We start from the raw sequence: 104,648 nt of genomic DNA, 5'->3' as shown, positions 1-104,648 counted from the left end.
TCGTATCTCGTATCTCGTATCGCAGATACAAAAAAGCCTCGCTATAGCTATATAGCGAGGCTTTGGAATTTTTATGCGCCCTTAAAATAGGGAGCGTTAACGTAAGGTCTGAATTACTTCAGCATACCTTCGTTAGCGTTCTCACGAACGTGCTTAAGAATAGACTTAACACCACGTGCGCTTGAAGCAACAACATTACCAGAAGTCATGTAATCAGTACCGCCAGCAAAGTCAGTCATGATAGCACCAGCTTCACGAGCGATTAGATCGCCAGCTGCTAGATCCCATGGCTTAAGGCCAAGTTCTAGGTAACCATCAACACGGCCAGCTGCTAGGTAACATAGGTCAAGAGCAGGAGAACCTGTACGACGGAAATCAGCACAGTCGATGAATAGACCAGAGATGATCTTCATGAAAGATTCAGAGTGTTGTTTTTGCTTGAATGGGAAACCAGTCGCTAGAACAGTACCTTGAAGGTCTTTTAGTTGAGTAACACGCATACGAGCGTTGTTAAGTTGAGCGCCAGCGCCACGTTGAGCTGTGAATAGCTCGTTTAGCATTGGGTCATAAACACAAGCAACTTCTGTACGACCGTTCATGCGAACAGCGATAGATACAGAGAAGTGAGGGAAACCTTTTACAAAGTTGTTGGTGCCATCCAGTGGGTCAACGATCCATTGTACATCAGAGTCTTTACCTTCAGTCAGGCCTTTCTCTTCAGAAATAATGCTGTGCTCTGGGTAAGATGCTTTGATTGTCTCAATGATCATGTACTCAGCTTCTTGAGCAATGTTAGTAACGTAATCGTTGTTACCTTTTAGAGACGATTCGATCTTATCAGTTGTTTCTAGAGATTTAGCAATATGGTTGCCAGCTTTACGCGCAGCGCGTATCGCAATGTTTAGCATTGGATGCATATGGTTTTTCCCACAAGATGTTAAAGAACAATTTAAAGCGGCGGCGAGTATACCAAAGTTTTACCAAAAGGGAAGTGGTTATTTTTTGAACTCTTGGTTTCACATTACGCGAAGGGTCTGACCATTTTACTTTGCTATGTGTTAATATCTCGCGATTATTTTTAAAGTGGTGTCATATAGCATGTTAGACAATGTAAAAGTCGTTCTGGTTGGTACGTCTCATTCGGGAAATATCGGATCAGCAGCTCGCGCAATGAAAGTGATGGGTTTGAGTCAATTAGTTCTTGTAGACCCTCAATGTGAAGTTGACGAGCAGACCTTAGCACTGGCTGCGGGTGCAGGTGACATCGCAGAAAACGCGACCATCGTTTCTACATTAGACGAAGCCGTAAAAGACTGTGGTTTAGTGGTTGGTTCGAGTGCACGTTCACGTACGCTTGAATGGCCAATGCTTGAGCCTCGTGAGTGTGGACAAAAGTTTGCGATTGAAGGTCAAAAGCACCCAGTCGCATTAGTGTTCGGCCGTGAACGTACTGGCTTGACTAACGATGAGCTTCAGAAGTGCCACTTCCATGTATGTATCCCAGCTAACCCTGAATACAGCTCGCTAAACCTAGCAATGGCAGTGCAGACTCTGAGCTACGAAGTGCGTGTAGCTCACCTTGATATGGTCGCTAGCCAATATCAGCCACAGCAACAAGATGAGTACCCTCGTCACGAAGAACTAGAAATGTTCTACGAGCACCTTGAAAAAGTGATCATTGATACCCAATTTATCTCTAAGGATAAGCCGGGGCAGGTGATGAACAAGCTACGTCGCCTATTTAGCCGTGCTCGTCCAGAACTGCAAGAAATCAACACACTTCGTGGTATTTTGACTTCTATTGAGAAGAGCAAAAACGACAAATAAAGCCCATACAATAGTTAAGGGTGAATACCTGACTAAAATAGTCAACTAAATACTTGACCAATTTAGTCGGGTATGGGAAGATTCCAACCACATAAACAATGTGGATACGGTGTGATATGAAACTTACATCTAAAGGAAGATATGCGGTAACAGCTATGCTAGATGTAGCACTGCATTCGCAAAAAAGCCCAGTTCCTCTGGCTGATATTTCAGAGCGACAGGGCATCTCATTATCTTACTTAGAACAGCTATTTTCTAAGTTACGTAAAGCTGGCTTAGTTGCTAGTGTTCGTGGTCCTGGCGGTGGTTACCGTTTAGGTGCTGAAGCGAGCGACATCGCTGTCGGAACTGTAATTGCTGCAGTAGACGAATCAGTGGATGCAACTAAGTGTCACGGTCGAGCAGATTGCCAAGGTGGCAGTCGTTGTTTAACTCACACTTTATGGCGTGATTTAAGCTCCCGAATCAGCAGCTTCTTAAACGACATTACGCTCGGTGAGCTAATGAAAGATAACGAAGTTTTAGAGATTTCTGATCGTCAAGATATCGATCTTGCGGTTAATAATGGTTTTGCACATAAAAATACGAGCACTACAACGATTAGTGCAGCACCTCACGGTGTTAATGCCCGCTCTTAGCGGTCAGTTTTTACATTGGAGTAGAAAATGAAACTGCCTATTTACTTTGACTATTCAGCTACATGCCCAGTCGATCCACGTGTTGCTGAAAAAATGGTTCAGTGCATGACGATGGACGGTAACTTCGGTAACCCTGCATCTCGTTCACACCGTTACGGCTGGCAGGCAGAAGAATCAGTAGATAATGCTCGTGAGCAAATTGCCGATCTACTAAATGCAGACCCACGTGAGATTGTTTTTACGTCAGGTGCTACAGAGTCAGATAACCTTGCTATCAAAGGTGCAGCGCACTTTTACGAGAAGAAAGGTAAGCACGTAATCACGTGCAAAACAGAACATAAAGCGGTTCTTGATCCATGTCGCCAACTAGAGCGTGAAGGTTTTGAGGTGACTTACCTTGAGCCTGAAGCAAACGGCATCATTGATTTAGACAAGCTACAAGCAGCAATGCGTGAAGATACGGTTCTTGTTTCTATCATGCACGTAAACAACGAGATTGGTGTAATCCAAGATATCTCTGCAATCGGCGAATTATGTCGTTCACGCAAGATCATCTTCCACGTTGATGCGGCTCAGTCTGCGGGTAAAATCCCACTAGATGTAAAAGAGATGAAAGTTGACCTTATCTCTCTTTCTGCACACAAAGCATACGGCCCTAAAGGCATTGGTGCTTTGTACGTTCGTCGTAAGCCACGTATTCGTCTTGAAGCACAGATGCACGGTGGAGGTCACGAACGTGGTTTCCGTTCTGGTACGCTTGCTACTCACCAAATCGTGGGTATGGGTGAAGCTTTTGCTGTCGCTAAACAAGACATGCAGAAAGATTATGACCACGCACTAGCACTTCGCGAGCGTCTATTGAAAGGGGTTCAAGATCTAGAAGCAGTAACGGTAAATGGCGACTTAGATCAACGTGTACCACATAACCTAAACGTGAGCTTTGCTTTCGTTGAAGGTGAATCTCTGCTTATGTCTTTAAAAGACTTAGCGGTATCATCAGGTTCTGCATGTACATCAGCGAGTCTTGAGCCTTCATACGTTTTACGCGCTCTTGGCTTAAACGATGAACTGGCACACAGCTCAGTACGTTTTTCATTCGGCCGTTTCACTACGGAAGAAGAAATCGACTACGCGATTGCACAAATCCGTGTAGCAGTAAATAAATTACGCGACATGTCTCCTCTATGGGATATGTATAAAGAAGGGATTGATTTGAACACTGTTGAGTGGGCTCATCACTAATCTCACGGAAATAGAGGATTCGAGGTAACTATCATGGCATATAGCGAAAAAGTAATTGATCACTACGAAAACCCACGTAACGTAGGTTCGTTTGATAAAGAAGATCCAAGTGTAGGTAGCGGCATGGTTGGCGCACCAGCTTGTGGTGACGTAATGAAACTGCAAATCAAAGTATCTGCAGAAGGTATTATTGAAGACGCAAAATTCAAGACTTACGGTTGCGGTAGCGCAATCGCTTCTAGCTCACTAGTCACTGAGTGGGTTAAAGGTAAAAGTATTGATGAAGCTGCTGCTATCAAAAACTCTGAAATCGCAGAAGAGCTAGAGTTGCCACCAGTGAAAGTTCACTGTTCAATTCTTGCTGAAGATGCAATCAAAGCAGCGGTTGCGGATTACAAAAAGAAGCACTAATCGTTTCTACAACGTAATCACTTCAAAAAAGTAATATTTGGGAGCACCCTTTGTGCTCCCCCTGAGTTCTCAATTTATATAAAACACAAGGTTGTAGTATGGCCATCACCATGACAGATACGGCAGCAAGCCGAGTTCAAGCTTTCCTAGATAACCGAGGTAAAGGTATCGGGTTGCGCTTAGCGGTAAAAACTACTGGCTGTTCGGGTATGGCGTATGTACTGGAATTCGTTGACGAGCTCAACGAAGAAGACGAAGTGTTCGAGCATTCAGGTGTTAAGGTCATCATTGATCCAAAGAGCCTAGTTTACCTAGACGGTACTGAGCTTGATTACGTAAAAGAAGGCCTAAACGAAGGTTTTGAATTCAACAACCCTAACGCGAAAGGCGAATGTGGTTGTGGTGAGAGCTTCAATGTATAAACGCCTCAATCGTTGAGCGTTTATAATGAGCGAAGAATAAAATTAGGCTCTAAGTAAAGAGCCTAAACTTAGGACCACCGTTACATGAATCATTTCGAATTATTTGGGCTACCACTTCAGTTTCAACTGGATGGTAGCCTTCTTTCTTCTCAGTTTAGAGATCTGCAACGCCAATTCCACCCTGATAAATTTGCCACGGCTTCTGAGCGAGATCGCTTGCTGGCTGTGCAAAAAGCTGCGCAAATCAATGATGCGTACCAGGTGTTGAAAAATCCAGTCAGCCGCGCTGAATACCTGTTAGTTCAACATGGTGAGGATATTCGTGGTGAGCAGCAGACTATGCAAGATCCTATGTTCCTGATGGAGCAAATGGAATTGCGTGAAGAGCTGGAAGATATCGCCGACAGTTCTGATCCTGAAGATGCTTTGTTTGCATTTGAAGGAAAGGTTAGCAAAATGTATAAACAACAATTAAGCGCTATCCAACAAGAACTCGACAGCGAAGCTTGGTTAGAAGCTGCAGACCGAGTAAGAAAGCTTAAGTTTATTGCAAAATTAAAGAATGAAATCGAGTTAGTTGAAGATCGTTTGATCGGCTAGTTCGTATAACAAGGACACATCCATGGCACTACTTCAGATTGCAGAACCAGGGCAAAGCGCCGCTCCTCACCAGCACAAGCTTGCAGTGGGTATTGATTTAGGTACAACAAACTCATTGGTTGCGTCAGTGCGCAGTGGTGAGGCAAGCACGCTTGTTGATCAACAAGGTCGCAGTATTCTCCCTTCCGTTGTTCACTATCAGTCAGAGTCGTACACCACTGGTGATGAAGCGCGTGTAAATGCACAAACTGATCCTAAAAATACCATTATCTCAGTTAAGCGATTAATCGGTCGTTCACTGTCAGATATTCAACAGCGATACCCATCTCTGCCATATCAGTTTGAAGAAAGTGATAATGGCCTGCCTGTGATTAACACAGCGCAAGGAAATAAGAACCCAATTCAAGTATCTGCAGATATTCTTCGTGCACTCGGTCAACGTGCTGAGTCGACGTTAGGTGGTGAATTGGCTGGTGCCGTGATTACCGTCCCTGCGTACTTTGATGATGCACAACGTGCAGGTACCAAAGACGCAGCGCAACTTGCTGGTCTTCATGTGTTACGTCTTCTTAATGAACCCACTGCAGCTGCGATTGCTTATGGCTTGGATTCAGGTAAAGAAGGGGTAATCGCTGTTTATGACTTAGGCGGTGGTACGTTTGATATCTCTATCCTACGCCTGTCTAAAGGTGTCTTCGAAGTTTTAGCAACCGGTGGTGACTCTGCATTAGGCGGCGATGACTTTGACCATTTAATTGCGGATCATTTCCAAGAGCAAATGGGCTTGTTAGAGCTGACAGCAGAACAGAACCGTATTCTTCTAGACGCAGCAACAGAAGCGAAGATTGGCTTATCTGAAGCTGAAAGCGTTAATGTTGAAGCACTAGGTTGGTCTGGCTCTTTAACTCGTGAAGAGTTCGAAGAGATCATCAAGCCACTAGTTAAGAAAACGCTGCTTTCGTGCCGCCGAGCACTGAAAGATGCGGAAGTTGACGCGGATGAAGTACTAGAAGTCGTGATGGTAGGTGGTTCAACTCGTACCTTACTTGTTCGTGAAATGGTCGGTGGCTTCTTTGGTCGTACTCCATTAACCAGTATTAACCCTGATGAAGTGGTTGCGATTGGCGCATCGATTCAAGCGGATATCTTAGTTGGCAACAAGCCTGACTCTGAGATGCTGCTATTGGATGTTATCCCTCTGTCACTGGGTATCGAAACCATGGGTGGCTTAGTCGAAAAGATCATCCCTCGTAATACCACGATCCCAGTTGCTCGTGCACAAGAGTTTACCACGTTCAAAGACGGTCAAACTGCAATGACAGTACACACCGTGCAAGGCGAGCGTGAGATGGTTGATGACTGTCGTTCACTGGCTCGATTTGCTCTGAAAGGCATCCCGCCGATGACTGCAGGTGCTGCTCATATTCGTGTTACTTACCAAGTGGATGCTGATGGCCTGCTATCGGTTACCGCAATGGAGAAGAGCACTGGCGTTCAAGCTGAAATCCAAGTTAAGCCTTCTTACGGTCTAAGCGACAACGAAGTGGCTAGCATGCTGAAAGATTCGATGACGTTTGCAAAAGAAGACATGCAAGCGCGTGCTCTTGCTGAGCAACGCGTAGAAGCGGATCGCGTTATCGAAGGCCTTATCGCTGCAATGCAAGCCGACGGTGACGAGCTACTTGATGAGCAAGGCAAACAACAACTTGTTCAAGCGATTGAAGCACTGATTGAAGTGCGTAATGGCGACAACGCTGATGCTATTGAACTAGAAATTAAGAATACCGACAAAGCGAGCCAAGACTTTGCTTCTCGTCGTATGGATAAATCAATTCGTGCTGCACTGTCAGGTCAGTCAGTCGATAATATTTAATAGTTAGAGAATAGATAAACATGCCAAAGATTATTGTTTTACCTCACGAAGATCTATGTCCAGAAGGCGCTGTTTTAGAAGCAAAAACTGGTGAGACGGTTCTTGATGTTGCACTGAAGGCCGGTATTGGTATTGAACACGCATGTGAGAAATCGTGCGCATGTACAACATGTCACGTTGTGATTCGTGAAGGTTTTGATTCTTTAGAAGAGAGTGATGATCTAGAAGACGACATGCTAGATAAAGCATGGGGCTTAGAGATGGAATCTCGCTTGGGTTGCCAAGCTAAAGTGGCTGATACGGATCTTGTTGTAGAGATTCCAAAGTACACGTTGAACCTGGCTTCTGAAGACCATTAAGAACCTGTTTTCAGTCATGGCTAATACAGCGATGACTGAGAGAGTTATTGCTTAGACAAACATACTAAGAAAACTGGCCTAGAATATAGATCATAAAGGTGACCAAGCGTCGCTGATAAATATAAGGAAGTGTTATGAGCTTGAAGTGGATTGATTCGCGAGATATCGCAATTGAGCTATGTGATTTGTACCCTGATACTGATCCTAAAACGGTACGTTTTACCGATCTGCATCAATGGGTGCTAGACCTTGAAGAGTTCGACGACGAGCCTAACCACTCGAATGAGAAAATCTTAGAGGCTATTATTTTGTGCTGGATGGATGAGATGGATTAATCCTCTTGTCTAATGATTTGGTCGCGGGTTGGTATCAGTCCAATATAAAACGCAGCCAAGTTAACAATTCTTACTAAAAAAAGCGGACCTTATGGTCCGTTTTTTTATCAAAATGACATTTTCCTCCTACATAATGCTAACATCAGTGAGCTAATAAAAAATAATCAGAATCACACTCTCGAAGTGGTTCATGACAAGGAGAAATCATGTCTACACAGATGTCAGTATTTTTAAGTCAAGAAGCTGCCCAGCCTCAGTGGGGAGCAAGAGCTATTTTATCGTTCTCAGAAGCGGGAGCGACAATTCACATTGGTGAAGGCCACGATCTAGGCGCAGTTCAACGTGCGGGTCGTACGCTTGACGGACAAGGTATCGCATTCGTTTCACTTCGTGGTGAAGGTTGGGATCTAGAAAGCGTTTGGGCTTTCTACCAAGGCTACCGTGGACCAAAGAAAAAGAATGCATTGGAATGGGATGCACTTTCAGAAGCCGATCAAACTGAGCTTGAAGCTCGTATTCGCGCAACTGACTGGACGCGTGACATTATCAATAAAACCGCTGAAGAAGTGGCACCTCGTCAACTTGCGACAATGGCTGCAGAATACATCAAGTCAGTGGCACCAGCGGGCACTGTTAAAGCGAAGATTGTTAAAGACAAGGATCTACTAACCGAAGGTTGGGAAGGCATCTACGCGGTAGGTCGTGGCTCTGAGCGTACATCAGCAATGCTGCAACTGGACTTCAACCCAACAGGCGATGAAAACGCACCTGTATTTGCCTGTTTAGTCGGTAAAGGTATTACGTTCGATTCGGGCGGTTACAGTATCAAGCCAGGCCAATTCATGACAGCGATGAAAGCTGACATGGGTGGCGCAGCAACGATTACTGGTGGTTTAGGTCTTGCGATTGAACGCGGTCTTAACAAGCGCATCAAGCTTATTCTATGTTGCGCAGAGAACATGATCTCTGGTCGCGCATTGAAGCTTGGCGATATCATTACCTACAAAAACGGTAAAACAGTTGAGATCATGAACACTGATGCGGAAGGTCGCTTAGTGCTAGCTGATGGCCTGATGTACGCAAGTGCACAAAGCCCTGAGCTGATCATCGACTGTGCAACGCTAACAGGCGCGGCTAAAAACGCATTAGGTAACGACTACCACGCACTATTAAGCTTCGATGATGAGTTGTCTCACCAAGCGCTAACAGCGGCAAACCAAGAGAAAGAAGGCTTATGGCCACTGCCTCTTGCTGATTTCCACCGTGGTATGTTGCCTTCAAACTTTGCTGATCTTTCAAACATCAGCACAGGCGATTACACACCGGGTGCAAGTACAGCAGCGGCATTCCTTTCTTACTTTGTAGATGATTACAAAAAAGGTTGGATTCATATGGATTGCGCGGGTACTTACCGTAAGTCAGCAAGTGACAAGTGGGCGGCAGGCGCAACGGGTATGGGCGTTCGCACACTGGCTCGTCTTCTTATCGACCAAGCAAAATAATAATAAGGGTGAGCGGTATTTTGTGCCGCTCATTCATAAAGCTCAGATCGAAAGATCTCAGTAATTTCAGTATTTAATAACAAAAAAATGAAGTGAAGGAATCCCTATGGCTCTAGAAAGAACGTTCTCAATTGTTAAGCCGGATGCAGTTAAGCGTAACCTTGTTGGTGAAATCTACCACCGTATCGAAAAAGCAGGCCTAGAAATTATTGCTGCTAAAATGGTTCGTCTTACTGAAGAGCAAGCGAGTGGCTTCTACGCTGAACATGAAGGCAAAGAGTTCTTCCCAGCTCTTAAAGAGTTTATGACTTCTGGTCCTATCATGGTTCAAGTGCTTGAAGGCGAAAACGCTATCGCTCGTTACCGTGAACTTATGGGTAAAACAAACCCAGAAGAAGCGGCATGCGGTACTATCCGTGCTGACTACGCAATCAGCATGCGTTACAACTCAGTTCACGGCAGCGACAGCCCTGAGTCTGCAGCTCGCGAAATCGAATTCTTCTTCCCAGAATCTGAAATTTGCCCACGTCCAGCTCAATAATCGGCACTGCAAATTATTCTAAAGGCTTCACTTCGGTGAGGCCTTTTTTGTAAGTGGATTTTACGCTCTCGATAATCAATTTAGTCGTCATTCTCGAAAGCGACGAAGGAGCGTAATCGGGAATCTGTTTTTGTTATTGGAGATTCCAGATACTTCGTTCCTCAGTTCTGGAATGACGGGGAACTTTGGAGCAACCATCTCGTGGTAAATATTATCGAGCAATTGGTGATTATTTACGTCATTCCCGAAAGCGACGAAGGAGTGTAATCGGGAATCTTTTCTTTAAATGGGGTAATCTCGGGCTAATAAATATATTTGTTCAAATTTTAATCGCTTAAGTTTGAATGTCTTAATAAACACAGGGTTTTACAATGCTTGTTGAAGTTGCGTAAAGCCTGTACAATTCGCGCCCTTAATTATTGTTCCGTCATTGAGAGGCATCATGACCACAGCTAAAGTCAATCTACTCGATTTTGATCGTAAAGGTCTTCGTAAATTTTTCACAGAAGAACTGAATGAGAAAGCGTTTCGAGCAGAGCAAGTGATGAAGTGGATTTATCACTTCGGTGTCGATGACTTCGAACAAATGAATAACATCAACAAAAAGTTACGTGAGAAACTTCAACGTCGCTGTGAGATTGTTGCACCTGTTGTTTCTGAAGCTCAACACTCTTCAGATGGCACAATTAAATGGGCGATGAGCGTTGGCGACCAAGACGTTGAAACGGTATACATCCCAGATGGTGACCGTGCGACGCTATGTGTATCTTCACAGGTTGGTTGTGCACTTGAATGTAAGTTCTGTTCTACAGCTCAACAAGGCTTCAACCGTAACCTAAAAGTTTCAGAGATTGTTGGCCAAATCTGGCGTGCATCTCGCGAAATCGGCCTAGAAAAAGAAACCGGTCGTCGTCCAATTACTAACGTTGTAATGATGGGTATGGGCGAGCCTCTATTGAACATGAAGAACCTAATGCCATCATTAGAAATCATGCTTGATGATCTAGGTTTCGCACTGTCTAAGCGTCGTGTAACCGTATCAACTTCTGGTGTTGTTTCTGGCCTTGACCAAATGACAGACAACATCGATGTCGCATTGGCTATTTCTCTACATGCGCCAAACGATGCACTACGTAGCCAAATCATGCCGATCAACGACCGTTGGGATATCCAAGACTTCCTAGCATCTGTTCGTCGTTACATTGCATCTTCAAATGCTAACCGCGGTAAAGTAACGGTTGAGTACGTGTTATTGGATCATGTGAATGATGATATGGACCACGCACGTGAACTTGCTGAGCTAATGAAAGAGACGCCTTGTAAGATCAACTTGATTCCATTCAACCCTTACCCGGGGTCGCCTTATAAGAAGCCAAGCAACTCTCGTATTGATCGCTTCCAAAAAACGCTGATGGAATACAACTACACAGTAACCGTTCGTAAGACTCGTGGTGATGATATTGATGCCGCGTGTGGTCAGTTAGTCGGTGATGTGATTGATAGAACCAAGCGTACTAAAATGCTTAAAGCAGCCTCTGAAGCGAACTTGATTGCCGGTGGTGTGATTGAAGTAAAAGCGGTATAAAACGCGATTAGAACCTAAACAAGCCAGAAGTCTTACTTCTGGCTTGTTGCTTTTCTGGGGTGCAGTTTTTGATTTTTTGGACTTCTTGCCCACGCTTTCTTACATTTTTCGTCAAATTTTGGACAAAACCATGAGCTGACGGTAAATTTTGTTTAAAGTGTTTTTGCCTTGTAATGGCATTAGCTTATGATTAACTAATCTTAAATTAATTTAAGTGCTCGCTTGCTACTGATCATCAATATGTCTATTTAGGTTGGCTACTTGATAAACTAGCTTCCTGAGAAGGTCATCCATAATAAATGAATGATGTTCGCCTTTAAGGGTTGATGATTTAGATAGCAGGAAAAATTCCACATAACGTGGGTTGTTAGATTGAGCTTAAACGACAATAAGAAAACGCTCTCCTCAACCTGCGATAATACTTTAGAAGTTCACTCTCTATGAACACAGAACAAGATACACAAGCGCAAGAAAACGTAGCTCCAGCTTTGGAAGCGGGAACGCTGCTTAAGAACAAACGAGAATCTCTTGGTTTAACGCAAAAGCAGATTTCTGATCGCTTGAAACTTCGCGTTACTCTGATCCAACAAATTGAAGAAAACCAATTCGAGTCAGATCAAGTGGCGACGTTTATGCGTGGCTATATTCGTTCATACGCGAAATACGTCAATCTTGACGAAAAAGTCGTATTGAGTGCGCTGCATCATGCCGGTGATGCTCAGCATCAAGAGCAAGAAATGCTGAGTTTTTCTCGTAAGACCAAAACCGAGAAGCACAACAGCCGTATTATGATCCTGACTTGGAGCATTTTTGCGGTCATTGCGGGTATCTCCTCACTTTGGTGGTGGCAGAACCAACAGCAAGACACCCTATCTCAATCTTTAGCGAATACTGAAAGCTCAGAAGAGCTAGCGGTAGAAGAATCACTTGCCCCTGAATTCACCTCTTTAGAAGTGATTGAAGCTGAACAAAACGAAGCGGGTGCTTCTGTTGTTGAAGGTGCTGAAGGCCTTGCTGCGATAAGCGATGCGGAAGAAAGTTCAGATGCTGTTACTCCAGCTGACGAAACTTCTGCACAACAAACAACAGAGACTGAACCAACTGCTGAAGCTGCTGCGAATGCAGAAACGGTTGAAGCTAGCACGGCTCCTGAAGCTGTGGCTAACGAACTAGTGATGCAGTTCACCGCTGATTGCTGGATCCAAGTAAAAGATGCAACGGGTAAAACCTTGTCGACTGGCATCAAAAAAGCAGGTCAGTCGTTAAATCTATCAGGAACTGCGCCATATAAAGTGATTCTAGGTGCGCCAGAAGGCGTATCAATGACATTTGCAAGTGAACCTGTCGACCTTTCTGGGTATACTTCAGGCAAAGTAGCTAGAATAACCTTACCTTAGAGTTAATATGCAACACGAATCTCCTATTATTCGTCGCAAATCAACCCGTATTTATGTGGGTGATGTGCCGATCGGTGATGGTGCACCAATTGCTGTGCAATCCATGACCAACACAAGAACAACAGATGTAGCCGCGACCGTTGCTCAAATTAGAGCTCTGGAAAAAGTTGGCGCTGATATCGTTCGCGTATCTGTACCGACTATGGATGCAGCTGAAGCCTTTAAGCTAATCAAGCAGCAGGTCTCTGTTCCTTTGGTTGCTGATATTCACTTCGACTACCGTATCGCACTTAAAGTGGCGGAATACGGCGTTGACTGTCTGCGTATCAACCCAGGTAACATCGGTAACGAAAGCCGTATCCGCTCAGTTGTTGATTGTGCACGTGATATGAATATTCCGATTCGTATTGGTGTTAACGGCGGTTCTCTTGAGAAAGAGATCCAAGAGAAATACACAGAACCTACAGCAGAAGCGCTTGTTGAATCAGCAATGCGTCATGTAGATATCCTAGACCGTCTGAACTTTGATCAATTCAAAGTCAGCGTGAAGGCTTCTGATGTATTCCTTGCTGTCGGTTCTTACCGTTTGCTGGCTAAGCAGATTGATCAACCTCTCCACCTTGGTATTACCGAAGCGGGTGGTGCGCGTGCAGGCTCTGTGAAGTCAGCGGTAGGTTTAGGTATGCTTCTTTCTGAAGGTATCGGCGATACGCTGCGTATATCGCTAGCGGCTGATCCGGTTGAAGAGATCAAAGTTGGCTTTGATATTCTTAAATCTTTGCGCATTCGTTCGCGTGGCATCAACTTCATTGCGTGTCCGAGCTGTTCTCGTCAAGAGTTCGATGTTATTAACACCGTTAATGCCCTTGAAGAGCGCCTAGAAGACGTGATCACTCCAATGGACGTATCTATCATCGGTTGTGTGGTTAACGGCCCTGGTGAAGCTGAAGTGTCTCACTTAGGTTTAGCTGGTAGTGCACGTAAGAGTGCCTTCTACGAAGATGGTAAGCGTCAGAAAGAGCGCTTCGACAACGATGACCTTGTCGACAAACTTGAAGCTAAGATTCGTGCAAAAGCGTCAGTGCTTGATAAAGCAAATCGCATTGATGTAGAAAACTTAGAAGATTAATACAACGCGATGGGGTGTGATTGTCTATTCGCACTAACACCTGGTCGTGAGAAATTACGGAATAAATACTGTGGCTAAAAATATTCAAGCAATTCGAGGCATGAACGACTGCCTTCCAACTCAATCACCACTGTGGCAGAAAGTAGAAAGCGCAGTTAAAAACGTGGTGAGTGCATACGGTTACAACGAAGTACGTATGCCTATCGTTGAAGAAACAAACCTATTTAGCCGTGCAGTTGGTGAAGAGACAGACGTTGTTTCTAAAGAGATGTACACCTTTGACGACCGCAATGGCGATAGCCTAACGCTGCGTCCAGAAGGCACAGCAGGTTGTGTTCGTTCATGTATTCAAAACAGCCTTATCAACCGTGATGAACAGCGCCTATGGTACATGGGCCCTATGTTCCGTCACGAGCGTCCTCAAAAAGGTCGTTACCGTCAATTCCACCAATGTGGTGTTGAAGTGTTTGGCCTAGACGGTCCAGACGTTGACGCAGAACTTATCATGATGACAACACGTCTATGGCGTGAGCTAGGCATCGACAAGCACGTTCGCCTAGAGCTGAACTCAATCGGTTCTCAAGAAGATCGCGTTAGCTACCGCACTGCGTTAGTGGCTTTCCTTGAGCAACATATTGATGTGCTTGACGAAGACTGCAAACGTCGCATGCACACTAACCCTCTACGTGTACTTGATACTAAGAACCCTGATGTTCAAGCTATCTTAGGTGACGCACCTCGACTATCTGAATATCTAGGTGAAGAATCGAAGCAACATTTTGCTGGTTTGTGTGAACTTCTTGACGCTGTTGGTATCGAATACCAAGTTAATGAGCGTCTAGTACGTGGCCTAGATTACTACAACCGCACTGTATTTGAGTGGATCACAGACAGCCTTGGTGCTCAAGGTACAGTATGTGGCGGCGGTCGTTACGATGGTCTTGTTGAGCAACTAGGCGGCAAAGCAACAAATGCAGTTGGCTTCGCAATGGGTCTAGAGCGTCTGGTTCTGATGATGGAAACGCTAGAGCTAACAGAAGTTCGTCGTAGCGTTGATGTATACGTAGTTGCTGCTGGCGAAGGTACTATGATCGCGGGCATGCAGTTAGCGAATCAGTTACGCGACACCGTTGAAGGCGTGCGTGTAATGAACCACTTCGGTGGTGGTAACTTCAAGAAGCAATTCAAACGTGCTGACAAAGTAGGTGCTGTTGTGGCGCTGGTACTTGGTGAGAACGAAGTTGCTGACAATACAGTTGTGTTAAAAGATCTGGTTGGCGGCGAGCAAGAAACCGTGTCTCAAACGGAAGTTGCAGAGAAAGTTGCTGCGCTAATCTAATTAGCCATTGAGCAAACGCTCATAATGAATACTAACGTCAGCACTATGCTGGCGTTTAAAGAATTAAAGAGGACAGGAAGTGGAACTTTACGATAGCGAAGAGCAACAAGTTGAAGCCATTAAAGATTGGTGGAAAGAGAACGGTAAAGCCGTAATCTTTGGTGCGGTTATTGGTTTAGGTGGTCTATTTGGCTGGCGCTATTACCAAGATTCAGTAGTTGAAGCGCGTGAAGCAGCTTCAGAAAGCTACACCTCTGTAATTTCAGCTCTTGATGTTAAGGGTGTTGATGCTCAATCTGATATTCAAGCTTTCATCGACGCAAACAAAGATGCTGAGTACTCAGTACTTGCTGCTATGCAACTAGCAAAAGTACAAGTACAAGCAGGCGATCTAGCGGCGGCACTTGAACAGCTCGAGTGGGCAAAATCGGCAACTAAGGACGCGGCACTTGCGCCACTACTTACTTACCGTGTTGCACGTATTAAAGCTGAGCAAGGTGAATTTGACGCAGCACTGACTGATCTTGCTGCTATGACAGACGAATCTTGGAAAGGCCGTGTTGCTGAACTGCGTGGTGATATCTCACTTCGTAAAGGCGACACAGACGCAGCATACAGTGCTTACACAGAAGCACAGCAAGCTGTTGACGCTAGCCAAACGCTTCAAATCAAACTTGACGACCTAGCTAAATAAGGCGCTTTGAATGAAGAAGATGTTTCCAAAAGCGGCGTTGTGTGCGATTGCTCTTGGCCTACTAGCTGGCTGTGCGGGTGAAGAAGACACCGTAATCATGGCTCCAGTCCCAACGGTAAACAGCGAGTTCACTCCTAGTCAGGAATGGTCTACGTCGGTTGGTGATGGTGTTGGTCACTACTTTTCAAAACTAACGCCAGAATTGGCTTACGACAAAGTGTTTGTTGCAAGCCGTGAAGGTATGGTTAAAGCGCTTGATCCTGATACAGGTAAAGCGCTGTGGAAAGTCGATCTTGAGAAAGACGTATTGGCTCGTTTATCGGGTGGCTTAACGGCGGCTTACGGTAAAGTTTTTGTTGGTTCTGAAAATGGCGAAGTGATCGCACTGGAAGAATCGACCGGTGAAGAGCTGTGGCGTGTATCAGTCAATGGCGAGGTGCTTGCATCCCCAGCAACTGATAGCAACATGGTCATTGTTCATACCAGTCGCGGTATGTTGATCGCGTTAGATCAAGCAAGCGGTGAACAAAAATGGACCATCAGTACGGAAGTACCAAGCCTAACACTGCGTGGCGATAGCTCGCCTGTTGCAGTTTCTGGTGGTGTATTCTGGGGTACAGCAAATGGTCGTCTAGCTGCGGCTATCGTTGATCGTGGTCAGCTTATTTGGCAACAGCCAGTAGGCACACCAAAAGGTGCAACGGAAATTGATCGTTTGGTTGATGTTGATGCATCTCCAATTGTTCTTGGTGGCACCCTGTATACCGTAGGTATCAATGGTCAGCTGATTGCTATCGACCTTCGTTCTGGTAAGCCAATTTGGAAACGTAACTACTCATCAGCGATTGATTTAGCAAGTGATGGTAGCCGTTTGTTCGTTGTTACCGACAAAGACCATGTGGTTGCGGTTGATGCGCGTAGTGGTACTGAACTGTGGAGCACTCCATTGTTAGAAAACCGCTTACTGACAGCACCTGCTATTATTAATGGTTATGTAGTCGTGGGTGATACTGAAGGTTATCTGCACTGGTTGGATCGTTCATCGGGTGAGTTTGTTGCTCAACAGCTTGTCGATGATAGCGGCTTTGCGGTTGCACCAATTGAACTGCCTGAAGGCTACTTAGTGACGACTCGCAATGGCGATGTAAAGAAACTAACGATTAGCCAATAAAAGCGTGATATAATTCACAGTCGGCTCCTGGTTGGTAACAGCCAGGAGCCGTTTTGTTGTTAAAAATTAATAAACCGTGTGGTTATAGGTAAGAGTTTAAACTTGCGAACAAGTGCTTACCTATAACTACATTTAGAGAAGAAATTGTAGAGGTTGTTATGGTACCTGTTGTTGCTCTAGTAGGGCGTCCGAACGTAGGTAAATCTACGTTATTTAACCGATTGACTCGAACTCGTGATGCATTGGTTGCGGATTTCCCTGGCTTAACGCGTGACCGTAAATACGGTCATGCTCATTTTAGCGAGCATGACTTTATTGTTATTGACACTGGCGGTATCGACGGTACTGAAGAAGGTGTTGAAACTAAAATGGCTGAACAGTCGCTAGCGGCGATTGATGAAGCTGATGTCGTTCTATTTATGGTAGATGGCCGTGCGGGTCTAACACCTTCAGACGTGGCGATTGCTAAGCACCTACGTCAACTAGAAAAGCCTTCAATGCTAGTAGTAAACAAGGTTGATGGTATCGACCCTGATGCTGCAAGTGCTGACTTCTGGCAACTAGGTGTAGAAGACATGTACCAAATCGCTGCGGCGCATGGTCGTGGTGTTACTGCACTTATTGACCTTGCTCTTAACCCATTCGCAGAAGCGCTAAAAGCTGAGAATGGCGAAGTAAGCGACTTAACTGAGTTTGAAGACGAAGAAGAAGAGCAGGTTGAATTTACAGAAGAAGAAGCTGAAGCAGAATTCAAGCGTCTTCAAGATCAACCGATCAAACTAGCGATCATTGGCCGTCCTAACGTAGGTAAATCAACGCTAACGAACCGTATTCTTGGTGAAGAGCGTGTGGTTGTTTACGATATGCCAGGTACGACTCGTGACTCTATCTACATCCCAATGCAGCGTGACGAGCGTGAATACGTTCTAATCGATACTGCGGGTGTTCGTCGTCGTAAAAACATCAACGAAACGGTAGAGAAGTTCTCAGTGGTTAAAACACTGAAAGCGATTGAAGATGCTAACGTTGTATTGCTGCTTATCGATGCTCGCGAAAACATCTCTGATCAAGATCTAAGCTTGCTAGGCTTTGCGTTGAACGCTGGTCGTTCAATTGTTATTGCCGTAAACAAGTGGGATGGCCTAGATAACGACGTTAAAGAACGCGTTAAGAAAGAGCTAGACCGTCGCTTAGGCTTCGTTGATTTCGCACGTATTCACTTTATCTCTGCACTTCACGGTACAGGTGTTGGTCACTTGTTTGAGTCTGTACAAGAAGCTTACAAATCAGCGACTACTCGTGTTGGTACTTCTGTGCTAACTCGTATCATGAAGATGGCGACTGATGATCACCAACCGCCTATGGTTCGTGGCCGTCGTGTGAAACTGAAATACGCGCACGCTGGTGGCTACAACCCACCGATTATCGTTATCCACGGCAACCAAGTTCGTAACTTGCCAGATTCATACAAACGATTCTTGATGAACTACTACCGTCGTTCACTAGAAATCATGGGTACACCTATTCGCATTCAATTCCAGAACAGCGAGAACCCATTTGAAGCTAAGACTAACAAGCTGACAATTTCTCAAGAACGTAAACGTAAACGTATGATGAGCATGGTTAAAGGTCGTAAGTAAACCTTTCCAATAGATTTGATACCCGAGCCTGTCTCGGGTATTTTTTTAAGCAAAATTCACGTTAAGCCATAACAATACGTTTTTATCATCATGGCTCAACGAATCAGACTAGATTCCAGAAGAAGAACGATATGACTACTAGCGATTTGATTACACCTGTGTCAGCAATCACACCAACCATCACTCAATTTTGTCATCAGGCTTGGCAGCTCAATGCTAAAGCGCAGTACGTTGAAAGCGATGACAGCAAAACTTACCTGATCACCGACGTGACACCCTTCCACCCAGTGAGTCACATTTGGCCAGATCACCCTGCAGACCAAGGCTTTGTGAGTGTTGGTGACGTGCTATATCCAGTTGAAGACTGCCTTGTTGGTGCTATAGAACAATCTACTGGCAAGCTTCATATCGCAGCAGATATCCCTGTTAAGCGTGATACGGAAGGGTGGGCGTTTGTTGTTGTCCACCAGCTACCTACATCTGCTTCTATGATTAAGGTTAACGACGAAGTCGTGTTGTCGGTTGATAAAGAGTACCAAGCCAGTTTGAGCCGTGGTCACAGTGCTGGCCACATCGCTTTCCTAGCTTTGAATAAAGTATTGGCTGAGCGCTACTGGCGTAAAGATGCGGATAGAAAAGATCCGCTTGGCAGTTACGACTTCAATAGCTACGCACAAGTGACGAGCTTTGTGACTCCAGAGCTGTGTTCCGATAAGTATCGTTTAGGCAAAACCCTCAAGAAGCGCGGTTTGAACGTTGCAGACATGCTAGCAAATCTTGATGACATCGAAGCTGATATCAACCAGATGATTGCGGGCTGGCTTGCAGAGCCGACGCCAGTTGCAATGCGACTGGAAGGCGAAGCATTAACAGACTCTCGTTATTGGGAATGGCAGTTGGATGCCGACACTTTAGTGTCTATTCCGTGTGGTGGTACTCACATTGAGAACACCTCAGAACTTGGTGCGCTGTCCGTTAAGCTGACCCAGCTAGATGGCCAAAACATTGAAATGCTGACGCATGTAATTCGATGATCTAGACTACAGATCGAAATGGCTTGTGCTGTTTATTTTATTTTTACATGTCACTTTTGATATAAATGACCATTTGAAATTGAAATGCAGCATATGTAACTTATGCTTTCGGTGTGTGGTGATATAAATATTCTTTTTGGGGTAGATCGCTGATCAAAATAGATAAAGCGAAAGATCAACCTATGATCTTCGACTGTGTGTCGTACTAATTTAGTGTGCTATTATTAACCAATAACAAGCTTGCATAAGAACAAGCTGTACCCGATTACACAATTGAAAGCCTTAGTGAATGGAACAACAATTTTTATTAGAAGGTCATCGAGCCGTCAATAGTTTGCTGCGGAAGCTTGCGCTTGGGATGGATCGCAAAGATTTAAATCACAAGATTATTCAGCTTACCGAGCAGCTTTTTGGGCAGCGCATGGCTTCAATTTTACTGCTCAACTCAGAGTCTAAACGTTACACCTTGAGTATGCCCCAAACCTGCCTGATTTTTACAATCAACAGATTGAAGGGATAGGAATTGGTGCGGGGATAGGCTCTTGTGGCGAGGCAGCTGCGCTTAAGAAAGCAGTGATGGTCTCCAACATAAATGCACACCCAAACTGGGCACCTTTTCTGGTCTTAACCAATCAAGCGAATTTACATGCCTGTTGGTCGGTCCCCATTATCTCGTCGCGCGGTAATGTGTTGGTTACCTTCGCTATTTATAGCCAGTACATCTCTGAACCACATGAATTTGAGCTCGAGATCTTAGAGCTACTGGCTTCCCTGTATTCGGTAGCACTAGAGAAGTTTGAGCTGGAGAACCAGCTTAACTTTTTCGCCAATCGAGATTCTTTAACCCATTGCTTGAATCCTCGTGCACTGTTCAATGAAGCCGAAAAAGTGTTGGCTAAGCGATGTTTTTCAGAAAAGGTGATGGCGTGTCTGTTTGTGGATGTCGATAAGTTCAAATCAATAAATGATACCTATGGCCACAGTTTCGGTGACGATGTGCTGTTGGCGGTTGCCGAAGTTCTTGATGAGGCAACCACAGCATGTGCCAAGATAGGCCGTTATGGTGGCGATGAGTTTGTGGTGTTCTCTTGCTTTGATGATCAAGAAAGCGTTGTTAGCTTCTACCACAGCTTAGAGAAAGCACTGCAACAAGCGCTTTATATCAATGATGTGCAGTTCTCAGTGAGTGTTGGGTTGTCTTGTGAGAAAGATCCTCAAGGATTAGACCAGTTGATCGCACAAGCTGATAAGAACATGTATCAAATCAAGCAAGCCAAGTCTCAGCAGTAGTAGATTGTAAAAATAGTAGTAAATTAGGAAATGCTAATGAGTGAAAATATCTGCCCTAAATGCCAGTCTGAGCTAGCTTGGGATGGCAAGTATCACTGTGAAAGTTGTCAGGCTCACTTTACTAAAGTTGGGTTTTGTCCTGAGTGCAGCAGCCAACTTGAGAAGCTTCAAGCCTGTGGTGCGGCGAGCTATTTTTGCAACGGTGATTGCAACGAGTTGAAATCTAAGTCGAGAGTAAAATTCGAATTTAAACCAGCGGAATAGCCTTAAACTCATGGTTTGAACGACCATCGGTGATGTTATACCAGAGACTCAATACTAAAGTGTTGGGTCTTTTTTGTATCTGAAGAACAGGAATGTGTCATCTTGGTTCATTCCCACCGTCACTGCACCAGTATGAAACATAGTTACATGATTGCTATGCACTCTATTGGTGTGAGTTTCTTTTAAATTCTATTAATACAATTACTTATAAATAATTTCATTGGTTTATAAGTTTGGCACTCTTCTTGTACCTCTGTAATTGAATAACAAAAATACAATTATGGAGTAATATCATGAACAAGGTGTTCAATTTATCGCTAGCTGCACTGTGTACAACACTTTCATTTTCTTCTGCAACAGTGTTTGCTGCTGATGAGACCATCAAGGTCGGTGTTCTACACTCACTCTCTGGCACCATGGCGATCAGTGAGACAACGCTAAAAGATACCGTGCTAATGCTCATCGAAGAGCAGAACAAAAAGGGCGGTTTGCTTGGTAAGAAGCTAGAGCCTGTCGTGGTTGACCCTGCGTCAAACTGGCCGCTATTTGCTGAGAAAGCGCGTGAGCTTATCGAAAAAGAGAAAGTGGATGTGGTGTTCGGTGGTTGGACGTCGGTATCACGTAAATCCATGCTACCTGTCTTTGAAGAACTCAACAGCATCCTTTTCTACCCAGTACAGTATGAAGGTGAAGAGTCTTCTAAAAACGTTTTCTACACCGGTGCCGCGCCAAACCAACAAGCGATCCCAGCAGTGGATTACTTGATGGAAGAGCTTGAAGTCGAGCGCTGGGTACTTGCAGGTACCGATTACGTTTATCCACGTACAACCAATAAGATCTTAGAAGCCTACCTAAAAGATAAAGGTGTCGCAGAAGAAGACATCATGATCAACTACACGCCATTTGGTCACTCTGATTGGCAATCTATCGTTTCAGACATCAAAAAGTTCGGTGAAGCTGGCAAGAAAACCGCTGTGGTTTCTACTGTAAACGGCGATGCGAACGTACCTTTCTATAAAGAGCTAGGCGCTCAAGGCATTTCATCTGAAGACATCCCAGTTATTGCATTCTCTGTTGGTGAAGAAGAACTGTCAGGCATGGACACAGAACCATTGGTTGGTCATCTAGCGGCATGGAACTACTTCATGAGTGTTGATACTGAAGCTAATGAAGAGTTCGTTGAAACGTGGCAGTCGTTCATCAAGAGTGAAAAGCGTGTCACCAATGACCCAATGGAAGCGCACTATGTTGGCTTCAATATGTGGGCTCAAGCGGTCACTAATGCGGGCACAACCGATCCTGAATCTGTGCAAGATGCCTTGATTGGCGTGTCTGTACCTAACCTTTCTGGCGGCTACTCTACCATGCTGCCAAACCACCACATTACTAAACCAGTCCTGATCGGTGAAATCCAAGGCGATGGTCAATTCGATATCGTTTGGGAAACCACTGGACTAGTGGCGGGTGATGCTTGGTCGAGTTACTTACCTGAATCGGCAAAACTGTTCTCTAGCTGGTCGAAGCCATTCTCATGTGGTGCGTTTAACGTCGAAACGAAGAAGTGTTCTGGCGGTAACTAGATCGTCAATTCAGGAATATTGAGCCTTCCGGTTTGGGAAGAACGCGTCTGTTTAACGGGCGAAGCGAACGGAAGGCTCATCGTTTCAGGTAACAACCACTATCCACACATCCTCCAAGTAAAAATAACAATATCTAACTTGGTTGGTTAAGGAAGCAGGGATGAAAAACGTATTAAACGTATTTAAAGCGCTGTTGCTCATGGCAGTCAGTGCTCAGTTGGCTTTTGCTGGAATAACGGATGAAGCTAGCTTTACCAAGGCGCTAGTTGGTAAGAAAACATCGGATAAAGAATTAGCTATCGATTGGGTGATTGAGACGCAAACGGGAGACGTGTCGAAAGCTATTTTAGATGGCTGGTTAAACGGAAACCTTTACTACTTCAATGAGAAACAGAGCGAGCAGTACAAACAGCTCTACCTCATTCAAAGTATCAAAACGGCGACGTCAGCTCAGTCAGTATGGGATGATTCAACGCTTAATATCGAGAATGCGAGACAGTTTAAAAAGGTTCGTGTGAATAACAAACTTCGCGGGATATTACGCGGGGAAATAGCCTCGATTGGACTGAACAGCGGCAACCCTGATGTGCGTTATAAGGCGGTTTTGGATTTGTTAGGAACCAAAGACGCTGACATTATCGAACGACTAACTGAACTCAGAGCCAATGAATCAGATGGCAAAGTAGCTGAGCTAATGGATTTGTCGTTAGCGATTGCCACTTCTCTTAATAACAGTGCCACCATTGAAGATCGTGTGGCTTCAATTGAACGAGTTGGCGACTTCAAACACTCGGTCGTTCTGAAAACACTGAACCAACTACTGAACAGTGAGCAAGATCCAAGCATTGCCGCTGCAGCAGAACGTGCGATGGATAGCTATCAACAAAGCCAAGCACTCTATTCGGGTGTAGAAACAGTATTCTTCGGTTTGAGTTTAGGCTCGGTATTGGTACTGGCAGGCATTGGCTTAGCGATTACCTTTGGTGTGATGGGCGTTATCAACATGGCTCATGGCGAGCTGATCATGATTGGCGCTTACACCACCTACGTATTGCAGTTGTTGATGCCGAATCATATTGGCCTAGCGCTGATACTTTCCATTCCAGCGGCATTCATTGTTTCTGGCTTAGTGGGCATTGCGATTGAGCGAAGTGTGATTCGTCATCTTTATGGTCGCCCATTGGAAACCTTACTCGCGACCTTTGGTATTAGCTTAATCTTGCAGCAGGCTGTTCGCTCGATTTTCTCTCCTTTGAACCGCTCAGTGAGCACGCCTGAATGGATGTCTGGCGCACTTCAATTGAACCCAATGTTGTCCCTGACTTACAACCGACTTTATATCATCCTGTTCTGTGGCTTGGTATTTATGGGCTTATTAATGGTTCTGAAAAAGACACCACTAGGTTTGCAGGTTCGTGCGGTTTCTCAAAACCGTGGCATGGCTCGTGCGATGGGTATTCGTTCAGAGCGAGTTGATGCGATGACCTTCGGTTTAGGCTCTGGCGTTGCGGGTGTTGCAGGCGTGGCACTGTCTCAACTGACCAACGTTGGCCCTAATATGGGACAGGCGTACATCATCGACTCATTCATGGTGGTGGTATTCGGCGGTGTTGGCAACCTATGGGGCACGCTAGTCGCAGGCTTAAGCCTTGGTCTGTTCAATAAAATTTTAGAACCATGGGCTGGTGCGGTTCTCGCCAAGATTCTGGTACTGGTTTTCATCATTCTATTTATTCAAAAACGCCCACGCGGACTCTTCCCGCAACGTGGTCGTGCGGCTGAAGGTTAAGGACAACATCATGCAGTCAAAATCATTTGTACTTTCGGCAATGCGTGGTGACAAAGGTGGCCAACTGACCATCCTTGCCATTCTAGCGGCCGTTATTCTTATCCCACTGGCTAACACCATGTTACCAAGTGGGCACCCGCTCCATGTAGAGACTTTTACTATCTCGCTGATGGGCAAATATCTGAGCTACGCAATGTTGGCGTTGGCGCTCGATCTGGTGTGGGGCTATCTCGGAATCTTGAGCCTTGGCCACGGTGCTTTCTTTGCGCTTGGTGGTTATGCGATGGGCATGTACTTGATGCGTCAGATTGGTGACCGTGGGGTTTATGGTGATCCAGTCTTACCAGATTTCATGGTGTTCCTTGATTGGTCTGCGTTGCCGTGGTTCTGGCAGGGCTTTGACCAGTTCTGGTTTGCTTGCCTGATGGTGGTGCTAGTGCCGGGCGCATTGGCTTACTTGTTTGGTTATCTGGCTTTTCGCTCTCGCGTGTCAGGGGTTTACCTTTCTATCATGACTCAGGCATTAACTTACGCATTGATGCTGGCATTTTTCCGCAACGAAATGGGCTTTGGTGGCAACAACGGACTGACGGATTTCAAAGACATCATCGGTCTGAGTTTGCAGAGTGATGCGGTCAAGATAGGTCTGTTTGTCGCGACTGGTATTGCGCTTATTCTCAGCTACATAGCTTGTCGCATGGTGGTGACCAGTCGATTAGGTCGTGTGGCATTAGCGATTCGTGATACGGAATCACGCACTCGCTTTATGGGCTATGACGTCGATGGCATCAAGCTGTGGGTCTTCGTTCTTTCTGCGGTTATCGCCGGTATTGCCGGGGCTTTATATGTCCCTCAAGTGGGTATTATCAATCCGGGAGAATTTGCTCCTCTTAACTCGATTGAGATTGTGGTTTGGGTAGCCTTAGGCGGTCGTGCCACTCTGTTTGGTGCCATTGTCGGTGCATTGATCATCAACTACGCCAAGAGTTGGTTTACGGTTGAGTTCCCGGAGGTGTGGCTGTTTGCTCTGGGTGGACTATTCGTACTCTCAACCATGTACTTCCCACAAGGTGTGATTGGCTTTGTCAGTGAAAAGTGGCAGCAGCTGCGCAAGGCATCAAATGGGAAAAACCAAGATAAAGATAAGGATGATCAGCACAAGGCCAAGGAGGTGATCGCATGACCACATTTAATAGCGTAAAGGAATCGGTTCAGGCGTTCACTCGTCGAGACGAAGTCTTTGATTACCTCAAACCCGATATTCATCCTGCCATCGATACTCGACATAATGTGCTGTTGTATGTCGAAGGCGTCAACAAAAGCTTCGATGGTTTCCAAGCGATAAACGACCTCAACCTTTACATCAAAGAGGGAGAGCTACGCTGTATCATCGGTCCTAATGGCGCAGGTAAAACCACCATGATGGACATTATCACAGGTAAAACTAAGCCAGACACCGGCGAGGTGTGGTTGGGTTCGAACATCAACTTATTGAAGATGAACGAAGCCGAAATCGCCAATGCAGGCGTTGGGCGTAAATTCCAAAAACCGACCGTGATTGAGTGTTTAACTGTGTGGCAGAACCTTGAATTAGCCATGGCCGGTGACCGCTCAGTGTGGGCGACGTTCACCGCTGTGATGTCTGGTGAACAGAAAGACAAATTGACCTCGGTACTTGAGCTGATTCATTTAAAAGACGAAGCGGCGAATTTGGCAGGTAACCTGTCTCACGGACAAAAGCAGTGGTTAGAGATCGGCATGCTATTGATGCAAAACCCTAAGCTGTTGCTGGTGGATGAACCCGTGGCAGGTATGACTCACCAAGAAATGGATCGCACCTCTGAGTTACTTAACTCACTGGCAGGTAAGCACTCGGTTGTGGTCGTTGAACACGATATGGATTTCGTTCGTTCTATCGCCAACCATGTCACCGTGCTTCATCAAGGTCATGTGTTGGCTGAAGGCACCATGGATCAAGTGCAGGCTCACCCTGAAGTTAAACAAGTTTATCTCGGAGAATAGGATGCTAGAGGTTAAATCAGTTAATCAATATTACGGTGAGAGCCACACGCTGTGGGATTTGGATATGCAGATCCCAGAAGGTAAATGCACGGTGCTAATGGGGCGAAATGGTGTCGGTAAAACCACCTTACTGCAATGCATTATGGGGTTGGTGAAGGTTGAAAGCGGTGACATCTCCTTATCGGGTGAGTCACTTTTGAAAACCGATGCCGAGGACCGTCCACGCCAAGGGATCGGCTATGTACCGCAAGGTCGCCAGATCTTCCCAATGCTCACTGTTCAAGAAAATCTAGAGGTCGGTTTACCGATTCGTAAAAAGGGTGACCGCAAGATCCCTGAATTCATCTTCGATATTTTCCCGGTGTTAAAAGAGATGCTACATCGTCGCGGTGGTGATTTATCGGGTGGCCAGCAGCAACAGCTAGCGATTGGGCGTGCGCTGGTGGTTAATCCAAAGCTATTGATCTTGGATGAGCCGACGGAGGGTATTCAACCCAATATTGTGCAAGAGATTGGCGACATCATTCGCATGCTCAACGAGAAAATGGGGCTCACGGTTCTGTTGGTTGAACAGAAGCTGCCGTTTGCAAGAAAGGTCGGTGACCGATTTTGCATTCTCGACCGTGGTCGTCAGGTAGCAGAAGGTGAAATGAAAGGGCTCGATGAGTCCTTGATAAAGGAGTACCTAACCGTATGAATTCTCTCTTTTCTCCGAATGAAGTAAGCAAGGCTTCTTTAGTAGAAGCTTTATCTTTGAATGAGACCATCGAACAAGATATTCGTGATGGTTGGCAAGCGAGTTTAAACCTCACCTTTGTCGATCGAGGTGATAAAACCGTATTAAAGAATCGTCAGCAGTCTGGTCCGCTTGCGGTGCAACGCCCCCTGTATCCTGATGGGGAAACGTGTCACACCTACTTACTCCATCCCCCCGGCGGAGTGGTAGGTGGTGACACTCTCAATATTAACGTGAATCTTGAGCACGGTGCTCACGCGTTGATTACCACACCCGGTGCGACCAAGTTTTATCGCTCAAACAACAAGTACGCCAAGCAGAAGCAGACCCTACGAGTGAAGAAAGATGCACGCTTGGAATGGATGCCGCAAGAGAACATCTTTTTCCCGAATGCACACGTTCGTTTAGATACTGAAATTCGCCTAGAAAAGGGTGCACAGTTTTGGGGTTGGGAGATGCACTGTTTTGGACGCCCTGCACAGAATGAGGGATTCGAGCATGGTCATCTCGTTGGGAAAACAGAAATCTATCTTGATAATCAAAGGCTTCTGACTGAAGGCTTTAATTTTCATGGTGGCGATAAGTTAATGATAAATATGGGGTTACTTGATTATTCAATGATGGGTACCTTTTATCTCACCTCAAATGAGAAGCAAGATTTAGAGTTGGTACAGAGCTTGCTCTTATCTATTACACAGCAAGCTTCACAGCAATCAGTTACATCAAAAACGTCGAGTGAACCCACATTAATATTGGGTGCGACACAGATAGAAGGATTGATTGTGGTGCGAGCCTTGGGTTATTGGAGTGAAGACATCCTCCAGGCCTTTGGTCAGATATGGCAAGCAACTCGCTCTCATTTATGTGGTACGACTCCTGATTTACCAAGGATTTGGGCGACTTAGCGATTAGCCCTATTTGTACCGAGGGCGACTTCCGGCCCTCGGTACATTTTTTCAAGCTTGCTGTGATTGAATCCCACTTACTGCTCATGCGTTTCTGAGCACTAAGAAAACAACACTAACAGCGGGCAGCTAAATGGAATTAACACCAAGAGAAAAAGATAAGCTACTTATCTTCTGCGCAGGAATGCTGGCACAGCAGCGTAAACAGAAAGGCTTAAAACTCAACTACCCAGAATCTATTGCTCTGATCAGCAGTGCCATTCTTGAAGGTGCCCGTGAGGGGAAAACCGTTTCGGAATTGATGGATTTTGGACGCACACTGCTTACCGTCGATGACGTTATGGAGGGGATCCCTTCCATGATCCCAGATGTACAAGTCGAAGCGACTTTTCCCGATGGCACCAAGTTGGTGACCGTTCATGAACCTATCGTGTAGGGAGAAGTAATATGGCTGGTTCCACAAAACAATACTCAGGATTCGTTCCCGGAAAAGTAGAAACCGCACCGGGTGACATCACTCTCAATGAAGGCCGAGACACAACGTCCGTTAAGGTACAAAACATTGGCGACCGTCCTGTGCAAATTGGCTCTCATTACCATTTCTATGAAGCAAACCCTTCTTTGATCTTTGAGCGAGAAGCCACTAAAGGGTTTCGACTCAATATCCCTGCAGGTACCGCAACCCGCTTTGAACCGGGTCAGTCGCGTAGCGTCGAGTTAGTGCGTTACGCCGGTAAGTTAGAGATCTATGGCTTCCAAGGAAAGGTGATGGGCAAGCTCTAAGCGCTCCCACGGAATAATGAAAATAACAAAGGATTGAACATGGCGACGATATCCAAACAGGCTTATGCCGAAATGTTTGGGCCTACAGTCGGTGACCGAGTGCGTCTTGCTGACACCGATTTATGGCTAGAAGTTGAAAAGGATTACACCGTATACGGTGATGAAGTGAAGTTTGGCGGCGGTAAAGTGATCCGTGATGGACAGGGACAAAGCCAACGTCCAAGCGCCGAAACACCTGACTTGGTGATCACCAATGCGATTGTGTTGGATTATTGGGGCATCGTAAAAGCCGATGTCGCCATCAAAGACGGCCGAGTTCAAGCTTTAGGCAAAGCAGGTAACCCAGACGTTCAGCCGGGCGTCGATATAGTAATTGGCCCGGGCACGGAAATTTTAGCAGGTGAAGGTTCAATCCTGACTGCTGGTGGCATTGATTCACACATCCACTTTATTTGCCCACAACAGATTGAAGAAGCACTGGCGTCGGGTGTGACAACCATGATCGGCGGTGGCACGGGTCCAAATACGGGCACCAACGCAACCACATGTACACCGGGTCCGTGGAACATGCATCGTATGTTGGAATCACTCGATCAATTCCCAATGAACTTTGGTTTGTTAGGAAAGGGCAATGCGAGCCAGCCTGAAGCACTGCGTGAGCAAGTAGCAGCGGGTGCTGTTGGCTTGAAGTTGCACGAAGACTGGGGAACAACACCCGCGTCAATTGATACTTGCTTAAGTGTTGCCGATGAGATGGACGTACAAGTTGCAATTCACACCGATACGCTGAATGAGTCGGGTTTTGTTGAATCGACACTTGGCGCCATCGGTGACCGCGTGATTCATACCTATCACACTGAAGGTGCGGGCGGTGGTCATGCTCCCGACATTATCCGTGCGGCAGGTGAACCCAACGTTCTGCCTTCTTCGACTAACCCAACACGACCTTACACGGTCAATACGGTCGATGAGCATTTAGACATGTTGATGGTGTGTCATCACCTTTCACCATCAATTGCAGAAGATGTCGCGTTTGCTGAATCTCGTATCCGCCGTGAAACCATTGCCGCAGAAGACATTCTTCATGATTTAGGTGCGTTCTCGATGATCGCCTCGGATTCTCAAGCTATGGGACGAGTAGGCGAGGTAGTAACACGTACTTGGCAAACCGCGCACAAGATGAAAGTTCAGCGCGGTAGCTTAAAAGAAGATTCAGACTACAGCGATAACTTCCGTTTAAGACGTTATGTCGCTAAGTACACCATCAACCCTGCGATCACTCATGGTATGTCTCATGAAATCGGTTCGATCGAAGCCGGGAAATTAGCTGACCTAGTTCTATGGAAGCCAGCCTTCTTTGGCGTGAAACCAAGCGTGATTTTGAAAGGCGGCATGATCGCCATGGCGCCGATGGGTGACCCAAACGCTTCAATCCCAACACCTCAGCCAGTTCACTATCGCTCGATGTTTGGTAGCTACGGCAAGGCGTGTCAGAACACATCAATGCTGTTTGTCTCTAAAGAAGCCAAGGCGCAGAACATCGACAAGCAATTGGGTCTGCAGAGCTTGATTGGTGTTGTGAGCAACTGCCGAAACATCAGCAAAGCCGACATGAAGCTCAATGATTGGATGCCGAAGATTGAAGTCGACTCTCAGACGTACCAAGTGCGCGCCGATGGTGAACTACTCACGTGTGAGCCTGCTGAAGAGCTGCCAATGGCTCAGCGGTACTTTCTATTCTAAGCCTTTGACTAAAGAATCTTATTTTAGTGACCCTATTTTGAACGTTATAAATCTCACAAGGAGATTGAGGTAATAGCATGATTGAACTGACTCAACTGAATACTCAAATACAAAATGCACCGGACGGCTATTTGAGCCTGCCGATCGATAGTCGCATCAAAAGCCGCCTTAAGGTGATGCTAGATGACGGGCGCAATGCAGGGCTGTTTCTACCACGAGGTCATATCTTGCGTGGCGGCGAACAACTCTCAAGTGAATGTGGTTTAGTCGTAGAAGTGAAAGCGGCACCGGAAACTGTTTCGACTGTTTATTGTGAAGACCCACACTTGCTAACGCGAGTGGCGTATCACCTTGGTAACCGTCATGTTCCGCTGCAAGTGGAAGCGGGTTGGGTTCGTTATCAACACGACCATGTTTTAGATGAAATGGTTGAAGGCTTAGGCGCGAAAGTGACCACTGAGAAACAACCGTTTGAACCAGAAGGCGGTGCTTATGGCGGTCGCTCTGGTGGACATCATCACCATCATTAATCGAGTCATTGATGACTCACTAAACGATTTATATAACAACAAATATTAATAACTATAAACGCAAGGAACTCGCGATGAACTTTAAAACAGCTGCAGGCTTATGCACTTTCACAATAGCTTCTCTAACAACATCAACGATGGCTTTCGCTCACCCAGGACATGGGGCGCATTCAGTTCATGAGTCTCACTCGTTTATGTCTGGCTTAACTCACCCTGTGACTGGCATGGATCATCTGATCATGCTGATCGCTTTCGGTTTATTAATTGGCGCACTGTCATTTTCCACCAAGACAAAAGCAGCTCTGATTGGCGGTGGATTGGTGTCTTTAGTGGTAGGGCTTATCGCAGGCCAAGCCCTAGGTTTCTCTGTGATTGTTGAGCCTGCCATTATCGCTTCTCTGTTTGTCGTCAGCTTATGTTTATGGCATGTATTCTCACCATCAACCAAGCGTGTAAACAGCGTATTAGTTGCTTCGATTGCTATGTTGTTTTTCCATGGTTACGCACACGGCGTTGAAGCCGCGAGCAACCTGACTCAGTTCGCAACAGGCATGAGTATCAGTGCTTTGGCTCTGATGGTTATCGGTACTTTTGTTGGTCGCGCGGTTTACTCTAAATGGTTGTCAGTCGGCGTGGCTTCAGCAAGCGCACTATTGCTGTTAGGCGCGTAGGCTCTCGAACTTATTTGATTCTGGAAGACTGAGGGCACGATTATGACCACAACAGAAAATGTAGCCGTCTATCGTCTGTTTCAATTGATCAGTCCATCGTTGCCGATTGGTGGGTTCACTTATTCGCAAGGCTTAGAGTTAGCGGTTGAAGCGGGGTGGGTGACCGATCGCAACAGCATGGAACAGTGGCTTAATACCATCGTCAGTTCCAGTGTCGCAACTTTGGAATTACCTATCTTAGAGCGTCTTTATCACGCGCTAGAAAAGGGTGAAATCGATGAGATTGAGCATTGGTGTAACTACTTATACTCAAGCCGTGAAACCAGTGAATTGCGAGCGGAAGAAAAGCAGCGTGGGCATGCATTGAACACCTTGTTGAAGCGCTTGGATATCGATATTTCGCTGGTGGATTCTGTTGATAGTCATCCAAACCAATTGTTGGGCATGTGTATGGCGGCTCAGCATTGGGGTATTGATTTAGAGAGCCTCAAGCAGGGTTATTTATGGAGTTGGCTTGAAAACATCGTTACCGCAGGGGTCAAGTTAGTGCCTTTAGGTCAAACCGATGGTCAGTTGGCATTGATTAATATCACCAACACCTTTCCTGAGGTGATCGAAAAGGCCCGCACGATAGAAGATTGGATGATAGGCAGCTTTTCGCCTTCGATGGCATTAGCGAGTTCATTGCACGAAACACAATACACACGACTATTTCGTTCGTAGCGGTTAGCGCGAACGATGTAGCAAAAAGAATATAAGGAAGTAGACAATGGAAAGTTATAAGCAACCACTTCGAATTGGTATTGGCGGCCCGGTAGGGTCTGGTAAAACAGCGCTATTAGAAGTGCTTTGTAAAGCGATTCGCGACAAGCTCAATATCGCAGTGGTAACTAACGACATCTACACTCAAGAAGATGCCAAGATACTTACGCGAGCAGAGGCTCTAGAACCAGATCGTATTATTGGTGTTGAAACGGGTGGCTGTCCGCACACGGCGATCCGTGAAGATGCGTCGATGAACTTAGCTGCGGTAGAAGAGCTTGCCAAGCTGCATAAGAACCTCGATGTGGTATTCGTCGAAAGTGGCGGTGATAACTTGAGTGCGACGTTCAGCCCTGAATTAGCCGATCTTACCATCTACGTGATTGATGTAGCGGAAGGGGAGAAGATCCCACGTAAAGGCGGACCGGGTATTACACGATCCGATCTGTTAGTCATCAACAAGATCGATTTAGCACCGTATGTTGGCGCGTCACTTGAAGTGATGGAGCAAGACACTCAACGCATGCGACCAACTAAGCCATACGTGTTCACCAACCTCAAAGAGAGCCAAGGTTTAGATTTCATCATCAACTTTATTGTGACGGAAGGGATGCTGACCATGAAGGAGCCTTCTACGACGGAGTCGTGAGTAAGGTTTGAATCAGGTTGTTTTCTTTTACAGCCAGTAGATATACAAAAGCCCTGTCGATTATCGATAGGGCTTTCTGGTTTTAAATGATTTTCAACGTTCTAGTCGAACCTAAAGCTCGCTCTTAGTCACTCTTGTGGTCACTTGCGACTCAATCACACCGTCTTCAACTTGAGTGGTGATCACTTCACCGACTTCGACATCGTTAATCGATGATACCGTCTTGCTCGATTCTGAATGAGTAATGCTGTAGCCACGCTTTAGGGTTGCCAGTGGACTAACGGTCTCTAACTTCTCTGCAGCCATAGCGAGCTGGTGGCGAGTGGTTAGTAATGTCTTGTCCATTGCATCCAATAGCTTTTGCTCTGAACGTTGCAGATGCAGTTTCTGTTCGCCAAGGCGTTTCACTGGCGAGTTCAATTGAAGCTGGTGCTGTTTACGTTCAACACGCTGTGCATGCTGTTTTAAGTATTGAGTCATACCACGACGCAAACGCATATCTAGGTCATCAAGCTGCTGACTCTGCTTTTGAAGTTGGTAGCTAGGGTGTTGCTTCTCTAAGCGGTATTTCAACGTTTGAGTTGATTGCGCCTGTTTGATTAACACATGACGAATCGCACTGACTAAGCGAGCTCGTTTAGAGGCAAAAGCTTGCTCTTTATGACTGTTGTCACGGCTAACCAATTCAGCCGCAGCTGATGGCGTTGGGGCACGCATATCGGCAACGAAATCAGCGATAGTGACATCCACTTCGTGGCCAACGGCGCTGATAATCGGGATTTGGCTTGCTGCGATTGTGCGAGCTACGATCTCGTTATTGAAGCACCATAAGTCTTCTAATGAACCGCCGCCACGGCCGACGATTAACACATCACATTCATTGCGTTCGTTAGCGCGTCCAATCGCTTGGGCAATCTGAATCGCCGCCTCTTCGCCTTGAACCATGGTCGGGTAAACCACAACCGGTAGCGAAGGATCGCGCCTTTTTAGTACATCAAGAATATCAAACAGCGCTGCACCGGTTTTAGATGTGATAACGCCAACACGTTTTGGGTGTTCAGGAAGAGCTTGCTTACTTGATTGAGCAAACAGTCCTTCTGCGGCAAGGTTCATCTTCAGCTTTTCAAATTCTTGCTGAAGTTTACCGTCACCCTCTGGCTGCATGCTTTCGATGATCAGTTGGTAGTCACCGCGTGGCTCGTAAAGAGATAGGCGAGCTTTGACTAGAACTTGATTACCATTCTGGGGCTTAAAGGTGACACGGCGGTTATTGCCACGAAACATGGCGCACTTAACTTGAGCGCGAGAGTCTTTAAGCGTGAGGTACCAGTGACCAGATACAGGTGCAGAGAAGTTTGAGATTTCACCAACGAGCCAGACTATTCCCATTTCGTTTTCTAATAGGAGACGAACCTCTGAGTTGAGGCGAGAAACAGTAAAGATGTTTGGATTAGTCATAGAAGCACTATCTTTCCTTGAAGGAAGGTCTTTCTTGGAATCTCACAGGGCGTGAGTATGGAAGATAGCGGCAATATAATACATAGCAAGGGGGTAAATGCAAATTAAAAGTACAAAAATGTGTAGCCAAGCGATTTCGCCGTGCGTATAATCCGTCTGCAATATCAAATCCAAATCACTTTATTATGCGAAACGATAAAGTTGGGTTTACTCCTTTTAACACCTTTGTTGTGAGATATTGCAAATGCTACGAATCGCAAAAGAAGCTTTAACTTTTGATGACGTTTTACTCGTCCCAGCACACTCAACCGTTCTTCCGAACACAGCTGATCTTCGCACTCAGTTAACGAAAAACATTTCTTTAAACATCCCAATGATCTCTGCATCGATGGATACTGTTACGGAAGCACGCCTAGCAATTGCCCTTGCGCAAGAAGGTGGTATTGGCTTTATTCATAAGAATATGTCAATCGAGCAGCAAGCTGAAATGGTTCGCCAGGTTAAAATTTACGAAGCTGGTGTGGTTTCTCACCCAGTAACTGTAAGCCCTGACGCGACAATCGCTGATGTTGTAGCCCTTACTCAAAAACACGGCTTCGCCGGTTTCCCTGTTGTTACTGAAACAAACGAATTGGTTGGTATCATTACTGGCCGTGACGTTCGCTTTGTTACTGACCTTTCTAAGAAAGTTGATGTAGTAATGACGCCTAAAGCTCGCCTTGCTTCTGTTAAAGAAGGTGCAACTCGTGAAGAAGTTCAAGAGAAAATGCACGAAGCGCGTGTTGAAAAAGTTCTTGTTGTAAATGATGACTTCCAACTGACTGGAATGATCACTGCAAAAGATTTCCACAAAGCAGAACGTAAACCAAACGCATGTAAAGATGAGCGCGGCAGCCTACGTGTAGGTGCAGCTGTTGGTGCTGGTGCTGGTAACGAAGAGCGTGTTGCTGCTCTAGTTGAAGCTGGCGTAGACGTTCTACTTATCGACTCTTCACACGGTCACTCTGAAGGCGTACTTAACCGTATCCGCGAAACTCGCGCTGCATACCCTGATCTACAAATCATCGGTGGTAACGTAGCAACTGGTGCTGGCGCACGTGCTCTTATCGAAGCGGGTGTTAGTGCAGTTAAAGTTGGTATCGGCCCAGGTTCAATCTGTACGACTCGTATCGTTACTGGTGTTGGTGTTCCTCAAGTAACAGCAATCGCAGACGCAGCGGAAGTTGCAAACGAATACGGTATTCCAGTAATCGCAGATGGCGGTATCCGCTTCTCTGGCGATATCTGTAAAGCTATCGTTGCTGGCGCATCTTGTGTGATGGTTGGTTCAATGTTCGCGGGTACTGAAGAAGCACCGGGTGAAGTTATTCTTTACAACGGTCGTTCTTACAAGTCTTACCGTGGTATGGGTTCTCTTGGCGCTATGTCTCAAGGCTCTTCTGACCGTTACTTCCAATCTGACAACGCTGCAGACAAGCTTGTTCCAGAAGGTATTGAAGGTCGTATCGCATACAAAGGTCGTCTAAAAGAGATCGTTCACCAACAGATGGGCGGTCTACGCTCAAGCATGGGCCTAACGGGTTCTGCAACTGTTGAAGACATGCGTACTAAAGCTGAGTTTGTTCGTATCTCTGGTGCGGGCATGAAAGAATCTCACGTACACGATGTTCAAATCACGAAAGAAGCACCTAACTACCGTTTAGGTTAATAATACGTCCAAACGTTTGAATAATGTGCTGATTTAGTCGGCACATTAATATACCAATCGTAGTAAATAACTGGTCATCCTAGCTTGTTAAAAACCTCGATAACTTCGTTAGAATTTTTGATTGTAGAATAACTACTTATCAGAACTCTTTGTCGAATAGAGCAGCCTCGTTCTCAGGCTTTTTTCCTACGCTATTCCTGAACACTTACTTACTGTGATTGGTATTATATCTACCGCCTGTTTTGTTAAAAGTCCGATTGTCTCAAAACACGTGGTTAAAGATATCTAACGAAAACGTTTGCTTTATTTCTTGAAGAGTTAATCAGAGGTGAGTAAACTCACCTCCGTTTTATCACATAGCCAATAAGACTGCTTACAATGACTAAAAATATTCATGACCAACGTATTCTAATTCTAGACTTCGGTTCTCAATACACACAGCTAGTAGCTCGTCGTATTCGTGAGATCGGTGTTTACTGTGAACTTTGGAGCTGGGACGTAGAAGAAGCGGATATTCGTGAATTCAATCCAGACGGCATCATCCTATCTGGTGGTCCTGAAAGTGTAACGGAGGAGAACTCTCCACGTGCACCTCAGTACGTATTTGATTCAGGTGTTCCTGTATTCGGTATCTGCTACGGCATGCAAACTATGGCTGAGCAACTTGGCGGTAAAGTAGCAACGTCTACTGAGCGCGAGTTCGGCTACGCAGCGGTACAAGTGACTGGCGAATCTGCACTTTTCGCTGACCTTGAGTCTACTCAAGATGTTTGGATGAGCCACGGCGACAAAGTAGTTGAGATTCCAGCTGATTTCACAAAGATCGCTGAAACAGACACTTGCCCATACGCTGCAATGGCAAACGAAGAGAAGAAGTACTTCGGTGTTCAATTCCACCCAGAAGTAACACACACTAAAAACGGCCTGAAAATGCTTGAGAACTTCGTTCTTAACGTATGTGGTTGTGAAGGTCTGTGGACTTCAGCTTCAATCATTGAAGATGCAGTTGCACGTATTAAAGAACAAGTAGGTGACGACGAAGTTATCCTTGGTCTTTCTGGTGGTGTTGATTCATCTGTAGTTGCGATGCTTGCTCACCGCGCTATCGGCGACAAACTAACATGTGTATTTGTTGATAACGGCCTTCTTCGTCTAAACGAAGCTGAGCAAGTTATGGATATGTTTGGTGACCAGTTCGGCCTAAACATCATCAAAGTCGATGCAGAAGATCGTTTCCTTAAAGCTCTGGAAGGCGAAGCTGAACCAGAAGCTAAGCGTAAAATCATCGGTCACGTATTCGTAGATATCTTCGATGAAGAGTCTAAGAAACTATCTAATGCTAAATGGCTTGCTCAGGGTACTATCTACCCAGACGTAATCGAGTCTGCAGCATCTAAGACAGGTAAAGCACACGTAATCAAATCTCACCACAACGTTGGTGGCCTTCCTGATGATATGGAAATGGGTCTTGTTGAACCTCTACGTGAGCTGTTTAAAGATGAAGTACGTAAGATCGGCCTTGAGCTTGGTCTTCCATACAACATGCTTTACCGCCACCCATTCCCGGGTCCTGGTCTAGGTGTTCGTGTTCTTGGCGAAATCAAGAAAGAGTACTGTGATCTACTGCGTCGCGCAGATGCTATTTTCATTGAAGAGCTTCACGCTGCTGACCTTTACCACAAAGTATCTCAAGCATTCACGGTATTCCTACCAGTACGTTCAGTTGGCGTAATGGGCGATGGCCGTAAGTACGATTGGGTTGTATCTCTACGTGCCGTAGAAACTATCGACTTCATGACTGCTCACTGGGCACACCTACCATACGACTTCCTAGGTAAGGTTTCTAACCGTATTATCAACGAAGTTAACGGCATTTCACGTGTTGTTTACGATATTTCTGGTAAGCCACCAGCAACTATCGAGTGGGAATAATCTCTTAGAGATTTAACCAGCTTTGATTAAGATCTTAAGCCTCGAACTCAGTTCGGGGCTTTTTTCTTTTCGATTGATTATATTGATTCATTACATTAAAGGCTTATGAGCAATACCTCGAAATCAAATGAACAATAACTAGAAACCAAATGAGTTGGAAACTAGATATCAGCTCAAGAAACCATGAGACGCTTTGTTGTGCTGAGCCATGTATCAAAAAGATCACTCGCACTTTTTATAAATTCACACCGCTACAGCTAGGCCATTCCACATGTGAAGCATACTCTTTGATGGACTTATTAAGGACAGATAAGAGAATCCATCATGTTAAAAATCAAATATTTGGCGACAGTACTGGGCTGCACATTAGCAGCGCAAAGTCATGCGTCTTTGAACATTCAACCTGATCCGCAAAACCCGAATGGTTACCTTGTTGAAAAGTCGGCTCTACAAGCTGCTGAACAAGCGAAAACATCCGATCCTATGTATGCGATCTGGTCACAGGCCCTTCAAACTCGCCCGAATACAATCGTTGAAGCGATTGAACCCGGTTCCCCCTCCAACCCTGAAAACGTAAAGCGTGTAGAGCGCGTGTTCCCTCAATCGGAATGGAACTTCCTCACTCAGATGGCAGCGCCAGAATACACCTACACTCGCTTCTTACGTGCAATTGGCAAATTCCCAGCCTTCTGTGGAGAGTACACCGATGGCCGTGACTCCGATGCCATCTGTAAGAAATCCATCATCACGGCCTTTGCTCACTTTTCACAAGAGACGGGTGGGCACATCGCGATAGGCAACACCTCTGATAATCCATTAGCTCTAGAAGAGTGGCAGCAAGCGCTGGTGCATGTTCGCGAAATGGGTTGGTCTGAAGGCCAAGAAGGTTACACCACAGGTTGTGGTCAGAATGATTGGCAGAATGCCCGTTGGCCATGTGCTGCGGGGCAGGGTTACTTCGGACGTGGTGCTAAACAGCTTTCTTACCATTTTAATTACGGCGCGTTCTCTGAAGTGATGTTCGATGGCGATGCGACGGTGCTTCTCAACAATCCGGGCTTAGTGGCGGATTCTTGGTTGAACTTAGCGTCTGCTATCTGGTTCTTTTTAACACCACAAGCGCCTAAACCGGCAATGCTGCATGTAATTGACCGAACATGGACACCATCTCAACGTGAATTGGATGCGGGTATTGGCTATGGCTTTGGTACCACAATCAACGTGATCAATGGTGGTATTGAATGTGGCGAGCAGAACAAAGACAAAGGCCAACCCGTTAACCGTATTCGTTACTGGGAAGGGTTAGCCGCGCACTATCAAATTCCTGTAGAAGCCGATGAAGCCAATACATGTTGGCAGCAAACGCCTTACGGAAGCTTGAATCTCAACGGAGCAACGGATGTGTTGTACACCAACTGGGATGGTAACTGGAAATACTACGCAGACCGCCCAGAAGGTTACTCGTTTGAGTGTGAGCTTGTTGGTTTCCAAACGGCTTATTCCGCACTGGTGGCTGGTGATTACGAGAAGTGTGTGACCAACTTTTATGGTTCTCATGCGAGTTGGCCTGAAGTGAAAGTTGTCGATAAGCTGGATCCGGTAGATCCTGGTACTGATCCGGGTGGTAATGGTTGGAGTGCGACCAAGGTTTACAACGCGGGTGACCAAGTGACGCATAACGGCGCAACCTATGAAGCGAAATGGTGGACACAAGGGGATGACCCTGCCAATGGTGGCCCTTGGAAACTAGTAGCGGGCGAGCCAACACCACCGGTAGTGACAGATCCATCGCCTGTTGATCCTGCTCCGGTAGACCCAACACCAGTTGAACCGCCAGTTACCGAGTCACCTGTCGTTGTTGACCCATCTGTGTTTATCACGTGGCAAGCCGGTGTTAGCCAAGTGAGTAATGGCGATAAAGTGACGCATAACGGTAAGTGCTTCGTGGCTAAAAACGGCCCAGGTGTTTGGGAAAGCCCAGTTCAATCGAATTGGTTCTGGGATGAAATCAGCTGTAATTGATAGTCTGAATACTGAAGAGGTGGCCTAAGTTACGAGCTCAGTAGTACGACCATAGCGATATAAATAATCAAAAGCCGAAAGTTTCTACTTTCGGCTTTTTTCCGTTTCGAACTTGGCTACTTAAGCAGGGTGATTGGTCTATTTGGCTATGTTGAAGCGCATTTAAAGACTAATTATCCAGTTAGAAGATAAAGTTCTGTACAAATGATGCTTGTGAATTTATATTCAAATTTAATTTATATTTATTCTCTTATTTTAGGGTTAAGGTGTACCTATGGAACAGACAGATATCACGTCACTCATCCCCATTGTGATTACTTTGGTGTTGTCATTGGCGACAAGGAATGTGGTGATAGGCCTTTTTGCTGGTGTGCTGAGTGGTGTTGCAATGCTGACTGGCATGTTTAGCGAACTTAACCCGCTTGATACGTTTGGTACCATGGTGAAAGGTTACCTAGTCCCTCAACTTACCGACAGCTATAACGCTGGTGTGATCATGCTGTTGGTATTCATCGGTGGCTTTGTCGCATTGATGGAAAAGTCCGGTGGTGGCGTCGCGTTTGCAAAGCGAGTGACTCAGTGGGTAAGCAATAAATGCCAAGCTCAATTGTCAGCATGGTTGGGTGGAATCGTTATATTTTTCTCAGACTTAGGCACCCCTTTAATTGTTGGCCCTGTTTTTCGTCCCCTTTTCGATAAACTGAAACTTTCTAGACAGAAGCTAGCATTCATCATTGATTCAACCTCGTCGCCCGTTGCTATTCTTATCCCTTTCATTGGATGGGGTGTTTACATCATGAGCCTTATTCAGAAAGAGTTCACGGCGTTGAATGTCAACATGTCCGATTGGGATGCCTTCATCGGTGCGATTCCTTTTCAGTTCTACGCATTTCTTGCGATTTTCATCGTTCCGCTTGTGTCCGTTAAAGGTTTAGACTTTGGGCCAATGGCAAAAGCCGAGCGTGATTGCCAGGCGGGAATTAACTCTGGCGTGAATAACGAATCACTAAATCCGTTCTCGCATAAAAATGCAAAGGCATCTTTTGTCTGGGCACCATTGTTAGTGATGCTGGTGGTGTTGTGTGCCATGTTGGTTCCACAAGGCTTCCCGTTCCAAAAGGTCGCAGGTTCATCATTTAGAGCGGCGTTATCATCGGCTTATTTCTTTGCGGCGATTACATTAATTTCGTTAATGGCTTACTACGGTGTAAGAAAGTTGTCTGATGGTGTTTCTGTGTACTTAAAAGGCATGGGAAACATGATGCCAGTCGCGATCATCTTGGTATTGGCTTGGGCATTAAGCACCGTTGGTAAAGAGTTGGGTGCAGCGGCTTATATTGCTGAGCAAGCACAGAGCGGTTTCCCTTACTGGTTAGTACCTGCGGTCGCGTTCTTGCTGTCTGCCATTATCTCATTCGCAACGGGCTCATCGTGGGGAACCTTCGCGATAATGATGCCTTTAGTTATTCCAACCGCGATTGCGATAGATGCTCCGCTTCTCGTCGCGATTGGTGCCGTGTTATCGGGTGGCTTGTTTGGTGATCACTGCTCACCGATCTCTGAAACCACGATTCTTTCTTCAACCGGGGCTGGGTGTGATCAGTTTGAACACTTTAAGACGCAGCTACCTTACGCATTGATGAACGGCTCTATTGCTCTGATTAGTTTTGTAGTCGCAGGCTTTACGGGAAGTGCATTGGTTGTGTTAGGCGCTCTTGTTGCTCAGCTTATTCTTGTAACTCTGTTAGCCAAGCGCGACGCGAGTAAAAACGCTTCTTCAGAAGTTCAATCTCAAGTGCCTGAATCTAAACCACAACAAGCGTAATTTAAGATTACAAATGAGAGACTAGATACGGGATGCGAGTAAACAAGTAACGAAAAGCTCGCCCTATTATTACTCGTGTTTGCAATTTAGTTTCTCGCTTGCTCAATCTGAACGCGCTCTTCGCATCCCGTATCTCGTTACCCGCATCTAAGCAAACCTCCGTCATTCCCTACAGTGAGGAACGAACGTGGTAGGGAGTCTCTGGCGTTTATCGTCGGTGCTTATGTCTAAAAGGAGATTCCAGATATCTCGTCCCTCGATTCTGGAATGACGATCAAATGAGTCGATACGTGACAGGGAATTTGTTTACTTATAGGTTCTATGAATTAATTAGCGTTGTTATGAAACTAATCTTCCATAAGATCATTTACACAATCTTAGTTTTCGATAACTGGATTACCTAGTTGTACAGTTTATAGATTAAAATTTTCTGATAATTTTTATCGCTTTTTTTTAATCAACCACTTTAATAAGGTAAATTCGCAATGTCGACCAAACTAGCTAACCCAGCGCCACTAGGCTTAATGGGTTTCGGTATGACCACTATTCTTCTTAATATCCACAACGCAGGTTTCTTTCCAATCGATTCAATGATTCTTGCTATGGGTATTTTTTACGGTGGTTTGAGCCAAGTTATCGTGGGCACAATGTGTTTCAAACGTGGTGACACGTTCGGTACAACTGCGTTTACTTCTTACGGCCTATTCTGGTTGTCTTTGGTTGGTTTAATCGTGATGCCTTACATGGGCCTACCTGCAAGCCCTGCAGCATTCATGGGTTGGTACCTACTACTATGGGGCATCTTCACAGGCTTCATGTTCATCGGCTCTCTATGCTACCCAGTGGCGAAGCAAGTAGTATTCGGTTCACTAACTATCTTGTTCTTCCTACTTGCAGCTCGTGATTTCACTGGCAGTCAACTAATCGGCACTATCGCTGGTTTTGAAGGTATCTTCTGTGGCGCTTCAGCTATCTACTTTGCAATGGCACAAGTAATCAACAACGAATACGGCCGCACAGTACTGCCTATCGGTGAGAAGAAAGCGCCTCAAATGGCAACACAAGAAATCGCTGCTTAATACTCTAACTCGGGAACAGTTAGTTTGTTATAAGCCATTTATTGGTTATGAATAAAACAAAAGGGGTTAGCCGAAATAGCTAACCCCTTTTTTATGCGTTATTAATAGCACTATTTGTTAAAGCGATCTATTTGCTAAGGAAAGCTTAAGCTGAAGGTTGCTCTACAGGTTTAGTGTCTGCAGCTTCTGCTTCTGGAGACTTGCCTGTTTTACGCTTGTACTTCTCTTCCCAGTAAGTAGCACCTTTAATGCCTAGTTTTACAGGGTTGAACGTGTACTCAGTTACGCCTTGTTTCTGCTGTTCTTCGTAGTCAGCTAGAGCTTTAAGCGCAGGCTTAGACATGAAGAAGATGATCAGAATACCAACGATGTTTAACCATGCCATCAAGCCAACACCAACATCACCCATTGCCCATGCAAGGTTCGCTGTTTTAACTGTGCCATAGAAAACTGCAGTGATAAGAACAAGCTTAAGTACGAACATCATGCCAGGGATCTTGATGGTACGACGTAGGTAAGCAATATTCGTTTCTGCGATGTAGTAGTAAGCAAGAATCGTTGTAAATGCGAAGAAGAACAGAGCAAATGCGATGAATGGCTTACCAATGCCTGGTAGTGCACTTTCAATAGCAAGCTGTGTAAATACAGGACCATTCGCACCGATGTTTGCTGCTAGGTTCTGAACAAGGAACACACCCTCAGCGCCGCCGTGAACGTTGTAAGCACCAGTGATGATGATCATGAACGCTGTAGCAGAACATACTAGAAGAGTATCGATGTAGATAGAGAATGCTTGTACCAAACCTTGCTGAGCTGGGTGATCAACACTTGCAGCCGCTGCCGCGTGAGGACCAGTACCTTGACCCGCTTCGTTTGAGTAAACACCACGTTTAACACCCCAACCAATTGCAGCACCGAAGCCTGCCATAGGTGTGAATGCATCACCAACAATCATTGCGAAAACCGTTGGCACTTGGCTGATGTTTAGCAGAATGATAACGAACGCGATGATGATGTAAGCCAATGCCATGAAAGGAACAACGATTTGTGTGAAGTTCGCAATACGTTTAACACCACCAAAGATGATGAAAGCAAGGATGATTGCAACAACAGTACCGGTGAAAATTTTAGCGAAACTGAATGTACCGACAGCTGTTTCAATCATGTCACCTGAACCAAATGCAGCTTCTACAGCATTACCAATACTGTTTGACTGAACACCTGGAAGCAAAATACCACATGCAAAAATAGTCGCGATTGCGAAGATCCATGCGTACCACTTCTGACCCATTGCTTTTTCAATGTAGTAAGCCGGACCACCACGGAACTGGCCTTCGTCTTCTTCTTTGTAGATTTGCGCTAGCGTAGATTCTGCATAAGCAGTCGCGGCGCCAAAGAAGGCTACAACCCACATCCAGAATACTGCACCTGGGCCACCGAAACCGATAGCGGCAGCAACACCAGCAATGTTACCTGTACCTACACGGCCAGATAGCGAAACGGCTAGAGCTTGGAAAGACGAGATGCCTTTTGATGAGCTTTTACCCGATAGTAGCAAGCGCCACATTTCAAAGAAGTGACGGATTTGAACAAATCGAGTCATGATGGAGTAGAACAAACCTGCACCTAAACATAGGTAGATAAGTACTGGGCTCCAGATTATTCCATTCAAAAAATCAACGAATGACTGCATGAGTATTTTCCCTGTTAGTTTTGCTTATGATTGTTTTTCGAACAACACAATACTTCACTTGTAACCTTAGTGTTAAATTATTTAACTGCCTATTAGGATTACTGTGACATAAAGCATGTTACAGGGAGTGTTTGTTAACGCTTAGTGCTAATTTGATAATCGTTTCATTAAAATTGATATGCAATTGGTTGTTTTTAGTGTCGGTTTGTAAAGTGAATAAATAGTGATTAATACAAATTTTCGAAACTCACAATATGTGTCAGAAGGGAAAGTAGAAGAAAAATGAGAGGAAACGTTGTTCAGTACTAATGACTGTTAACACATTACGACGGTAAAGACGCAAGAATATATCACCGATATAGTGAAATTAGGCAGGTTTAAGGGGAGGTATTATTTAAAATATCAGTAGTGATTTTTAGAACTTTCCGTAAGGATTACCGCAATCAGAAATCGTGAATCAATCGCCTGTTTTAAACGACTTTAAATCCTTTTCCAACCAAAGCTTGAGCGAACTCAGACTGAGTGTTTGAATCTCCGTGAATCAAATGTACCTCTTTGGGTGGCACGGTTATTTCTTCTATAAATCGATTGAGATCATCTTTATCAGCATGAGCAGAGTAGCCAGACATACTATGGATCTGAGCCTTCACCTCAACGTGTTGGTTATCGATGGAAACCTGTTTTTCTCCTTGTTGTAGCTCTCGCCCGAGCGTTCCGTGAGCTTGATAGCCTGCTAAAATTACATCGGTGCGTTTATCGGGAAGTAAAGCTGATAAGTAGTTCATTATCCTACCACCCTGACACATCCCAGAAGCTGCGACCACAATCGCGGGTTCACCTGTCGACTTGAGGCGATTCACGATTTTCTTGTGCATTCTATGTCCATCGACGGTAATGCACTGCTCAAAAGCGAGTGGGTGGCGTTTCAGTTCAAGACGCTGCTTTGCTTCTTGTCCCCACAACTCTTTAAAACGTCGGTATGAACGCGTCACTTTTTGAGCCATCGGAGAATCGAGAATAATAGGAATATCGCTACTGAGTTGATGCTCAAAGATCAGGTGTTCGATATCAAAAAGCAATTCCTGCGTTCTGCCGATACTAAATGCCGGAATTAGAATAACGCCACCGTCGAGCAGTGAACGATCAATGATTGCTTTGAGACGCTCAGCTCGCGTAGCAATATCATCATGTGTACTGGTGCCATAAGTGGATTCGATAAACAGATAGTCGGCTTGTCGTGGTGGCTTTGGATCGGGCAGTAGTGGTGTGTTACTTGGGCCTAAATCGCCAGAGAAGACTACCACCTCTTGGTTGGGTAACTTAATCTCGATATAGGCAGAACCTAAGATGTGCCCCGCAGGTTGAAAGCGAGCATACAGAGTATTTGGCCTATCATGATCCTTTCCGTTGTTTTGCTGTTTAGACGTGATTGGAAACCATTCCCCGTAAGGCTTGGGAGCAATTAACGAATGAATCTTTTTGAGTATCAGCTTCGACTGTTTATTGCTGAGTCCTTGCAGCTTTAAGCCATCCTCAATCATTAAAGGGGCAAGTTCAGCGGTGGCTTGCGTGCAATAAATCGGTTGGTTAAACCCACTGGCGAGTAACCAAGGTAATCGGCCAATATGATCAATGTGAGTATGGGTCAGCAGCAGAGCGTTGAGGTGGGATGTTTCAAATTCAATATCAAGAGGGCGAGTGTCCGCACCTTGAAGCTTTTTACCTTGAAGATCTAAACCTTGAAAAAGGCCACAATCGATGAGCACCGCTTGGCCTGAATCTCTTAATTCGTGACAAGATCCTGTGACAGTATGTTTGCCACCATGGTGAATCACTTCCATCGTTTACTCCCATTGCTCTATAAGGCAGATAACGCCTGTTTTTATTTTGCGGATAAGCGCCAGCAAGTAAAACAAGAACAATGAGAGTTGCGATCGTTGAGTGTCTTTTTAAGTAACTGAGCGATGACTCAGTGGTTTCGTTGCGAGTTAGTTCGTAGAAGAACGATCTGAATCCAACTCTGTTTTTTGCTGCGCCTCTAAACGAGCCACTTCGGCATCAAGCTCTGCTATTTTCTCTGCCATGAGTGCGTGACAGCGATTGGCCAACTCTCTCGCATCGCTAAGCTTGTATCCGGATACATCGATAGGTTCCAACATCTCGGTGATCACAATGCCATTATTGGCACGATTAAAGTCGATCTTATTGTGCGTGGTGCTAGTACACATCGGGGTGATAGGCACACCAGCTTCAATTGCCATTCGGAAAGCGCCTGTTTTGAATGGCAGTAGTCCACGCCCTTTACTACGGGTTCCTTCCGGGTAAACCCAAACAGACAGATCTCTCTGATGAATCGCTTCCGCCACTTGCTTGATGGTATCGCGTGCTTTGGATTTGTCTTCGCGGTTAATCATGATGTTACCGGTGATCCAATACAGCAGGCCAAAGAAAGGCACGTACAACAAATCGCGTTTGCCCAATGAAACAGTGCGTGGTCTTAGCATTCCTGGATCGGTCACAAAATCCAATATGCTTTGGTGGTTAGAGATGTAGACGCTGTTTTCTGGTGTCGGGGCATTGTCTAGGCCGCGTTGCACCAGTTTTACACCGATGATCTTTTGGAGTTGGTTGAACCAACGACAGAAAACGTACACATGCTTGGGGTTCTTGGGGCTAAACAAGCAGTAAACAAAAGCACATAGAGTGGTGAAAATAATAAACACCGTAGCCAAAATAATACGAAGAACAGCAAGCACAATTCACTCCTTACTCACCGCAAGATGGCAGTGATTAAATAGTTTTAGATGCTTGAAGTCTTCACTCTATTTAACTGAATTGCAACAATTAACTGTGATAGGGGGCTATTTTTAGATCTTTATATAAAACAAGGACTAACAATGGATGTTTGACACAGTTATCGAGCTTACACGTGTTCACCAGTAATGGCTCATGATCACCAATACTGTTTATTTGGATCCGATTTTTCTACCCATTCCGGATCTTGACGCGATTCTAAGTAGAGTTGTAGGCCGTTATAAGACATGAAAGCTGCAGGGCCGCCGAGGTGCTCGAAATAGTCAAAATACTCATCTTCGAGAGCACAAAGGTGGGCTAAATCTTTAACCTTGTTAGCCAGCGCCCACTGAATGGCAAATACAGGCGCTATTGAGCCTGAAATATTCACCTCTTCGACGTTTGGGTTAAACATTGAATTAGCTTGCTCAAGCAGTATCTCTTCTTGTTCAGACTCTTGTTGTAGTACCTCTTCGACGATCTCCGAGCGCTTGGTATTAGAGACATTCTTGTTCAGCTTGGTGATTCGCAGTGCGTAGCTAAACCTTTCTGATGAAACGATGTCGACAAGCTGCGACAACAGCTCTTTGTCTACGCCTGCTGCCTTGGTGAAATAGTCGATACATGAATTGATTGAGGCATAACGAGTACCGTCAAACTCAAAGCCACTGGTTTCGTCGTATACCTCAAGTGGGATGTCATCAACCGACAAAGGCCAGCCTTTATAATCGACGCGTTGCTTGGCGATTTGATACATCTTCCAAGCGCTGCGCCCAAACCCACCGAGCGTCGAACCCGAGAAATCAGAATCAATAAGCTCTTGCTCCGTCCAGTTCTCACCGATGCCAAGGTGCTTAGCGTACTTGTCTATCAGAGTGTGTTTTATCTGATCGCGCACAGACCAAATTGAGGTCAGATTCTTTGAATAGTTAATTCTCGCACACTCATTACAAGCCGGCAGTGCTATCGGTGAATGGCCTATCTTGGCAACAGCCTGCGCTGTCTTAGGAAATTCAACAAGGTTACTGGAAGGCTCACCACAAAACCAACAGGTGTGGCGCAGATTGAATGGGGTATCTATGTGCGAGTATGTGTTCATTAGTTTTCTATCGGTTTGGTGCTTGAGGCGAGTTAATCATCTTCAAACAATTATCTCTGTTCGCACGTCAGCTTGCACCTTGTTTGTTTTTGTTTTGCTGACGAGACTGATTCGCCTGATGCACTCATTAGGTGGATATTGATATAAAACAGTCACTAACGATAAATATTGCTCGGTGTGGCTGAACTTGCATGAGCTGCTAGCAATCGCCTAAGCTCCCCATTACTATTGAGATAGACTCCTTACTCCAATAGCGCATATGTCCTCATCGATTCCTTTTTACGATAAAAATGCTCACACACTTTGCCAGCAGTACAACTCAGTTACGTTCGAGACGGTACATAAAAGCTGGCAAGCTTACTGGCCTTTAGAGGGCGATAAAGTACTAGATGTTGGTGCTGGATGCGGTCGTGATGCGCTATGGATGCACAATGCCGGAGCTGATGTTATTGCGATAGAACCAAGTGCTTCATTACGCGAACAAGGCTCGAAATATACAGGCCCAAGTGTTACCTGGATTGATGATTCACTTCCCTCGCTTAGCCGGACTGAAAACCTCGGAATGCGTTTTGACTTGATATTGGTCAGTGCGGTTTGGATGCATCTCGCTCCGTCTCATCGAGAGCGCGCATTTAGAAAGTTGTCTAACTTGCTAGCTCCAAATGGCAAGTTGGTGATCACTCTGCGTCATGGGGAGTTTCAAGACAGTCGACAAGGCTATGAAGTCTCGGTTGAAGAGCTCGAGCGTTTATCAAAAAACAGCGCCTTGTTGGTTCGTCATGTTGATGATAGCCAAGATACATTGAACCGCAGTGAGGTGTGGTGGCAAACCGTGGTGATGACACTACCAGACGATGGCTCCGGTGACTTGAACAAGGTGCGCCACATTATTGTGAATGACAACAAGTCGGCCACATACAAGTTGGCTTTGTTGAGAACTCTACTGAGAATTGCTGATGCGCATTCAGGCGCTGTGATTGATCGAACTGATGGGAAAATTTCTCTACCAGTGGGCTTGGTTGCTCTGTATTGGGTTAGGCAGTTTAAGCGACTGATTGATATCGACATAGAAGGCGCTGGGATTCAGCAAAATAGCAACACAACGAAGGGACTTGGGTTTGTAAAAGAGGATGGTTGGAATAAACTCAAACACTTAAGTGCTGATGATCTAGCGATAGGCGCTATGTTTCTCGGCGATGAAGCCAAGGCTCTACAAAAGCTATTTTCACAAACGATCAGTACCATTAAATCAGGACCTGTGACTTTCATTTATCAAGGCTCGAAAGACAACCGACTATTCGATATATACCCACCTCACAAACGACGGAAGAGCCGAGAATCACTGGTCATTGATAGTGAGTTCTTAGAAAGTTTTGGTTATTTTACTCTCGATGAAAGCCTGTGGGAGTGCTTTAGAATCTACCACTCTTGGATTGAACCACTGGTGGTGAATCAATGGGTCATGGAGATGCAGCGTTTCGAGTTGAACCGACAGCGAAGCATTTCACTACAGACTTATCACGACTGCTTGGTATGGATCGATCAAAACCATGATACTCGCGATGTGCGTAAACGTGTCGAGCAACTTAGATCTGATCGTGCCGACATTGTCAGCGTGTGGAGTGGAAAATCATTAAAAAATGAGTATCACGTTGATCACTGTTTGCCTTTCGCTTACTGGCCAAACAACGATAAGTGGAACCTCTTTCCTACTACAAGCAAAGAGAACTTAAGTAAAAGTGATAAAGTTCCTACGGCTGAAAAGCTGCGCTCGTCTAAGTCGAGGATTCTAGAGTGGTGGCAACTCGCTTGGAACGATTCGGCTCATTTTGAACAACAATTCTTTTCAGAAGCCGCGCTTTCGTTACCTAACATCCCTGCGCAGTGTCGAGACTTTGAAGAGGTGTTCGATGCAATGGGCTTGCAGGTACGTGGTGTAAAAAGCAGACTGCTGATTAGTGAGTGGCACTGATCATTAAGTGGGCTAGTTATCCCAAATAACCCTCAACAAACTAATCATCGAGAACATAATGAAATACATCGGAATTGATGGCTGCAAGTCGGGTTGGATCGCTTGGATTGTCTCTGACAATGAGATACCTGCGTTTAAAGTGGTAAACACCCTCGATGAGCTAGCGAGTGATCTTATCGGTTCAACGGCGCTTATCGATATGCCTATTGGTTTTAGTGATGCACAAACTCCAGATCGCTTGTGTGACAAAGCAGCAAGGCGTTTTCTAACCAGTAAACGTGGTTCTTCGGTGTTTCCGGTTCCGTGTCGTGAGGCGGTTTACCAAACCGATTACATTGCGGCGTGCAGTGCCAATGTGGAGCAGCTTGATAAGAAGTTTTCTAAACAGACTTGGGGAATTGTGCCCAAGATTCGCGAGCTTGATGAGCTCATTGAAACTCATCCCAATCTTTCTATCAGGGAATCACATCCTGAAGTGGTGTTTGCAGCATTGAAAGACGAACCGCTGACGTTTTCAAAACGAACGCAAGAAGGCAAAGAGGAACGGCTTTCTATTATTCAGCAGCTATCCCCTCAATGGTGTGACCGCTTGTCGTTGGCCATTTCAAATACCAAACGTAAAGACGCCGCGATAGACGATATTTACGATGCGTTCGTACTTATGTTAGTTGCCTATTACGCTCCGCAATTATCGACCTTACCTGAACTTTCTGATGTTGGTGGAGAAGCTGACAAGGATCAGAACGGACGAGTTAGAGAGATTGTTTACTGGAACAAAACACGCTAACAAAGCGTGCGCTCAACTTGGCTTAATATGCTATTTTCCAACTTCTGCTACTTTTCACTCTTACTATTTTGAGTTTTTGATATGAAACGTTTTATTGTCGGCTGTCTGGCCACTGTGCTCAGTGCAGTGAGTTATGCCCAAGTCGCTCCTATATCTCAATGGCAATGCGACATGATGAAAAAGAACAATGTCTTGAGTAGTGGTGCGCCCGTTGGTTGTGAGCGACTATCCAAAGTGGATTTCGATTTCATTAGTTTCAAAGGGGAAACGCAACAGGGCAATATGATCGTGCTTGATGTTATTGCGCCTGCTGTTGAACAAATCTTTTCAGAGCTCAAACAGCGCAATTTTCCTCTTCATTCCGCTCGCTTAATGCGTGAATTCAGAGGTGATGATAGCGCCTCAATGGATGCGAACAACAGCAGCGCCTTTAACGCTCGTCCTATTACAGGCGGAGGAGGTTGGTCGAAACATGCCTATGGTGTGGCAATCGACATCAACCCAGTTCAAAACCCTTTCTTAGAGTTTGATAGCAACGGAAGAATCACGGTAAAGCCTTCACAATCTGCGACTCGTTATGTGAACCGTACTCGTTTTCGTGCTCGTGATGAAATTGAACGCCGCGGCATGGCTGAAGATGTGGTGGAGCTGTTTGCCCATCACGGATTTATGATCTGGGGAGGGGATTGGAATAGCCCAATCGATACTCAGCATTTTGAGGTTGGATCAAGAAAGTTCGTTAACCAACTGCTCTCTAAACCACAACCTGAAGCCGAGGTGTTATTTGAGCGCTACGTCAAATCTTATCGACAGTGCTATCTCAAAAATAAAGGTGAGGACGCAGAAAAAGCTCGCGCTATCTGTGCAAAGAAAACAGTCGGGACTTTTTAGTGCTATGTTTATCTAGAACCGTTTGTGTTTTAGCAAGTTAAACTCGCTTCAGGTGTGTTTTGAATAGCTAAGGTCAGCGCTCGTCGTTGGCCTTTTTTGTATTCATTTCTTCAATAGAACACCGAGCATTGAAAAGGTTATTGGGTATCCATTAGTCAATAATCGATAAGCGAATGCAGCGCAAAGTCATCGGTTTGTCATTTAAAAACTCATAGCGTTAACGTTATGTGAGAACCATTGCTGGTGGGGGAACTCTTCGCGCAAACGCCAGTATTATTAGTGAACTGATCACAACGGACCAACTAATGAAAAAGATACCTTTGGCTCTAACTCTTTTAAGCACTCTACTTTTTTCACAATACACTTTGGCTACTGACACTTCACCTACCACTCAAAATCCCACTTACGAACTCGATGGTAAGGCGGTATTAGGCCGTACAGAGAACGTGTACCTCTCTAGTGTTCAAGGGCTTAAAGACGTTCCTTTCATTGGTAAAATTGATACCGGTGCGGAAACCACTTCTATGCATGCTGAAGACATTCATGTGAAGAGCTCTAATCCCGATTACCAAAATCTCAAAGACCAAGAGTTGATGGCGGCGTTAACCGAAGACCTGTTGAACAATTCCGATGTTGATTACGATGATTGGGATGGCAGTACCTTTGCGAAATATGAGGCTGTGGTGTCTTTTAAGGTTCAAAACCCGCGGACGGGAGACATGGTATTAATCGAAGCGCCTTTAGAGCGTGTCAGCATGATACGCAGCCGCACCAGCAGCACGCCTTTGCTTCGCCCTACCGTAAAAATGTCGCTCACCATTGCAGACCAAGAGCTAAAAACCGACGTTAACCTGACCGACAGAAGCCACTTCTCTGCGCCAGTGCTGATTGGTAAAACCTTCCTTGCGGATAACGCGCTGGTGTTTGCAGGTTATGACTATTTACAAGAGCAAGAGAACGCGACCGTTGTTGGCCGAAAAGAGGTGGTGTCTATCTCTGGAATGGCGATGAACGCGACCTTCTCATTAAAAAATCGCTACAGCATCCTTCATGCAAAAGACATCGATATAGATAAGAAGAACAGTGAAGTGACGTTTGATATGTTCGACAACGACGGCAAGCAAAAAGAGATGACATTGCCGTTGGTTCGTATGTTAAGCGTGAGCGGTAAGAAGAGACCTTTGGTGTATGTGCCTGTTCAACTCGATGAAAACACGACTAAAGACGTTCTGGTGTACCTACGTGAGCGCTCGAGTAGTGAGTCGCAGTTGAGATTTGGAACCAACACCGCCAGCGAACTCTTCATGATTGACACCAGTGCTGAGAATATTTTATTAGAAGGTTCAGAGAACTTTAGTGATGTGGCTGAGTCTGGTGAGCCTATGATTATCTCGCCGGAAGAGGACATCACCCTAGATGACTTCCCGCTTAAGGCTGTGGCTTCTTTCACTGTCAATACACCTTTGCTGAAGGTCGACAGTTTTGAAATGACAGGTAAAGGCAAAGATGCTTCCGTTGAATTTTATCTTACGGATGTAAATGGTGAGAAGCAGAAGGTGACCAAGCCAATTATTAAGAAGCTTAAAGTCGGGGATGATACTCGCCCTGTTGTAAGTGGTGAGTTTGCGGTGTCTGGAAAAGTGCGTACGCAAGAGTTCGCCATCGACGTGCTCAATACAAATGAGAAAGAAGCGTACTTTATTTTAGGCAAGAAGATGGCAAAAGAGGGCGTTTACGTTAATACGCGTTCTGATTACCTTCTGAAAGCCGAACCACTGTTTAAAGTTGGGCATATTGAAGTAGTAGAAGTGAACGGCATGAAGTTCCCGGCCAAGCTCGACACTGGTGCGGATGTAAGCTCAATGAACGCAGTCAACATCAAACGATTTAAGAAAGATGGCCAAGACATGGTGAGCTTTACCTATCAAAACAACCAAGGCGATAAGCAAGATTTCACCAAGCCAGTGATTGATGTAATGCGTATCAAAGCCAAGAAAGGCGAGAAGGTGAACATTCGCCCTGTGGTAGAAATGAAGGTTAAGCTCGGAGACCTAGAGAAAGAGGTGAGGGTAAACCTTCAAGACCGTTCTCGCTTCGAATACAGCATGATCCTAGGTAAGAACTTCTTGAAGCACGGTGCAGTAGTGAGCAGCGATGAAGATTACTTGTTAGGTGATATGGAGTAACCCCTAAACTTATCTAAGTTCGTAGCAGAACAGATCTAAACAGCCACACATTTCATTAATGGGATGTGTGGCTTTTTGTTGATTGTTAATTGTTGCCGTGACAATATTTCAAGTAATCGTTTGTTTTTACTCAAGAGACAGATCGACTAGACTACAATGAAGTGGAATTCACTTTAATTTTTAAAACATCGTATTCGGCAGGCGAGTAAATCGTGCTGTCGGATCGAGAGAGAGAGCATGTCAAAAGCAGAAAAATCTTCGCGTAAGCTTAGTTTAATTATTATTTCGGTTATTTTAGTAGTGTGGCTTTACAGTTTGTGGGCCGACCGCGTCACACCAATGACGGGGATCGCCCGTGTTCACTCTTATATTGTGCGTATTGCTCCTGAAGTTTCTGGCAATATCACGTCTGTGCAAACTGAAAATAATCAGGTCGTTGAAACGAACCAAGTGTTGTTTGAAATTGATGCTCGAAACTATCAGATCAGTTTGCGTTCCGCTGAAGCGAATCTTGCTCAAGTAGGCCAAAATATTGGCGCAAGCACAGCGGCGGTTAACGTTGCACAAGCGAAAGTGACCGAGGCGGTTGCGGCTCGGGATAATTCTCGAGAGCAAGCGAGTCGAGTGAGTGAACTCGCCAGTAAAGGGCTGGTTAGCCGCTCTGAATTAGACAACGCCATAGAGAATCGTGATCGTGCTGAAGCGTCATTGAAAGCCGCAGAAGCCTCTTTGGTTCAGGCAAAACAAGCGTTAGGGCCAGAAGGGAGTGATAATCCACAAGTGTTGGCGGCGATTGCAGCCCTTGAGCAGGCTCAGCTCAACTTACAGAAAACCCAAGTGATGGCTCCTTCTCATGGCGTGGTGAGTAACCTACAACTGACGGTAGGCCAGCGAGCAACCGCAGGCTCACCTGTTTTGACCTTTGTTGATCCGCGAGAGGTGTGGATATCTGCGTTATACAGAGAAAACTCGCTAGAGCATATACAAGTCGGGCAAAGAGTTGAGATCGTATTGGATGCGTTACCGGGGCGAGTGCTATACGGCACGGTTGATAGCATTGGTTGGGGAACGGGTGGCAGCAATAGCACTGACCAAGAGACTGGCTTTTTAAATTCAGACACCAATTCTATTGCCGCGCAGCGCTACCCAGTCAATATTGTGTTTGATCATGGTGAGGTTCCAAGCAACATTCGTTTTGGTTCACAAGCCACAGTGGCTGTCATGACAGAGCAAAGTACCCCAGGTGAGTGGCTTGCTCAGCTTTGGATGAGAATTCTAAGCGTGTGGACTTATGTTTCATAGCTCAGCTAACTCCATTATTCGATTGGTGTTACTGCCGCTTTCGCTATTGTTCTACCATCAACAAAGTGGGCAGATGCTCGCTGTTTTGTCGCCCATATTTGTTGTGATGTTCATGACATTGATGCCATCCAAACCACCGATTAATTTAATATTAAAGGTGATTGTTGCATTAATCTTAATCAGCTTTGGTGTGGTGTTTTTTGGTAGTGTATTGGTCGATTCGCCAACCGGTTTTGTCCTCTATTGCTGGCTATTGCTGTTCTGGAGTTATCAGCGTAGCCATCAGAATACAAAAGATATCATCGCGACACTGACCATTATCGTGGTCATCGTGATGGTGGTGGCCAACAAGCAGATGCATCTCCCAATGGCGGGATTACCCCTATTGTTCTTTGAAAAGCTGGTGATAGCTTTGATCGTCACTTACTTGGGGTTCTGGTTGTTCCCGGGGGATGAAGTGAATGTCCTTCCGACTGCGGCCGTTTCCGATGCGCCCACTACTGGTGACTATATCATGGTTGCATTTAAAGCGACCGCGGTTGTGGTTGTGCTGGCGATTTTGGTAGGAAATTCGGTGTCACAAACGATGTTGATTGCGATTACGCTTGGCAGTATGTTGAAAAGCCCATCGAATCACGACCACCGTACATTCAGCCGAAACAAGCTTGTCACCACTGGCGTTGGCATTCTGTTTACGTTACCTGTGATGATCATGATGGTGTCAGGCGCTCCAATCTTGGTTATTTATGGCGTGAGTTTGGTGTGTGGTTTGCAACTTGCGTGTTTTGCTATCAGGCGGCAGGCGAATCTGACGATTTATCAGCTCTTGTTTACTAATTTTACGACCTTGGCTTATCAGATCATCAGCCACCCAGGATCTGCGTCCCTCTCGGCACAAATGACACGTCTATTTGCCATTGTTTGTGCAGTCATGGTTGGCGCAGTGGTACTGGGCTTTCTCAGCAGTAATACTAATCATAGTCATACCGATCACAGTAAGTGATTAATATTTATAAGTAATAATAAGGGGATAGCTCTGCCGAGTTATCCCCTTTTCACAATATGGGTTAACGACTCAAATGCCATCAGTAAAGAGCCATTTGATGAAGTGACGTGTTACTTCAATAGTCTGACTAACAAAGCGCCCGGTTCACGCATCGGATCTTGATTGACACTGAGTACATAGCCATCAGCAGGGGCGTAATAACGTTGTTTTTCAGAACCAAAACTATCATATTGAATTGAAATCAATTGTTTTGATTGTACTGATTCACTGACCTTAACTTGAGGGAGAGCGAAACCACCGACATTGGCTCTAATGGTCACCGTTTCTTTGCCTTCAAAGCAGGCATAGTGAGGCTGATCTATCTTTGTAGAGATGATATTTTCCGAGTGCAGGATATTCATCACGCCATTCACTGAACGCTCAATGAGGTCGGGTTGTAAAACCTTTCCAGAACCAACCTCGACGGTGATAGCGGGCGTACCACTTTTATTGAGCTGCGTTTCTAAAACGCCATCATCACCTGGATCATCAAAAATACAGTCAGGATTGATCAATCGAGCCATTTTGATTGCTGCGGGGATTCGATAATCGGCAAAGACATACAAAGGATACTCTGCTCCGCGAGTTTGGGTATGCAGATCGATAGCAAGATCCGCATTATGGCTGAGTAGGTTCTGCCAAATTGAATGTGTAAAACGTTGTGAGGCATCACCGTTCGGGTTTCCAGGGAATATACGGTTAAGGTTTGCTGGGGATGCATCCGGATCCGATGAAATAAAATCTCGGCTGTGCATCAACATACCTGACACATTAATCATCGGAATAATGATGACTGTGCCGTGTATCTCCTCGTTTACGAGCTTTTGAATGACCTTCTGTGCGGTAATAACTCCATTTAATTCATCACCATGAACGCCTGCCGTTACCATTATTTTGCGAGCATTTTGACTTTGCTCACCGCGATAGACGACCACAGGTAAATGATGATTTTGACCAACACCGTTAGTTTGTGCCTCAAACCAGAAACGATGGCATCCCATCGGTAAGTCATCAACATTGAGTTGAGATATTACAGGGTGTCCATTTAGAACATCATTGGTATAAGTAGTTTTTCTCACACTAGTTTCCTTTGTCTCTGGTTCACAATCTATTCTGAGTCTGTGTTGGATGATTGTTATTGAAAGCTGTGATTAAAAATGGGCAGTAAACTGCCCATTGAGATACACGTAAATATTGAAAGGCGCTGTTATGCAAAACCCAGCAGGTGAGCCGCAACAATAATAACGCTCGACAAGCAGAATAGCAGCACGATAAAGCGCCAGCAGAATTTTGCCCAATCACCCCAGTCAATGCGGCATACACCTAGTGTTGCCATCAAAGAAGCTGATGTTGGGACGATGATATTGGTAAAGCCATCACCTAGCTGGAATGCTAAAACCGCGACTTGACGAGTCACACCTGCTAAATCGGCGAGTGGCGCCATTAATGGCATCGTTAGAGCTGCCTGCCCTGATCCTGACGTTACAAAGAAGTTGAAAATAGCTTGGAAGGCGAACATCAGCCAAGCAGCCATCGCTTCTGGCAATGCACTAATCACACCGCCCGCACTGCTTAAGATTGAATTCAGTACGCTTGGCTCGGTTGCATCGCTGCCGCCGCCTAAAATCAGCAAGATACCTTTAGCACTACCCACAAGAATAGCGGGCGCTAGCATCACACTTGCGCCTTCCTTAAATGAATCGGCCATGTCGTTGATGGTCATATCATTTAATCGGAAAATAACACCGATTAAGCCAGCAACAAATCCCATAGTGAAAAACTGAGAGGCAATTTCAGGAATGTACCATGCGTGAACCACTACACCCCAAATAACCCAGATCATGCTCGCTATCACGGTGAGAATCACCAACGTATCGCCGATATTCCAACGTGATTGAGTCAAGTCTCCTTGTTGCTTCTTGAAGTAAACATCACCAGCTTTACTGTAAGATTTCGAAGGGTCTTTCTTTACCGAATTCGCATACCACATCGTAAAAGCGATGCCGAGCGCGGTGAAGAAAACCCATAGAGCGATACGCACCGATGCCCCAGATAAGACAGGTACACCAGCAATGCCTTGGGCAACAGCAACAGAAAATGGGTTCATCCAAGAAGCAGCAAAACCAATCTGAGTCGCTACGTACGTCACCATTACCGTAGTAATACCATCATAGCCAATACGTACCATTAGCGGCGCGATAATAATGGCAAAGGCGACGGCTTCTTCACCCATACCAAATACAGCCCCACCGAGCGAGAACAGTGCAAATAATACTGGAATGAAAAGCGATTGACTGCCCTTGGTTTTGTCTATGAGACGCAAGATACCGTTATCAATAGTACCTGTGCGCATCACAATGCCGAAAGCACCGCCAATCACAAGCATAAACATGATAACGCCGATTGCTGAACCCCACTTAGATCCAGACACTAAACCTTCAAATACGAAGTTCATTAAGCCGATATCACCACCGCTGGCGAATAGTCCGACAGTATTGTAAATCGGGTTGCCTTGGGGGTCGGTGTGATAGGCAAATGAAGCTGGATCTAGAACGGTACGAGTTTTCTCTGCACCATCAGAAACATAGCTGATGTCTTGTGTTTCAAACATGCCTGCAGGTATGACATATGTCATTGCAGTCGCAAGCAACGCGATAAAGAAAATTAGCACCAGAGTATCTGGCATTTTCCATGTCTTATTTTGGATGGTATCCGATGTTGTGGTTGTCGTGCTCATTGTCAGTTTTTAGCTATAATTAAGATTGGCATAAAATATCACTAATTAAGCATATAATGTCAATTTTAAGTTGGTTTTTGGCTTGTTTGGTGGTGTTATGTTCTTGTTTTTGCGTGGCATGATGGTTTTTATTTTTAACTTGTTATTGCCTGGTTTTATTTAGAGGTAAAAAGTCCTAGCTCAGGTGCTTTTTAAGCAGTGCGGTAAGTTTCATAGAGCGACTCTGGATATATAAAAAACTATACCTTATGAGACTGTATCTAAGGTTGTCTCAAAAGTTTTCGCTTCTTCCTTTTTTCTTTCTTGGAGTTTGTGAGCTTTGGGATCTATGCGTTGTGCTACAAGCTCTCTGAGTTCCTGTACTAGAATCCTTTCGGTTGCGAGCGTCGTAGTTGGATAGGTTCCTAAGGAAATACTAGCGCGCTTTCTTGAAGCTGGATTGGTATAAACGTACCGCCATGATTTAGTTCCATTTGGCAATACTCTGATCTGTAACCCATTCCCATCAGAAAGAACTTGCTCTTTGTCTGTTGCTCGAGTGTTTTTAACTTTAGCGTCAGTTAGAGGCGGAACTCGTCTTGGCATTTAGTTTCCCTTAGTACCCAATTTAAGTGGTGATTTGAGTATAAGGTAAATAGTTGGGTACTAAAAACGTGGGATAGTATGAAGCATCATGAGGCAGAATAGGTGGTGTTTTATAAGTAAGTACATGTAATTAAATACAAAAAAGGCCACCCGAAGGTGGCCTTTTCCAAACGTTTGGTGGAGCTGGCGGGAGTTGAACCCGCGTCCAAAAATCATTCATCATTGGTACTACATGCTTAGTCGATCTTTAATTTCACCAGCAACCTGCGAACCGACACGCTAGTTAAAGGCTAACCTGAATTATAATTCGCGCTTTTCCTCTCAGGTGGGAGAAGCCGCGCTAGCTAGTTTGGGTTTGATCTCTTATTGGTCCCCGTCTTACGAGCGGAAGCTAGGGTAAGAGAGCTCTGAGCAGGTTATTAAGCTGCTAGTGCGTAGTTTTCGTCGTTTGCGACTATTTTTTTGCGGCTTTTAACGTGGCCAACCGCCCCACGGCATGCACCTCAGACTTCAAAATTCCTGTCGAATCCTAAATCAGCCCCAAGTGTTAATTGCATAGTACCAGAAAAGCTTACCCTGTCTAGCACTGTGCGTTTAAGTGCTTAAAATTAACGCAAATTACTCTTCATAATTCGTGCTTTATCTCTCGCCCAATCTTTTTCTTTCATATCAGTACGTTTATCGTGCAGCTTTTTACCTTTCGCTACGCCAACTTTAATCTTCGCCCAAGAGCGAGACCAGTAAAGTGCGGTTGCGACAAGCGTCATGCCTTCACGGTTAATACGACCGATAAGGTTATCGAGTTCTTTTCTCGACATTAGTAGTTTACGGATGCGTGTTGGGTTCGCCACGATATGAGTACTCGCTTGAGTTAGCGGAGTGATCGTCATACCACTGATGAATGCTTCGCCATCTCGGATGTAGACGTAGCTTTCTGCGATATTGGTTTTGCCTTCACGTAGGGATTTTACTTCCCAGCCTTGTAGCTCAAGCCCCGCTTCTATCTCATCATCGATGAAATATTCGTGGCGAGCTTTCTTATTAAGCGCAATGGTATTACTACCGGCTTTTGATTTTGATTTATTCTTTGCCATAATGGCCTCATTATACGGATTGCACCCTAGTTGGGGAATCCTTTTTATTTGCGCTCTGGCCCAATACAATTAAAATTGCAGTTTGTGTTAATGTAACGCTGTCTTTAACAGGAGTCTATATGCCAAAGGTTACTCGTTCAGCATTAGTGTCTTTTAGTGCCGACCAGATGTTCAGCTTGGTCAATGATGTTGCTCGTTATCCTGAGTTTTTGCCAGGATGTTCTGGTTCTCGTGTGATCGAATCTTCAGATTCCGCGATGGTGGCTTCGGTTGATGTCTCTAAAGCTGGTATCAGTAAAACATTCACTACGTCGAATCGAATGGCGGATGGTGCTGAAATTTTAATGGAGCTGGTAGATGGCCCGTTTAAGAAGCTGGAGGGGGGCTGGTATTTCACTCCTCTAGACGACCAAGCATGTAAGGTTGAACTTAAACTAGAGTTTGAATTTTCTAGTCGAATGATTGAAATGGCATTTGGCAAGATTTTCAATGAACTGACAAGCAATATGGTCAGTGCTTTTACTCAACGAGCGAAACAGGTTTACTAAGCCATGACTATTGAATCAGATATGATCCACGTAGAAGTTGTGTTTGCGCTTCCACATGAGCAGCGTGTATTTACCTTAGTGGTAAATAAGAACGCGACCGTTGAAGAGATTATTGCGCAGTCTGGTGTTTTAGAGTTGTATCCAGAAATCGACTTGGCGAAAAATAAAGTTGGCGTATACAGCCGCAACGTTAAGTTAGATGCAACCGTTCGAGATAAAGATCGTATCGAAATTTATCGAGCACTGTTAGCCGATCCAAAAGAAATTCGCCGTAAGCGTGCTGAACAAGCGAAAGCGGCGGCTAAATCGTAATACCAAACAAATTTGAATGATAAAGAAGCTCGCATTAGCGAGCTTTTTTTCATCTGTTTGTTAGACAATACAGTCTACAGTCTCATTTGTTAGCAGATATTAAAAAGCCTGCTCATATGAGCAGGCTTTTGCGATTCTTGCTTTTGACTGGAAAGCTTTGTTAGTTGAAAGCTAGCGAAGGCTTTCGAAGAATTCATCACTGGCTTCAAAATCACCATTGATCGTCACTAAGGTGCCCGTTGCATCAAAGTTAACAACAAGATTTTTTTGAATCGAGTCTTCATGGCCTTTTGTGTGGTGGTAAATGTAGTACCACGTATCTGGGTAGCCATTTTCGATAAGCATAGGTGAGCCCATAACGTAACGAACTTGTGTTTTTGTCATGCCAAACTTGAGCTGATCGACAGCTTCCTGTTCAACATAGTTACCCTGATCGATGTCAATTCGATAAACCAACTTCTCTAATAGAGAGCAACCGGTCAACATTGTTAGTGCAAGTGGAACTGCAACTAACCACTTTTTAATTCGCATAGTTTGAGATCTTTCTTCGCTAAAATACTGCCTGATAATAAACAAGCTCCAGCAAGAAGTAAAAAGCTCCTTGCGCTTTGAGCTTGTTATGACTGGCAATTTTGAATTAAGTTGCAAAATTGCCAAGAATTTTCGGTAAATTATCAGAAAGTTGCTGAATATGTAACCTATGCTGCGATTAATAACTCTTTTGCATTGGCAAGCGTCGATTCGGTAATCTGGCTGCCACCAAGCAGTCGAGCAAGCTCTGAAACGCGTTGTTGCTCATCAAGCGTGTGCATTTGAGTCTCGGTTTTACCTGATTTCGTGTTCTTCGCTACAAAAAGTTGTTGGTGACCGCAACCGGCAACTTGAGGTAAGTGAGTCACGCACATAACTTGTGTCGATTCGCCCAGCTTACGTAGCATTTTTCCGACAACCGCAGCGGTTGGTCCACTGATACCCACATCGACTTCATCGAAAATCAGGCTTGGTGTATCCACTTTTTGCGCTGTGATCACCTGAATCGCCAGTGAGATTCGTGATAACTCACCACCAGAGGCCACTTTCGCAATCGGCTGCATTGGTTGGCCTGGGTTGGTCGAAACAATGAAGGTCACGTTATCCATACCCAATGGAGAAGGGTGTGTGTTGGTGTTGTTCACTTCAATGGCAAACTGCGCTTTTTCCATGCTCAGTTCGTGCATGCTTTGCGTGATCAGCTTGTTGAGCTCTTTTGCGTAACGAGTTCGAGATTTATTAAGCTTCTCTGATTTAGCAACGAACGATTGGTATTGGTTTTCTACCTCGTTGGCCAGTTCTTCCAATTTTTCATCAGAGCAATCAAGCGCTTCAACTTGTTGTAGTAAGTCTTGATGGTGCTTATACAGCTCTTCAGGTAACACGTGGTGTTTACGAGACATCGACATCACTTTAGAGAAACGCTCCTCAACGTAAGCCATACGACCGGGATCAACATCAATGCTGTCTAGGTAGGTTCTTAACTCGTTGTTGGTCTCTTCGATCTGAATAATGGCTTCAGAAAGCAAGTTCGGTAACTCGGCCAATCTTTCATCTAGCTCAGCTAACTGAATTAAGGAGTTATTGGCCGATTGCAGAATACCAAGCGCATTAACTTCTTCGCCTTCATAAATAAGCTCGATAGCTTGCTGACAGGTTGTGGCCAGTTCTCCGCTATTGGAGAGGCGCTTATGCTCTTGTTCGAGGTCTTCATATTCTTCCTCCCCAATAGACAGCTCATTTAACTCTTTGATTTGGTATTCAAGAAGTTGTTTTTGAGCTTGGTTTTGCTGGCTATTCTCACGTAACTCTTTTAAGTGGTTATCCGCTTGTCGCCATGCTTGGTAAGCATTACGTGTCGATTTCAATAGGTTCAAGTGGCCTGCGTATTGATCAAGCATGGCCATTTGATAATCGCTTTTCATCAACTGGTGATGCGCGTGTTGACCATGGATGTTGATCAACAGTTGTCCAAGTGATTTCAATTGCGAAAGAGGGACAGGGCTACCGTTGATGAATGCACGAGAACGACCTTCTTTTGAGATGGTTCTGCGCAGGATGCACTCACTGCCATCAAGCAATTCGTTGTCTTCTAACCAGCGGGTTGCATGCAGATTGTTCTCAAGTAAAAAAGCGGCACTGACTTCGGTTTTTTCTTCACCTTGTCGAACCATTCCTGCATCGGATCTTCCCCCAAGACATAAGCCTAAAGCATCGATAGCGATAGATTTACCCGCACCAGTTTCCCCGGTGATTGTTGTCATGCCTTTAGATAGTTCTAGCTGTAAAGACTTAACAATAGCGAAATTATTAACACTTAAATGAGCCAGCATTTTTATTTACCTGTATAACTGAACAATACTGTATATAAGCTCAGTATATACTGTTTCTTTATACAGTAAAGTCGGTGGGTGAAATTTTTTTGTGACTGTTATCAGAATTGAGGTTGTTCGTAGATCACTGAAACCGCTATAGATTCCCAACTCAGTCGTTCCGCCCTCTTGGGAATGACGATGTGGTGGATTGTCGTAAAGATAGAGGCAGTGGGCTTTTAATCGGCAATAAAAAAGGCTGACGAATGTCGTCAGCCTTTTAAAATCGTTCGCTTTTCACTTAGAACAGCTTACTCGACCAGCCTAGCTTGTTACGTAGAACGTGGTAGTAGTTGTAGTCTTTAGGGTGGATCAGTTTGAGCACATTTGGGCTTTGGTAAATGTGGATCTCATCACCAGGAGAAACAGGCAGTGAGATTTGACCATCGCAGCTCACCTCCTGAGTTCCACGGTTATCAGGCGATACGATAAGCTTAATACGACGCTTGCCATCCACCACTAATGGGCGGCTTGAAAGGGTATGCGGGAACATTGGCACGAGTGAGATAGCATTTAGGCTTGATGACAGGATAGGGCCGCCGCCGGAAAGCGAGTAGGCGGTAGAACCTGTCGGTGTTGAGACGATTAAGCCATCAGAGCGCTGTGAGAAGGCGAAGCTGTCATCGATATACACTTCGAACTCGATCATGTGCGCCACTTGGCCGGGGTGCAGTACAGCCTCATTAAGTGCTGCATTGTGGCTTTTTATCTGGCCGTGACGATGAATTTCCGTTTCAAGTAAGAAGCGCTCTTCTTCCATGAACTCGCCTTTGAGTACATCAGTAAGCGCACTCTGGAAGTTTTCAGGGTTGAGATCGGTTAGGAAACCAAGATTGCCTCGGTTAACACCAATCACTGAAATGTCGAAACGTGACAAGATTCTAGCGGCACCGAGCATATTTCCGTCACCACCGACCACAATAGCGAGATCGGCGCGTTTACCTAATTCAATCAGGCTAGAAAAATGTTCTTTTGGGATGTCGTCCAAAATAGTGGCGAGTCTGTCATCAACAAACACTTGATAACCCTCAGCACTTAACCACTGATAGAGCTCTCTATGAGTCTGAATTGCTTGCTGATCTCGAGGTTTACCGATAATGGCGATGACTTCAAATGGCTTTTTCATAACGTTTCCAAACGAATTAGGCTTGAATCAAAATTCTTCATCCCCATAATAAAGGCAAGTTGAACGTCTATGCGAGTGTTTTATATCAATTTGGGGCGCAAACACGCCTGTCACTTGCATTGAAAACGAATTCTGGAGATATCATGAGCAACGAAGAAAACAAAGTAACCGAAGCAGAGCTAGATCAGATCATCGCTGAAGCTGAGAAAGTTGAAGAGGCTGAGCTGAATGAAGACGCTGCTGATGAGCAGGAATCAAAAATTGCTCAACTAGAAGCCGCACTGCTTTCTAGCGAATCTAAAGTGAAAGAGCAGCAAGATTCTGTTCTTCGCGCTAAAGCTGAAGTTGAAAACATGCGTCGCCGTAGCGAACAAGAAATTGATAAAGCGCGTAAATTCGCTTTGAACAAGTTTGCTGAAGGTCTGCTTCCTGTAATCGACAACCTAGAGCGTGCAATGCAAGCAGCAGACGCTGAAAACGAAGTGGTTAAGCCACTGTATGAAGGTGTTGAGCTAACGCACAAAACGTTCGTAGACACAGTTGCTAAGTTTGGTCTTAAAGAGATCAACCCTGAAGGTGAAGCGTTCAACCCTGAATTCCACCAAGCGATGTCTATTCAAGAAAGCCCAGATCACGAATCGAACACGGTTATGTTTGTGATGCAAAAAGGCTACGAACTAAACGGTCGTGTGGTTCGCCCAGCGATGGTTATGGTTGCTAAGTAATGACGAATTACGTTGCCAAGTGATTGACTGGTGCATTGACTGAGTTAGTCGCAGCGACAAAATAAATCACTGGTTTGCGTAAAATAAAAAGAGAGGTATAGGCCTCTCTTTTTTTGTGCCTATAACTTGAGAGTCCACGTAAATAAGCATCAAAACCGCATTAAGAATGTCGTTCTTTTTATTTCATTCAGATCAGCGATTTAGAGTTTTGTGTTATGAAACTTGTTGTGATTGAGTAAATGTTTTGATGTCACATTTGTGATGTTTTTGTAAATAAATACTTTTAATTGTTATCTTTGTATGTAAAATCCACTGCCATATAGCGATTTTGGTCGCATATATAACTATAAAAGTACAAATTTCAAACACAACAAACTGGAGAAGAACGATGGATAAATCGCTCTCAAGTAAAATTTTTGTAGGCTTGTTCGCCGGTCTACTTATTGGTACTGCTATTCAGTACCTATTCAGCGGTATTGCTATTTTTGATACGTATCTACTTGGCGCTGCCGAAGGTGCTGGTGGTATGTTCGTATCACTTATCAAATTGCTTGTAGTTCCTCTTGTTTACGTATCTATTGTTTGCGGTATTGTTGAGCTAAAAGATATTCGTTCATTTGGTCGTCTTGGTGGTAAAACCTTTGGTCTTTACATTATTAACACCATCATCGCGATTTCAGCAGCGCTAACGATTGGTCTTATTTTCCAACCAGGTGCAGGTGCGAACCTTGCGGGTACGGTTTCTGAGACAATTGCGGTTACAACAACTGAAACACCAGACATCTTCTCTCTTGTTGTTAACATCGTTCCTAGCAACCCTGTAGAAGCGTTCGCAAGCGGCGACATGCTACAAATCATCTTCATGGCAATTTTGACAGGTCTTGCTATTCAAGCGCTTGATTCTCGTGGTGGCCCAGCTATCAAGACATTCAAGATGGCTAACGAAATCATGATGAAGCTTATCGGCCTAGTAATGAGCTTGGCGCCTTACGGTGTATTTGCTCTGATGATTCAACTGGGCGCAACACTGGATGCAGACACGCTAATGTCAGTTGCTGGCTATGTGGCGCTTGTGGTTGCAATGCTTGTGTTCTGGATTTTCTTCTTCTATCCAATGATGGTTGGTTCATTCACTGGTATTTCTCCAAAGCAGTTCCTACGTGCAACTCGTGAGCAAGTTCTATTCTCACTATCTACAGCAAGTTCGAATGCAACAATCCCAGTAACAATGCGTACTCTTACTGACAAACTAAACGTATCTAAGTCAGTAGCAGGTTTCGGTGTACCACTAGGTGCAACAATGAACATGTCTGGTGTATCTATCTACATCGCACTAGCAACTATGTTCGTAGCAAACGCGTTTGGTCAGCCAATCAACACTGCTGATATCTTCACTCTTGGTCTAACTATCCTGCTACTGTCTATCGGTGCTGGTGGTGTTCCTGGTGGCGGTGTTGTGATGGTAGGTGTTCTATTGCACCAACTAGGTTTACCACCAGAAGGTCTAGCGATTGTTGCTGCTGTTGACCGTATCTGTGACATGTTCTGTACTTCTTCAAACGTAGTGGGTGACACAGCGGTGAACACTATCGTTGCTAAATCTGAAAACGAAATTGACGTTGAAGCTAACGAAGAAGCTGAGCTGCAAAAAGCAGAAGCTTAATTCTTAATTAAGACTCAATAACTGCGAAGCCCCGCTCAACCAGAGCGGGGCTTTTTTATTTCTGCTGTTGGGTACTTTGGGCTGTCTGCTGCTGAGTTAAAAGAGGGGGCTATGTTGGTGCGAAGTCTCATTTTTTCTTTTTACTCGCGCTGAATGGGTCATCAGTTTTCAATCTTTAATATAGATCACATATAATAATACAATATTATTTTATTGTTCTGACAACCTACATTATGACGACATAAAGGAAACCCAATAATGAAGCTGTCTTACCTTAGCCTACTGACTGCCAGCCTTTTAGCCGCTCCCGCTCTTGCTTCTAATCACGATATTGGTCAACAGTTCAATCTTGACCCTGCAAAAGCACCAGCACAAAACTTCGATTTATCTAAATGGAAAATTAACTTACCGGAGCTGACGACTGAAGGGTCTAGAAAAGGTAAAACGCTGGAGATTGGTAAAAAGGAACTGTCGAATGTAGACACGCCTTACGTTCACCCTAAATGGTTCTACACGGATGCCGAGTCTGGTGCGATGGTGTTTGTGGCTCCGAATACAGCTCCAACGACGCCAAACAGTAAAAACACGCGTAGTGAGCTAAGAGCGATGCTAGCGGATAGCTACTCTGCGCCGAGCAACAACTTCGCCATTTCAAGCCATAAGAACGCGGAAGAGTTTGGCTCTATCGGTGGCCAGATGACGGCAACACTTTCTGTTGATCAGGTGAGCACCAGCGGTAACTATAAGAAAATCGGTGCATTCTCTGTGGTTATTGGTCAAATCCATGGGTCGGATAATGAACCTCTGAAAATTGTTTACCGCAAGTTGCCAGAACATGAGCATGGTTCGTTAACGTGGAACTATGAGTTAAACCCGCCGACAGAGATGAAAAACGCGAAGGATGAAAACGGAAAGAAACTTCGTAAAGACATTCGCCATGATGTATTTGGTCAATACAATCTGAAAAAAGGCAGCTCGGACCCTGCTGATGGCATCAAGCTAGGTGAAGTGTTCTCATACGATGTGAATATCAAAGATAACATCATGCACTTAACCTTTACTAAGAATCCAAACTCAGCCGATCCTATTGTGAAGACGTATGATGTTGATTTGGCTAAGGGTAAGTATCAGGGGCATGATATCGACCTTGGTTATGGACAGGACTGGATGTACTTCAAGGCGGGCGCATACAATCAATGCAACACTAAGAAGTCGAGCTCAGCCTGTGAATGGCGTGGTATGGAAGCGGGTGATTACACTCAAGCGAGCTTCTACCAGTTAGTGCTCAACCAATAATATGGCTGAATCAGTCACCATTTGAACAATATTTAACTGATTAATATCTATTTGAAAAAGACCTTCCACATGAAGGTCTTTTTTTATGGCATCTGGAATAGGGTTGAGGTTTCAATGTGGCAACAAATGCGAGAGTTTCTCAACATTGGAGCCTTAATTGGCAAGGGATCGGTCACTTTTTACCTTTATGTAAAAAGATACGGGAAAAAATAGATTTTTTTTACTTATTCCCTTGAAAACCAGTTTGCAGCCCTTATCTATGGTGCATACGAAAGCAAATTACATTTGCACTTAAATTTTGTGTATTAGGGTTGAATCCCTGATTACCGTCCCCCACATATGTGGGTATAGCAAAAAACTAATATAGATTATATTTCGGAGATAGCCTGATGGGTCGAATCATTGGTATTGATTTAGGTACTACTAACTCTTGTGTTGCTGTTTTAGACGGCGACAAACCACGCGTACTAGAAAATGCTGAAGGCGAACGCACAACAGCATCGGTAATCGCATACACTGACGGCGAGACGCTAGTTGGTCAACCTGCGAAACGTCAAGCAGTTACTAACCCTCAAAACACGCTATACGCAATTAAGCGTCTAATCGGTCGTCGTTTTGAAGATGAAGAAGTTCAACGCGATATCGAAATCATGCCTTTCAACATTGTTAAGGCTGACAACGGTGATGCATGGGTTGAAGCGCAAGGCCAAAAAATGGCTGCTCCTCAAGTATCTGCTGAAGTTCTTAAGAAAATGAAGAAAACAGCTGAAGACTTCCTAGGCGAAGAAGTAACTGGCGCAGTAGTAACTGTTCCTGCTTACTTCAACGATGCTCAACGTCAAGCAACGAAAGATGCTGGCCGTATCGCTGGTCTAGATGTTAAACGTATCATCAACGAACCAACTGCTGCTGCTCTAGCTTACGGCCTAGACAAGCAAGGTGGTGATCGCACTATCGCTGTATACGACCTTGGTGGTGGTACATTCGATATCTCTATCATCGAAATCGATGAAGTAGAAGGCGAGAAGACTTTCGAAGTTCTTTCAACTAACGGTGACACTCACCTTGGTGGTGAAGATTTCGATAACCGCATGATCAACTACCTAGTAGATGAGTTCAAGAAAGAGCAAGGTATCGACCTTAAAGCTGATCCACTAGCAATGCAGCGTGTTAAAGAAGCAGCAGAAAAAGCGAAAATCGAGCTTTCTTCTACTACTCAAACTGACGTAAACCTACCTTACGTTACTGCTGATGCGACTGGTCCTAAGCACATGAACATCAAAGTGACTCGTGCGAAGCTTGAGTCTCTAGTTGAAGACCTAGTTCAACGTTCTCTTGAGCCACTAAAAGTTGCTCTAGCGGATGCTGACCTATCTGTAGGCGAAATCACTGACGTTATCCTAGTTGGTGGTCAAACTCGTATGCCTATGGTTCAAGCTAAAGTAACTGAATTCTTCGGTAAAGAGCCACGTAAAGACGTGAACCCTGACGAAGCTGTTGCAATGGGTGCTGCTGTTCAAGGTGGTGTACTAGCTGGTGACGTTAAAGACGTTCTACTACTAGACGTTACTCCTCTATCTTTCGGTATCGAAACGATGGGTGGCGTGATGACTAAGCTTATCGAGAAAAACACAACTATCCCTACTAAAGCGGATCAAGTGTTCTCTACAGCTGAAGACAACCAAAACGCAGTAACTATCCACGTTCTTCAAGGTGAGCGTAAGCAAGCGACTTACAACAAGTCTCTTGGTCAGTTCAACCTAGAAGGTATCCAACCAGCACCACGTGGCATGCCACAAATCGAAGTAACATTCGACCTAGATGCTGATGGTATCCTGAACGTATCTGCTAAAGATAAAGCAACAGGTAAAGAGCAGAAGATCACTATCCAAGCATCAGGCGGCCTGTCTGAGGAAGAGATCGAAGCAATGGTACAAGAAGCAGAAGCTAACAAAGAAGCGGACAAAAAGTTCGAAGAGCTAGTAACTGCACGTAACCAAGCTGACCAAATGATTCACGGCACTAAGAAGCAAGTAGAAGAAGCTGGTGAAGCTCTACCTGCAGACGAGAAAGCTAAAATCGAAGCGGCTATCACTGCACTAGAAGAAGTTAAGTCTGGTAACGATAAAGAAGCTATCGACGCTAAAGTTCAAGAACTTATGCAAGCAGCTCAAAAGCTAATGGAAATTGCTCAACAGAAAGCTCAAGCTGAACAAGCTGGTGCTGACGCTGGTGAACAACCTAAGCAAGACGACGATGTTGTAGACGCTGAGTTTGAAGAAGTTAAAGAAGACAAAAAATAATTTCGTCGCAGAGTAGCCTGATTTCGTTATCGGAAGTGTCCACCTACTAACGTAGGCTCCGCGCTTCCACTTAGGACTCAAGCTATCTTCTTAGAAATTTGTCTCAAAGACTTATTATTGCGGGCGTCAGAGGTAACTCTCACGCCCGTAAATTTGTATTTAGACTTGTCGATCTAGATAATAGCTTTATTCGGCATTTCAGCCGGCAGAACTTTTATCTAGATTGATACACAGACTACTGAAGTGATCATTCGGTAGTAGCAATTATTTTGGTGACCTAGAACATGTCAAAACGTGATTTTTACGAAGTATTAGGCGTAAGCCGCGATGCATCAGAGCGCGATATTAAAAAAGCGTACAAACGCTTAGCGATGAAATTCCACCCGGACCGTAACCAGGGTGATGAGACCGCAGCAGATAAGTTTAAAGAAGTAAAAGTAGCGTACGAGATCCTAACCGATTCTCAAAAGAAAGCAGCTTACGACCAATACGGTCATGCAGCCTTTGAACAAGGTGGCATGGGCGGCGGCGGCGGTTTCGGCGGCGGTGGCCAAGGTGACTTCGGCGATATCTTCGGTGACGTATTTGGCGACATCTTCGGCGGCGGTCGTCGTGGTGGCGGTCAACAGCGTGCACAACGTGGTTCAGATCTACGTTACAACATGGAACTTTCTCTAGAAGAAGCGGTTCGTGGTGTTTCTAAAGAAATCGAAGTACCAACACTTGTAGAGTGTGATACTTGTGACGGCAGCGGCGCGAAGAAAGGTTCTTCAGCGCAAACTTGTGGCACTTGTCATGGTCACGGCCAAGTACAAATGCGTCAAGGTTTCTTTGCGGTTCAACAGACTTGTCCTACTTGTAACGGTAAAGGCAAGATCATCAAAGACCCATGTAACTCATGTCATGGTCAAGGTCGCAAACAGAAGACGAAAACACTTAACGTTAAGATCCCTGCTGGTGTTGATACTGGCGATCGTATTCGTCTATCTGGCGAAGGCGAAGCAGGGGAGCAAGGCGCTCCAGCTGGCGATCTGTACGTACAAGTACACGTAAAAGAGCACAACATCTTCGAACGTGACGGCAACAACCTTTACTGCGAAGTACCAGTAAGCTTCTCTATGGCTGCTCTAGGCGGTGAAGTTGAAGTTCCAACACTGGATGGTCGTGTAAACCTTAAGGTACCAGAAGAGACACAAACGGGCCGTATGTTCCGTATGCGTGGCAAGGGCGTGAAAGGCGTTCGTGGTGGCGGTGTGGGTGATCTAATCGTTAAGCTAGTGGTTGAGACTCCAGTTAAGCTAAGCTCTCGCCAAAAAGAACTACTGCGTGAATTCGAAGAAACATGTTGTGGCGAAGCGGCAAGTAAGCACAAGCCAAAATCTGAAGGTTTCTTCAGCGGCGTTAAAAACTTCTTCGATGACCTAACTAAGTAATCAATTCATTGATGTATTAGGTTATTGATACTTTAAGTTTTTGATAACAGTAGAAAAGCCTGCTCATGTAGCAGGCTTTTTTGTGTTTGTAGGTTAGAGAAAAGAAGCTCATAGAGGAAAGAATTGAGGTTGCACAGATAAATTCTAGAGCCCTTTGGTGGTTGCTCTTGTTACTTCCAACACGCTTCTGGCTCTGAAACGCCAGAATGGTGTAGCTCCAAAATATCGGTCGTCGAATCTAAGCAATCATCGTTTGTTTGTGGTGAGAGTGGTTCAGCTTGAATTGAATAGGTGGAGCTACTCGCAGATATCGCTAGCGTGTACCGGTTAGTATCGGTATCACAAAACAAGCATGTCCCTCCTGAAATTATACTCTCTGCTGCCGATGCATAGTTCCCTGTGTATAGAGTTTCTATCTCCAGTTGCATCTTGGTTAAGTCGGCCATCGCTGTAACTCGATGTGCCTTGATAACATGGTTGGTATAACTTGGATACGCAATGGCGCCGAGTATCCCCACGATGGCGACAGCGATCAATAATTCGATCAATGTCATCCCTCTCATGCTTAAGTTGTTGCTGTTGCATATATTTTTTCGAATCATCGCGAGTAGTTTCCTTTCATAGCTCAGCCCATTCTTCTCCGGTGGTAGCATCGCTGCAAGATTAAATGCGGTTACGCATTGAGTTACATAGGAATTTGGGAAATGACTCGCGGGTTTACTTTGTTAGAGCTGTTAATAACGGTATCGGTACTGTCGATACTGATAGCGACGGCTGCCCCGAGTTTTAGTTCAGTGCTAGCTTCAACGAAAATCAAGAGGCTTGCCCCCGAGGTTCATGGCTTCTTAATTGCAGCGAGGTCAGAAGCCATAACTCGGAACCAAGACGTGTATTTGTTCTTTTTAGTATCCGGCAACTCTGGGGCTGTTAATAACTCTGACGGTAATTGGGATTTGGTTTTAAGTAGTTCTGCATCTTATGACCCTACAAATGTTCTTATGCTGTTGGATGGTTCTCCTTATCAGGATATAGAAGTGTCCTTTAATTTTTTCAATCACAATTCAATATCGATCGAGGGTGTCAGAGGCCGCTTCAGCAATGGCAATATTTCGATAGCATCTACCAGTAAATTAACGGAGGTGTTGTCAATAAAGGCATCGAACGTTTCGGGGAGGATTAGGATTTGTAGTAGCGATCCCAATGAAAATGGACGTAACAGTATAGGTCACCACGGTTATGAGATCTGTTAACTCGTATATTAAGGGCAGCACACTCGTCGAAATGATGGTGGCTTCAGTTATTGGAATCATCGCAATTGGGACTATAGGTTCGATATTCATTACTAATCAACGAATCTCTTCAGAAAATAGCTTAGAGCTTTTGTTATCACAAAACTTATTCTCTGCCACTCAAATGATGAAGGAGGAAATTTGGCGCGCTGGTTATGATTCAGATTCGGGGAAATCGATTAAGTTATCGGGAGCTACAAATACAATTTATGTTAATCAGGTAAGCGTTGATGAGGCGTATATTGGTTTTGCTTATTTGCAGGATGGTGCATCGTCGGCGTATCGAAACATTGTCTATCAGTTTAAAGAAAACAAGCTCAATTACTGCTTGGGAGAATCCGGTGGGCTCTTGGCAATTAATGAAAAACCACTTGGGACGGCTAGTGGCGCAGTTTCAATGAAGTGTCAAAGTGTGTTCTTTGATCGTCAAATTCAAGTTGATGCTTTATTTTTTGAGACTGAAGAGCTTTCTACAGGAGCTTCGGTTTCTCAAAAAGTAGACATTGAGTTAAAGGCCTCTTTAGTAAATGCCGATGTTAGTCATAAAGTGAGAACTTCCGTTGTTCAGAGGAACTGGCAATGAAACGATATAAGCAGGGAGGATTTATCACTCTGTTGTTAGTTAGTGTTCTTCTTATCGGAGCATTAATCGCTTCTTTCGGGAATTTTAAGGTTCTTTTCTATCAAATCAAGCGAGCACAAAATGAAGTTCAGGCACGCAAAGCCCACTGGTTAGCAGAAGGTGGCTTGGAGTGTGGCTTCACTTACATCGCTGAAAATGATCTGACAGCTATTCCCAATGATTTAATGGATTATTGTCAGCAGTCGAAAGTCGTTACGTTGGGATCAGAAGCACTCACGCCAAATATATTGGTGTCGAGTTCTGAGTCTTTATCGCTGAACAAAGAGATTAGTTTTGTAGACGCTTCGGGATTAGGAGTAATGCAAACCAATTCGAGTTTAGAATTTATTTCTGATCACAATATCGATATTAATCCTGATATTGCTCTTACTGCTGTTGATGGTATTAACGAGTGTGTATCGGTTCGATTTTTAGATAGTGTTATCTATAAGCAAAAGGGAGGAGGACGTTTGAAGACCATTACTCCAGAGTCACCTCCTTTTTCTACGTTTGAGTCTTGCCAGCAAACCACCAATATTAGCAATGATGCAACCATCGACTCCGTTGGGGCGCTGCCTTCAAACTCTTTTCAATCAGATTTCAAATTCGATCCGGATATCGATACGTTCTCTAATTATTTTGGCGTGCCAAAGACGTCAGAGAACATTGACCAAATTAAGCTTGATTATCATGTTATAGACCTTATTGATCGGACAGTTGTCCCCCCTAAGCATATTGACTTGGTTGATGGTGAATATGAAGGAAATAAGTGTAGCAAAGCCATTAATGATGCCTTTTCAAGTGGGGAGAATAAGGTATGGGTTATAGGTGATTGCGTCGTTTATTCACCTGCGATTAATGTAGTTGAACCTATCCCAGGGGTTATTACGCCTCGCTCTTTAGTGATTCAGGACGGCATCGTTGCGAATGGTAACGCGAGCGTATTTGACGGGGCTTTTTATCATCTAAATGATATGACCGTATTCGATAACACTAACTCTCCCGATACTGATACCGACCTACTGAGTGGTTTGTGGGCTAAAGTTCCAGATACAATTCCTATTACTGATTTAGTACAGAGTAATTCGGTTTATATTGGATTTGCTTCTTTTTTCCCTAAAGGAGGGATGTTCTTTGATTCCGTTGGTGGGTTATCGACAATTCAGGGTTCAATCAATTTGGATTATACCGGTGAATACAACCCTCATAGCACTCCTTTAAAAGCGAAGTGGAAGCGAGGATCATGGAATGATTTCTAAGAACTCAGGTTTTAGCTTGATAGAGGTTCTTATCTCTTTTCTGTTGATTGGCGTTGCCTCACTAGGGCTGGTTAAATTGCAGGTCTACGCTGAGCAAAAATCGGATTTTGCGCTCCACAGCGTAGAGGCGTTGCATTTTGCTGAAAGGCAGATGGAGTATTATCGAACTCGGGCGTCTAATGCGAGTGGGGCGGTAGGTTTAATTCCTTTTTCAGAACTAAATCAGGCGAGTCATTGTCTCAACACAGCAAGTTCAGATCCTTTATCCGGTTTGTCGGGGTCTGCCTATGCCATGACTTGTGAAGTGACTAATGCAAACGGTGCTCTGTCTAGCGCATTAAAAAGCATTACTGTCACAATTGCATGGCAAGATCGTATGAACCACGCACAAAGTATTTACCTCGAAACTATGCTCTCCAAATACAGTGAGTTTGATTGACCCTCAAGCAAACGTTTACTGCATGCCAAGGCTCATGCTACCCCTTTTACTGATAATTTTCACTCCTCGGACATTGTTTACGTGCTAGTTAAAGCTCTGTATATGGAATGGTGTTTTTTATGTTTTCATATTGTTGTGGTTGTATGGTATTTTTGCAAAATATGTCTCCATTTATGGAAAATTAGGTGGAATCTTGTGCTTTTTAACAACGACTTTAATAGAATATGTGCTGTACCAATAGGCCGTGGTCAAAACTTATATTAGGCCTAAACAAAACAACATCACATATGGAGTTACAATGAGTAACCAAGCCGTAAAAAAAGCACCATCGACTGAGAAGATCAGTGGTATGGACCGCTTTCTAAACTTCATTGAACGCGCCGGCAACAAAATTCCAGATCCAGCAATCCTGTTCTTCTGGGCTCTAGTTATTGTATGGGTAGCATCTGCACTTTTATCGAATCTTTCATTCGACTTAATCAACCCTCAAACGGGTGCTGCTCTAGAAGTAAATAACCTACTGACTGGTGAAGCGCTTGCTAGCTTCCTAGCGAATATGGTTACTACGTTCACAGGCTTCGCACCTCTAGGCATCGTACTTGTTGCTATGCTAGGTGTTGGCGTTGCTGACTCTTCAGGCTTCATTACTACTGGCCTTAAGAAGATGCTGAACTTCACGCCAGCGAAGCTACTTACGCCAATGCTAATCTTGGTTGCTATCGTGTCTCACACAGCAGCTGATGCAGGTTACGTTCTAGTAATCCCTCTTGGCGGTATCATCTTCCACGCTGCGGGTCGTCACCCTCTAGCGGGTATTGCAGCAGCATTTGCTGGTGTATCAGGTGGTTTCTCTGCGAACTTCATTCCTTCAGGTATCGACCCGCTACTAGCTGGCTTCACGCAAACAGCGGCAAACGTTCTTGACCCTGAATACGTGATTAACCCTCTAGCGAACATCTTCTTTACTGGCCTATCTTCAGTTCTTATTGTTGCTATCGGTTGGTACGTAACTGAGAAGATCATCGAACCTCGCCTAGCGAACACGCCAGTTGATGAAGATGCTGAAGAAGCACCTGATCTAGGTACGTTCACTGCAATCGAATCAAAAGCATTCAAATACGCAGGTTGGGCAATGGTTGCTGGTATTGGTCTGCTTGTTGCGGCTCTAATCCCTGAGAACTCTGCACTGCGTTCTCCCGAAGGTGAGCTAACAGCATTCTCTGCACCAGTTATGAAGTCTATCGTTCCTCTGATCTTCATCCTGTTCATCATCCCAGGTATCGTTTACGGCCGTGTAGCGGGTACTTTCAAGAATAGTAACGATGTTATCAAAGCGATGTCTGAGACAATGGCAACGATGGGCGCATACATTGTAATGTCGTTCTTCTGTGCTCAGTTCCTATCTGCATTCGCTCAATCAAACATCGGTACTATGCTGGCACTTTACGGTGCTGAAGGCTTGAAAGCGATGGATCTTCCAGGTGAAGCAACGGTTGTTGGTATGATTCTACTAACGGCTGCAGTTAACCTTCTTGTTGGTTCTGCTTCAGCTAAGTGGGCTCTTATCGGTCCAATCCTAGTTCCAATGCTAATGGTTGTGGGTATCTCTCCTGAGCTATCTCAAGCGGCTTACCGTGTAGGTGACTCAGTGTCTAACATCATCTCTCCACTAATGGTGTTCTTCCCACTGGTTGTTGTTTACTGTCAGCGCTATGTTAAGTCGACAGGTATCGGTACTCTAGCTTCTCTAATGATGCCATTCTCGATTGCGATGTTAATCGGTTGGTCTATCTTCTTGCTAGCTTACTGGGCTCTTGGTATCCCACTAGGTATCCAAGCACCTTACACTTACACAATGTAAGATTGAACTAAGCAAAACTAAGCTTTATTCATTGCTAAGCCCGCACCGAAATGTGCGGGCTTTTTTTCGCTATTTTTTCCGTTTTTTATATCCAAGGTTTTTATATCCAAAACTTTTTATATTCAAAATAAAGGCACTCAGCTTATACTCCGGATTACGGCTAATTGTTGGCCGGTAAATTTAGGAAATCCAAGCCACATGAAAATTCTGCTTTTAGTAGGGTTAATTGTTTTAAATGGTCTGTTTGCCATGTCTGAGATTGCATTGGTAGCAGCAAAAAATAGTCGGCTGAAACGCTTAGCCGAAAAACACCGCTCCGCTCAGGTTGCTCTTGATCTCAAAGAAAACCCAACCCGCTTCCTCTCTACAATCCAAATCGGTATCACGGTAATCGGCCTACTCAGCGGGATTGTGGGTGAGGCGACGCTATCGGCTCCACTAGCCGTTCAACTTGAACTGTGGGGACTAGACCCAACACAAGCGAACATCTTGTCTACTGCGGTTGTGGTGGTAGGTATTACTTATTTCGCTATCGTTGTCGGTGAGTTGGTACCAAAGCGTTTTGCTCAGTCTCAAGCTGAAAACATTGCTGTGTTAGTCGCGCTGCCAATCTTCTGGTTATCTAAAATCGCGACGCCGTTTGTGTTTGCGTTGTCGGCTTCAACGGAAGGTATTCTTAAGTTGATGGGCCGAGGCGGTGAAGAAGATAGCGTTACCGAAGATGATATCCATGCACTTGTGAAAGAGGGCTCAGAATCGGGTGTGATTGAACGCGGCGAACAAGAGATGATTCGTAATATCTTGCAGCTTGATGATCGTCTTGTGAGCTCATGATGACTCCGCGTCGAGACATCGACTTTCTGGATGTCGACCAACCCGTTGAGCAGATATTAAAGAAACTGCGTTCATCAAAACACAGTGTGTTTCCATTGTGCCAAGATCACCTCAATAAAGTGGTGGGTACAGTGTCAGCCAAAGCCTTGCTGAATCAGGCGGGCAATCTAAGCATTCAAGTGATCATGGGGCTGTCTCGCTCGCCGATCTATGTTCCAGAATCGATGAAAGCTCTGCGTCTACTTGGCTACTTTAAAGAGTCGGGCACCGAGATGGCATTCATTGTCGACGAGTATGGCGATGTTCAAGGTCTTGTGACTAATTACGAGATTCTTGAGGCGATTGCTGGCGAGCTATCGAATAATCCGAACGATCTTTGGACCGAGCAAGTGGAAGACGGTTTGTTGGTGGATGGATTGATTCCTATCAGTGAACTGAAGAACCGTTTAGAGCTATCGGATTTTGAGGGCGAAAGCGAGAGCTTCCAAACGTTGAATGGCCTTGTGACTTGGTTAATAGGGCGCTTACCGGATGCAGGCGAAGTTGTTCAATACCAGCAGTGGCAGTTTGAAATTATCTCTGTTGAGAATAACCGTATTGTGAGCATCAAAGCGACGCCAATAGCCGGTGACACAGAAGACGCTAATAGCTAACAGTTCGACCAACCAGCAAGCGGCAATGGTTCATTGTCTCTTGTTGTCTATTACCTCTTTATTGTTCATTATCTCTAAGATTAGGTATGCTTCACCGCATACCTATTTTCGTTTTTATCCTTTGTTTTCTGGAGTTCCCTTTGTCAGACCATCAATTCACCCCTCAAGATGAAATCTTCATGCGACGCGCCATTGAGGTAGCTAAGCAAGCAGAGAGCGAGGGAGAGGTTCCAGTGGGTGCGGTATTAGTGAAAGATGGGCAGATTATCTCTGAAGGATGGAACCGTTCGATTGGCAGCCACGATGCTACGGCACACGCAGAAATTGAAACCTTGCGTAAAGCCGGTCAAACCTTAGAAAACTATCGGCTACTCGATACCACTTTATACGTTACGCTAGAGCCTTGCCCAATGTGCGCAGGTGCCTTGCTACACAGCCGAGTAAAGCGCATTGTGTTTGGTGCTCCAGACTTAAAAGCAGGCGCTGCAGGTACAGTGTTGAATTTGTTTGAAAGCCAGGCCTCATACCACTATGCCGACGTTGAACATGGTTTGTTAGAGGAAGAGTGCCGTGAGCAATTACAAGCGTTTTTCAAGCGTCGTAGAAAAGAGATAAAAGAGAAGCGAAAGCAAGAACGTCTGTTGGAAGAGCAGCGTTTAGAAGCAGAGATGAAGGCTGGCAATAAGAAATAGCAGCGTACTTTCGGCACTCTCTATCGCAAGAGTGCCAAGCAAACTGACTGAGTAACTACATTTACTCAGCAATCATCTGCATGAAAGCGCGATTGCGCCAAATGATCTTCTTCTTATTATTTGAAAGCATACGCTTACGACGGTTTGCAGCAACGGTCTTATCAAGGCGTTTCGATTTCAGTTTCTTCATCATTTCAATGATTTCCTATTTGTCGTCTGACTTTTTAGTTTGGACTAACGATTTAATTATAGTGTTATTCGTTTGTTTGGCCTGTCGCACGCTTGGCTTAAATAGAAGAGCAGTTCTAGTCTAAAGCCAGCATTGCAGTGCAACAGAGCATAATCTTGATTGTGGTGTGCCGTTATAAGGTTCGATTGTTACTGCAATATGACACTCTAGATCTCATCATCATTTTCTTGCCTGCTTCCCTTATCCCTTAGTGACGAAAGAAGAGTCGAAAAAAGACAATAAAAAAGAGCAATGCTAGATGGCATTGCTCTTTTGGGTTTTACTGTGAAGGCTCAGAACTGCTTACTGTCGACTGAGCTGCGCTGATACTCGATTCAGCACCTGAGGTTTCTAAAGGTGGGATCACCACCAAACCTTCAAGGGTCGCTTCTTGTTCTTTATTGCGCTTATTTACATGGCCAATAATGCTTTGGTAATAACGGCGAATGTTTTCAACGTAGTTTCTCGCTTCATCACCACGCGCATACCCATATCGAGTTTGGCTGTAGTACTTCTTCTGTCTTAACAGAGGCAATCTGTCTTTCACATCGCCCCAAGCATCAGGATCTCCTCCTTGTGCCTTCGTGAGGCGACGCGCGTCCATCATGTGCCCGTAACCGACATTGTATGAAGCAAGTGCAAACCAGATCTTTTCGTGTTGAGTGATTGAATCTGGTACTCGGTTCACGATACGACGCAGGTACTCAACACCGCCTTGTACCGACTGGTTCGGGTCGAGACGGTTGGTTACCCCAACACTCTTCGCGGTGGGCAGTGTCAACATCATCATGCCACGAACACCCGTTGGTGAGCGCGCAACAGGGTTCCAGTGTGATTCTTGGTAGGCCAAAGCGGCAATCAAGCGCCAATCAAATTCTTGAGAGTACCTTTGAAATAGCGGCGACCATTTTGGCAACTTGCTGTCCAGTGCGCGGATAAAGGCACGAGTATCAACGTAGTCAAAAGTGCCGATGTGGCCGATGTATTTCTCTTCTAGTGAAGCCAGTTCACCAGACTGTTTTAGGTTACCGAAGAACTCAATCAGCAAAGCATACAGGCTTTCATCTTCCGATCTATTTAGGTACCAAGAGATAGGTTGGTCTTCTGTCAGCTCAAATGCCAAGGCAACATCTGGGTACAAACGTTGCGCCAGTGATAGCTCGATAGAGTCGGCTACTGTGAATAAACGTTCGCCTGTTGATACTTCTTTTAGCAGGTCATTGATGTCTGCATTGCCAACCGCGTCATAGATGAAGTCATCGTGCGTTTTCTGCAGCAGTTTGAGTGTTGGTTCAAAGTGCGAGTCTTTCACCACAACCAAAGAGGGCGTCAGCGTCTCGCTTGATACCGCAGCTTCTGATTCAGCTTGTGCTTTTACAAAGTCAACCTGACGCTCATTCTCGAAATTGATCAGTTGTTCAAGGTTTCTCGGTCGCCACTGGCCTTTTTTGTATACGACCTGTTGGCTTACGTAGTAATAAGCAGGTGCGGCGCGATAAGCTCGTGTCAGTTTGTTGTTTTGCGTTAAGCCGGTCGCGATAAGATCGATTTCGCCTTTCTGCAGTGCAGGGAACAAGCCAGACAAACGGTAAGCGGGTTTAACCTCAAGCTTTACACCAAGCTCCTGCGCAAATTCACGAGCTAATTCGTAATCCAAGCCAGCAGGACCATCAGGACCGATGTAATAAGAGAGTTGGTTATTTAGGGTGCCGACACGAAGAACGCCACGATCTCGTATCTGCTCAAGGACACTTTTAGGTTCAGATTCAATCTGGCATCCAGCCAACCCAAATAGGGCGATGGCGAGCAGAAGGAACTTAGACGAAAAGATGAGCGTAAATTTAGGCATCAAAATGAAATCTCGAAAAGTGGAAGCTCCTTTATACCAAACCCCGCAAGGCTGGCAAAGCAGGTTTAATTAAACAGTTGTAAAAGTGGTGATAAATGCAGCAAAAGTACCATTTACGCAGAAAGATAAAAAAAATCACGCAAACGGTTGCTTTTGGTGTTACGTCACAAAAAGAAATGCTTTATAATGCGCTCGCATTGAAGAGGTGGGATCGGCATAGGTTTTTAAACCTTCGGGAATAGCTTCGAAGAAAACAGTTAGGTTTTTCCTTTAACCCACTGAATTTATTCCAATACTACCTTAATCAACTGCATAAGAGACGTAAGCACATGAGAATTTTGCGTGGCTCCCCAGCTCTATCTGAGTTTCGTGTTAACAAGCTTTTAGAGCTTTGTCGTGAATTAAGCTTACCTGTAACAGGTATTTACGCTGAGTTTGCCCACTTTGCTGATCTAACGGCAGACCTAGATGAGTCTGAAGTTGAGAAGCTAGAAAAGCTACTGACTTACGGTCCAACGATTGAAGAGCATGAACCTGAAGGTTTACTGCTGCTTGCAACGCCACGCCCAGGCACTATCTCGCCTTGGTCTTCAAAATCAACAGATATCGCACACAACTGCGGACTGGCTAAAGTGTCACGTCTAGAGCGCGGTACTGCTTTCTACATTGAAACCTCTGCTGAACTTTCTGAACTTCAACTTGTTGAGCTGAAAGCAATCCTGCACGACCGTATGATGGAAGTGGTTTTCACTGACTTCGAATCAGCGGCGGCACTATTTACCGTTGCTGAGCCTGCTCCTTATGCGGAAGTTGACCTACTAACTGGTGGACGTAAAGCGCTTGAAAAAGCAAACGTTACCCTAGGTCTTGCACTTGCAGAAGATGAGATTGATTACCTTCTTGAAAGCTTCACTGAGAAGCTAGGTCGTAACCCGACGGACATCGAACTAATGATGTTTGCACAAGCGAACTCAGAGCACTGTCGTCATAAGATCTTTAACGCTGATTGGACTATCGATGGCGTTAAGCAAGAAAAATCATTGTTCAAGATGATTAAGAACACCTTTGAAACGACACCAGAACATGTTCTGTCTGCTTATAAAGATAACGCAGCGGTAATGACAGGTTCTGAAGTTGGTCGTTTCTTCCCAGATCCAGAAACTCGCCAGTACAGCTACCACCAAGAAAAAACACACATCTTGATGAAAGTTGAAACGCACAACCACCCAACGGCAATCTCACCGTGGCCAGGCGCATCGACAGGTTCAGGCGGTGAAATCCGTGATGAAGGCGCAACCGGTATTGGTGGTAAGCCAAAAGCGGGTCTTGTTGCTTTCTCTGTATCTAACCTTAAGATCCCGAACTTCGTTCAACCTTGGGAAACTGACTTTGGTAAGCCAAGCCGTATCGTTACTGCTCTGGATATCATGCTTGAAGGTCCTCTTGGTGGCGCGGCATTCAACAACGAATTTGGTCGTCCAAACCTACTTGGCTACTTCCGTACTTACGAAGAGAAAGTAAACTCTCACGCAGGTGAAGAAGTGCGTGGTTACCACAAACCAATCATGCTAGCTGGTGGTCTTGGCAACATCCGTGATGAGCACGTTCAGAAGAAAGAGATCCCGGTAGGTGCAAGCCTAATCGTTCTAGGTGGTCCTGCGATGAACATCGGCCTTGGCGGCGGTGCGGCATCTTCAATGGATTCTGGTTCTTCTTCTGAAGATCTTGATTTCGCTTCTGTACAACGTGAAAACCCAGAGATGGAGCGTCGTTGTCAGGAAGTTATCGACCGTTGTTGGCAGCTTGGTGATGCGAACCCAATCGCATTTATCCACGATGTGGGCGCGGGCGGTATCTCGAATGCTCTTCCTGAGCTAGTCGACGATGGCGAGCGTGGCGGTATCTTTAATCTACGTGACGTGCCAAACGATGAGCCGGGCATGAGCCCACTTGAGATCTGGTGTAACGAATCTCAAGAGCGTTATGTAATGGCGGTTGCTGATAAAGACATGGCAACGTTCGACGCGATTTGTAAGCGTGAACGTGCACCGTACGCAGTGGTTGGTAAAGCAACTGAAGAACGTGATCTGAAATTAGAAGATTCACACTTCGACAACACGCCAATCGACATGCCAATGGACATCCTATTAGGTAAAACACCTAAGATGCACCGTGACGCGAAAACGCTAAAAGCGAACAACCCTGCGATTGACCGTTCTGGCATCGAGATGAACGAAGCGGTTGACCGTGTTCTTCGCTTGCCAACAGTCGCTGAGAAAACATTCCTTATCACCATCGGTGACCGCTCGGTAACAGGCCTTGTAGCTCGTGACCAAATGGTTGGTCCATGGCAGGTTCCTGTTGCTAACTGCGCAGTAACAGCGGCAAGCTACGACTCTTACCACGGTGAGGCTATGTCTCTTGGTGAGCGTACGCCAGTGGCACTTCTAGACTTCGGCGCATCGGCTCGTCTAGCGGTTGGTGAAGCAATTACTAACATCGCAGCGACCAACATCGGCGATATCAAACACATTAAACTGTCGGCTAACTGGATGTCTCCAGCAGGTCACCCAGGTGAAGATGCAGGTCTTTACGAAGCGGTTAAAGCGGTTGGTGAAGAACTATGTCCAGCTCTGGGTCTAACTATCCCAGTGGGTAAAGACTCAATGTCGATGAAGACCAAGTGGGAAGAGAATGGCGAGCAGAAAGAAGTAACGTCTCCGCTATCTCTTGTTATCACTGCGTTTGCACGTGTTGAAGATGTTCGTAAGACAATCACTCCTCAACTGCGCACCCCTGATAACCTTGAAGGACTAGGTAATACAAGCCTAGTTCTTATCGACCTAGGTAACGGTAAAAACCGTCTAGGTGCAACGGCACTGGCGCAAGTTTACAAGCAGCTTGGTGATAAACCAGCAGACGTAGACAACGCAGCGCAACTAAAAGGTTTCTACGAAGGCGTTCAAGAACTTGTAGCGAACGACCAAGTTGTGGCTTACCACGATAAAGGCGATGGTGGTCTATTCGTAACCCTAGCAGAAATGGCGTTCGCAGGTCACTGTGGTGTTAACGCTGATATTGCGGCGTTGGGCGAAGATACGCTTGCGGCACTATTCAATGAAGAACTGGGTGCGGTAATCCAAGTACGTAACGATGACCTAGACGCGGTTCTTTCTACTCTTGCAGAAAACGGCCTAGAAACATGTTCACATGTCATTGGCAGCGTTGTTGGTGAAGGGGAAGCATCTGATGAGTTAGTGATTAAGTCAGGCGCAGACGTTGTAATCCAGCGTAACCGTACTGAACTACGTACTATCTGGGCTGAGACAACGCACAAGATGCAAGGTCTGCGTGATAACCCAGTATGTGCTGACCAAGAACATGAAGCGAAGAAAGACAACTCGGACCCAGGTCTGAACGTGAAACTGAGCTTTGACGTAAACGAAGACATCGCAGCACCGTTCATCAACACAGGTGCTAAGCCTAAGATGGCGATTCTACGTGAGCAGGGTGTTAACTCTCACGTTGAAATGGCAGCAGCATTCGACCGTGCAGGCTTCGAAGCAACTGATATTCACATGAGCGACATCCTAACAGGTCAAGCGGTACTAGAAGAATACAACGGCCTTGTGGCATGTGGTGGCTTCTCTTACGGTGATGTACTAGGTGCTGGTGAAGGTTGGGCGAAGTCGGTTTTGTTTAATGACTCTACTCGTGACCAGTTTGAAAACTTCTTCAAGCGTGAAGATACCTTCTCTCTAGGTGTGTGTAACGGTTGTCAGATGCTGTCGAATCTACGTGAACTTATCCCAGGTGCGGAGTACTGGCCACGTTTCGTTCGCAACGAATCTGAGCGCTTTGAAGCACGTTTCAGCCTAGTAGAAGTTCAGAAGTCAGATTCTGTATTCTTCAACGGCATGGAAGGTTCTCGTATGCCAATCGCTGTTTCTCACGGTGAAGGCCGCGTAGAAGTACGTGATAACGACCACCTAAACGCGATTGAAAACTCAGGTACGGTTGCTCTACGTTACGTTGATAACAACGGTAACCAAACGCAGCAATACCCGAATAACCCGAATGGTTCGCCAAACGCTATCACAGGTTTAACAACGACTGACGGCCGCGTGACAATTATGATGCCTCACCCAGAGCGTGTATTCCGTACGGTTGCAAACTCTTGGTCTCCGGAAGGTTGGGGCGAGAATGGCGCTTGGATGCGTATGTTCCAAAACGCACGTAAGAACGTGAGTTAATTGAAAACGATTTAAACAGTGTTATCGGGACAATAACCACAAGCGCAGATCGAAAGGTCTGCGCTTTTTTTGGTGGTGAGTGTGGTGTAGGGATCACCGTATAGTGGATGTGTGTATAACAAACTTTTGGACAATTCCGTGTCAGTGACTTTTCTAAATTAGTATTTAATGAATAACTACAGGTATAACAAAGTAATTGTTGAGCGCTAATGGGAAGAATTGGTTTATGGTGCGAAAGCAACTGAATTCATATAAAATAGCATAACTAATTGATTCCTATATTTATCAGAGGCAAAGATGAAAAAAACTTTAATTGCAATCAGCTGTACAGCGATCATCGGTGGTGGTGCCTTGGTTGCCAATAACATGTTGATTAAGAATGCAGCAGAAACTGTGACCAGTGAAGTTGAAAGCTCACTAATTGGACTAAAAAACCAATTCATTGATGCCCAACTGATCGATACGGAAATCAACAATAACAATATCAAGCAGAATTTCGCTATCTACATAAACAATGGTTCAAAAAGACTTCCTGAACCAATCTACCTAAGCCACACAGCAACGGTTGCGCCATTCGGACTTAGCGTTGAAGGTAATTTTAGTCTCCCGAAGGATAAAGGACTTACCTCAACGTTAATCAGAGAGGTAGCAAGCTTAAATGAAAGCATAAAATACACATTCGATACCAGCAATCAGTCTTTAGATCTACAAAGCAACTTCTCACTTGGAGAAATCAATACAGGCCGCTCAAGCAACTTCAAACTTGGCGATGTTGAGATTCTGTTTAAAGGCAATAAAGAAGCCTTCACTACATCCACAAAAATTGACGGAATTAGAATCTCTGAAAGAAGAGAACAGGCCTATATAAACGGCATTGAGCTTAAGTCAAATATCACTAATGACACCCATAATACTGAAATAATTGCAAATGATGGAGGTTTCAACGATCGATCTGGTGGATTTAGCTTCAAAGACGCGAAGTTGCATTCAGCAATTACAATTGAAGACAATACGAGCCTGAAGCTTGATTGGAAAGTTGACTCACTAGATCTTCAATCTCCAAACATCACCCAACTATCGAACAAACTTGGCTTAAGTGGTGAGATTAAAGGAGTTAATACTCAAGAGCTTAATAGCTTCATCGGTTTGATTGAAAGAAATCCTACAGAGGAAACAATTGAGGCTGCTTTTAAATCCATAATAGGTAATGGGATCAAATTCGAGAATATCAACATCTTCGTTAATGACTCAAGTTCCGATGGAGAAATTGAAATAATGCCTAAAAATTATAAAGGCTTAACTAACCGAGAATCAGAAGAGGCATTTGAGAAGTCCCTTAAAGTTGACTTCAATGTCACTATCACACCAAAGCTAGTTAAATTACTTGAAATCAACCAAAACGCATTGGACAGACTGTGGAACGAAGAAGAGTCAGGTAACTACACCACAACGATCAAGCAATCACTTGGGAAGACATTCATCAATGGCGTCGAAGCGAACTAACATTTCGTTCAAAAGTCTATTGCCGCCTTGCTATTTGAACATGCTAGGCGGCATGAATTCTCAGCTAAAGTACCAAAAGTACTCCATATATAGTAACGCCTTTCTTCACCGCATAAAATTAACTCAAAAGTTTTAAATATCCCTATGGTCGATACTGCATATCTGAGAAATTCTGAAGGGTAGACTCGGTCGGATTACCTCTTATAGGGTTAATATATATAAACACGATATTTACTATCTCGAACTCTAACCAACAATGGGGCAATAATGATTCCCAGAACATACAAAAAAGCCGCTGGATTGAACCCCAGCGGCTTATTATTTTCTAGCATCTAGCATCTAGCATCTAGCATCTAGCGCTTAGATTAGTTGTTGCTGTGTAGTTCGCTGTTTAGCTCAACAGCAGACTTGTTCGCAAGACATTCAATTTGGCCAGTGATTGAGTTACGACGGAACAGAAGATCAGAAACGCCAGCTAGATCGCGAGCTTTAATGATCTCTACTTCGTTGCCTTCTTTATCTAACATGCGAACCTTAGTACCCGCAGTCACGTAAAGACCAGACTCAACCGTACAACGGTCGCCCATAGGGAAGCCAAGACCAGCGTTTGCGCCTAGTAGGCAGTTTTCGCCGATAGAGATAACCATCGTACCGCCACCAGACAGAGTACCCATGATAGAAGCGCCGCCGCCGATGTCTGAACCGTTACCTACAACAACACCCGCAGAGATACGACCTTCAACCATGCTCACGCCAGTTGTACCAGCATTGAAGTTGATGAAACCTTCGTGCATTACTGTTGTGCCTTCGCCTACGTGTGCGCCAAGACGAACACGAGAAGTGTCAGCAATACGAATACCTGTTGGTACTACGTAGTCCACCATTTTAGGGAACTTGTCTACGCAATCTACAGACAGAGCACGACCTGCAAGGCGAGCTTCGATTTGACGCTCAGCCAGCTCAGGTAGGTCGATAGGGCCTTCGTTTGTCCATGCGATGTTGTGCAGTAGACCGAAGATGCCGTCCAGTACCGTACCGTGTGGTTGTACTAGGCGGTTAGAGATAAGTTGTAGCTTTAGGAAGCCTTCAGCAACTGATGCTGGCTTCTCGTCAGTAGCAAGAACAACAAGAACAAGTGGCTGTTCAGACGCTGCCGCTTTTTCTGCGAAAGATGCGTTAGCTGCATCATCGTTTGCTGCGAATGCTTTCGCCAGTTCTGCGCTTTGTGCAGCAGAGATTTCGATAGCTTGGTTGCCTTCAGCGTAACCTGACACTTCAGCTACAGCTGCTACAAGAGCGTCGCTTGGGTTTAGAAGCGGGTTAGGGAAGAACGCTTCAATGATTTTATTGTCGCGATTTTTGGTTGCCGTACCGAAGGCTAGTGAAAAATAAGCCATGTTGAATCTCCATGTGTTGAGTCTTGATTTTGCTATTCCAAAACAACGGCTCGAATAACAAGCGCTGCCGTTAGCAAAGTTAATTTAATTGCGTTCATCATAAAGAGAGCGCCCTCGTTATGAAAGGGCGTATCGGGATAAAGTCTGTAAAATGATATTGCTTGTCTTTTGAGAGATAGTTTTCTGCAATGAGAAAACACTGCAGATCAACACAAATTGATTGGTGCGTTAATCAACATTCTCCTGTGAATCCCCTCTTTAGATAAACAGTGCCTTATAAGCTTGCTCAATCCCTTCAATCAACATCTGCATACCGATTACCGCGAGTATCAACCCCATCATTCGAGTAATCACGTTCAGTGCGCTTGGTCCAACGGCTTTAACGAAGCGCTCGCCAAATACGACAGCAGAATGTATTTAATCTTAGATACAAATAATTATTAGAAATAGATAGTAGAGCAAGTGTGAATAAGAAACAGTCAGCATAAGGCTGGCTGTTTGGTTTTAGTGATAGGTGTAGAGTTTTAGTCGTCCGTTATTGCTTGATTCTCAACTAACAGACTCTACATAACAGGCAGATTGTGGGACTCACTTTGTCGTTATGCGTGTTGAGATTCACTCACTGCCACAGCCAATGCAACCGTCGATCCGACCATTGGGTTGTTGCCCATGCCGATGAAGCCCATCATCGCCACGTGAGCAGGAACTGAAGAGCTACCTGCGAACTGAGCATCAGCGTGCATTCTGCCCATGGTATCGGTCATGCCGTAAGACGCTGGGCCTGCTGCTACGTTATCTGGGTGCAATGTTCGACCTGTACCGCCACCTGAAGCAACTGAGAAGTATGGCAAACCTTGGCGAGTGCGTTCTGCTTTGTAGATACCCGCTACTGGGTGTTGGAAGCGTGTTGGGTTGGTTGAGTTACCCGTGATACTCACATCCACTTCTTCTCTGTGCATGATCGCTACACCTTCACGTACGTCATCAGCGCCGTAACACAAGATGTCGCCGCGAGGGCCTTGTGAGAAACGGCGGCGCTCAGTTTCAACAAGTTCACCTGTTTGGTAATCGTATTGAGTGCGCACGTAAGTGAAGCCGTTGATGCGAGAGATAAGATAAGCCGCATCTTTACCTAGGCCATTTAAGATCACTTTCAATGGGTTTTTGCGTGATTTGTTGACGTTTAGCGCAATTTTAATCGCACGTTCTGCTGCAGCAAAAGACTCGTGACCCGCAAGGAAGGCGAAGTAGTGGCTCTCTTCATTGAGAAGACGAGCGGCTAGCGCGCCATGGCCGATCCCGACTTGGCGTTGTTCAGCAACACTGCCGGGTTTGGTGAATGCTTGGAGGCCTTCACCAATAATATTAGCGGCTTGTTCTGCGCTGGTGGCTTTACGAAATAGCGCCAGTGCTGAGCCAAGGATATAGGCATCGGCAGCGCTTTCAAAAGCGATAGGTTGGGTATCCATCACTAGCGCTTTTGGATCAACGTTGTGGGCTTTACAGTATTGGTCAGCTTGCTCTAAAGAGTCGAAGTTCATTTCTGCCAATACGCGAGTTACTGATTCATTAAATTGAGTGTTCATCATATCTTTCCTCTAAATTGGCAAAATTACTGTTGGCGTGGGTTAATGGTGGCAACGGCTTCATCGAAGCGGCCATAGGTCCCTGTCGCAAGGTCGGCCGCTTCATTCGCTGGCACGCCTTGGTTAATCGCCTTCATCATTTTTCCGAGGTTGAGATATTCGTAGCCAATCACTTCGCTGTGATCATCAAGTGCAAGTTTGGTTACGTAACCTTCTGCAAGCTCTAGGTAACGTACGCCTTTTGCAGCGGTTGAGTAACTGGTACCCACTTGGCTGCGCTGTGTTTGACCTAAGTCTTCTAATGCAGCGCCAATTTCTAGACCGCCTTCAGAGAAAGCTGATTGAGTTCGACCGTAAACAAACTGCAGGAAGATTTCACGCATGGCTACGTTAATAGCGTCACACACTAAGTCAGTATTTAGGGCTTCAAGAATGGTTCTTCCGGTGAGGATTTCGGCTGCCATCGCGGCTGATTGAGTCATGCCTGAACGACCAATCGTTTCGATTAGGGCTTCTTCGATGATGCCGTTTTTTACGTTCAGCGTTAGTTTTGCTGCACCTTGTTGTGGTGCACAAGTACCGACGCCATGGCTTAAGCCAGAAATAGCGATGACATCTTTTGGACTAACCATAGCGCCTTCAACTGGAATTGGTGCTGAAGTGTGTAGATCACCCCTTTGGATAGGGCACATTGATTGAATTTCTGAAGAGTAGTGCATAATGTTTTCTCACTTATAGAGCCATTTAAGGCCTAGGGCGTTGAGAAAACAGGACGTGTTGGAAGAGGTGCGGCTAATTCACTACAGATCTTGAGTATCGATAATCCAAAGGTGTCATGGAACTTGGTCTTAATAGACTAAGTCCATTTCAAAATGGAGGAATAGCGATACGTCCAACAGTATTACCTGTTTTCGATTCTGTAGGAGTCATTAGCACTGTTCGGAAAGAACGGGCGGTTGAAGCAAAAGCTTAGGTGGAACCCCATCACCTGATGGCTATAGATTAGATCTTCCTCACACTTTCATGCAAGCGAATGTTTAGAGCGATTTCGACTATAAACAAGCTTCATTATATTTCGATAAGTATAAAAAAACGCCAATAACGAACTCTGATTAGAGGCGTCATTGACGTTTTTTAGAAAGGTATCAGCTAGTTAAGCTGCATCTTCTTCTGCGTCTTCAACAGCTTCAAGCTTCTTAGCTTTTTTCGGAGCTGGCTTACGCTTAGCACCTAATGCGTAAAGAACTTCTTCTTTGTTCTTCGCTAGGTACATTGCAAGTTCTTCTTGCTTGCCTTCATCTTCAACTAAATCGCTTTTGCCTAACAGTTCAAAAAGCTCATCAGCCATATCCAGCATTTTGTCGTATGCGTCAGCTTCGGCTTTAGAGGTAAAAGTCATTTTCTCTTCTCCGTTGCGTTCCACCACGTACTTGACGATAACAGCCATGGTTAATCCTCTAAGTTTGATAAATTTTACTGGCTTTTTATACAGTTTCTGATGTTAAAAGTCCAGTTGGAGCCCGTACTATGCGGCCTCAATCTTGATGTGCCGCCCAGTATTCACAATAACTCATGAAAGATTTCAGCAGTGGGCTTTGATATTTGTCTTTATGGACCAGCATCCAGAATCGGCGTTTCATATCAAGTGGCACATTAAGCGCTTTTACTCGGCCTGAATCGATCGCTCGCTGAGCAGCTAAACGAGACAAACAGGCAAAGCCAAGACCGGCAGAAACAGAGTTGATGATTGCTTCTGTGGTGTTGAGTTCAAAAGATTCATACCAATGTTCGATGCGCGGTGCGACGGCACGAAGGAAAAACTCGCGAGTCCCTGAGCCTGATTCACGTAAAATCCAATGGCTGTCTTCTAAATCGCTTAAAATCACTTTTTCTTTGGCAACGAGAGGATGTTGATTACTAACAATAATGCACATTTCATCGCTGCTAAACTGACTCGAAATGAGTTCAGGGTGTAATGTTTTTCCTTCAATTAGCGCGATATCAAGTTCATAATCCACCAACTTTTGGCAGATCAGTGCACTGTTTGAAATGAACAAGCTTTGATCCTGATGTTGAGTTCGTTCGCGAAAGCCTGACAAAATAAACGGTGCGACCTGATTACCAATCGTGTCACTCGCGCCGACCTTTAGATTGCCACTTAAAGGCTGATCATCACGGAACAAAACATCAATACCAGCAGCACGATGTAATATTTCATCCGCCAATGGAAGTAACTTATGTCCCTCTTGGTTGAGAATTAATCGGTTGTTGACCCGGTCAAATAGAGAGTGGCCGAGTTGTTTCTCCATTTCGCCTAGTGCCATGCTGACCGCAGCTTTAGACAGAAACAGAGCCTCAGAGGCAGCAGTCAATGTCGAGTGCTGAGTAATAGTGACGAACACTTTGAGCTGTTTTATTGAAATATTAGCCATCAGATTCCTAGTTTTACTCTGCTGGTGAAAATGGATTCTGTTCAGTATTGATGAACACTTGTTATATATAATTGGATATTGTTTAACGAAGCGCAAGCGTATTATGGCTTCAACAAGCTGATGAGTTCACAAGTTTAGTGAATTAGGTTTAAGAGAGGCTGACATGATTCAACGTATTAAATATAGATTAACAGGAGCTCCAACACCCATGGCAGGGTTAGCACTCGCAATTGCAAGCTTAGGCTGGTGTTGGGATGGTGTTCTAGTCGCACAAGGTATCTTACACACACCGGGTTTGGTGCAGTGGATCAGTGCTGGCATTGCGGCGGTATTACTTCTTGTTTTAGCTGTGAAATTTTTGATTCATGGTCACCTATTGCGTGAAGATCTTGCTCACCCTGTTGTCGGCAGTGTGGTACCAACATTTGCAATGGGGTGCATGGTGGTGTCAGCGTCTTTGGCGCCAATCTCTCAATTCTTACAAGAAGCTATGTGGTTGGCTTCTGTGGCTTTGCATGTTGTGTTTCTAATGAGCTTTTTGTACCACAGAGCTAAAAACTTTGAGATTCACCACATGGTGCCAAGCTGGTTTGTGCCACCGATCGGTATTATCGTCGCTGACGTCTCTTTCTCAGGTAATCCAGTTTTAGAGCCAGTAGCTAACGCGACTTTGGTATTCGGCTTATTGGTTTACGCAGTAATGCTACCAATCATGGTTTACCGTTTGATCTTCTCTCACGAAGTGCCAGATGCTGCAAAACCAACGATTGCGATTATGGCAGCACCGGCAAGCCTATCTTTGGCGGGTTACTTAACCGTTACTGCTAACCCTTCACCTGTGATCATTGGTTTACTATTTGGTATTGCAGTGTTGATGACGTTCATTATCTATATGGCGTTTTTCAAACTACTTCGTCTTCCATTTAGCCCTGGTTATGCAGCGTTTACCTTCCCAATCGTGATTGGTGCGACGGCACTGTTTAAATTGGCGGCTTGGATGGAAAGTGTCGACATTGCAAGCCAATACATAACTCAAGTCCATGCTCTTGCAGTACTGGAACTGGTGGTCGCAACATTGGTGGTGAGCTATGTTGTGATCAGGTATTTAGCTTTCTATCGACCTGTCAAAACCATAATGTTTTCAATGCGTTTGTCGATGAAATAGACGATTAGTCTACTTTGTTTTTAATATCAATTAGATGGTTTGAAAAGTATAATTCAAAGAGTGTACATGAATTAATAGCTAAGATTTAATCGATAAGCTTCGAGTTGTCAAATGAAGGTGAATTTATGAAGTTAAGGGCTCTATTATCAGAAATAGCAAGTAACTGGGTGCAAGCAAAGACAGAGCCATTTTCTAGTCACCCTATTGCTAAGTTACTAAGGAAAGATCTAACTTCATGTTTAAAGGCTGAATTGGATCTTGATGAACGATTTCTGATGAAAGCGAGTGCCGGAGCCGGTAATTGGGCCGATGTCGCTTGGTTATCCATCCTCGACTCAAAAATTACAACTTCAACACAATCAGGTGTATATCCTGTTTATTTGTTTCGCTCAGATGGTTCTGGGGTTTACTTGTCGTTAGGTTTCGGAACCACAGAGTTAAAAAGCAAATATGGGACAACCTTAGCGAAGCAAAAAGCAAAAGAGATGCGAGATAGAATACGTACCTCAAACCAACAGCTTATGCAATGGGATCAGACAGTTGAGTTACGATCGAATACTACATTGGGTCAGTCTTATGAGTGGGCTTCTGCCGGTGCTAAGTTTTATCCGACAGACCAGATGCCAGATAATGATGCTTTAATATCTGACATCAAAGAGCTTTTAGAACTATATGCAGGTATTAATACACGTAATGAGCCTGTAGAACCTACAGTTTTCGTAGAGCGGCAATGCTTATCTAAACCATTCCTTCTTTTAGCCGGTATTTCAGGAACGGGTAAGACTCGCTTTGTTCGTAAACAAGTAGAAGCGACAGGTTCATTGAATGAAACCTATTGCCTAACTTCCGTGCGTCCTGATTGGCATGAACCAAGCGACTTATTGGGGTATGTCTCACGCTTATCAAAAGATGGTCAAGCGGAATACATCACCACTGATGTGTTGCAGTTCATCGCAAAAGCTTGGCGTGGAATCTTTGATAGTGGTTTAAGTGTTCAGGTTCACTCTAATGAACAGCGTGGAGAATGTTTGGTGGTCACTGGTGATAGTCAAACTCAACAAAAAGTACGACCTTATTGGCTCTGTTTAGATGAGATGAATCTTGCTCCAGTTGAGCAGTACTTTGCAGATTATTTATCAGTACTAGAGACGAGAAGTTGGAGTTGGGACAACGACCAATTCATCTACTCTAGCGATCCATTACTGAAGCCATTAGCGTTAGGGTTAGCTGATGAGAAAGGTGATACAGATGAAGTTTACGATAGAAAGCTGCGTTCAAGCTTAGGCTTTGATGATGATAAATATGATGAACTATGGCAGTTGTTCTGTCAGTACGGTCTGGGGATTCCATTTAACTTGATTGTAGCCGGAACGGTTAATATGGATGAAACGACCCATGGCTTTTCTCGTAAAGTTATTGACCGCGCATTGAGTATCGATTTTGGAGAATTTTTTCCTAATGACATAGATGAATTTTTTGAAGCGAAGAAACAACCATTAACCTTAGGTTATCCAATATATAGCCAAGCTAAGCTGGATCTGTTCTCTAAAGTTGAGGCTGATTCTACTGCTGAGAAAACGAAAGAGTTCTTTTTATCAGTAAATGCCGTGTTAAAAGGTACCGCATTTGAATTGGCTTACCGCGCATTTAACGAGCTTTGCTTATCAGTCATTAGTTTTTCTCCTAAGGATGAAGATGAATTAGCGGCTGTTTTTGATGACTTTTTAATGTGTAAGATATTACCTCGTGTTGAAGGTGATGAAGATAAGTTGACGACGGAAGATGGCGGTGCACTATTAGAAAAGTTAGTAGAAGTTCTATCAAATCAAAGCACCTTAAAAGCTATTTGGGATGGTGAACGTGCAGATTTATTGCGTCAGAATATTGAAGATAAAGACACACCAATCAAGGTAAGCTGCCGCTCAAAGATTAAGCTTGAGTATATGCAGTCGAAGTTGCAGTCAGGCTTCACCTCATTTTGGCCATAATAATGGTGATAGGGTAGCAGTAAGAAATGGTGAAGAAAAAGCGTGTGACTATCAAAGCTAAACATGATGATTTTACGGTTTATGTTACATGTGATGATATTGATAGCCCTTTAAGTAAACTAGAGCACACTTACAGACAGCGTGATCAGATATTGCCTTCTGGTGATATTGTATTGATTAGTGTGGGGGGAGTAGCGGCTACATTTGATGATGAGGGTGCATCGTCTATCGCTACCCCTTTCTTTTTTGAAAATCGCCAGTATTGGTTTGATATTGAGTTTGAAAGGTCAGTAATTAAGAATACTGCAACAGTTAATCATAAGCATCGTCTAATCGAAGAAGCTTTTCATCTAACCCGAAATGGTGATGGGCTACAAGCTGCTATTAATTTTGGTAATGATGTCGGTAACTGCAGTTTTAATATTGAGTATCAAGTGGGAGATAAGCTTTGTAGTGCTGAAGTTAGCTTTAATATCTTTGCTACAAAGATGGTGATGGATCAAGACCTTCCTTTGATTAATCGTACCATTGATGATATTTATCCTCTTTGGCGCTATAGCTTAAGTAGCAAAACAAATCAGGGTGTGAGTCAATCACAGCGCAGTACTGAAAAGTTTGAACTGTTTTGGCTTGCTCAGTTTCAGCGTTTGGTTGAAGACCTGCAAAGTGGTGTAAAGCAAGTCATTAACTCCCCTCATAATCGACTGCAATCTTTTTCTAAGTATCAAAAGTTAGATCGGGTTAATAAACGATTGAACCCAAAGCAGGCGGAAAAATCTCAACATTTAATCCAAAGCGGAGTGGCGAACCCAAGACTCCCTATTAGCTTTAAAAAACTGCATATTGATACGCCTGAAAATCGTTTTATTAAAATGGTTATTAATAAAGTCGCTAATAATTTACATCATTTAATTTCTACTATTACCCGCACAGAAAAATCTCAATTGTCAGGCTCTTTTATTCAAAAGGTGCAAACGTGGCAGCATACGTTTAACAAAATGTGCAAGCATCAGCTTTGGCGTGAAGTTGGTACCTTCAAAGGGCAAGGTGGTGAGTCGAAGGTATTACAACAGGGCACTGGCTATGCAAAAGCTTATAAAGCATGGCAGCAGTTAAAATATTATTTAAATAATACTAAAAATCAGACGGATATGTCGGTTAAATCGGTCGCTGAGTTATACGAAATTTGGTGTTTTGTTGAAGTTATGGCTGTTATTAAAAGCCTTGGTTTTAAAGAGATAAAGCGAGAGTTAGCTAAGTTAAAACAAGTGCAGTTTGAAAAGCAATTTAGTAAAGATGGAATGGCTGCTGCATTTGAGTTTTCTCGTGATGATGGAGTGATTATCAAGTTAGCTCATGAACCGACCTTTTCACCTAAAGGAGAGAAAGAGCGCACTTGGACAGCAAATCAACGGCCTGATATCGTGCTGCAGGTTACACTAGAAAATCAAGAGTCCTTTCTCATTTTGTTTGATGCTAAATACCGAATCGATAACTATCAAATCAAAGCTCATAACAAGGGATTTGATGCTGTACCTGAAGATGCAATTAACCAGATGCACCGCTACCGTGATGCAATTATTCATCAGCAAAAATTAGAAAATGAAAACCCGATTAAGAGTCGACCAGTAATGGGCGCTTTTGCTTTATATCCAGGTTTTTGTGATCAAGTGAATACTCATAACCCTTACCAAGATGCTATCGAACAAATTGGCATTGGTGCGTTTGCTCTGCTACCAAGTGTTAACAATCAATTGGGTCATAACTTGTGGCTGAAAAACTACTTACAGCAAAAATTAGGAGCGAGTATTACAAGTCGCTCTAGGTTAAGTAACGACTACTATTTCATCGAAGATTCAGCTCGTATTGCACCTTATGGAAGCTGTAGTGCTCGTTATCAAGATCTGACGATGGTAGCTCCATTAAATGAAATCGGTCGTGATGATAGTTACTTGAATCTAGCTCGGAGTGGCAAGCTTAAGGGGTATCATACACAGCTATTAGCGACCAACCGCCAAAATGTGCACCGTAACATTGTTCGTGAAGTTCGTTATTTATTGATCACTGTTCGTAATAAGGTGACTGATAATAGTCAATTTTCAAAGTATCTATATCGTGTGGCTAATGTGAAGTTGCTACCACGAAGTAAAATAAGCCAACAGTTTACGGGTAAAGATAGTCAACAAGATGGCCTATACTGGTTTTTTGAGTTTACTGATGAGCCTATCATATTGAATACGCCAATAGAGAAGTCTTACCAAGAACACTTTAGGTTCAAGTTAACTAAAGCTGAATTATTGCATCAATTGCATCATTGGGATGACATAAAGGGCGATTATCAGCTTTATGCTGACCTAGACAAAACGTGGTAATTGACAATTACAGCTACTGATATTGGGTTTCTGTGCTTAAATAAAATCCAACTTAGCGGCATAACGGTAAGCAGTTAACAGGATTTAGCTTGAGCTACCAATAGATAGTAAGTTTTTGGCATTTCATAAGCTTATATTCCTAATCCAAACTCGGCACTTATGCTAATCTGGCTTTATATTGTGGCAAGATTAGCGTGAGTGCACTTTGTTTACTGTTTACCATTCCAATAAAGTCGATACTTTAAAAATTCTTCTCGTTCATTTAATCAAAAGTGATCCTTTAGCCAACCCTTTCGAAAAAGAGCAGATCTTGGTTCAGAGCCCGGGTATGTCTCAATGGCTTAAGATGGAACTCGCCAAAGAGTTTGGTGTATCAGCAAATATCGATTTTCCTCTTCCAGCGACCTTCATTTGGGATATGTTTACCCAAGTGCTTCCTGACGTACCGAAACGCAGTGCTTTTAACAAAGAAGCGATGACGTGGAAGCTGATGAGTTTGCTACCCGCGAAACTTGACCACCCTGATTTCTTACCCCTACAGCGCTATCTTGAAAACGACGAAGACGGCTCTAAGTTGTATCAATTAGCCGAGAAAATTGCCGATATCTTCGATGGCTACTTGGTGTATCGACCTGAGTGGATGGCGATGTGGGAAGCGGGAGAACCCGTTGCAGAATTGATTGATAGTGAAGGACAACAAGAGCACCCTTGGCAGCCGATTTTGTGGAAGGCACTCTACGATCAAACGCTCTCTCAAGGCCAATCGAAATATCACCGTGGTAACTTGTATCACGACTTCATTGAAGCGTTAGCTAATCAACAAGGCCAGTTACAACACCTGCCGAAACGTCTGTTTGTGTTTGGTATTTCGTCACTGCCTCCTCGCTACATGGATGCCTTGAAAGCGCTTGGCGAGCAGATTGATGTCCACCTGATGTTTACCAACCCTTGCCAACATTACTGGGGCGATATTCGTGACCGTAAATACTTGGCGAGAGTGGAAGCGCAGCGTCGTAAGCAGTTTGCTTTGGTTGATGGTTTACCTCAGCTAGAAGGCGAAGTCTCACCATTAAAAGATGGCATTGAAGCCAATATTGAAGACGAACTGCATACCAGCCAAGCGGTCGGTAATAGCTTACTTGCGTCTATGGGTAAACTGGGCAGAGATAACCTGTTCTTGCTGTCTCAATCAGACAGCGAAGAGCATGAGTTCTTTATTGATGTCGAGAGAGACAGCCTGCTGCATCAACTGCAAGCCGATATTCTTGAGTTAGAAGAGCACCAAGACGATCACATCTTAGACTCCAGCAACCATAAACAAGTGGTTGAGCTGGGCGATCGTTCGTTGACGGTACACGCTTGTCACAGCCCAATGCGCGAGGTTGAAGTTCTTCATGATCAGTTGTTAGCAATGTTTGACGCAGACCCAACATTAAAGCCACGCGATATCATCGTGATGGTGTCTGACATTAATGCTTATAGCCCAGCGATTCAGGCGGTATTTGGTAATGCTCCGGGTGAGCGTTATATCCCTTACTCGATCTCTGATAGAACTGCAGACCAAGAAAGCCCAATTCTGACCGCGTTCATGCAGTTGGTCGCGTTACCGAACACGCGTTGTCTAGCTTCTGAACTTCTAGAGCTATTAGAAATCCCAGCGATGATGGCACGCTTCGGTATTGATGAATTTCAATTTGAACAAGCTAAGCAGTGGGTTGAAGAAGCGGGTATCCGCTGGGGCGTCGATTCTTCTACGGCAACAGAGTTTGATTTGCCTGCCACCGAGCAAAATACTTGGCTATTTGGTATCCAGCGTATGTTACTGGGTTATGCGATGTCGGATTCCGCAGGTTTGTTTGAAACTGGACACTCTCCAATTGCAGCTTATAACGAAGTTCAGGGCATTAACGCCGAACTTTCTGGTAAGTTAGCGCACTTTATTGATCGTATTGCCCATTACCGTCAACGCCTTGCTGAGACGCAATCCATCGATATGTGGCGTGAAACCTTACTGCAAATGATTGATGATTTCTTCGCCGTTGAGCTAGAAGGCGAGGTGGTGCTTAAGTCGATTCGTGATGCACTTTCTCAACTGAATGAACAGCTTGATGATGCCTTGTACGAACAAGAACTATCGCTAAGCATTATCTATCAGTACTTAAACAATAAACTGTCGGGCGCCCGTATCAGTCAGCGTTTCTTAGCGGGACAAGTTAACTTTTGTACCTTGATGCCGATGCGTTCTATTCCGTTCAAAACCGTCTGTTTGTTAGGCATGAATGATGGGGTTTACCCTCGCTCAATGCCGCCAGAAGGTTTTGACCTGATGAACGGGCGCACTCGACCTGGTGATCGTTCTCGTCGTGATGATGACCGTTACCTATTCTTAGAAGCGATGTTGTCGGCGCAAGAGTGTTTATACATCAGTTATGTCGGCCGCTCGATTCAAGATAATACTGAGCGAGTACCGTCGGTATTGGTTTCTGAGTTGATTGAGTACTGCCACCAGAACTACTGCCTAAGTGCAGATCAAGCGTTACCAAGTGATGATTCTGGTATCAAACTGACTCAAGCAATCAGCTTTGAACACACCATGACACCATTTAGCCCAGCAGCCTTTACGCAAGGTGATGCAGGTCATGTATTGAGCTACGCCAAAGAATGGCTTCCTGCGGCAAATCGTTCTGGTGAGCGCAGTGGTGAATTCAATCGTGCATTGGATGACTATTTGTTGGGGGCAACGTACCCGTTGGAATTGGACCTGGTTGAGTTACAGCGTTTTTGGCGTTTGCCAGTGCAGTACTTCTTTAATCGCCGTCTCAAAGTGGTGTTTGAACCGCCACTTCCTGTAATGGAAGACGATGAGCCATTCGTACTCAATGGACTAGAGAGCTTCCAGCTTAAAGATGCGCTGCTGCAAGTGTTGCTGGACCACCCAGAAGGTGCAGACGAAGCGGTGCGACTGTTTGTCTCTGAGCAAAAAGCCCAAGGTCGATTACCGGTCGGCGCCTTTGGTGACATCGAATTTGAAACCAATCGTGTTCAAGCGGAAGACTTAGCCAAAGAGATTAGATTTGTGAGCGGATCACCGCAGCAAGATCTCGAAGTGAATATCGAGTTTGACGTGTTAGGCGAAGGTAAGCCTGTTCGCTTGATGGGGTGGTTAACTCAAAACTATCAATCAGGTCTAGTGCGTTTCCGTAGCGGCAAAATACGCTCTCAAGATTACTTGGCTGCGTGGATTGATCATCTATCCTGCGCTGTTATGGGACACGGAAAAGCGACCCATATTATTGGCTATGACAGAAAAGAGGGCGTGGTTCACCAAACGCTACAACCTATCGGCGATGCGCAGCAAGCGAAGAGTATATTAGCTGAGTTAGTACGACTGTTTTATCAAGGTATGACTGCACCACTGCCTTACTTCCCGAAAACCGCATTGGCCGGCGTTGAAGCGGGCTTTAGCCGTGGTAAATGGGTCGATGATGAAGAGAAGTCACTTAAGAAAATGGCCGATACTTTTAATGACAGCTTCGCTTTCACTGGCGAGGGTCGAGATACCTACATCTCGCGTATTTGGCCTAAATGGGACGATGAGCTGGCTGCTGAGTCGCGAATGTATTCGACGCTTGTGTTACAGGCGGCAAGGTTGGCGGCTGCCGATCTGGAAGATCAGGAGTAAGTGGCTGTGATCGACAAGATCAATCGCGGGTTCGCTGAATTAATGAATGATGAAAGAGAGTCGCTGGTAAGCATTTGGGATGCTTGCTTTCCTGGTGAAGGGAATCAAGGCGAAGAGAAGCAAGGTACAGGAAATAAAGTGGCCGCCAGTAAATCATTATTAGTGTAGGGCGTTCGCTGTACGGCCACAGGTCAGAGGGACCATTATTCTGTGGTTCAAAGTAACGCCATAAAGTACAAAACTCGTACGCGCTCCTGAACTCGTGGGCGCATAGTAGCGAGGCGATCCGAATTGATCCGTGAGAGAGATCGCACTAACTATTAACAAATTAGCGTAGGACGTAAATTGAATGACGTTTTCCACGCTAGGTCACATTTGTAACAACACATTTATCAGAAGGCAGTAAGGCATGACGACCACAAGCAGTGTTCAGGTAATCGCTCCACAGACACTCGATACCATGACGTTTCCACTTCATGGCGCGCGTTTAATTGAAGCATCAGCGGGTACAGGTAAAACATTTACCATCGCTGGCTTGTACTTACGCTTACTGCTCGGACACGGCACGGCAGCACCAACAGGAGAGCTTACAGAAGCTACCCGACATCATGAGCCACTTACCGTAGATCAAATTCTGGTGGTGACTTTTACCGAAGCGGCAACCGCAGAGCTGCGAGATCGTATCCGTGCACGAATCCATGATGCACGCATTGCGTTTGCTCGCGGGCAAAGTGATGACCCAGTGATTGCGCCTCTGTTGCAAGAGATCGAAGACCATGCTGGCGCTGCGAAAACACTGCTCAATGCCGAAAGGCAAATGGACGAAGCCGCGGTCTACACCATTCACGGTTTCTGTCAGCGAATGTTGACTCAAAATGCTTTTGAGTCTGGAAGCCGCTTTGATAACGAATTTGTGACCGATGAAAGCCACCTAAAAGCACAAGTAGTTGCTGACTATTGGCGTAAACAGTTTTACCCGCTGCCCATTCAACTGGCTGGTGAGGTTCGTAATATTTGGGGTTCACCGGCTGCGTTATTAGCAGACGTAAATCGTTATCTGACAG

Annotated in this window: 86 protein-coding genes, 1 other RNA gene, 3 pseudogenes and 1 riboswitch (1 of these 91 only partly in view); of the genes and pseudogenes, 67 read left to right on the top strand and 23 right to left on the bottom strand. The window is 44.9% G+C overall.

The genetic code is table 11. The annotated features are described in order from the left end of the window. Nucleotides 1-113: 113 nt before the first annotated feature. Nucleotides 114-917 carry an inositol-1-monophosphatase gene (suhB, locus tag AB4375_RS02230; RefSeq protein WP_017062836.1) on the bottom strand — a complete coding sequence of 268 codons (804 nt, stop codon included), beginning with the start codon at nt 915-917 and terminating at the stop codon, nt 114-116. A 181-nt stretch (nt 918-1,098) separates the two neighbouring features. Between suhB and trmJ the strand changes: the two genes are divergently transcribed. From trmJ to ureG, 34 genes and pseudogenes are all read left to right on the top strand, one after another. Continuing rightward, nucleotides 1,099-1,827 carry a tRNA (cytosine(32)/uridine(32)-2'-O)-methyltransferase TrmJ gene (gene trmJ / locus AB4375_RS02225; protein WP_017062835.1) on the top strand — a complete coding sequence of 243 codons (729 nt, stop codon included), beginning with the start codon at nt 1,099-1,101 and terminating at the stop codon, nt 1,825-1,827. Between the two features lie 116 nt (nt 1,828-1,943). Then, nucleotides 1,944-2,465 carry a Fe-S cluster assembly transcriptional regulator IscR gene (iscR, locus tag AB4375_RS02220; RefSeq protein WP_010440512.1) on the top strand — a complete coding sequence of 174 codons (522 nt, stop codon included), beginning with the start codon at nt 1,944-1,946 and terminating at the stop codon, nt 2,463-2,465. Nucleotides 2,466-2,492: 27 nt separating this feature from the next. Further along, entirely contained in the window at nt 2,493-3,707 is a 1,215-nt protein-coding gene (locus AB4375_RS02215) for an IscS subfamily cysteine desulfurase (protein WP_010440514.1), read from the top strand. A 33-nt stretch (nt 3,708-3,740) separates the two neighbouring features. Then, the gene (iscU, locus tag AB4375_RS02210) at nt 3,741-4,118 is read left to right on the top strand and encodes a Fe-S cluster assembly scaffold IscU (protein WP_004735094.1); all 378 of its coding nucleotides are present in this window, start codon (nt 3,741-3,743) and stop codon (nt 4,116-4,118) included. Nucleotides 4,119-4,216: 98 nt separating this feature from the next. Next, complete coding sequence (gene iscA / locus AB4375_RS02205; protein ID WP_010440519.1) at nt 4,217-4,540, top strand: iron-sulfur cluster assembly protein IscA; 324 nt, start codon at nt 4,217-4,219, stop codon at nt 4,538-4,540. A gap of 84 nt (nt 4,541-4,624) precedes the next feature. Further along, complete coding sequence (hscB, locus tag AB4375_RS02200) at nt 4,625-5,140, top strand: co-chaperone HscB (protein WP_010440522.1); 516 nt, start codon at nt 4,625-4,627, stop codon at nt 5,138-5,140. A gap of 22 nt (nt 5,141-5,162) precedes the next feature. Beyond that, nucleotides 5,163-7,013: a Fe-S protein assembly chaperone HscA gene (gene hscA, locus AB4375_RS02195; RefSeq protein WP_017062518.1), complete on the top strand. Its 1,851-nt coding sequence runs from the start codon at nt 5,163-5,165 to the stop codon at nt 7,011-7,013. 20 nt (nt 7,014-7,033) lie between these two features. After that, entirely contained in the window at nt 7,034-7,372 is a 339-nt protein-coding gene (fdx, locus tag AB4375_RS02190) for an ISC system 2Fe-2S type ferredoxin (protein ID WP_010440525.1), read from the top strand. Between the two features lie 134 nt (nt 7,373-7,506). Then, on the top strand, nt 7,507-7,707 hold the full coding sequence (gene iscX, locus AB4375_RS02185) for a Fe-S cluster assembly protein IscX (protein ID WP_004740335.1): 201 nt from the start codon (nt 7,507-7,509) through the stop codon (nt 7,705-7,707). 206 nt (nt 7,708-7,913) lie between these two features. Beyond that, nucleotides 7,914-9,209, top strand: a complete 1,296-nt coding sequence (gene pepB / locus AB4375_RS02180) for an aminopeptidase PepB (RefSeq protein ID WP_017062517.1) — start codon at nt 7,914-7,916, stop codon at nt 9,207-9,209. A 106-nt stretch (nt 9,210-9,315) separates the two neighbouring features. Beyond that, nucleotides 9,316-9,750, top strand: coding sequence for a nucleoside-diphosphate kinase (gene ndk, locus AB4375_RS02175; protein WP_016797173.1), 435 nt, complete (start codon nt 9,316-9,318; stop codon nt 9,748-9,750). A gap of 442 nt (nt 9,751-10,192) precedes the next feature. Continuing rightward, entirely contained in the window at nt 10,193-11,335 is a 1,143-nt protein-coding gene (locus AB4375_RS02170; RefSeq protein WP_017062516.1) for a bifunctional tRNA (adenosine(37)-C2)-methyltransferase TrmG/ribosomal RNA large subunit methyltransferase RlmN, read from the top strand. Nucleotides 11,336-11,775: 440 nt separating this feature from the next. Then, complete coding sequence (gene rodZ / locus AB4375_RS02165; protein ID WP_017062515.1) at nt 11,776-12,732, top strand: cytoskeleton protein RodZ; 957 nt, start codon at nt 11,776-11,778, stop codon at nt 12,730-12,732. A 7-nt stretch (nt 12,733-12,739) separates the two neighbouring features. Next, nucleotides 12,740-13,861, top strand: coding sequence for a flavodoxin-dependent (E)-4-hydroxy-3-methylbut-2-enyl-diphosphate synthase (gene ispG, locus AB4375_RS02160; protein WP_009848294.1), 1,122 nt, complete (start codon nt 12,740-12,742; stop codon nt 13,859-13,861). A gap of 70 nt (nt 13,862-13,931) precedes the next feature. Continuing rightward, nucleotides 13,932-15,200 (top strand): histidine--tRNA ligase, encoded by a 1,269-nt coding sequence (gene hisS, locus AB4375_RS02155; protein ID WP_372050944.1) that lies wholly within the window; start codon nt 13,932-13,934, stop codon nt 15,198-15,200. A 79-nt stretch (nt 15,201-15,279) separates the two neighbouring features. Further along, entirely contained in the window at nt 15,280-15,894 is a 615-nt protein-coding gene (locus AB4375_RS02150; protein WP_017062513.1) for a YfgM family protein, read from the top strand. A 10-nt stretch (nt 15,895-15,904) separates the two neighbouring features. Continuing rightward, complete coding sequence (gene bamB, locus AB4375_RS02145; protein ID WP_017062512.1) at nt 15,905-17,065, top strand: outer membrane protein assembly factor BamB; 1,161 nt, start codon at nt 15,905-15,907, stop codon at nt 17,063-17,065. Between the two features lie 158 nt (nt 17,066-17,223). Further along, nucleotides 17,224-18,705: a ribosome biogenesis GTPase Der gene (der, locus tag AB4375_RS02140; RefSeq protein WP_017062511.1), complete on the top strand. Its 1,482-nt coding sequence runs from the start codon at nt 17,224-17,226 to the stop codon at nt 18,703-18,705. Between the two features lie 131 nt (nt 18,706-18,836). Beyond that, nucleotides 18,837-19,739, top strand: coding sequence for a metal-dependent hydrolase (locus AB4375_RS02135; RefSeq protein ID WP_017069309.1), 903 nt, complete (start codon nt 18,837-18,839; stop codon nt 19,737-19,739). A gap of 289 nt (nt 19,740-20,028) precedes the next feature. Then, nucleotides 20,029-21,029: pseudogene (locus AB4375_RS02130) on the top strand (diguanylate cyclase). A 36-nt stretch (nt 21,030-21,065) separates the two neighbouring features. Further along, entirely contained in the window at nt 21,066-21,293 is a 228-nt protein-coding gene (locus AB4375_RS02125; protein ID WP_017062829.1) for a zinc ribbon domain-containing protein, read from the top strand. Between the two features lie 293 nt (nt 21,294-21,586). Then, nucleotides 21,587-22,873 (top strand): urea ABC transporter substrate-binding protein, encoded by a 1,287-nt coding sequence (urtA, locus tag AB4375_RS02120; RefSeq protein WP_017069306.1) that lies wholly within the window; start codon nt 21,587-21,589, stop codon nt 22,871-22,873. 160 nt (nt 22,874-23,033) lie between these two features. Next, nucleotides 23,034-24,662: an urea ABC transporter permease subunit UrtB gene (gene urtB / locus AB4375_RS02115; RefSeq protein WP_136978143.1), complete on the top strand. Its 1,629-nt coding sequence runs from the start codon at nt 23,034-23,036 to the stop codon at nt 24,660-24,662. A 10-nt stretch (nt 24,663-24,672) separates the two neighbouring features. Then, nucleotides 24,673-25,845, top strand: a complete 1,173-nt coding sequence (gene urtC, locus AB4375_RS02110) for an urea ABC transporter permease subunit UrtC (RefSeq protein ID WP_017062507.1) — start codon at nt 24,673-24,675, stop codon at nt 25,843-25,845. After that, on the top strand, nt 25,842-26,684 hold the full coding sequence (gene urtD, locus AB4375_RS02105) for an urea ABC transporter ATP-binding protein UrtD (protein WP_017069304.1): 843 nt from the start codon (nt 25,842-25,844) through the stop codon (nt 26,682-26,684). Before urtC ends, urtD begins: the two co-directional genes overlap by 4 nt. A gap of 1 nt (nt 26,685) precedes the next feature. Continuing rightward, entirely contained in the window at nt 26,686-27,381 is a 696-nt protein-coding gene (urtE, locus tag AB4375_RS02100) for an urea ABC transporter ATP-binding subunit UrtE (RefSeq protein ID WP_372050942.1), read from the top strand. Further along, complete coding sequence (locus tag AB4375_RS02095) at nt 27,378-28,325, top strand: urease accessory protein UreD (RefSeq protein ID WP_372050940.1); 948 nt, start codon at nt 27,378-27,380, stop codon at nt 28,323-28,325. Before urtE ends, AB4375_RS02095 begins: the two co-directional genes overlap by 4 nt. Nucleotides 28,326-28,458: 133 nt before the next feature. After that, nucleotides 28,459-28,761, top strand: coding sequence for an urease subunit gamma (ureA, locus tag AB4375_RS02090; protein ID WP_004735119.1), 303 nt, complete (start codon nt 28,459-28,461; stop codon nt 28,759-28,761). Nucleotides 28,762-28,772: 11 nt separating this feature from the next. Then, nucleotides 28,773-29,108 carry an urease subunit beta gene (locus AB4375_RS02085; RefSeq protein ID WP_372050939.1) on the top strand — a complete coding sequence of 112 codons (336 nt, stop codon included), beginning with the start codon at nt 28,773-28,775 and terminating at the stop codon, nt 29,106-29,108. A 39-nt stretch (nt 29,109-29,147) separates the two neighbouring features. Next, nucleotides 29,148-30,851 carry an urease subunit alpha gene (ureC, locus tag AB4375_RS02080; RefSeq protein ID WP_372050938.1) on the top strand — a complete coding sequence of 568 codons (1,704 nt, stop codon included), beginning with the start codon at nt 29,148-29,150 and terminating at the stop codon, nt 30,849-30,851. Between the two features lie 77 nt (nt 30,852-30,928). Next, complete coding sequence (gene ureE, locus AB4375_RS02075) at nt 30,929-31,381, top strand: urease accessory protein UreE (protein ID WP_048614367.1); 453 nt, start codon at nt 30,929-30,931, stop codon at nt 31,379-31,381. A gap of 74 nt (nt 31,382-31,455) precedes the next feature. Beyond that, nucleotides 31,456-32,052 (top strand): HupE/UreJ family protein, encoded by a 597-nt coding sequence (locus AB4375_RS02070; RefSeq protein WP_017079882.1) that lies wholly within the window; start codon nt 31,456-31,458, stop codon nt 32,050-32,052. Between the two features lie 42 nt (nt 32,053-32,094). Beyond that, a complete protein-coding gene (locus AB4375_RS02065) occupies nt 32,095-32,775 on the top strand; it encodes an urease accessory protein UreF (RefSeq protein WP_065584651.1) in 681 nt (226 codons plus the stop codon). Nucleotides 32,776-32,821: 46 nt separating this feature from the next. Further along, nucleotides 32,822-33,463, top strand: coding sequence for an urease accessory protein UreG (gene ureG, locus AB4375_RS02060; RefSeq protein ID WP_004735125.1), 642 nt, complete (start codon nt 32,822-32,824; stop codon nt 33,461-33,463). Between the two features lie 111 nt (nt 33,464-33,574). On the opposite strand, the gene xseA is transcribed toward ureG, so the two are convergent. Further along, the gene (gene xseA / locus AB4375_RS02055) at nt 33,575-34,921 is read right to left on the bottom strand and encodes an exodeoxyribonuclease VII large subunit (protein WP_065584650.1); all 1,347 of its coding nucleotides are present in this window, start codon (nt 34,919-34,921) and stop codon (nt 33,575-33,577) included. Between the two features lie 244 nt (nt 34,922-35,165). Between xseA and guaB the strand changes: the two genes are divergently transcribed. From guaB to AB4375_RS02030, 5 genes are all read left to right on the top strand, one after another. Next, entirely contained in the window at nt 35,166-36,629 is a 1,464-nt protein-coding gene (gene guaB, locus AB4375_RS02050) for an IMP dehydrogenase (protein ID WP_017062496.1), read from the top strand. 378 nt (nt 36,630-37,007) lie between these two features. Then, entirely contained in the window at nt 37,008-38,561 is a 1,554-nt protein-coding gene (guaA, locus tag AB4375_RS02045; RefSeq protein WP_017059729.1) for a glutamine-hydrolyzing GMP synthase, read from the top strand. Between the two features lie 324 nt (nt 38,562-38,885). Continuing rightward, nucleotides 38,886-40,583, top strand: coding sequence for a glycoside hydrolase family 19 protein (locus AB4375_RS02040; RefSeq protein WP_372050936.1), 1,698 nt, complete (start codon nt 38,886-38,888; stop codon nt 40,581-40,583). 274 nt (nt 40,584-40,857) lie between these two features. Then, nucleotides 40,858-42,408 carry a Na+/H+ antiporter NhaC family protein gene (locus AB4375_RS02035; RefSeq protein ID WP_050653324.1) on the top strand — a complete coding sequence of 517 codons (1,551 nt, stop codon included), beginning with the start codon at nt 40,858-40,860 and terminating at the stop codon, nt 42,406-42,408. Nucleotides 42,409-42,893: 485 nt separating this feature from the next. Next, nucleotides 42,894-43,487, top strand: a complete 594-nt coding sequence (locus tag AB4375_RS02030) for an acetate uptake transporter (protein WP_017062818.1) — start codon at nt 42,894-42,896, stop codon at nt 43,485-43,487. Between the two features lie 145 nt (nt 43,488-43,632). On the opposite strand, the gene AB4375_RS02025 is transcribed toward AB4375_RS02030, so the two are convergent. The 4 genes from AB4375_RS02025 to AB4375_RS02010 all read right to left on the bottom strand — a co-directional run bounded on the left by AB4375_RS02025 (nt 43,633) and on the right by AB4375_RS02010 (nt 49,072). Next, nucleotides 43,633-45,180, bottom strand: a complete 1,548-nt coding sequence (locus AB4375_RS02025) for a sodium:alanine symporter family protein (protein WP_017069529.1) — start codon at nt 45,178-45,180, stop codon at nt 43,633-43,635. Nucleotides 45,181-45,650: 470 nt separating this feature from the next. Next, nucleotides 45,651-47,021, bottom strand: a complete 1,371-nt coding sequence (locus AB4375_RS02020) for an MBL fold metallo-hydrolase (RefSeq protein WP_372050935.1) — start codon at nt 47,019-47,021, stop codon at nt 45,651-45,653. A 147-nt stretch (nt 47,022-47,168) separates the two neighbouring features. Further along, the gene (locus tag AB4375_RS02015) at nt 47,169-47,936 is read right to left on the bottom strand and encodes a 1-acylglycerol-3-phosphate O-acyltransferase (protein WP_065584647.1); all 768 of its coding nucleotides are present in this window, start codon (nt 47,934-47,936) and stop codon (nt 47,169-47,171) included. Nucleotides 47,937-48,133: 197 nt separating this feature from the next. Next, a complete protein-coding gene (locus AB4375_RS02010) occupies nt 48,134-49,072 on the bottom strand; it encodes a hypothetical protein (RefSeq protein WP_017059736.1) in 939 nt (312 codons plus the stop codon). 259 nt (nt 49,073-49,331) lie between these two features. Between AB4375_RS02010 and AB4375_RS02005 the strand changes: the two genes are divergently transcribed. From AB4375_RS02005 to AB4375_RS01980, 6 genes are all read left to right on the top strand, one after another. Continuing rightward, a complete protein-coding gene (locus tag AB4375_RS02005) occupies nt 49,332-51,044 on the top strand; it encodes a class I SAM-dependent methyltransferase (protein WP_372050934.1) in 1,713 nt (570 codons plus the stop codon). 58 nt (nt 51,045-51,102) lie between these two features. Further along, entirely contained in the window at nt 51,103-51,831 is a 729-nt protein-coding gene (locus AB4375_RS02000; RefSeq protein WP_017062812.1) for a DUF429 domain-containing protein, read from the top strand. 81 nt (nt 51,832-51,912) lie between these two features. Next, on the top strand, nt 51,913-52,722 hold the full coding sequence (locus AB4375_RS01995; RefSeq protein WP_029235636.1) for a M15 family metallopeptidase: 810 nt from the start codon (nt 51,913-51,915) through the stop codon (nt 52,720-52,722). 305 nt (nt 52,723-53,027) lie between these two features. Then, nucleotides 53,028-54,908: an ATP-dependent zinc protease gene (locus AB4375_RS01990; RefSeq protein ID WP_372050933.1), complete on the top strand. Its 1,881-nt coding sequence runs from the start codon at nt 53,028-53,030 to the stop codon at nt 54,906-54,908. Between the two features lie 237 nt (nt 54,909-55,145). Continuing rightward, on the top strand, nt 55,146-56,210 hold the full coding sequence (locus tag AB4375_RS01985) for an HlyD family secretion protein (protein WP_017059741.1): 1,065 nt from the start codon (nt 55,146-55,148) through the stop codon (nt 56,208-56,210). After that, the gene (locus AB4375_RS01980) at nt 56,200-57,213 is read left to right on the top strand and encodes a multidrug DMT transporter permease (protein WP_372050932.1); all 1,014 of its coding nucleotides are present in this window, start codon (nt 56,200-56,202) and stop codon (nt 57,211-57,213) included. Before AB4375_RS01985 ends, AB4375_RS01980 begins: the two co-directional genes overlap by 11 nt. A gap of 113 nt (nt 57,214-57,326) precedes the next feature. Here AB4375_RS01980 and AB4375_RS01975 read toward each other — a convergent pair whose 3' ends face one another. The 5 genes from AB4375_RS01975 to smpB all read right to left on the bottom strand — a co-directional run bounded on the left by AB4375_RS01975 (nt 57,327) and on the right by smpB (nt 61,671). Beyond that, the gene (locus tag AB4375_RS01975) at nt 57,327-58,334 is read right to left on the bottom strand and encodes a succinylglutamate desuccinylase/aspartoacylase family protein (RefSeq protein WP_017059743.1); all 1,008 of its coding nucleotides are present in this window, start codon (nt 58,332-58,334) and stop codon (nt 57,327-57,329) included. Between the two features lie 128 nt (nt 58,335-58,462). Continuing rightward, entirely contained in the window at nt 58,463-59,941 is a 1,479-nt protein-coding gene (gene yfcC, locus AB4375_RS01970) for a putative basic amino acid antiporter YfcC (RefSeq protein ID WP_372050948.1), read from the bottom strand. Nucleotides 59,942-60,238: 297 nt separating this feature from the next. Next, nucleotides 60,239-60,577: an Arm DNA-binding domain-containing protein gene (locus tag AB4375_RS01965; protein WP_137001232.1), complete on the bottom strand. Its 339-nt coding sequence runs from the start codon at nt 60,575-60,577 to the stop codon at nt 60,239-60,241. Nucleotides 60,578-60,752: 175 nt separating this feature from the next. Next, nucleotides 60,753-61,119, bottom strand: a transfer-messenger RNA (tmRNA) gene (gene ssrA, locus AB4375_RS01960). A gap of 66 nt (nt 61,120-61,185) precedes the next feature. Then, complete coding sequence (gene smpB, locus AB4375_RS01955) at nt 61,186-61,671, bottom strand: SsrA-binding protein SmpB (protein WP_004735156.1); 486 nt, start codon at nt 61,669-61,671, stop codon at nt 61,186-61,188. A gap of 119 nt (nt 61,672-61,790) precedes the next feature. Between smpB and AB4375_RS01950 the strand changes: the two genes are divergently transcribed. Both AB4375_RS01950 and AB4375_RS01945 read left to right on the top strand, forming a co-directional pair. Then, complete coding sequence (locus AB4375_RS01950) at nt 61,791-62,219, top strand: SRPBCC family protein (RefSeq protein ID WP_010438915.1); 429 nt, start codon at nt 61,791-61,793, stop codon at nt 62,217-62,219. Between the two features lie 3 nt (nt 62,220-62,222). Further along, the gene (locus AB4375_RS01945; RefSeq protein WP_016796754.1) at nt 62,223-62,531 is read left to right on the top strand and encodes an RnfH family protein; all 309 of its coding nucleotides are present in this window, start codon (nt 62,223-62,225) and stop codon (nt 62,529-62,531) included. Nucleotides 62,532-62,702: 171 nt separating this feature from the next. Here AB4375_RS01945 and bamE read toward each other — a convergent pair whose 3' ends face one another. From bamE to nadK, 3 genes are all read right to left on the bottom strand, one after another. Then, complete coding sequence (gene bamE / locus AB4375_RS01940; RefSeq protein ID WP_017069542.1) at nt 62,703-63,062, bottom strand: outer membrane protein assembly factor BamE; 360 nt, start codon at nt 63,060-63,062, stop codon at nt 62,703-62,705. 167 nt (nt 63,063-63,229) lie between these two features. Further along, nucleotides 63,230-64,894, bottom strand: a complete 1,665-nt coding sequence (gene recN / locus AB4375_RS01935) for a DNA repair protein RecN (RefSeq protein WP_372050931.1) — start codon at nt 64,892-64,894, stop codon at nt 63,230-63,232. 280 nt (nt 64,895-65,174) lie between these two features. After that, a complete protein-coding gene (nadK, locus tag AB4375_RS01930; RefSeq protein WP_017066747.1) occupies nt 65,175-66,059 on the bottom strand; it encodes an NAD(+) kinase in 885 nt (294 codons plus the stop codon). 143 nt (nt 66,060-66,202) lie between these two features. On the opposite strand from nadK, the gene grpE reads away from it, so the two are divergent. From grpE to dnaJ, 5 genes are all read left to right on the top strand, one after another. Next, nucleotides 66,203-66,784 (top strand): nucleotide exchange factor GrpE, encoded by a 582-nt coding sequence (gene grpE, locus AB4375_RS01925; RefSeq protein WP_372050929.1) that lies wholly within the window; start codon nt 66,203-66,205, stop codon nt 66,782-66,784. A 388-nt stretch (nt 66,785-67,172) separates the two neighbouring features. Further along, nucleotides 67,173-68,447 carry a dicarboxylate/amino acid:cation symporter gene (locus AB4375_RS01920; protein WP_372050928.1) on the top strand — a complete coding sequence of 425 codons (1,275 nt, stop codon included), beginning with the start codon at nt 67,173-67,175 and terminating at the stop codon, nt 68,445-68,447. Nucleotides 68,448-68,705: 258 nt separating this feature from the next. Further along, complete coding sequence (locus AB4375_RS01915; protein ID WP_372050927.1) at nt 68,706-69,743, top strand: polysaccharide lyase family 7 protein; 1,038 nt, start codon at nt 68,706-68,708, stop codon at nt 69,741-69,743. Nucleotides 69,744-70,132: 389 nt separating this feature from the next. Then, nucleotides 70,133-72,046: a molecular chaperone DnaK gene (dnaK, locus tag AB4375_RS01910; protein ID WP_017059868.1), complete on the top strand. Its 1,914-nt coding sequence runs from the start codon at nt 70,133-70,135 to the stop codon at nt 72,044-72,046. 284 nt (nt 72,047-72,330) lie between these two features. Further along, a complete protein-coding gene (gene dnaJ, locus AB4375_RS01905; protein WP_372050926.1) occupies nt 72,331-73,479 on the top strand; it encodes a molecular chaperone DnaJ in 1,149 nt (382 codons plus the stop codon). 170 nt (nt 73,480-73,649) lie between these two features. On the opposite strand, the gene AB4375_RS01900 is transcribed toward dnaJ, so the two are convergent. Further along, complete coding sequence (locus tag AB4375_RS01900) at nt 73,650-74,081, bottom strand: type IV pilin protein (RefSeq protein ID WP_372050925.1); 432 nt, start codon at nt 74,079-74,081, stop codon at nt 73,650-73,652. A gap of 102 nt (nt 74,082-74,183) precedes the next feature. Between AB4375_RS01900 and AB4375_RS01895 the strand changes: the two genes are divergently transcribed. The 7 genes and pseudogenes from AB4375_RS01895 to tadA all read left to right on the top strand — a co-directional run bounded on the left by AB4375_RS01895 (nt 74,184) and on the right by tadA (nt 81,128). Next, entirely contained in the window at nt 74,184-74,729 is a 546-nt protein-coding gene (locus AB4375_RS01895) for a GspH/FimT family pseudopilin (protein ID WP_372050924.1), read from the top strand. Next, nucleotides 74,716-75,351, top strand: a complete 636-nt coding sequence (locus AB4375_RS01890) for a pilus assembly protein PilW (protein ID WP_372050923.1) — start codon at nt 74,716-74,718, stop codon at nt 75,349-75,351. The genes AB4375_RS01895 and AB4375_RS01890 overlap by 14 nt, the downstream gene beginning before the upstream one ends. Further along, on the top strand, nt 75,348-76,649 hold the full coding sequence (locus AB4375_RS01885; RefSeq protein WP_372050922.1) for a hypothetical protein: 1,302 nt from the start codon (nt 75,348-75,350) through the stop codon (nt 76,647-76,649). The genes AB4375_RS01890 and AB4375_RS01885 overlap by 4 nt, the downstream gene beginning before the upstream one ends. After that, the gene (locus tag AB4375_RS01880) at nt 76,639-77,088 is read left to right on the top strand and encodes a prepilin-type N-terminal cleavage/methylation domain-containing protein (RefSeq protein ID WP_017062783.1); all 450 of its coding nucleotides are present in this window, start codon (nt 76,639-76,641) and stop codon (nt 77,086-77,088) included. The genes AB4375_RS01885 and AB4375_RS01880 overlap by 11 nt, the downstream gene beginning before the upstream one ends. Before the next feature lie 298 nt (nt 77,089-77,386). Beyond that, on the top strand, nt 77,387-78,949 hold the full coding sequence (locus AB4375_RS01875; protein WP_372050920.1) for an AbgT family transporter: 1,563 nt from the start codon (nt 77,387-77,389) through the stop codon (nt 78,947-78,949). 198 nt (nt 78,950-79,147) lie between these two features. Next, a pseudogene (locus AB4375_RS01870) lies at nt 79,148-80,436 on the top strand (hemolysin family protein). A gap of 86 nt (nt 80,437-80,522) precedes the next feature. Then, complete coding sequence (tadA, locus tag AB4375_RS01865) at nt 80,523-81,128, top strand: tRNA adenosine(34) deaminase TadA (RefSeq protein ID WP_032545688.1); 606 nt, start codon at nt 80,523-80,525, stop codon at nt 81,126-81,128. 61 nt (nt 81,129-81,189) lie between these two features. Here the strand turns inward: tadA and AB4375_RS01860 are convergent, their stop codons facing one another. After that, nucleotides 81,190-81,321, bottom strand: coding sequence for a hypothetical protein (locus tag AB4375_RS01860; protein ID WP_017059878.1), 132 nt, complete (start codon nt 81,319-81,321; stop codon nt 81,190-81,192). Between the two features lie 316 nt (nt 81,322-81,637). Further along, nucleotides 81,638-83,206 carry a membrane-bound lytic murein transglycosylase MltF gene (gene mltF, locus AB4375_RS01855; RefSeq protein ID WP_017068540.1) on the bottom strand — a complete coding sequence of 523 codons (1,569 nt, stop codon included), beginning with the start codon at nt 83,204-83,206 and terminating at the stop codon, nt 81,638-81,640. Between the two features lie 329 nt (nt 83,207-83,535). Here mltF and purL point away from each other — a divergent pair, with 329 nt between their 5' ends. After that, on the top strand, nt 83,536-87,459 hold the full coding sequence (gene purL, locus AB4375_RS01850; RefSeq protein ID WP_372050918.1) for a phosphoribosylformylglycinamidine synthase: 3,924 nt from the start codon (nt 83,536-83,538) through the stop codon (nt 87,457-87,459). A gap of 297 nt (nt 87,460-87,756) precedes the next feature. After that, the gene (locus tag AB4375_RS01845; protein ID WP_372050917.1) at nt 87,757-88,962 is read left to right on the top strand and encodes a hypothetical protein; all 1,206 of its coding nucleotides are present in this window, start codon (nt 87,757-87,759) and stop codon (nt 88,960-88,962) included. A 365-nt stretch (nt 88,963-89,327) separates the two neighbouring features. Here AB4375_RS01845 and dapD read toward each other — a convergent pair whose 3' ends face one another. The 6 genes and pseudogenes from dapD to AB4375_RS01815 all read right to left on the bottom strand — a co-directional run bounded on the left by dapD (nt 89,328) and on the right by AB4375_RS01815 (nt 94,377). Then, the gene (dapD, locus tag AB4375_RS01840) at nt 89,328-90,359 is read right to left on the bottom strand and encodes a 2,3,4,5-tetrahydropyridine-2,6-dicarboxylate N-succinyltransferase (RefSeq protein WP_017059885.1); all 1,032 of its coding nucleotides are present in this window, start codon (nt 90,357-90,359) and stop codon (nt 89,328-89,330) included. Nucleotides 90,360-90,617: 258 nt separating this feature from the next. Continuing rightward, nucleotides 90,618-90,761, bottom strand: a pseudogene (locus AB4375_RS01835) (MarC family protein); the annotation flags it as partial. Nucleotides 90,762-90,958: 197 nt separating this feature from the next. Then, nucleotides 90,959-91,948, bottom strand: coding sequence for a GGGtGRT protein (locus tag AB4375_RS01830; RefSeq protein WP_372050916.1), 990 nt, complete (start codon nt 91,946-91,948; stop codon nt 90,959-90,961). A gap of 23 nt (nt 91,949-91,971) precedes the next feature. Beyond that, nucleotides 91,972-92,664 (bottom strand): hypothetical protein, encoded by a 693-nt coding sequence (locus AB4375_RS01825; protein ID WP_372050914.1) that lies wholly within the window; start codon nt 92,662-92,664, stop codon nt 91,972-91,974. A gap of 194 nt (nt 92,665-92,858) precedes the next feature. Continuing rightward, a riboswitch (Fluoride riboswitch) is annotated at nt 92,859-92,943 on the bottom strand. 155 nt (nt 92,944-93,098) lie between these two features. Then, nucleotides 93,099-93,392 carry a YebG family protein gene (locus tag AB4375_RS01820; protein WP_008223840.1) on the bottom strand — a complete coding sequence of 98 codons (294 nt, stop codon included), beginning with the start codon at nt 93,390-93,392 and terminating at the stop codon, nt 93,099-93,101. 88 nt (nt 93,393-93,480) lie between these two features. Continuing rightward, entirely contained in the window at nt 93,481-94,377 is an 897-nt protein-coding gene (locus tag AB4375_RS01815) for a LysR family transcriptional regulator (protein WP_136978973.1), read from the bottom strand. Nucleotides 94,378-94,585: 208 nt separating this feature from the next. Between AB4375_RS01815 and AB4375_RS01810 the strand changes: the two genes are divergently transcribed. The 6 genes from AB4375_RS01810 to recB all read left to right on the top strand — a co-directional run. Beyond that, a complete protein-coding gene (locus tag AB4375_RS01810; RefSeq protein WP_372050912.1) occupies nt 94,586-95,542 on the top strand; it encodes a TDT family transporter in 957 nt (318 codons plus the stop codon). 125 nt (nt 95,543-95,667) lie between these two features. Next, complete coding sequence (locus AB4375_RS01805) at nt 95,668-97,530, top strand: MrcB family domain-containing protein (protein WP_372050911.1); 1,863 nt, start codon at nt 95,668-95,670, stop codon at nt 97,528-97,530. A gap of 26 nt (nt 97,531-97,556) precedes the next feature. Next, nucleotides 97,557-99,902, top strand: coding sequence for a DUF2357 domain-containing protein (locus tag AB4375_RS01800; protein WP_102394079.1), 2,346 nt, complete (start codon nt 97,557-97,559; stop codon nt 99,900-99,902). A gap of 205 nt (nt 99,903-100,107) precedes the next feature. Further along, on the top strand, nt 100,108-103,584 hold the full coding sequence (gene recC, locus AB4375_RS01795; protein ID WP_372050910.1) for an exodeoxyribonuclease V subunit gamma: 3,477 nt from the start codon (nt 100,108-100,110) through the stop codon (nt 103,582-103,584). A gap of 6 nt (nt 103,585-103,590) precedes the next feature. After that, nucleotides 103,591-103,752, top strand: coding sequence for a hypothetical protein (locus tag AB4375_RS01790; protein ID WP_372050949.1), 162 nt, complete (start codon nt 103,591-103,593; stop codon nt 103,750-103,752). Nucleotides 103,753-103,993: 241 nt separating this feature from the next. Beyond that, a protein-coding gene (recB, locus tag AB4375_RS01785; protein WP_372050909.1) for an exodeoxyribonuclease V subunit beta crosses the window boundary here: on the top strand, nt 103,994-104,648 show its start. Its footprint extends 3,020 nt past the window's final position; only the first 655 of its 3,675 coding nucleotides appear in the window; its start codon is at nt 103,994-103,996; its stop codon lies off the right edge, out of view.

The sequence above is a fragment of the Vibrio sp. 10N.261.51.C6 genome (assembly GCF_041471785.1).
GTDB classification, from domain to species: domain Bacteria; phylum Pseudomonadota; class Gammaproteobacteria; order Enterobacterales; family Vibrionaceae; genus Vibrio; species Vibrio crassostreae_C.
Note: the sequence above shows the minus strand (reverse complement) of the source record. Positions and strands in the feature narration are given on the sequence as shown.

What these genes read in the sequence shown, in the direction of transcription:
- AB4375_RS01880 (WP_017062783.1), top strand. Translation starts at nt 76,639, where the DNA reads ATGATTTCTAAGAACTCAGGTTTTAGCTTGATAGAGGTTCTTATCTCT.
- urtB (WP_136978143.1), top strand. Translation starts at nt 23,034, where the DNA reads ATGAAAAACGTATTAAACGTATTTAAAGCGCTGTTGCTCATGGCAGTC.
- tadA (WP_032545688.1), top strand. Translation starts at nt 80,523, where the DNA reads ATGCTTCACCGCATACCTATTTTCGTTTTTATCCTTTGTTTTCTGGAG.
- AB4375_RS01805 (WP_372050911.1), top strand. Translation starts at nt 95,668, where the DNA reads ATGAAGTTAAGGGCTCTATTATCAGAAATAGCAAGTAACTGGGTGCAA.
- nadK (WP_017066747.1), bottom strand. Translation starts at nt 66,059, where the DNA reads ATGAAAAAGCCATTTGAAGTCATCGCCATTATCGGTAAACCTCGAGAT.
- iscX (WP_004740335.1), top strand. Translation starts at nt 7,507, where the DNA reads ATGAGCTTGAAGTGGATTGATTCGCGAGATATCGCAATTGAGCTATGT.
- AB4375_RS02035 (WP_050653324.1), top strand. Translation starts at nt 40,858, where the DNA reads ATGGAACAGACAGATATCACGTCACTCATCCCCATTGTGATTACTTTG.
- ispG (WP_009848294.1), top strand. Translation starts at nt 12,740, where the DNA reads ATGCAACACGAATCTCCTATTATTCGTCGCAAATCAACCCGTATTTAT.
- ureA (WP_004735119.1), top strand. Translation starts at nt 28,459, where the DNA reads ATGGAATTAACACCAAGAGAAAAAGATAAGCTACTTATCTTCTGCGCA.
- AB4375_RS01830 (WP_372050916.1), bottom strand. Translation starts at nt 91,948, where the DNA reads ATGATGAACACTCAATTTAATGAATCAGTAACTCGCGTATTGGCAGAA.
- fdx (WP_010440525.1), top strand. Translation starts at nt 7,034, where the DNA reads ATGCCAAAGATTATTGTTTTACCTCACGAAGATCTATGTCCAGAAGGC.
- AB4375_RS01920 (WP_372050928.1), top strand. Translation starts at nt 67,173, where the DNA reads ATGGATAAATCGCTCTCAAGTAAAATTTTTGTAGGCTTGTTCGCCGGT.
- ureC (WP_372050938.1), top strand. Translation starts at nt 29,148, where the DNA reads ATGGCGACGATATCCAAACAGGCTTATGCCGAAATGTTTGGGCCTACA.
- ndk (WP_016797173.1), top strand. Translation starts at nt 9,316, where the DNA reads ATGGCTCTAGAAAGAACGTTCTCAATTGTTAAGCCGGATGCAGTTAAG.
- AB4375_RS02025 (WP_017069529.1), bottom strand. Translation starts at nt 45,180, where the DNA reads ATGCAGTCATTCGTTGATTTTTTGAATGGAATAATCTGGAGCCCAGTA.
- guaA (WP_017059729.1), top strand. Translation starts at nt 37,008, where the DNA reads ATGACTAAAAATATTCATGACCAACGTATTCTAATTCTAGACTTCGGT.
- AB4375_RS01825 (WP_372050914.1), bottom strand. Translation starts at nt 92,664, where the DNA reads ATGCACTACTCTTCAGAAATTCAATCAATGTGCCCTATCCAAAGGGGT.
- AB4375_RS02135 (WP_017069309.1), top strand. Translation starts at nt 18,837, where the DNA reads ATGACTACTAGCGATTTGATTACACCTGTGTCAGCAATCACACCAACC.
- AB4375_RS01945 (WP_016796754.1), top strand. Translation starts at nt 62,223, where the DNA reads ATGACTATTGAATCAGATATGATCCACGTAGAAGTTGTGTTTGCGCTT.
- AB4375_RS01985 (WP_017059741.1), top strand. Translation starts at nt 55,146, where the DNA reads ATGTCAAAAGCAGAAAAATCTTCGCGTAAGCTTAGTTTAATTATTATT.
- AB4375_RS02065 (WP_065584651.1), top strand. Translation starts at nt 32,095, where the DNA reads ATGACCACAACAGAAAATGTAGCCGTCTATCGTCTGTTTCAATTGATC.
- xseA (WP_065584650.1), bottom strand. Translation starts at nt 34,921, where the DNA reads ATGACTAATCCAAACATCTTTACTGTTTCTCGCCTCAACTCAGAGGTT.
- bamE (WP_017069542.1), bottom strand. Translation starts at nt 63,062, where the DNA reads ATGCGAATTAAAAAGTGGTTAGTTGCAGTTCCACTTGCACTAACAATG.
- AB4375_RS02095 (WP_372050940.1), top strand. Translation starts at nt 27,378, where the DNA reads ATGAATTCTCTCTTTTCTCCGAATGAAGTAAGCAAGGCTTCTTTAGTA.
- AB4375_RS01860 (WP_017059878.1), bottom strand. Translation starts at nt 81,321, where the DNA reads ATGATGAAGAAACTGAAATCGAAACGCCTTGATAAGACCGTTGCTGCA.
- ureG (WP_004735125.1), top strand. Translation starts at nt 32,822, where the DNA reads ATGGAAAGTTATAAGCAACCACTTCGAATTGGTATTGGCGGCCCGGTA.
- AB4375_RS02070 (WP_017079882.1), top strand. Translation starts at nt 31,456, where the DNA reads ATGAACTTTAAAACAGCTGCAGGCTTATGCACTTTCACAATAGCTTCT.
- urtC (WP_017062507.1), top strand. Translation starts at nt 24,673, where the DNA reads ATGCAGTCAAAATCATTTGTACTTTCGGCAATGCGTGGTGACAAAGGT.
- urtA (WP_017069306.1), top strand. Translation starts at nt 21,587, where the DNA reads ATGAACAAGGTGTTCAATTTATCGCTAGCTGCACTGTGTACAACACTT.
- recN (WP_372050931.1), bottom strand. Translation starts at nt 64,894, where the DNA reads ATGCTGGCTCATTTAAGTGTTAATAATTTCGCTATTGTTAAGTCTTTA.
- rodZ (WP_017062515.1), top strand. Translation starts at nt 11,776, where the DNA reads ATGAACACAGAACAAGATACACAAGCGCAAGAAAACGTAGCTCCAGCT.
- iscU (WP_004735094.1), top strand. Translation starts at nt 3,741, where the DNA reads ATGGCATATAGCGAAAAAGTAATTGATCACTACGAAAACCCACGTAAC.
- AB4375_RS01980 (WP_372050932.1), top strand. Translation starts at nt 56,200, where the DNA reads ATGTTTCATAGCTCAGCTAACTCCATTATTCGATTGGTGTTACTGCCG.
- dnaJ (WP_372050926.1), top strand. Translation starts at nt 72,331, where the DNA reads ATGTCAAAACGTGATTTTTACGAAGTATTAGGCGTAAGCCGCGATGCA.
- dnaK (WP_017059868.1), top strand. Translation starts at nt 70,133, where the DNA reads ATGGGTCGAATCATTGGTATTGATTTAGGTACTACTAACTCTTGTGTT.
- bamB (WP_017062512.1), top strand. Translation starts at nt 15,905, where the DNA reads ATGAAGAAGATGTTTCCAAAAGCGGCGTTGTGTGCGATTGCTCTTGGC.
- hscA (WP_017062518.1), top strand. Translation starts at nt 5,163, where the DNA reads ATGGCACTACTTCAGATTGCAGAACCAGGGCAAAGCGCCGCTCCTCAC.
- AB4375_RS01885 (WP_372050922.1), top strand. Translation starts at nt 75,348, where the DNA reads ATGAAACGATATAAGCAGGGAGGATTTATCACTCTGTTGTTAGTTAGT.
- smpB (WP_004735156.1), bottom strand. Translation starts at nt 61,671, where the DNA reads ATGGCAAAGAATAAATCAAAATCAAAAGCCGGTAGTAATACCATTGCG.
- AB4375_RS01875 (WP_372050920.1), top strand. Translation starts at nt 77,387, where the DNA reads ATGAGTAACCAAGCCGTAAAAAAAGCACCATCGACTGAGAAGATCAGT.
- iscR (WP_010440512.1), top strand. Translation starts at nt 1,944, where the DNA reads ATGAAACTTACATCTAAAGGAAGATATGCGGTAACAGCTATGCTAGAT.
- AB4375_RS01900 (WP_372050925.1), bottom strand. Translation starts at nt 74,081, where the DNA reads ATGATTCGAAAAAATATATGCAACAGCAACAACTTAAGCATGAGAGGG.
- trmJ (WP_017062835.1), top strand. Translation starts at nt 1,099, where the DNA reads ATGTTAGACAATGTAAAAGTCGTTCTGGTTGGTACGTCTCATTCGGGA.
- AB4375_RS02125 (WP_017062829.1), top strand. Translation starts at nt 21,066, where the DNA reads ATGAGTGAAAATATCTGCCCTAAATGCCAGTCTGAGCTAGCTTGGGAT.
- purL (WP_372050918.1), top strand. Translation starts at nt 83,536, where the DNA reads ATGAGAATTTTGCGTGGCTCCCCAGCTCTATCTGAGTTTCGTGTTAAC.
- urtE (WP_372050942.1), top strand. Translation starts at nt 26,686, where the DNA reads ATGCTAGAGGTTAAATCAGTTAATCAATATTACGGTGAGAGCCACACG.
- iscA (WP_010440519.1), top strand. Translation starts at nt 4,217, where the DNA reads ATGGCCATCACCATGACAGATACGGCAGCAAGCCGAGTTCAAGCTTTC.
- AB4375_RS01895 (WP_372050924.1), top strand. Translation starts at nt 74,184, where the DNA reads ATGACTCGCGGGTTTACTTTGTTAGAGCTGTTAATAACGGTATCGGTA.
- der (WP_017062511.1), top strand. Translation starts at nt 17,224, where the DNA reads ATGGTACCTGTTGTTGCTCTAGTAGGGCGTCCGAACGTAGGTAAATCT.
- ureE (WP_048614367.1), top strand. Translation starts at nt 30,929, where the DNA reads ATGATTGAACTGACTCAACTGAATACTCAAATACAAAATGCACCGGAC.
- AB4375_RS01995 (WP_029235636.1), top strand. Translation starts at nt 51,913, where the DNA reads ATGAAACGTTTTATTGTCGGCTGTCTGGCCACTGTGCTCAGTGCAGTG.
- AB4375_RS01820 (WP_008223840.1), bottom strand. Translation starts at nt 93,392, where the DNA reads ATGGCTGTTATCGTCAAGTACGTGGTGGAACGCAACGGAGAAGAGAAA.
- AB4375_RS02005 (WP_372050934.1), top strand. Translation starts at nt 49,332, where the DNA reads ATGTCCTCATCGATTCCTTTTTACGATAAAAATGCTCACACACTTTGC.
- AB4375_RS01890 (WP_372050923.1), top strand. Translation starts at nt 74,716, where the DNA reads ATGAGATCTGTTAACTCGTATATTAAGGGCAGCACACTCGTCGAAATG.
- AB4375_RS01915 (WP_372050927.1), top strand. Translation starts at nt 68,706, where the DNA reads ATGAAGCTGTCTTACCTTAGCCTACTGACTGCCAGCCTTTTAGCCGCT.
- AB4375_RS02215 (WP_010440514.1), top strand. Translation starts at nt 2,493, where the DNA reads ATGAAACTGCCTATTTACTTTGACTATTCAGCTACATGCCCAGTCGAT.
- AB4375_RS01965 (WP_137001232.1), bottom strand. Translation starts at nt 60,577, where the DNA reads ATGCCAAGACGAGTTCCGCCTCTAACTGACGCTAAAGTTAAAAACACT.
- yfcC (WP_372050948.1), bottom strand. Translation starts at nt 59,941, where the DNA reads ATGCCAGATACTCTGGTGCTAATTTTCTTTATCGCGTTGCTTGCGACT.
- hscB (WP_010440522.1), top strand. Translation starts at nt 4,625, where the DNA reads ATGAATCATTTCGAATTATTTGGGCTACCACTTCAGTTTCAACTGGAT.
- AB4375_RS01950 (WP_010438915.1), top strand. Translation starts at nt 61,791, where the DNA reads ATGCCAAAGGTTACTCGTTCAGCATTAGTGTCTTTTAGTGCCGACCAG.
- AB4375_RS02085 (WP_372050939.1), top strand. Translation starts at nt 28,773, where the DNA reads ATGGCTGGTTCCACAAAACAATACTCAGGATTCGTTCCCGGAAAAGTA.
- AB4375_RS01845 (WP_372050917.1), top strand. Translation starts at nt 87,757, where the DNA reads ATGAAAAAAACTTTAATTGCAATCAGCTGTACAGCGATCATCGGTGGT.
- suhB (WP_017062836.1), bottom strand. Translation starts at nt 917, where the DNA reads ATGCATCCAATGCTAAACATTGCGATACGCGCTGCGCGTAAAGCTGGC.
- dapD (WP_017059885.1), bottom strand. Translation starts at nt 90,359, where the DNA reads ATGGCTTATTTTTCACTAGCCTTCGGTACGGCAACCAAAAATCGCGAC.
- AB4375_RS01810 (WP_372050912.1), top strand. Translation starts at nt 94,586, where the DNA reads ATGGCAGGGTTAGCACTCGCAATTGCAAGCTTAGGCTGGTGTTGGGAT.
- urtD (WP_017069304.1), top strand. Translation starts at nt 25,842, where the DNA reads ATGACCACATTTAATAGCGTAAAGGAATCGGTTCAGGCGTTCACTCGT.
- AB4375_RS01990 (WP_372050933.1), top strand. Translation starts at nt 53,028, where the DNA reads ATGAAAAAGATACCTTTGGCTCTAACTCTTTTAAGCACTCTACTTTTT.
- mltF (WP_017068540.1), bottom strand. Translation starts at nt 83,206, where the DNA reads ATGCCTAAATTTACGCTCATCTTTTCGTCTAAGTTCCTTCTGCTCGCC.
- AB4375_RS02010 (WP_017059736.1), bottom strand. Translation starts at nt 49,072, where the DNA reads ATGAACACATACTCGCACATAGATACCCCATTCAATCTGCGCCACACC.
- AB4375_RS01800 (WP_102394079.1), top strand. Translation starts at nt 97,557, where the DNA reads ATGGTGAAGAAAAAGCGTGTGACTATCAAAGCTAAACATGATGATTTT.
- grpE (WP_372050929.1), top strand. Translation starts at nt 66,203, where the DNA reads ATGAGCAACGAAGAAAACAAAGTAACCGAAGCAGAGCTAGATCAGATC.
- pepB (WP_017062517.1), top strand. Translation starts at nt 7,914, where the DNA reads ATGTCTACACAGATGTCAGTATTTTTAAGTCAAGAAGCTGCCCAGCCT.
- AB4375_RS02000 (WP_017062812.1), top strand. Translation starts at nt 51,103, where the DNA reads ATGAAATACATCGGAATTGATGGCTGCAAGTCGGGTTGGATCGCTTGG.
- AB4375_RS02040 (WP_372050936.1), top strand. Translation starts at nt 38,886, where the DNA reads ATGTTAAAAATCAAATATTTGGCGACAGTACTGGGCTGCACATTAGCA.
- AB4375_RS02020 (WP_372050935.1), bottom strand. Translation starts at nt 47,021, where the DNA reads ATGGAAGTGATTCACCATGGTGGCAAACATACTGTCACAGGATCTTGT.
- AB4375_RS01815 (WP_136978973.1), bottom strand. Translation starts at nt 94,377, where the DNA reads ATGGCTAATATTTCAATAAAACAGCTCAAAGTGTTCGTCACTATTACT.
- AB4375_RS02030 (WP_017062818.1), top strand. Translation starts at nt 42,894, where the DNA reads ATGTCGACCAAACTAGCTAACCCAGCGCCACTAGGCTTAATGGGTTTC.
- guaB (WP_017062496.1), top strand. Translation starts at nt 35,166, where the DNA reads ATGCTACGAATCGCAAAAGAAGCTTTAACTTTTGATGACGTTTTACTC.
- AB4375_RS02170 (WP_017062516.1), top strand. Translation starts at nt 10,193, where the DNA reads ATGACCACAGCTAAAGTCAATCTACTCGATTTTGATCGTAAAGGTCTT.